General features: G+C 63.5%; 83 protein-coding genes and 7 pseudogenes (1 of these 90 only partly in view). 43 read left to right on the top strand and 47 right to left on the bottom strand.

The features are described 5' to 3' along the window. The 4 genes from traN to AC3WJB_RS16205 form a co-directional block, all read left to right on the top strand. On the top strand, positions 1-1,326 hold a 1,326-nt coding region (gene traN, locus AC3WJB_RS16220), incomplete at its 5' end, for a conjugal transfer protein TraN (protein WP_492683350.1). Between the two features lie 25 nt (positions 1,327-1,351). Then, on the top strand, positions 1,352-2,122 hold the full coding sequence (locus AC3WJB_RS16215; RefSeq protein ID WP_492683348.1) for a hypothetical protein: 771 nt from the start codon (positions 1,352-1,354) through the stop codon (positions 2,120-2,122). 3 nt (positions 2,123-2,125) lie between these two features. Next, the gene (locus AC3WJB_RS16210; protein WP_153037880.1) at positions 2,126-2,584 is read left to right on the top strand and encodes a hypothetical protein; all 459 of its coding nucleotides are present in this window, start codon (positions 2,126-2,128) and stop codon (positions 2,582-2,584) included. A gap of 3 nt (positions 2,585-2,587) precedes the next feature. Further along, on the top strand, positions 2,588-3,154 hold the full coding sequence (locus AC3WJB_RS16205) for an HAD domain-containing protein (RefSeq protein WP_068098964.1): 567 nt from the start codon (positions 2,588-2,590) through the stop codon (positions 3,152-3,154). A 15-nt stretch (positions 3,155-3,169) separates the two neighbouring features. Here the strand turns inward: AC3WJB_RS16205 and AC3WJB_RS16200 are convergent, their stop codons facing one another. From AC3WJB_RS16200 to AC3WJB_RS16175, 6 genes are all read right to left on the bottom strand, one after another. Beyond that, the gene (locus AC3WJB_RS16200) at positions 3,170-3,604 is read right to left on the bottom strand and encodes a protein-disulfide reductase DsbD N-terminal domain-containing protein (RefSeq protein ID WP_068098966.1); all 435 of its coding nucleotides are present in this window, start codon (positions 3,602-3,604) and stop codon (positions 3,170-3,172) included. Beyond that, positions 3,604-3,789 (bottom strand): hypothetical protein, encoded by a 186-nt coding sequence (locus AC3WJB_RS16195; protein ID WP_068098968.1) that lies wholly within the window; start codon positions 3,787-3,789, stop codon positions 3,604-3,606. Before AC3WJB_RS16195 ends, AC3WJB_RS16200 begins: the two co-directional genes overlap by 1 nt. Positions 3,790-4,186: 397 nt before the next feature. Next, entirely contained in the window at positions 4,187-5,275 is a 1,089-nt protein-coding gene (locus AC3WJB_RS16190; protein WP_492683345.1) for a hypothetical protein, read from the bottom strand. Positions 5,276-5,448: 173 nt separating this feature from the next. Next, positions 5,449-6,693 carry a tyrosine-type recombinase/integrase gene (locus AC3WJB_RS16185; protein WP_153037882.1) on the bottom strand — a complete coding sequence of 415 codons (1,245 nt, stop codon included), beginning with the start codon at positions 6,691-6,693 and terminating at the stop codon, positions 5,449-5,451. 134 nt (positions 6,694-6,827) lie between these two features. After that, positions 6,828-7,061: a hypothetical protein gene (locus AC3WJB_RS16180; RefSeq protein WP_068098973.1), complete on the bottom strand. Its 234-nt coding sequence runs from the start codon at positions 7,059-7,061 to the stop codon at positions 6,828-6,830. A gap of 71 nt (positions 7,062-7,132) precedes the next feature. After that, positions 7,133-7,468, bottom strand: coding sequence for a hypothetical protein (locus AC3WJB_RS16175; RefSeq protein WP_068098975.1), 336 nt, complete (start codon positions 7,466-7,468; stop codon positions 7,133-7,135). Between the two features lie 214 nt (positions 7,469-7,682). Here AC3WJB_RS16175 and AC3WJB_RS16170 point away from each other — a divergent pair, with 214 nt between their 5' ends. The 5 genes from AC3WJB_RS16170 (at position 7,683) to AC3WJB_RS16150 (ending at position 12,033) form a co-directional block, all read left to right on the top strand. Next, positions 7,683-9,458 (top strand): DNA-binding protein, encoded by a 1,776-nt coding sequence (locus AC3WJB_RS16170; protein ID WP_068098977.1) that lies wholly within the window; start codon positions 7,683-7,685, stop codon positions 9,456-9,458. Next, a complete protein-coding gene (locus AC3WJB_RS16165; protein ID WP_369501603.1) occupies positions 9,455-10,144 on the top strand; it encodes a hypothetical protein in 690 nt (229 codons plus the stop codon). Before AC3WJB_RS16170 ends, AC3WJB_RS16165 begins: the two co-directional genes overlap by 4 nt. Before the next feature lie 304 nt (positions 10,145-10,448). After that, a complete protein-coding gene (locus AC3WJB_RS16160; RefSeq protein WP_082824056.1) occupies positions 10,449-10,853 on the top strand; it encodes an H-NS histone family protein in 405 nt (134 codons plus the stop codon). 82 nt (positions 10,854-10,935) lie between these two features. Beyond that, a complete protein-coding gene (locus tag AC3WJB_RS16155) occupies positions 10,936-11,688 on the top strand; it encodes a GIN domain-containing protein (RefSeq protein WP_068098982.1) in 753 nt (250 codons plus the stop codon). A gap of 9 nt (positions 11,689-11,697) precedes the next feature. Continuing rightward, on the top strand, positions 11,698-12,033 hold the full coding sequence (locus AC3WJB_RS16150) for a hypothetical protein (RefSeq protein WP_153037883.1): 336 nt from the start codon (positions 11,698-11,700) through the stop codon (positions 12,031-12,033). 31 nt (positions 12,034-12,064) lie between these two features. Here AC3WJB_RS16150 and AC3WJB_RS16145 read toward each other — a convergent pair whose 3' ends face one another. After that, positions 12,065-15,100, bottom strand: coding sequence for an error-prone DNA polymerase (locus AC3WJB_RS16145; RefSeq protein WP_235604436.1), 3,036 nt, complete (start codon positions 15,098-15,100; stop codon positions 12,065-12,067). Positions 15,101-15,288: 188 nt separating this feature from the next. Between AC3WJB_RS16145 and AC3WJB_RS16140 the strand changes: the two genes are divergently transcribed. Then, positions 15,289-16,020, top strand: a complete 732-nt coding sequence (locus AC3WJB_RS16140; protein ID WP_068098985.1) for a hypothetical protein — start codon at positions 15,289-15,291, stop codon at positions 16,018-16,020. Positions 16,021-16,036: 16 nt separating this feature from the next. On the opposite strand, the gene AC3WJB_RS16135 is transcribed toward AC3WJB_RS16140, so the two are convergent. The 9 genes and pseudogenes from AC3WJB_RS16135 to merR all read right to left on the bottom strand — a co-directional run bounded on the left by AC3WJB_RS16135 (position 16,037) and on the right by merR (position 24,983). Then, positions 16,037-17,422, bottom strand: a complete 1,386-nt coding sequence (locus AC3WJB_RS16135) for a Y-family DNA polymerase (protein WP_082824057.1) — start codon at positions 17,420-17,422, stop codon at positions 16,037-16,039. After that, positions 17,382-18,047, bottom strand: a complete 666-nt coding sequence (imuA, locus tag AC3WJB_RS16130) for a translesion DNA synthesis-associated protein ImuA (protein WP_153037884.1) — start codon at positions 18,045-18,047, stop codon at positions 17,382-17,384. The genes AC3WJB_RS16135 and imuA overlap by 41 nt, the downstream gene beginning before the upstream one ends. A 9-nt stretch (positions 18,048-18,056) precedes the next feature. Next, positions 18,057-18,602, bottom strand: coding sequence for a LexA family protein (locus AC3WJB_RS16125; protein WP_161487783.1), 546 nt, complete (start codon positions 18,600-18,602; stop codon positions 18,057-18,059). A gap of 281 nt (positions 18,603-18,883) precedes the next feature. Then, a pseudogene (locus tag AC3WJB_RS16120) lies at positions 18,884-21,316 on the bottom strand (Tn3 family transposase); the annotation flags it as partial. 10 nt (positions 21,317-21,326) lie between these two features. Continuing rightward, positions 21,327-22,480, bottom strand: a protein-coding gene (locus AC3WJB_RS16115; protein WP_153021708.1) for an IS3 family transposase whose coding sequence is annotated in 2 segments (ribosomal slippage) — positions 21,327-22,240 and positions 22,240-22,480 — 1,155 coding nt in all. Because the reading frame shifts where the segments join, the coding sequence is not laid out codon by codon here. 48 nt (positions 22,481-22,528) lie between these two features. After that, a pseudogene (locus AC3WJB_RS16110) lies at positions 22,529-23,065 on the bottom strand (DUF4158 domain-containing protein); the annotation flags it as partial. A gap of 39 nt (positions 23,066-23,104) precedes the next feature. Then, on the bottom strand, positions 23,105-23,416 hold the full coding sequence (locus AC3WJB_RS16105) for a hypothetical protein (protein ID WP_037114708.1): 312 nt from the start codon (positions 23,414-23,416) through the stop codon (positions 23,105-23,107). Between the two features lie 213 nt (positions 23,417-23,629). After that, positions 23,630-24,574: pseudogene (locus AC3WJB_RS16100) on the bottom strand (site-specific integrase); the annotation flags it as partial. Position 24,575: 1 nt separating this feature from the next. Then, the gene (gene merR / locus AC3WJB_RS16095; RefSeq protein ID WP_027489508.1) at positions 24,576-24,983 is read right to left on the bottom strand and encodes a mercury resistance transcriptional regulator MerR; all 408 of its coding nucleotides are present in this window, start codon (positions 24,981-24,983) and stop codon (positions 24,576-24,578) included. A gap of 65 nt (positions 24,984-25,048) precedes the next feature. Here merR and AC3WJB_RS16090 point away from each other — a divergent pair, with 65 nt between their 5' ends. The 15 genes and pseudogenes from AC3WJB_RS16090 to AC3WJB_RS16020 form a co-directional block, all read left to right on the top strand. After that, entirely contained in the window at positions 25,049-25,648 is a 600-nt protein-coding gene (locus AC3WJB_RS16090) for a hypothetical protein (protein WP_231378299.1), read from the top strand. 124 nt (positions 25,649-25,772) lie between these two features. After that, the gene (locus AC3WJB_RS16085; protein WP_037114706.1) at positions 25,773-25,994 is read left to right on the top strand and encodes a (2Fe-2S)-binding protein; all 222 of its coding nucleotides are present in this window, start codon (positions 25,773-25,775) and stop codon (positions 25,992-25,994) included. 214 nt (positions 25,995-26,208) lie between these two features. Next, positions 26,209-26,493, top strand: coding sequence for a BufA1 family periplasmic bufferin-type metallophore (locus AC3WJB_RS16080; RefSeq protein WP_027489506.1), 285 nt, complete (start codon positions 26,209-26,211; stop codon positions 26,491-26,493). A gap of 11 nt (positions 26,494-26,504) precedes the next feature. Then, positions 26,505-27,371 (top strand): MNIO family bufferin maturase, encoded by an 867-nt coding sequence (gene bufB, locus AC3WJB_RS16075; RefSeq protein ID WP_027489505.1) that lies wholly within the window; start codon positions 26,505-26,507, stop codon positions 27,369-27,371. Then, a complete protein-coding gene (locus tag AC3WJB_RS16070) occupies positions 27,346-28,131 on the top strand; it encodes an HvfC/BufC N-terminal domain-containing protein (protein WP_027489504.1) in 786 nt (261 codons plus the stop codon). The genes bufB and AC3WJB_RS16070 overlap by 26 nt, the downstream gene beginning before the upstream one ends. 61 nt (positions 28,132-28,192) lie before the next feature. Further along, positions 28,193-28,558, top strand: a complete 366-nt coding sequence (gene merT, locus AC3WJB_RS16065) for a mercuric ion transporter MerT (protein ID WP_027489503.1) — start codon at positions 28,193-28,195, stop codon at positions 28,556-28,558. A gap of 19 nt (positions 28,559-28,577) precedes the next feature. Next, on the top strand, positions 28,578-28,856 hold the full coding sequence (gene merP / locus AC3WJB_RS16060) for a mercury resistance system periplasmic binding protein MerP (RefSeq protein WP_027489502.1): 279 nt from the start codon (positions 28,578-28,580) through the stop codon (positions 28,854-28,856). 19 nt (positions 28,857-28,875) lie between these two features. Next, positions 28,876-29,304, top strand: a complete 429-nt coding sequence (merC, locus tag AC3WJB_RS16055) for an organomercurial transporter MerC (RefSeq protein ID WP_027489501.1) — start codon at positions 28,876-28,878, stop codon at positions 29,302-29,304. A gap of 305 nt (positions 29,305-29,609) precedes the next feature. Further along, positions 29,610-31,331, top strand: coding sequence for a mercury(II) reductase (gene merA / locus AC3WJB_RS16050; RefSeq protein WP_027489500.1), 1,722 nt, complete (start codon positions 29,610-29,612; stop codon positions 31,329-31,331). A 210-nt stretch (positions 31,332-31,541) separates the two neighbouring features. After that, complete coding sequence (merD, locus tag AC3WJB_RS16045) at positions 31,542-31,913, top strand: mercuric resistance transcriptional repressor MerD (protein WP_027489499.1); 372 nt, start codon at positions 31,542-31,544, stop codon at positions 31,911-31,913. Further along, positions 31,906-32,142, top strand: coding sequence for a broad-spectrum mercury transporter MerE (gene merE / locus AC3WJB_RS16040; protein ID WP_082824047.1), 237 nt, complete (start codon positions 31,906-31,908; stop codon positions 32,140-32,142). The genes merD and merE overlap by 8 nt, the downstream gene beginning before the upstream one ends. Positions 32,143-32,201: 59 nt before the next feature. Beyond that, positions 32,202-32,414 (top strand): DUF3330 domain-containing protein, encoded by a 213-nt coding sequence (locus AC3WJB_RS16035; RefSeq protein ID WP_231378297.1) that lies wholly within the window; start codon positions 32,202-32,204, stop codon positions 32,412-32,414. A 14-nt stretch (positions 32,415-32,428) separates the two neighbouring features. After that, positions 32,429-33,436, top strand: a complete 1,008-nt coding sequence (locus AC3WJB_RS16030; RefSeq protein WP_027489498.1) for a CBASS cGAMP-activated phospholipase — start codon at positions 32,429-32,431, stop codon at positions 33,434-33,436. A 64-nt stretch (positions 33,437-33,500) separates the two neighbouring features. Continuing rightward, a complete protein-coding gene (locus AC3WJB_RS16025; RefSeq protein WP_068098887.1) occupies positions 33,501-34,847 on the top strand; it encodes a dihydrolipoyl dehydrogenase family protein in 1,347 nt (448 codons plus the stop codon). Between the two features lie 214 nt (positions 34,848-35,061). Next, positions 35,062-35,490, top strand: a pseudogene (locus AC3WJB_RS16020) (DNA-binding protein); the annotation flags it as partial. A gap of 109 nt (positions 35,491-35,599) precedes the next feature. Here the strand turns inward: AC3WJB_RS16020 and AC3WJB_RS16015 are convergent. After that, entirely contained in the window at positions 35,600-38,593 is a 2,994-nt protein-coding gene (locus tag AC3WJB_RS16015; protein WP_027484971.1) for a Tn3 family transposase, read from the bottom strand. A gap of 243 nt (positions 38,594-38,836) precedes the next feature. Here AC3WJB_RS16015 and AC3WJB_RS16010 point away from each other — a divergent pair, with 243 nt between their 5' ends. The 9 genes from AC3WJB_RS16010 to AC3WJB_RS15970 all read left to right on the top strand — a co-directional run bounded on the left by AC3WJB_RS16010 (position 38,837) and on the right by AC3WJB_RS15970 (position 50,944). Next, positions 38,837-39,862, top strand: coding sequence for a glycosyltransferase family 2 protein (locus AC3WJB_RS16010; RefSeq protein WP_007509096.1), 1,026 nt, complete (start codon positions 38,837-38,839; stop codon positions 39,860-39,862). Beyond that, positions 39,859-41,574 carry a glycosyltransferase family 39 protein gene (locus tag AC3WJB_RS16005; protein WP_027484973.1) on the top strand — a complete coding sequence of 572 codons (1,716 nt, stop codon included), beginning with the start codon at positions 39,859-39,861 and terminating at the stop codon, positions 41,572-41,574. Before AC3WJB_RS16010 ends, AC3WJB_RS16005 begins: the two co-directional genes overlap by 4 nt. Before the next feature lie 99 nt (positions 41,575-41,673). Further along, the gene (locus AC3WJB_RS16000; RefSeq protein ID WP_007509092.1) at positions 41,674-43,089 is read left to right on the top strand and encodes a TolC family protein; all 1,416 of its coding nucleotides are present in this window, start codon (positions 41,674-41,676) and stop codon (positions 43,087-43,089) included. Continuing rightward, positions 43,086-44,135 (top strand): efflux RND transporter periplasmic adaptor subunit, encoded by a 1,050-nt coding sequence (locus AC3WJB_RS15995; RefSeq protein WP_007509090.1) that lies wholly within the window; start codon positions 43,086-43,088, stop codon positions 44,133-44,135. Before AC3WJB_RS16000 ends, AC3WJB_RS15995 begins: the two co-directional genes overlap by 4 nt. Beyond that, positions 44,132-47,266 carry an efflux RND transporter permease subunit gene (locus AC3WJB_RS15990; RefSeq protein WP_007509087.1) on the top strand — a complete coding sequence of 1,045 codons (3,135 nt, stop codon included), beginning with the start codon at positions 44,132-44,134 and terminating at the stop codon, positions 47,264-47,266. The genes AC3WJB_RS15995 and AC3WJB_RS15990 overlap by 4 nt, the downstream gene beginning before the upstream one ends. 5 nt (positions 47,267-47,271) lie before the next feature. Beyond that, positions 47,272-47,952, top strand: a complete 681-nt coding sequence (locus tag AC3WJB_RS15985) for a response regulator transcription factor (protein ID WP_007509085.1) — start codon at positions 47,272-47,274, stop codon at positions 47,950-47,952. 25 nt (positions 47,953-47,977) lie between these two features. Beyond that, positions 47,978-49,186 carry a sensor histidine kinase gene (locus tag AC3WJB_RS15980; protein WP_231381761.1) on the top strand — a complete coding sequence of 403 codons (1,209 nt, stop codon included), beginning with the start codon at positions 47,978-47,980 and terminating at the stop codon, positions 49,184-49,186. A gap of 114 nt (positions 49,187-49,300) precedes the next feature. Continuing rightward, the gene (locus tag AC3WJB_RS15975) at positions 49,301-50,452 is read left to right on the top strand and encodes an MFS transporter (RefSeq protein ID WP_492683329.1); all 1,152 of its coding nucleotides are present in this window, start codon (positions 49,301-49,303) and stop codon (positions 50,450-50,452) included. A gap of 90 nt (positions 50,453-50,542) precedes the next feature. After that, complete coding sequence (locus AC3WJB_RS15970; protein ID WP_007509079.1) at positions 50,543-50,944, top strand: GtrA family protein; 402 nt, start codon at positions 50,543-50,545, stop codon at positions 50,942-50,944. Positions 50,945-51,172: 228 nt separating this feature from the next. On the opposite strand, the gene AC3WJB_RS15965 is transcribed toward AC3WJB_RS15970, so the two are convergent. Continuing rightward, positions 51,173-52,153, bottom strand: coding sequence for an IS5 family transposase (locus tag AC3WJB_RS15965; protein WP_007509076.1), 981 nt, complete (start codon positions 52,151-52,153; stop codon positions 51,173-51,175). Between the two features lie 78 nt (positions 52,154-52,231). Here AC3WJB_RS15965 and AC3WJB_RS15960 point away from each other — a divergent pair. After that, positions 52,232-52,897, top strand: a pseudogene (locus tag AC3WJB_RS15960) (ArnT family glycosyltransferase); the annotation flags it as partial. 437 nt (positions 52,898-53,334) lie between these two features. On the opposite strand, the gene AC3WJB_RS15955 reads toward AC3WJB_RS15960, so the two are convergent. Then, the gene (locus AC3WJB_RS15955; RefSeq protein ID WP_007080828.1) at positions 53,335-54,339 is read right to left on the bottom strand and encodes a DNA-binding protein; all 1,005 of its coding nucleotides are present in this window, start codon (positions 54,337-54,339) and stop codon (positions 53,335-53,337) included. A 167-nt stretch (positions 54,340-54,506) separates the two neighbouring features. On the opposite strand from AC3WJB_RS15955, the gene AC3WJB_RS15950 reads away from it, so the two are divergent. Further along, positions 54,507-55,670: a tyrosine-type recombinase/integrase gene (locus AC3WJB_RS15950; RefSeq protein ID WP_068098889.1), complete on the top strand. Its 1,164-nt coding sequence runs from the start codon at positions 54,507-54,509 to the stop codon at positions 55,668-55,670. A gap of 35 nt (positions 55,671-55,705) precedes the next feature. On the opposite strand, the gene chrA is transcribed toward AC3WJB_RS15950, so the two are convergent. From chrA to AC3WJB_RS15925, 5 genes are all read right to left on the bottom strand, one after another. Next, positions 55,706-57,076: a chromate efflux transporter gene (gene chrA / locus AC3WJB_RS15945; protein WP_068098891.1), complete on the bottom strand. Its 1,371-nt coding sequence runs from the start codon at positions 57,074-57,076 to the stop codon at positions 55,706-55,708. 7 nt (positions 57,077-57,083) lie between these two features. Beyond that, positions 57,084-57,734: a superoxide dismutase gene (locus AC3WJB_RS15940; RefSeq protein ID WP_068098893.1), complete on the bottom strand. Its 651-nt coding sequence runs from the start codon at positions 57,732-57,734 to the stop codon at positions 57,084-57,086. Between the two features lie 20 nt (positions 57,735-57,754). Beyond that, a complete protein-coding gene (locus tag AC3WJB_RS15935; protein ID WP_492681597.1) occupies positions 57,755-59,920 on the bottom strand; it encodes a carbohydrate binding family 9 domain-containing protein in 2,166 nt (721 codons plus the stop codon). Positions 59,921-59,978: 58 nt separating this feature from the next. Continuing rightward, a complete protein-coding gene (locus AC3WJB_RS15930; protein WP_492681599.1) occupies positions 59,979-60,851 on the bottom strand; it encodes a DUF1259 domain-containing protein in 873 nt (290 codons plus the stop codon). 112 nt (positions 60,852-60,963) lie between these two features. After that, positions 60,964-61,899, bottom strand: coding sequence for a chromate resistance protein ChrB domain-containing protein (locus AC3WJB_RS15925; RefSeq protein ID WP_235604421.1), 936 nt, complete (start codon positions 61,897-61,899; stop codon positions 60,964-60,966). 103 nt (positions 61,900-62,002) lie between these two features. On the opposite strand from AC3WJB_RS15925, the gene AC3WJB_RS15920 reads away from it, so the two are divergent. From AC3WJB_RS15920 to AC3WJB_RS15900, 5 genes and pseudogenes are all read left to right on the top strand, one after another. Further along, positions 62,003-62,455, top strand: coding sequence for a chromate resistance protein ChrB domain-containing protein (locus tag AC3WJB_RS15920; RefSeq protein WP_068098905.1), 453 nt, complete (start codon positions 62,003-62,005; stop codon positions 62,453-62,455). A 26-nt stretch (positions 62,456-62,481) separates the two neighbouring features. Continuing rightward, complete coding sequence (locus tag AC3WJB_RS15915) at positions 62,482-63,492, top strand: YncE family protein (protein ID WP_068098907.1); 1,011 nt, start codon at positions 62,482-62,484, stop codon at positions 63,490-63,492. 133 nt (positions 63,493-63,625) lie between these two features. After that, a pseudogene (locus AC3WJB_RS15910) lies at positions 63,626-63,793 on the top strand (hypothetical protein); the annotation flags it as partial. A gap of 46 nt (positions 63,794-63,839) precedes the next feature. Next, a complete protein-coding gene (locus tag AC3WJB_RS15905; RefSeq protein WP_068098909.1) occupies positions 63,840-66,809 on the top strand; it encodes a Tn3 family transposase in 2,970 nt (989 codons plus the stop codon). Continuing rightward, complete coding sequence (locus tag AC3WJB_RS15900; protein ID WP_492683325.1) at positions 66,799-67,836, top strand: hypothetical protein; 1,038 nt, start codon at positions 66,799-66,801, stop codon at positions 67,834-67,836. Before AC3WJB_RS15905 ends, AC3WJB_RS15900 begins: the two co-directional genes overlap by 11 nt. Positions 67,837-67,893: 57 nt before the next feature. On the opposite strand, the gene AC3WJB_RS15895 is transcribed toward AC3WJB_RS15900, so the two are convergent. Continuing rightward, complete coding sequence (locus AC3WJB_RS15895) at positions 67,894-68,202, bottom strand: hypothetical protein (RefSeq protein ID WP_043795550.1); 309 nt, start codon at positions 68,200-68,202, stop codon at positions 67,894-67,896. Further along, positions 68,199-69,362 carry a tyrosine-type recombinase/integrase gene (locus tag AC3WJB_RS15890; protein ID WP_027485182.1) on the bottom strand — a complete coding sequence of 388 codons (1,164 nt, stop codon included), beginning with the start codon at positions 69,360-69,362 and terminating at the stop codon, positions 68,199-68,201. The genes AC3WJB_RS15895 and AC3WJB_RS15890 overlap by 4 nt, the downstream gene beginning before the upstream one ends. A 167-nt stretch (positions 69,363-69,529) precedes the next feature. Between AC3WJB_RS15890 and AC3WJB_RS15885 the strand changes: the two genes are divergently transcribed. Further along, entirely contained in the window at positions 69,530-70,516 is a 987-nt protein-coding gene (locus tag AC3WJB_RS15885) for a DNA-binding protein (RefSeq protein WP_063090038.1), read from the top strand. Positions 70,517-70,853: 337 nt separating this feature from the next. Then, positions 70,854-71,588, top strand: a complete 735-nt coding sequence (locus AC3WJB_RS15880) for a hypothetical protein (RefSeq protein WP_492683322.1) — start codon at positions 70,854-70,856, stop codon at positions 71,586-71,588. A 150-nt stretch (positions 71,589-71,738) separates the two neighbouring features. Here the strand turns inward: AC3WJB_RS15880 and AC3WJB_RS15875 are convergent, their stop codons facing one another. The 21 genes and pseudogenes from AC3WJB_RS15875 to AC3WJB_RS15775 all read right to left on the bottom strand — a co-directional run. Continuing rightward, a complete protein-coding gene (locus AC3WJB_RS15875; protein WP_068098619.1) occupies positions 71,739-72,713 on the bottom strand; it encodes an SOS response-associated peptidase family protein in 975 nt (324 codons plus the stop codon). A gap of 183 nt (positions 72,714-72,896) precedes the next feature. After that, a complete protein-coding gene (locus AC3WJB_RS15870) occupies positions 72,897-73,439 on the bottom strand; it encodes a hypothetical protein (protein ID WP_068098622.1) in 543 nt (180 codons plus the stop codon). An 89-nt stretch (positions 73,440-73,528) separates the two neighbouring features. After that, on the bottom strand, positions 73,529-74,038 hold the full coding sequence (locus AC3WJB_RS15865; RefSeq protein ID WP_068098624.1) for an RHS repeat domain-containing protein: 510 nt from the start codon (positions 74,036-74,038) through the stop codon (positions 73,529-73,531). A 343-nt stretch (positions 74,039-74,381) separates the two neighbouring features. Continuing rightward, the gene (locus AC3WJB_RS15860; protein WP_068098626.1) at positions 74,382-74,681 is read right to left on the bottom strand and encodes a hypothetical protein; all 300 of its coding nucleotides are present in this window, start codon (positions 74,679-74,681) and stop codon (positions 74,382-74,384) included. A gap of 134 nt (positions 74,682-74,815) precedes the next feature. Beyond that, positions 74,816-75,184: a WYL domain-containing protein gene (locus tag AC3WJB_RS15855; RefSeq protein ID WP_153037826.1), complete on the bottom strand. Its 369-nt coding sequence runs from the start codon at positions 75,182-75,184 to the stop codon at positions 74,816-74,818. Between the two features lie 69 nt (positions 75,185-75,253). After that, positions 75,254-75,331: pseudogene (locus tag AC3WJB_RS15850) on the bottom strand (DUF3761 domain-containing protein); the annotation flags it as partial. Positions 75,332-75,505: 174 nt separating this feature from the next. After that, the gene (locus tag AC3WJB_RS15845) at positions 75,506-75,997 is read right to left on the bottom strand and encodes a hypothetical protein (protein WP_153037827.1); all 492 of its coding nucleotides are present in this window, start codon (positions 75,995-75,997) and stop codon (positions 75,506-75,508) included. Between the two features lie 42 nt (positions 75,998-76,039). Continuing rightward, on the bottom strand, positions 76,040-77,443 hold the full coding sequence (dnaB, locus tag AC3WJB_RS15840; RefSeq protein ID WP_068098632.1) for a replicative DNA helicase: 1,404 nt from the start codon (positions 77,441-77,443) through the stop codon (positions 76,040-76,042). A 76-nt stretch (positions 77,444-77,519) separates the two neighbouring features. Then, complete coding sequence (locus AC3WJB_RS15835; protein ID WP_153037828.1) at positions 77,520-78,413, bottom strand: hypothetical protein; 894 nt, start codon at positions 78,411-78,413, stop codon at positions 77,520-77,522. Between the two features lie 10 nt (positions 78,414-78,423). Beyond that, positions 78,424-78,996: a phospholipase D family nuclease gene (locus AC3WJB_RS15830; RefSeq protein WP_082824023.1), complete on the bottom strand. Its 573-nt coding sequence runs from the start codon at positions 78,994-78,996 to the stop codon at positions 78,424-78,426. 91 nt (positions 78,997-79,087) lie between these two features. Further along, complete coding sequence (locus AC3WJB_RS15825; RefSeq protein WP_068098635.1) at positions 79,088-79,570, bottom strand: hypothetical protein; 483 nt, start codon at positions 79,568-79,570, stop codon at positions 79,088-79,090. A gap of 24 nt (positions 79,571-79,594) precedes the next feature. Further along, the gene (locus tag AC3WJB_RS15820) at positions 79,595-80,896 is read right to left on the bottom strand and encodes a hypothetical protein (protein ID WP_068098637.1); all 1,302 of its coding nucleotides are present in this window, start codon (positions 80,894-80,896) and stop codon (positions 79,595-79,597) included. Positions 80,897-81,033: 137 nt separating this feature from the next. After that, the gene (locus AC3WJB_RS15815) at positions 81,034-83,373 is read right to left on the bottom strand and encodes an ATP-dependent helicase (protein ID WP_082824024.1); all 2,340 of its coding nucleotides are present in this window, start codon (positions 83,371-83,373) and stop codon (positions 81,034-81,036) included. Positions 83,374-83,559: 186 nt separating this feature from the next. Beyond that, positions 83,560-83,754, bottom strand: a complete 195-nt coding sequence (locus AC3WJB_RS15810; protein ID WP_161487743.1) for a hypothetical protein — start codon at positions 83,752-83,754, stop codon at positions 83,560-83,562. Continuing rightward, positions 83,747-84,508 carry a DUF6338 family protein gene (locus tag AC3WJB_RS15805; RefSeq protein WP_068098641.1) on the bottom strand — a complete coding sequence of 254 codons (762 nt, stop codon included), beginning with the start codon at positions 84,506-84,508 and terminating at the stop codon, positions 83,747-83,749. The genes AC3WJB_RS15810 and AC3WJB_RS15805 overlap by 8 nt, the downstream gene beginning before the upstream one ends. Positions 84,509-84,645: 137 nt before the next feature. Further along, positions 84,646-85,200, bottom strand: a complete 555-nt coding sequence (locus tag AC3WJB_RS15800; RefSeq protein WP_068098643.1) for a hypothetical protein — start codon at positions 85,198-85,200, stop codon at positions 84,646-84,648. A gap of 89 nt (positions 85,201-85,289) precedes the next feature. Further along, a complete protein-coding gene (locus tag AC3WJB_RS15795) occupies positions 85,290-85,577 on the bottom strand; it encodes a hypothetical protein (protein ID WP_068098645.1) in 288 nt (95 codons plus the stop codon). 2 nt (positions 85,578-85,579) lie between these two features. Further along, positions 85,580-86,842: a DUF7146 domain-containing protein gene (locus AC3WJB_RS15790; protein WP_161487744.1), complete on the bottom strand. Its 1,263-nt coding sequence runs from the start codon at positions 86,840-86,842 to the stop codon at positions 85,580-85,582. A 286-nt stretch (positions 86,843-87,128) separates the two neighbouring features. Then, on the bottom strand, positions 87,129-89,042 hold the full coding sequence (locus AC3WJB_RS15785) for a VWA domain-containing protein (RefSeq protein ID WP_153037830.1): 1,914 nt from the start codon (positions 89,040-89,042) through the stop codon (positions 87,129-87,131). Positions 89,043-89,054: 12 nt separating this feature from the next. Next, a complete protein-coding gene (locus AC3WJB_RS15780; protein WP_153037832.1) occupies positions 89,055-90,065 on the bottom strand; it encodes a DUF3150 domain-containing protein in 1,011 nt (336 codons plus the stop codon). A 229-nt stretch (positions 90,066-90,294) separates the two neighbouring features. Continuing rightward, positions 90,295-90,860: the 3' portion of a hypothetical protein gene (locus AC3WJB_RS15775; RefSeq protein ID WP_068098654.1), read on the bottom strand. 91 nt of this gene lie beyond the right edge of the window; 566 of the gene's 657 nt are visible here — the last part of the coding sequence; its start codon lies off the right edge, out of view; it ends in the stop codon at positions 90,295-90,297.

Genomic DNA, 90,860 nt, shown 5'->3' with positions numbered 1-90,860 from the left:
ACCACCAAACCTCAGATCCCGCCCGGATGGACCGAGCAGGAAGCGATCCAGTGGCAGACCCAACAGCAGGACAAGCTGCCCGACGGCATGGGCGGCGTGGAGTCGCTCAATCTCGACTTGAACAAACTGACATTCATGGCCGGCAAGAAGCTGGACTGCAAGAACATGCTCGGCGGCCTGCTCAAGTGCTGCAAGAAGCCGGTGCCGGATGCGAACAAGAGTTGGTGGGACGCCTACCGCAAGAACCAGAAGAAGGCCACCGCGGTCAACGCCGACAAGCTGGTGGAGCACGTGCAAGGCGCGTGGTCGCAGATGGACTCTGGTGCTGACCACTGGGACCTGTCGCAGTCATTCACGTCTAGCTTCGAGAACCTGCTCGGTGGCGGCGGCGACGTGTCCGGTGACGAAACGGGCAGCATGGCCGAAGTGAATGCTGCCTTCATGAAGGACCAGAACACGCGGGTCAAGCCGAACCTGCAATGGTATTGCGACGACTCGGATTTCGAGACCGCCGTTCAGCGCAATGCGGGCACCTGTCACTACCTTGGTTCGCGGTGCCAGAGCAAGGTTCTGGGGACGTGCCTGGTCAAGAAGGAGGTCTACTGCTGCTTCAACTCGCCGATGAGCCGCATGATGCGTGAGGAGCTCCTCCAGCAAGGCGTCGGCGACATGGGTACGGCGAAGCACCCCAACTGCGCCGGCATCCCCATGGCCCAGATGATGAGCCTCAACATCGGAACAGAGGATGACCTCAACGAAATCATCGGGCGCATGCAGATGGGTGGCTTCCTGCCCGATGACGTGATGGACCCGAAGGTCGCCGAGGACCTCTACACCGGCTCGGGCAACAACTACGGCAACCCCGACCGCGTCCCAGTCAGCGAGCGCACCGGGCAGCGCCTGGACGACATGGACTATCAGGGCTCAACGGCAGCGATCGAGGCCGACGTGTCCAAGACCGTCCCCACGCAGACCTCCGATGCGCCGACCGGCCCGGGCGAGATCACCTTCGCGACCGGTTTCTACAGCGTCACAAGCGGCAAGCCGGTGGCCATTTCGATCACGCGAAACGGCGGCAGCGGCATGGTTTCAGTGGTGGTGTCGACCCAGCCGGGTAGCGCGCTGGACGGTCGGGACTACAGAGGTGTCAGCGAAACCGTGTACTGGAGCCAAGGTGACGTCACCAGCAAGACCGTCACGATTCCGACGACCGCCTTCACGGGAACGGCGAAACGCGTGTTCCGCGTTTCGCTAGGTCAGCCGACGGGCGGGGCCGTGGTGACGCCCTATACCACCGACGATGTCGAACTTCTTCCGGAGAACTGATGTGAGCCTGATGTCCGCTGCGGCCATGCCGCTGTTCTATGAAAACCTAGCCGATGATCTGCCCGCGGAAGCCGGCAATCGGCTGCGCCAGTTCATGTGTGCCGACAAGGCGCTGAGCGAAGGCCTTGTCGTCGCCGTCCGCCGCGCCTTCGCCGCCTCGGGCGCCACACCCAGCGACTCGCTGGATCGAGATCGTCGCAGCTTCGTGCTGCGTTGTGTCAGCGCGGTGTTGGATCCTTTCGCACCGCCGACGTTCGGCGATGGAATCAACTGGCAGAACCCCGAGTATCTGGCCATGCTGGAGGCCTGCGCGCTGTTCAGCGCACACCTCATGCGTGACTTGTTCGCTCGGTTCGGCCAGGTGTCTGGCGCCGCCGGAGACGCCGACAATCGTGATGGCGTGATCTACCTTAACGGCCGTCCGCTGTCACCCACCGACGTCGCTGAGCGGATCCTGATGGTCTACCAGCTCACCCACGTCGAGGCGATGGAAAGGGTGCTGCAGGCAGCGTGGGATGAACGCACCACTGAGCGCTACGCCAATCGCAATATCACAACGATGCTCGATGGGCGCGTTGCGTGGACAACGGATCGGGATGCGTTCAGCGCGGGACCGGACGGGCTGCGCTGGCGACGCAGCGGCACGACGTGGTTCGGGGCAGGGTACGTGTTCGGGTCGCGTCCGGACATCATGTTCTCCGACCACGCCGTGATGCGGATGAATCACGCGGCGGTTCAGTCGACCAAGGACCTGTGGCGCGGGAGTCCGCAGGTAGCCAAGCCTCAGCTGGTGTAGCCCGTGACCCGTGAACTCTGGCAACGGGACTTCGACGAACTGCGCTCGCGTCGACCAACGACATGGGCCGCGTGGGTTGGTGAGCCGGTCGTGGTGGTGCCAGCGATGGTGGGCCGCGTCTTCGGGCTCGTTACGATTGCGTTCGGCCGCCTGATGGTCAGCAGAGCAATCCTTGACGCGCCCGCGTATGTGCGCCGATTCCTGCTCGCACGGGCGTGGGGGAGGGTGGTACGCGGCCACCTCCTGGCCTCCGTGGGTGTTCTCCTATGTGCTGGCGCGGCCGCACTAATCGGCGCCGACCGCGGATTCGATGAGGTCGCCCTTGCCGCAGCGCTCAGCGGGGTCATTTGGCTTGGCTGGCTGGGCCTGCGAAAGCGCACGGATGAGGCGGACGCGGTCGCTGCCTCGTTGGTCGGCGATGCCGGCGTGCGCGCTGGCCGGCGCTGGCGTCGTCGCGGGTAGCCCATGGGTTCTCTCGCCACGTGGCTACGCGTACTGCTGAATCCGTTCGCGGAGCATGAGCCGGCCTCGGCAGTCGGTAAGGCCGTGGCGCCGCCGCCGGTCACGCAAGAAACTTGGCCATCGCCGCCAGCGGACGCGATCGCTCTCTTTCTGGATTTCGACGGCGTGCTGCACCGCGCCGAGAACGGTTCCTTCGAGAGGATGCCGCAGCTGGTCACGCTGATGCAGCGCTTTCCCCAGCTTCACATCGTCCTGTCGACCAACTGGCGGCTGCATGCGCGCCGGCTGCAGCTGCTGGACTACTTCCCGGACGCGATCCACGAGCGACTGATCGGGGTAACCCCGTATCTTCCATCGTCCTGGCCGCCGCGCCGAGAGCGCGAGTGCCACGCGTTTGCCCATCGCGCGGGCCTCACCCGCTACGTCGCCCTCGACGATGACGCCTCTGGGTACTCTGAGGGGTGTTCCTTCCTGGTGCTTACCGATCGGTATGTCGGATTGGACGACGATGCGGTGTCCCGCGTCGAGGCGCGCCTGGTGGCGCTGGGCGCGATCGCTGCAGATTCCTGACCGCGGGACGCGACATCAGCCGCGCGGCGAGAAGCCCGCTTGCATGCCCTCGGCGGGCACGTCGATCGTCAAGGGCGGGAAGCAGACCTGCGGCTCCAGCAGATGGCACCCCTGAATGCTCACCGACACGTGGCCAGTCGCCACGGGGGCCACCGGAATGCGCATCGTGAAGGGGGCGAGGTACTCCTCGGCGAAGCCTCCGAGCCCGTCAGGGGCCACCGTTCCCTCCGGTAGGAACGGGGTGCCGGCCACCATCCCTGGCAGTTTTGCAGTCACCCTGATGCGATCTCGATAGACGGCGTAACCCGGCGCTACGGCCCAGGTCAGGACCAGACCGTTGTCAATGCGGGTCGCGCCGACCAGGCGAAAAGCGTCCCGCGCATCGAGGACATCCGCTGCCGATGCAGCGAATGGGGACAGTAGCGCCAAGGCGAGTACCCAGCGGCGCATCAGTGAGCTTCGCTGCGGTAGGTGTTGTGAAGGACGGCGTCGCTGCGGTCCTCGAGCAGCGACTTGAGCAGGCAGGCGTCGTTCGCGGCGTCAACCGGATCGCGCGGCAGGGCCGCGGTCAGGCTCGCCTTGAGCCAGCTGGACGTTGCGGGGTCGGCCAGGATGGCCTCGATGGATGGTGGCATGACGCAGCTCCTTGGTGGAGCCCGTACAGTACGCGCGCGCTTTCTGCCTGGTCGACCGAAACGTAGCGATTCGCGCCCGCGGTTCCGGTTGTCTATTTTGGGTCGGCCCTACCGCGAGTCAGGCAACGTCATCCGGGCGGTTGCGCGCCCAGCTCGTCGAATCCTCGATCGTCAATCGGCCTGGCGCTGATCCGGCATAGTGCGTTCGCGCGGTATTGGCCTCTTCCCATGTCCGGCGCCGACAGACCTCAATGGGTGCGCGGTTGAGCCAGTGCACCACAACCCACTCAGCGCGTGGCGTGGAGGCGGACTTCGTCATCATGCAGCCTTTCAGCAGTGAAAGCCGTCGCGAGTCTGCCGCTCGACGGTCTCAGCAACTGCGAAAGTACTCCGGGCGTCAGAAGCCGTACGACGAGGTCTGCCAATCCTTGAGGACACGGTAGTCGCACTCCGGCATGACGATCGTTCCCGCCTCTGCGGCGCGAATGACGCGTTCGCCGGTGTCGCTCTCCACTCGGTTGCCGTGGAGCATGTAGAAGTACCAGCCGAACGGCACCCCGATGCGCCGATCCAGCTTTTGCAGTGCGCCATAGAACTCGTAGTCGCCGCCCTTGCTGGCGTTTACCTTCGCCAGCGGGCGGTTGAACGCCCACATCGGCACCATGTCCATCTCTCGTCGCCCACTGGGATCCGTCCAGTCCGTGAGCTGCAGGACCCAGTGCTCGCAGAGCCGGTAGGGGCTGGCACTGGAGCGGTGCCAGTCGAGGAAGAAACGCCGATGCTTGGCAGCGAAGCGATCCCACCCAGGCCACAGCTCGTCCGGCGTCTGGATCGTGCCCTCTTGCGTCCCGGATGAAGTCACCTTGTACCGCCTCTCTCGGAATGCCTCCCGACGCACGTCCTCCAACGAATCGGCCACCTTCAACCAGTCCTCGACGTCAACGACGCGGCGCAGGCGGTAATTGCGTGGGCGCACGGGCACGCGTTCGGCTTCGGGAAGCTGGAGGCCCTGGTCCGCTTCGCGCTGCAGCGCCTCGAGCGTCGTCGGCACACGCCAAGTTCGGCCGGCGAGGAGCTCGCGATCGAGGATCTCGTCTTCTACGTCCACTTCCACCTGCAGGAAGTCGGAGGGCTCGCCGGTGAGTCCGGGAGCGACGAAATACAGGGTCGTGATCTGACACTGGCTCAGGCGGTAGCCGCCCGCGTCAAGCCGAGAGCACGTCTCGGCCACGCTCCCGCCGTCTCGGGCTACCTCCTGCGCGAGCCAAGCCTCGTGATCGTCCGCTACCAGCGTTCCGTCGGCGCCGAAGACTTTGCGACGGTGCAACCACATGCCGCCGCGTGTTGTTGCGAGCTGGGCCATCTCCAGGGCGGGCTCGCGCCGGAGCCGTTCGAGCAGGTTCGCGTGCTTCTGCACGGGGGCGCAGGCGCCGACGGCGGCCGCGAGACCCGGGTAGTGACGCAGGTAGGAGGCCGGTGATTCCATGCGGTTGCTCATGCGCTTGCGAAAGGGAAGAAAGTGAGATGCAGGATAACGCCGAGTCAGGGTCGAGGCGGCCGTGGCTGCCGGCGAGCATATAGCCCGCCAGGGCGGTCGGCGAATCCGAGCGTGCGCCACCCTGAAGCCTTGCACTGCCTCTTCAACTTAGCGCGCACCGGTCAGTCGTCAGGATGCCGCAAACGCTGCAATTTCCGGAAGCGCCGTTCGCCGGCACGCTTGGCCTCGGGCTGTCCCGCGTACTTCGCCGGCATGCGCGGATCCTTCCACCCGCCCGCCTGCTGGACTTCGGCGTTTGTCGCACCGGCCTCGACCATGTCTTGTGCGCCGGCCACGCGCGTTGAGTGGCCACTCAGGTGTTCGACCTTGACACCGGCGAGCCGTGCAGAACGGCGGAAAATAACTCCGACTTCCTGCGTAGAGAGGGGTGGCCACTGGTAGCGCTCGCGCTCGGTGCCGGACGTAATGGATGCAGGTACGGGCCGTGGCTCGTGGTCCGCGTCGCGCTCCCGCACGGCGTGAAAGATGAAAGGCGAGGGGCCGGCCACGGCGCGCCATGCGTCCAGGTCGTTCATCGTTTCCGGCCGGAGATAGCGGAGGACACCCGTACCTACCTGATCCGTTTTCGTTTTGCCAAATCGGTAGGTGCCGCTGCCGTCAGAAGCCCAGGTCAGCCGCCCCCACTCGGCGGAGACCAGCTCGGCCGACCGCATCATGAGATCGTAGGCGGTGTTGATGAGGGCGGCATCACGGAGATCGCGCCGGCGCTGGGCGACCTCGACCACCTGATGGTCCGTTTTCTTAGCGCGCCGCGTTGGACGTGGACTGTCGGCATCGCGCAGCCATGTAGTGGCCTGTTCGACAGCACGAAGGCCGAAAGGCTTTGCCTGCTTCTGTTCACCCGAGAGCTTGTCGCGCACCCGACCCCGCCACCAGCCCTGTGCATTCTGGCCATCCATAGGGTCCGGACAGTGGCAACGCCAGTTCATCTGAGTGATCGACCAGAGGTGGTGCTCCAGGGTCGCCTTCTTACGTCCGCACGCGATCATGATGTCAATGAACTGGACGACATCGGCGAACGCCGACGGGAGCACCACGCGATCGTAGTGCAGGCAGAAGGCGAGCCAGTTGAGCCAATCAGACGCCAGGCCCTTCACACTGTTGGGCGCGTGCGGGCGGATGTCGAGTTGGACGCGCTCGGCCTGTCCGGCACGCGCGGCTGCCTCCTGCTCGGGTGTCAACTCGATGCGCAGACGGTCGACGAGGCGGGGGGACAGCTCGCGTCCATTCCCCGCCACCACTGAATCTGGCGCCGATGGCAACTTGGCCGTGTCCGCGCCGCGCGCTGACTTCGCCTTTAGTTGGGCCCGTTCGGCCGCCCACGGCAGGGGTGGGTAGCGGGCCACCTTCTCTGGTCGTGGTTTTTGCGGACGCCCGCGGCGACGGGGAGGGGCTGCCTCAGTCACGGGCTGCCACCCATGCGTCGATCACCGTTTGCAAACGAGCGTCGGCCGCGCGCGCGCCGCCGGGATGCGCCATGTCAGGAGTGCCCATGGCTTGCATTGAACGCGGACAACTTGTGCTCCGCCACGCGCTGGGCGTGGGTCTCGTTGAGGCACTTGCGCCCCCAGAGGCGTCGCTTGCGGCCGGTGGCGTCGATGCCTTGGACCTCCGCGTGCCACGCCCAGCTCAAACCGCGGCCGGACAGCAATCCCGTGCCGGCCCGGTAGGTGGTGGCCTCAAAGCGGACGGGCGCAAATGCGGTCTTCGTCATGGGGGTCTCCTCGTTCCATTGGTGTGCCTGCAGACCGACCGCATCGGCGGTCGGGTTACTACGTTCATCCTCTAATCAGGAGCGGTCGACGGGGAGACGCCGGAGGCGTACTGCGCCATCGCCGCGCGCACTTGCGCACGGATGGCGTCGCGAGTAGCGTCCGGGGCACGATCCCACAGGGCATCCTTGGCGAAGACCAGGAATCCCTGTAGCTCGGCGTCATCGCGGCCGGTGGCCCTGTCGATGGCCTTGTCCACCGGTGAGCGGCGGGTTCCGCGCGCCGTGCCGGCCAGCCGGTCGTACTCCGCACGCAGCGATGGGTGCGCGAGCGCGACTTCCAGGACGAAGCGCAGCGCGGCCGCCTCGATCGTCACGTGGTCCACCGCGTTCTGCGGGACACCTTCCATATTTTCTCCCTCGGCCGGCTCGTCCGGTGCCCCGAGTGTACGCCCTATTTATCATGCTGCAACAAGTGCCATTGTCACTGCCAGATAAATACCCCTCCAAGTCGATTTATGTATGCCTGTAAAGCAGTGCATTACTGCAATATTGACAGACGGTCGGCGCGACGCGCATGATGCGGCCCAACGCGGTCACCGGCCGCTCTCGAGTGCCGATTCCATGCCTGCTTCGCCCCGTTCCCGCCGCACTGGTGTCGACAAGGAGGCCCAGGCGCGCGCCGCGTGGCTCGCCCTAATCGACAGGCTCACGAATGGCCAGCCGGGCGTTCGCCGGACTTGGACCGACGACGACGCGCTGGCTGCGCTCGCCGCCGTCGGTGAGAACCGCCAGTCCGTGGTGGCGCTGACCGGCAGGCTCTACGAGCCCGCGACCACGCCGGCGCGCCTGCAGGACGTCGAGCGCTTCGGCGAGGTGCACTTCACCGCAGAAACCACGCCGGCCGGCGACTCCGTCGTCGCCTTCCCGACCGCGAATCGGCAGGTTTGGCTGACCCCCGAGGCGCTGACGTACCTGCCGTGCCCGGCGTCGCCCGCGGACGGCGTCTTCGTGCTCACCGTCGCCGACCCGGTCGGCGCGCCACCCGGCCAGAAGCTGCCCGCGCCGGCGTACCTCCAGGAGGCCGACGGCGCGGGGACGCGCGCACGCTGGGTCGCCGGCGGCCTGGTGCTGGCCACCCGCGGCAGCGCGGTTGAGGCCGGCGTCCTCACCGCCCCCGCCGAGGCGTGGTTCGATTTCCCGGCCCTGGTGCGCTGGGTGGGCCGTACCCTCGGGACGCCGCCGCCGCGCACGACGGCCGAAGGCCTCGACGATCCCGCGCTCCTCGACAGGCTCACCGAAGCGCTGGCGCGCCACCGCACGGCCGCCGGCGCCGCACGCCACGGCGCCAAGGCCACCCAGGGGGACGTCGACGCGATCGCCCGCGCGGCGATCGCGATCGGCCTGCAGCCGACCGTGGCGATGCTGACGCGGGTGCTCGGTCGCGGCTCGGCCTCGACCTTGCACCCGCTCTTGAAGGCGTTCTACCGCCGCGCCGTGCCCGAGGGCTTGCTGCCCGGCGCCGAGGCCGCCCCCGCCCACGACGTGCCCCCAGCCTTCCTGGCCCTGCTCGACCAGCTGCGCGCGACGGCCCGCGCGGAGGGCGAGGCGGCCCTCGCGCCCCAGCGCGCCGCACTCGCCGAGCGCGAGGCCGCCGCGGAGGCCCGCGAGGCGGCGCTCGCCGCCGACCAGACGGCCCTGGTGAAGGAGCGCGAGGAGGTAGCCAACGTCGAGAAGGAGCGTGCCCGCTACGTCAGCCACCTCGAAGCCCAGCTCGCCGAGGCCACCCGCGAGCGCAACGAGGCGCGAAACATCGTCGCCGGCCACGAGGCGCTTATCCATCGGCTGGAAGCGGAGGCCGCCGCGGCACGCGAGCAGCAGGCCGACTTGGCTGCACGCACCGCCGCCGAACTCGCCCGCGCGCGCGACGAGCACGGCGCTCTTGCGGCAACCGAGCGTGAGCAGCTGCAAGCCCTCGCCCGACTCGAGAGCGAGCGCGACGCTCTCGCTCTCGCCCGAGAAGATCTCGTCGACCGCCTCGCCCAGCTGCAGCGCGCAGCCACCGCCGAGCGGGAGGCGGCCGAGCGCCGTTTCGCCGCGGCGGAAGCCGAGGCCGAGACCCGCGTACGCGATCAGGCGCGGTGGTTCGACAGCCACCAACAGACAGTCGATGATCTCGACCGTGCATACCGCGCCCTTGAGGAGATGCGTTCTCGCACTGACGCGCTGCGTGGCAAACTGGAGACGGCGCAATCCGACCTCGCTGCGCAGGGTCAGGCGCTTGCGGCGGCCCGCGCCGCGCAGTCCGCCGTGCAGCAGGAGCGTGACCACCTGGCGACGCTTGTCAGCCGCCTCGGCGGTACCCCATCTACGCCGGCCAAAGGAGGCCACGCCCGATGAGTTCTCGAACATTCCAACGCAAGCTAGCGCGCGGCCTTGCGTATACCGTGGCGGTGCCCTACTACTTTGGCAAGGCCCTGATCGGTGCGGCCCTGACATCGTCCACCCCGGCCCGCCGGTCGGGCACGTCCAAGCGCCCCACGCGGCATGCCGAGGAAGCGGCCAGTGGCCCGATCCCCGGGCCGACCCTGCCGGGGCTGGTCGAGCGCATCCAAACCGGCGCTGTGTTCTACCTCGACACGAACATCCTCATGGAGTCGACCTACACGCCGGCACTGGATCGGTTCCTGGACGCCCTCGCCGCACATGGCGCCTATATCCCTATTAGCGCCACCCAGCGCGAGGAGATCCAGCAGCTACGAAAGTCCGGGGAGCCCGCGCGACAGTCACTCGCGTCGGCAGCCAGCCGCTGGCTAACGGCCGGAGCGGCGCGCCAGGTGATCCGGTTCCTCGACGCGCTGCCTGGTCCCCGAACGTCCTATCTGGACAACGAGATCGTCCGCGCTGCGCGGGCGCATCTTGCCGACGCGGAGGTCGCGGCACCCTTCGTCTACGTGGTCACCGACGATGTCGAGCTCAGCGGCCGGCTCCACTCCGCGGCGCCGACGCTGCGCTGCGACCCCGCTAGTGTGGTCGTGGTCACGGGGCGCCAGTTCGCCGCGTTGACCTTGCAGCCGCTGGACTGACCATAACGCCGCGATGAGGGCGCGTACAGCCCCTCCCTGTGCCATCCCGCGACCGCCTGGGACGGCCAGCATCTTGCTTCGCGGTCAGCGGAACTCGTCTAGCCTGTCCGAGAACCCTTCCCGGGCGGCGCCCACGATTCCCTCCAGCTCCAGCGGGTTCACCGTCACAACGGGAATATTCAGCCGCGAGGCTTCCTCCGTGCCCGAGTTGGTCGCCGTGCGACAGGGAACTTCCTATACTCGGTCGGGCTTGGCAGACACCACTCGATAGAGAGGTTTCCAGAAACCCTTTTGAGGATCGCAAATGGCACTGAAACTCGATGGCATGTCACCGAAGGAATTGGAAAGCCTGATTCGAGATGCGCAGGCACGCATGGCCTCCGCGCGTTCCGAGCAGGTTGCATCGGTCCGAGCGAAAATCGACGTGTTGCTCAAATCGGAAGGTCTGCAGCTCGCCGATGTTTACCCAAGCCGCGGTGGCAAGCCAGGAAAGCGCGCCGGAGCTGGCATCACCAAATATCGCAATCCCGCGAACCCCTCCCAGACCTGGACGGGGCACGGCATGCGACCGCAGTGGTTCGTAGCCGCCCTGAAAAAGCCCGGTGTGACCGAGGCGATGCTCCTCATCGACGCGCCAGTGCGCAAGCGCGCCGCGTCCAAGGCAGCCAGAGCACCGGCGAAACGCGCGCCGGCACGACGCAAGAAGTAGGCACCACACGAACGGGCGCACGGCGACCAAGCACCGCGTGAACAATGGATTGCCGAGATTAAGAAAGGGAGCTGCTATCGACATGCACCACGACCATCGTCCCACTCACCCTTTCACGCAGCTGCGCCTGAAAGGTGCAATCGACCTCTTCGTGCAGCGCGGTGAGGTTGCTCGGCTCACTGTGATCGCGAACGACGCCGAGCGCTGTTCGTGGGTTCGTACTGACTTCATGGGGAACACCCTAACCATCGACTCGTCCTTCCGTGGTGGCGGGGTGGTAATCCGCAATGGCCGTGTTTCGGTCAGCGCGTCCAACGGCTCCATCGCTGCAGGGGGTAGCATCAACATTCGCGGTGCACGTTCCAGTCAGCATTTCCATGGGTCCGTGGCGGTAGTCGCCACCGGCGATGTGGTGATCGAGAATGGGCGGGTAGCCTCGACCGGAGGCGCGTTGGTCGACGGCGGAACCGTCCGTGTCGAACTGATCCTTCCGACGATCCCCGACATTGCCGTCGAAGGCAGTGGTGACGTGCTGATAGAAGAGGTCCAGCAGGAGACGCTTGAGCTGGCGTTGGTAGGCTCGGGCACCGTCATTGCGTCAGGGTCGGTTGGGCAAGTCGATGTTCGCCTCGCGGGGTCTGGCGATGTCGACGCCCGCGGACTCGCTGCGTCGCGCGCGGACGTCGTGTTGACCGGCTCGGGGGACGTGCGCGTGCACGCAAGGCAGTGGTTGCGTGCGCATCTGGCCGGTTCGGGTGGCATCGTCGTTCACGGCTCGCCGCCAGTACGGCAGGATTCCGTCACCGGCAGCGGCGACATCCGCTACTGCGACTGAGGCTTACCGATGGCGCCTTATGACGAAGCTCTCGACTGGGTACGCCATCACCCCGAGGCTCCAGAAGCACTCGGACTCGCGAAGCTCATCCTTTCCCTGCATCACCCCGCCTATGCCTTCTCCTTCCGCGAATGCACCGACGGTATGGACGATGCACGCATGGCGCTTGCGTTGCGGGTGGTCGGTCAGTTCGTGCGCGTAGGGCGGGAGGACGACTCGATGCTGGCGGTGGCATGCACGATCGCCGAGTGGTATCCGATCCTCACGCGGCGGGCGGAGCAGCTGGAGGGAGCGAACCGGGCGTTCGACGCAATCGTTCAAGCCGAAGAAGTAGTCGACCGATAGCTGGCGAGAATCACCAGCGACCGGATTGGCGCTACGCCAGAGCAGGTCGAACCGTCGCAGCGATCAAGTGGGTGACCCCGTCGATGTGCTCAATGCGACCATCCACGACGACTGGCTCGGTTGAGCGCAGCACGAGCCGGCAGTGTTCGCCGACATCGGGCCACACGACAACGTTGAGCCAGGCGGTTTCGTCTTCCAGGGTCAAAAAGGTCACGCCGCCAGCGGCGGGTGGGGTCTGGCGCATGCCAATCATGCCAGCGACACGCAGACGCCGCCTGTGCGGGGAGCGCGCGGCCTCGGCCAGCGTGGCGTAGCCGTGGCCGCTGAGCGATGCCCGCACCAAGGCCATCGGGTGACTGTCTGGTGAGAGGCCCATCGACGTGTAGTCCGCCGCCATTTCTTCGCCGACTGTGGGCGTTCGCAGTGCGATTGTCCCTTCGTCCGAGCTTCCAAACAGCGGTAACGTGGCCTCGATGCCGCTGGCGACCCAGCGTGCGACGTGCCGGTGTCCGGCGAGGCCGCCCAGTGCACCGGCATCCGCCAGTAGCGGCAGGTCCCGCTGATCCAGTGCCGCGCGGCGCGCCAGGTCGGACACATCGCGGAAGGGTGCCTCACGACGCGCAACCAGGATGCGCTCGACGCTTTCGGCTCGGAGGCCGGAGATCTCCCGCAGGCCCAGACGTACGGCAGCACGTGGCGCGGCGCCCTCCAGCCGCGCCTCCCATCCACTGACAAGCACATCCGGTGGGCGAATCGCGATACCGCGGCGCCGAGCGTCCTGCCCCAGCTGATCGCGCGTGTAGAACCCCATCGGCTGGGCGTTGAGCAGCGCCGCGAGGAAGGCGCTCGGGTAGTGAGCCTTGAGGTACGCCGACGCATACGCGAGGAGAGCGAAGCTGGCTGCATGCGACTCGGGAAACCCGTACGCACCGAAGCCGCGGATCATCTCGAATACCTGCGCCGCGAAGGCGGCGGTGTAGCCGCGCTCGGTCATGCCGGTCAGCAGCCGCGTGCGGAAGTGCTCCAGCGTGCCGTGACGCTCCCATGCGCCCATCGACCGGCGCAACTGGTCGGCCTCGCCCGGCGTGAAGCCGGCGGCGACCACGGCGAGCTGCATCACCTGCTCCTGGAAGATCGGCACCCCCAGCGTGCGCTCGAGCACGCCGCGCACCTCGGGCGATGGGTAGCTGGCCACCTCCCTGCCCTGCCGCCGGCGCAGGTACGGATGCACCATACCGCCCTGGATCGGGCCGGGCCGGATGATCGCTGTCTGCACCACCAAGTCGTAGAAGCACGTCGGCCGCATGCGCGGAAGCATCGCCATCTGCGCCCTGCTCTCCACCTGGAACACACCTACAGTGTCGGCGCGGCGGAGCATGGCGTACGTCGCCGGGTCTTCGGCCGGGATGTCCGCAATCGACAGGGATACGCCGTGGTGGCGCCGGATCAAGTCGAACGTCCGGCGCAGGGCGGAAAGCATGCCAAGCGCGAGGATGTCGACCTTGAGTAGGCCCATGGTCTCCAGGTCGTTCTTGTCCCACTGGATGACGGTGCGTCCTCGCATCGTCGCAGGCTCGACCGGCACCAGATCGGTGAGCGGCGCGGCGCTGATGACGAAACCGCCGACATGCTGCGAGAGGTGCCGCGGCGTGCCGACCAGCTGCATGGCCAACACCAGCAAGCGGCGCATCGCCGGCGTGTCGGTGTCGATACCGGTCTCGGCCAGGCGTGCCGGCATCGTCGCGGCCTCTCCCCACCCGTCCATGGCGCGGGCCAGTCGGTCGATCAGCTCCTGATCTAGGTCGAGGGCGCGGCCCACGTCGCGTACCGCGCTTCGCGGCCGGTAGGTAGTGATCGCCGCGGCCAGCGCCGCGCGGTCGCGGCCGTAGCGGCCGTACACGTACTGGATCACCTCCTCCCTCCGAGAGTGCTCGAAGTCGACGTCGATGTCCGGCGGCTCGGCGCGCTCACGCGACAGGAATCGCTCGAACAGCAGGTGCCCACGCTCGGGGTCCACCTCGGTAATACCGAGCGCGTAGCAGACGACGGAGTTCGCGGCACTCCCCCGACCCTGGCAGAGGATCCCGCGCGACCGAGCGAAGCGAACGATGTCGTGCACCACCAGAAAGAACGCCTCGTAGCCCAGCTCGGCGATCAGCGCCAGCTCGCGGTCGACCTGGGCAGCCAGCGCCGGCGGCGTGCCGGCTGGCCAGCGCATCGCGGCGCCCTCGTCCACGAGTTGACGCAGCCAGGCCGTAGGCGCCTGGCCCAGAGGCACCACGTCGACCGGATGACGGTAGCCCAGCGTTGAGAGATCCAACTGGCACCGCGCCGCGATGCGCAGCGTCTCGGCCAGCAGCGCTGGCGGATACAGCGCCTGCAGCTCGGAGGGCGCACGCAGGTGGCGTTCGCCGTTCGGGAACAGTTCGCCGGCGGCGTCCGCCACGGATTTTCCCAGCCTGATCGCGGTGACGGTGTCCTGTAGCGCGCGCTGGCCGCGCGTCGTCATGTGCACGTCGCCGGCGGCGACCAGCGGCAGGCCGGAGGCCTCGCCGATCGCGCACAGGGTCGCCAGCGTTTCCGCGTCACGGTCGCCACGGTGTAGCTCGACGGCGAGCCAGGCGCGACTGGCGAACGTCTGTGCCACGCGATCCGCCCACGCCGCCGCATCGTGGGGCACGTGGCCGTGGTGGTCAGCGCCGCAGAGAAGGGCGAGCAGCCCTTCGTGGTTCCCGATCGTGTCCTCCCAGCGTGCCGCATAGCTTCCCTTCGCGGCGCGGCCGCGCGCGATGGTGATGATCCGGCAGAGGTTCGTGTAGCCGGTGCGGTCGCTGGCCAGCAGCACCAGTCGCGCGCCGTCCTCCAGCTCGATCTCGCTGCCGACGATCAGCGGCACGCCAGTGGCACGCGACGCCTCCAGCGCGCGGACGACCCCGGCCAGACTGCACACGTCGGTGATCGCGAGGGCTTGGTAGCCCAGCGCGGCGGCGCGGTCGAATAGTTCGCGTGCGCTGGCCAACCCGCGCAGGAAAGAGAGATTCGAGAGGCAATGCAGCTCGGCGTACATCAGGCGACCTCGACATGCCGCAGGCTGAATCGCCGTGCTACGATCCTCCCCGGCGCCGGCCAGCGCCCGCTGCTCACCGTTGGCAAACCCTTTCGGGATGGCTTCCAAACCACACCACCTGATTCCCCTCTGCAGGTGAATCTTGGCAGTGAGCACCGGGCGTTCGCCTCCAGCGAGGAGTCAGCGTCATGCGTTTCATCCCCACCACGACCGCGAAGGTCGAATCCCTCAAGAAGCAAGCCAAGCGCCTGCAGCGCAATGGCGGCGGCAAGCACGCCGATCTGTTGAACCGCGTCGCGCGCACGACCGGGTACGAGCACTGGCACCACGTCACGCTGTGTCTGCGCGAGACAGAAGGCGTCAGGCAGGGCCGGTCGCTCCAGTCCACCATCGAGCAGATCCTCACCCGCGAGCAGCACGGCGAGGTCGCCATCGTCGGCACCGGTTCGGAGACATCGACGACACAACCCTTCCTGCTCTTCTCGACCGGTCTTGGCGACGCGTGGTTGCTGGACCCGATCGGGCACAAGGCCTGTTGCCTCATGTGGCGCGGCGACCGGCAGTCGCCCACGATCCGAGATCTGCCGGAGCGGCTGGAGATCCTCTGGGAAGGGCACTACGAGTTGCGCGGCGCGTTCTTCGAGGTCGACCTGGACCATCCTCTGATCGGCCACCGCGCCATTGGCGGCTACCCCGTGGATGCGCTGCGGGAGTTCCTGCTGTCGGCGCAGCCGGCCGAGGAGTCGATCGCCCAGGTGTTCGGCCAGAACGATGCCGTGCCCCTCACGCCCGACATGATCCGGCAGTTGGCGCACGAAGGTTGGCAAGCGGATCAGCTCGCCGCAGCAGCGCGCCAAGGTGCGCGCTATTCGCCGACGCGGGACGCGATGCTGTTTCCGCCTATGCAGGATCCGAAGTGATGGCGCGACCACGGCGTCACCCAAACCAGCCGTGCACGAACCAGGCGTCGGTGCGCAGGTCCTGGTAGACCCACCACGTGGCGCCGGCGTCGCCGCGCGCCACGTAGTAGTCGCGCCGGCTATCGGCGCCGTCCCACCAGCCCGACTCCATGCGCTCCGGACCGGCGATCAGCCGCGCCGGGTCGCACCGCCATGGCCGCGGCGCCGGCAACAACCACGCGGGTCGGCGCCTCGACGACACGGCGGCACCGTCGGCGCCGGCGATCGCCACGCGGCGCTGGGTCCGCTCCGGTCGTGGATCGGCGACAGGGGCGAGCCCGTAGACCGCCTCCTGGCCGAGCCTCGCGCGCAGGCGATCGAGCAGCGCGACCACCCGCTCATCGCCGTCCTGCTCGAACAGCGACGCCGAGCACGGTGCCTCCCGTGTCGCGTCAAGACGTAGTTGCAGTCCGACGACCGGCCCCGGCCACGGCGTGCCGGCCAGACGTTCGACGGTCAGGGCCTGCAGCTGGCGTGGGTCGGCGGTGCCGGCGGCGGCCGCCACAGTGATGGCCGTCTCGCGTCGATCATCGGTGCGCAGCACCAGCGACCAAGTCGCGGCGCGCTCGCCCCGGCACGCAACATGGGCGGCGAGGTCGCCCAACAGGCGACGTAAGGGAAACTGCAGGACCTCCACGCTCGCCAACGGATCGTCCCATTCGGCCTCGCGCACGAACTCCACCGGCGGCACCCAGTTCTCGCGCGGATCCGGGCGCTCGCCCAGCAGGCGCTCGAGCAGCGTCACCGCCGGCACACCCAAACGGCGCGCCAGGCCCGCGCGTGGCAGGGCCAGAACGTCACCCACCCGCTGCGCACCGATGCGGCGCAGGAGCTGATGCGCGGTCGCTGGCAGCGGAAGGGCCGTCGCCGGCAGGTTCGACAACGCGGTACGCAGATCCGGTATCTCGGCGATCGTCGTTCCCGGCCGGTGTGTGGCCAGCATCTCAGCCGCCAGTGGCGTCGGTGCGATCGCTGCGCGCCACGTCACGCCGGCGTCGGCGAGCGCCGCTCGCGCCGCTCGGCGCACGCCGGCCAAGCCGCCGAGTAGCCGCCGGCTTCCGCCGATCTCGCCCAGCAGGGTGTCGCTTCCCGGCACCAGCACCACCTGGGAAGTGATCCTGGCCAGCCGCGGCGCAAGCTCGGCCAGCGCCCTGCCTCGCTGCGCGGCATCGGTCCGCCGCACGTCGAGCGGCGAGAGGAGCGCCTGGGCGGTGGCCACCCGCATGCCGGGGCGAATGCCCGCTGCCAGCGCCAACGGACAGACGTGGCGGATCGTGCCCTCGACGGCGACTCGGGCGACACCGGCTCGGCCGGCCGGCACCTCAAGGGCGAGCAGAGGAAGTTGGCAGGCAAGCCAAAGCATTCGACCACTCCACTCGCACCGGCGACACCGGTGGGCCGCGCCGCTTCAACACGTCGACCTGTATCGCGCCGGCGCCGGCGCCGTGCAGGGCCAGACGCAGTGGCACGCCGTTGGCGACGGTCGAGGGCGGACAGAAGATGAAGGCCAACCCACCGCCGGCCGCGATCGCGAGGCTGAGTCGACGCGCGACCCGATCGTCCAGCGGCGTGGTCCACCACAGCAATACCGCGGTGAAACCACCGCTTCGCAGGATCTGCTCGGCTGCCCAGCGCCGATCTCGGCCTTCACGGGAGTGGGCAACCGTGATCGCGCGTGGCGCCAGTCCCACTGCGTGCAGCGCGGCCAGGCCCGGCTCGGCCGGAGGATCGAGAAAGGCCACCCGGCCCGCCTGCTCGCGCCACGCCAGCGCGCCGGCGAGCAGCTGCAGCTCACCGACGCCGGCGCTGGCCAGCTGCAACTCCACCAGCGCACCGCGCGGCCAGCCGCCACCGGGCAGCACGGCATCGAGGAGCGGAAAACCGCTGGCCACCGTGCCGCGTGGCTGAGCGGCTACCTCGCCCGCGCGGCGAACGCCGGCGGCGCGTAGGCCACCGTCGAGCGGAAGGAGAGAGGCGGCGGAGGGCACGGTATCGCCTCACCCGCTCGTCGCCACGCGGCCGCGTCGGCCGAAGGTGCCAATCACCACGCCGAGGATCTCCAGCGAGTGCTTTGGGCGCCGCGGACGGTATTCCGGATCGGTATTGGCCGGTTTGAGGTAGAGGCCGTCCTCATCGCGCGCGAGGGTCTTGATCGTTTCCTCACCGTCGATCAGCGCATAAACGATGTCCCCCAGCATGGGGTCGCGGCGATCCTCGTAAACAGCGGTGTCGCCATCCAGTAGCCCGGCGTCGATCATCGACATGCCGCGGATCGGTACCAGGCGCGTCATGTCCGGGTTCGGTGCCAACCAGGTGTCGATCGAGCGGCGCTCCACGGGTCCGGCGTCGCCAGTGTCGGGGATGCCGGCCGGCACCGGCCTCCCGAGCGGGAAACCGGCGAATCCGAAGCCGGGCTTCAACCGACCTTGGCCCCCCTCCGTCCGCGCCAGAACACCCGCATCAACCAGGCGAGCAATAACCCAGGACAGGGTGCCCTTGCTGGTGATTCCAAGGGGTTTCAGCTCCGACAGGAGCTCGCTCATGCTGGGCAAAATGCCATGCTTAGCGTGGTACGCGCGCAGCGCTTCTTCCACCGCCGGGGCAGATTTCTCGAATGGAACGGGGTGTCGGCGGGCGGGAGCCATGGTGCTTGGTCAGCTTGAACGGACGTTCAAGATACTCCGGTCCTGTCCGGTCTGCCAAGGGGTCCAGCCGAGATACGTGTAAAAATGGGACACTTGTTCTGAAAAGGAATGCTCTTTCAGAAGCTTGGCTAGAAATTTAGCTTGAGAGCTCAGCGTTCGCCCGGCTGAACGGACTGCGGCTATTCCAGCATGAGTTCCACCACAAAGGGATCGGGAACAGCTTCGATATCGATCAGATAGTCACCGAAGCGCTTAATGTGACCGGTCATATACGGACTCATGATGGCGACGTCCTCTCGCTTCGGCTTCAGTCCCTCGGTCGCCAGTTCACGAAGAATGCGTGTGAGGTCCACCGCATTGCTGAAAATGATCGCGTTGGTGACCAGATCGTTGTACTTGACTGTCTTCTCCTGCTCTTCGGGATCGTTGTCGGCGATCACCCCTTCCCCGCCGAAGAAGTTCCACTTGGCGAAGCCATTGTAGGCTTCGACCTTGTTGGTTGAGGCCGTGATTTTCTCGCGCAAGTCCAAGTCGGAGATGTAGCGCAACAGGAAGTTGGTGCGTACCACACGACCCAACTCGCGGAATGCCTGATAGAGCCGATTCTTGCGGCTGTTGTTGCCCAGTTTGCGCAACAGTGTCACGGATGAAATCTTGCCGGCGGTGATCGACAGCACCACCCGCATCAAATCCTTCCAGTGGGTTTCGATGAGCGCCCAGTCGATGGTGTCTTTGAACAGCGAGTCGATGTGTTCGTAGCGCGTCTCGGCGGAAGGGCGAAAGAACTTCAGATCCTGCCAATTGCGGATACGTGGCATCAGCTTTATGCCAAGCAGGTGCGACAGTGCAAAGACCGGCGCCGACTGTCCCTGGGTATCGGCATGCACCGTGTCGGGCTGAATATCGGACTTGTTCTTCAACAAGCCTTCGATGATGTAAATCGCCTCCCACACGCCGGACGGGATGAAGTGGGAGAACAGCGCGACATAGGTATCGGAGACATGGTGGTAGGCGATGCCGCCGTAGCCGCCATAACGGATGTGGTACTCGGCCATCAGATTCTGATCGCGCATGTCGTACTTCGTGCCGTCGGCGGCGGCACTCTTCCCGTCTCCCCACACCTTAGGCAGGTGCAGGGTGTTGTAGGCGTTGATGATGTCCTTGATCGCCAGGTCCAATTTCTTGCCGTTGATATGCCTGCGATTGACGAAAGAGAGCATGTGCGGTGTCACCGCGCCCCGGAAATGCCGTGCCGCCTGCACGGGCCCCAGATTGCTGCCATAGGTGAACGTGGTCAGGACGTAGCGTTCGGTGGCGCGTTCGAGCTTGGGATCGGAGCCGGAGAGCGGACCAAAATGTCGAGGGAAATTCACCCAATGGGCGACGTTGCACAGGATGTCGAGAATGTTGCGCTCGGGCATACGTTGAAGAATGGCGGTCTCCAGCGCCTTGGCCGATTCGGTGGGCTCCTTGGCGACAACGCGCTTGAGAACGGGAACCCCACGGTCATCGATCACGATCTGATTGTTGTCCGGATACGCGGCATCGATCTCTTCCGCCGTGCGGGTGAGTTCCTCCCGTAGTTGCGCAACAAACAGCGCGGCATCGGCGGGCAAGCCCAACTGGCCGCAGTAATCGGCCAGTCGGCTTTCGCATTCGTCCCAGGTCAAAAGCTGGCCACGATAGTCGGCATATTCCTCGGAGCCGCCGATTGCCATGTCGCCGGTCTTCAGCTCGTTGGCCAGGCAGGAAAAGACGCACACCTCAAGGTGCCGGCGGTGCAGACGAACGGTGCCGTCCTCGGCCCGATGGGACACGACACGCCGCCATCGCTCGTTGGCAAACGCCAGATCAACGGGCTCGTCGATCCAGTCACCGCGACGGGATTCGTGTTCCAGCACCAGCGCCAGGGCCTCCACCAGCGAACGATCTTCGCTGGTCGTGGATAGCTCAAGAAGCCGGACCATGCGATAGATCGTAGGCCGGTGGCTCTTGAAGAACTTCCATAGCAACGGGTAGTAGTTGTCGCCACTGTACGCATTGATCGCAGCGCAATCTTCCTGCAGCACCTCGATACCGCCTCGCTTGCTCAAGAGCTGCCGGATTTCACGCCCCGCCTCGGTGTCGCTCGGGTGCGTATCCAGCACCTGGATGACGTCGGTGAGAGTGGCAACGATGGTCTCGGTCTTCTCGCGATGGCGGACACGCAGCCGGTCCAACTCCTCCTTGCCACGACGATGCAGATTGTTCATCCGCTTGATGTACATCGCGGCCAAGTCGTCTCGGGCCTGAATGCGGGCCCGGTGAATGAGGCTGAGCAGCAGCAGGTGCCGTTTGGGCGGACCGAAATCCCGCAGTTCGGCGGCATCCAACGCTTTCGCTTCCGCCGCAAAATGCTTGATTTTGGTCTCGGGTACGCCGGCCAGGAGGTGGGCTTCACCGACCAGATTCGAGAGCCTGGCAATATGCTCGATCAGTCGCTGGAAATGTTGCAGCGAAGAGCGCTTGGGCAATTGCTTGATCAGCTGAAGCGGACTCTGGCGACGGCCGGACTCGACATCGAGCAACGCGTCCAGCTGGCTGATGTCGGACGGCGACAGGCGTTGTTGGACCAGGTGGGTTCTACCCCGTTTTCGCGGACAGTTGAGTTAAGGCCGTAAAGGCCCGGTCCCGAACCTCGATTCTGCGTTGCATTCGGGGATTGTGAAAGCGCTCGATATAGTCAAAGACGTCGGACCTTGCCTCGGCCAGAGTCAGGTAGCGGCGACGATGGACGCGTTCGCGTTTGATCATGCCGAAGAAGCCCTCGGCTGCCGCGTTGTCCGCACAATGACCGACCGCGCTCATGCTGCTTTGGATGTTGTGATCCGTGAGAAAACGCTGATATTCGCCGCTGGTAAATTGCGTGCCGCGATCCGAATGCAGCACCAATGGCTCTCGATCAGGACGCTGCCAGCAAGCCATCAGTACCGCCTTGATCACCATGTGCCTATCCTGAATATCGGACATCGACCATCCGACGATCTGATGGTTGAACAGGTCGAGCACGGTGCACAGATACAGCCACCCCTCGGCGGTGTGGATGTAGGTGATGTCAGTCACCCACTTCGTGTTGGGCTCCAGCGCCGAGAAGTCACGTTCGAGGTGATTCTGGACGTGATCTGGCCGCACGCCCGTGCGCTTGCGCTGCCACGAACGCTTCTGCGGCACCCCGAACAAGCCATCCCTGGCCATCAGCCGGGCGACACGATTACGGCTGGCCGTCTCGCCGGCATAGGACAGATCCTCATGCATGCGCGGCATGCCCATCACGCCATCGCTGGCGGCATGGAGCTCTCGAATGCGCGTCAGCAACCGCTGATTGTCGGTGGCACGAGCGCTCAACGGTCGTTTGTTCCAGGCATGAAAGCCGCTGGTCGACACCTTCAGGCATCGACACATCAGCTGGACAGGGTAGAGACCGCGACAGCGTTGGATCGTCTGATACTTCAGCTCGATTCCCTGGCGAAGAACGCTGCCGCATCGCGCAAAAAATCTCTCTCCTTCTTCACCCGGGCCAGCTCGCGCTTGAGGGTCGCCATCTCCTGGTCGCGCGGCACGCCCGAGCCGGCGAAGGCCTTCGCCTTGTCGGTCTCCAACTCGCGCCGCCACCGGCCCAGAACCCCCGCACCCACGCCAATATCGCGGGCCACCTGACTGAGCTGCGCGCCCGGCTGCCGGGTTAGGCCGACGGCCTCACGCTTGAACTCTTCGCTGAACTTTCTTCGCTTGGACATGACACTCCTTTTTGACCATGATCGGTCTTCTTAGAAGTGTCCGCGTTAACGGGGTAGAACCCGGTTGAACAGTCGCTGGTTGACCAAGGCACGGATTCGCCGTGCCATCCGATCCAGCGTACTGAAGGCCGGCAGCTCGATCTTGTCTTTGATGAGCTGCTCGATCGATGCGTTGATCAGATCCGCCGGATGATCCATCACCTGGGCGGCCGTTCCCATGGCGCGGGCGGCGACGTGCATGCCGCGGTCGCGGAAGGCTGTCACGCCCAACCATCGGCGGATGGCAGCGTGGTACCGATAGAGCGTGCGTGGTTCAAGAACGGCCGGGCGTGCATGGCCGCTCAGACGCAAGGCATCGCGAACGCATCGCATGATCGCCAGAGGCACGTCATCCACGACGGGGAAGTAGCCCAGCCGCTGAAACCCCTTCAACAGGAGCAAGAAGCTCAGACGGCGGGCGGGCTCTCGAACTTGTCTGGTGGCCAGCGAGAGTTCGTCATCGGTGGGGGTATAGATCTGTTCGAGTTCATCGGTCGAAGGATGACGTTTGAAGCGCGGGTATGCAGTCCGTTCGATCGATGCCATGGTGACCTAGCCGATAGCGGCGCTCAGGCGCCGGTTCCATCACACTTTCAGGTAGTCGTCGCATTCCACAATAAGTTGCTGGATGCTCGGCTGATCCGCGTCGGGCCGTGACAGCAAAATGGCACGTAGATCACCGATCTGTTCATTGTTCGGGATCAGCTCCGAGGGGCTTTCCCACATCCAGTCGATCACGATCGGAGCCAATGCCGCCGCCTCAAGCGTGGCCACTTCGCGCCGGGTGGGCACATACATGCCGGCCCGGATGACCGGGTTATCCCGTCCATGGCTATCTAATGCTGCCTCGAATGCAGTGGCGGGCATACCAAAACGGTCATCGTCTGATCGAGGCATGGGTGTTTCTCCGGTGCTCGGGAACTTGAGAACTTTTCACAGGCTCAGATGATCTTCAGTGCGGTTGCGCTGCTCTGCCGGCTAGGCGCGCGGTTGAGTCGAGCGCATGGCGGGGTTGCGCTCATTCCGTGCCCCCGTGCGTCGCCAATAAGGATCGCCAGGCGGTGCGTGTTAGATGCCATCGTGCCCCACCTGCAAGGTAGCTCCATCGGTTAATCCGCGCTCGATGCGAGCTTGCGCAAACGGGTCGTTTCCGTCGAGGTAGCGCATGGCCGAGTGCACGTCTTTCCAGCCGACGTATTCCATTAACGCTTTCACATCCCAGCCGTTGGTGTTGGCCCAGCCGGCAAAGCCCCGGCGCAGCGAGTGACCGCTGTAGAGATCCGGGGTGGACAGGCCGGCCAGAGTGAACAAGCGGCGCATTAGGGGAATGATGCTATTGACGTGCAGCGGGCGCTCCGGCACGTGACCCCAACGATCGACCTGGCGAAATAACGGTCCGTGGGTAAGCTGCGCGGCAGCGATCCAGTCCATCGTGGCCGTGACCGGGCACCAGCACGACAGCGCCGGAACGCGAAACGTGGTGCCCTCGTGCTGACGATCGCCCTTCGTGCGAGGCAGAAAGCAGGTCATGCCCTGACCTGGCACAAGCTGCAGATGCTCCACCTGCAGGCGGATCAGCTCGTCGCCGCGGAAGCCACGCCAGAAGCCGAGCAGAATCAGGGCGCGATCGCGACGGTACCGAAGAGCTGCGGCACCGTCGTTCCGTCCAAGCGCACCTTCGATGACCAGGTCAAGCCAATCGACAACCGTGGCTAGTTGGGTCAGTTGCAGAGGCTCGGCCCGCTTTTCCATCGCTGGATGCAGGGCCTGGATTCCCTTGAGCACCTGTTTGACGACGGGTGCACCCGTCGGATCGACAAAGCCCTGCGCGGTGTGCCATTGCGCAAGTGCAGCGAGGCGCTGTTTGAGCGTATTGGTCGACAGCGTGCCAGCATAGGCGGCCAGATAGCGCGCCACGCTGTCGGCCGTGGCCGGCAAGTGGCCACCCCAGGTAACTTCGAAATGACGCACCCCCGACGCATAGCTGCGCCGGGTATTGGCGCGCGTGGCGGCGGCGAGGTACCGATCGATCGACGGCGGCGGCGAATCGTTCATCTCAACGGCTGTGCAACGAGGCAATCAGGGGACAGGCAATCGTGCCGCGACGCGAATCGCACTGAGCCACCAGTCGGGACAGGACCGTCTCCATGCGCTTGAGGTCTTTCAGGCGCGCGCGCACGTCGACCAGATGCCGCGAGGCGAATTCCGCCGCCTCGCTGCAATGGGTGCCATCCTCCAAGGTGAGCAGTTGTGCGATTTCGTCGAGGCTGAAACCCAGCCGTTGCGCGGATTTGATGAATTTCACCCGAGCGACATCCACACCACCATAGCGCCGGATGCTGCCATACGGTTTATCCGGTTCCGGGAGCAGACCCTTGCGTTGGTAGAACCGGATGGTTTCCAAGTTGACCCCGGCGCTTTTGGCGAACGCGCCGATGGTCAATGACTCTGCACTATGTTCCATACCGGTTGACTCCGTATATGACTACGGAAGTAGCTTACGCCCGGTTCATCCCTTTGGAGAAGTCCATGTCCGTGTCCGTTGGCATCTACTCGGTGCCGCTCGTGTGCGAGGCGGTGCCGCAGATCGGTTGCGGGTGCCTTGCCAAACCCGTATTGGCACGCCTGGACGTTCACCCTGATATTGCTGAAGCCTGGCTGCACCATCGCGGTGACGTGATCGCGATCGAATGGTTGCGTGAGCTTGAGGTCGACCAGCAGATCGGCCTCTTGCGTGCGGCCCTCGGCGGTGACAGCCATGTTGCTTTGGTAGCTGCTGCGTCGTCGTTGGCGTTGCTTGCTACTTTTCCGAACCCTTCGTCCTGGTACCAGCACGAGACGGTCGATCAGCTCAGTCAGCAGGAGGCACACACCATCGCCGCTCGTCTCGTCCAACGGCTGTCACGCGCGCGCATTGCGTTGCCCGATGGGGCCGCGCTGCAATGCGATCTCGCGTGTGCGCTGCAAGAGGTTCTTGTGGCGGACGAAGCCATGCCCATCGAAGCCCGGCTTGCACGGCTACTCGGGGTGGCGCGAAACACATTCCAGCGGTATCTCGGATCACAGGCATTGTCGCAGCTGGATGCGTGGTTGACGCCCGCAACGCTCCTACCCGAGGACGCGGGTTGACGTGCCGAATTCGCACCGTGGATCGTGGATACGACTCCGTGCCTCAGGCTAATGCAGGGGGCGACGTCTGCGATCCGCTGCGTCTCAGGCTACGACAGGACGGCCCCGCCACGCGAGCTGGATCATGAATGACGTTTGCGTGTGCAACAGCGTGACCGAGGAGGACATCCGCCACGCGGTGGTGGCGGGGGTGCGCAGTTTCGAAGAATTGCAATGGCTCACCGGTTGCTCGGGTGGCTGCGGAGGCTGCGAACAGGAAGCACGCCAGCTGCTAAACGACATCATCACGGAAATCGCATGCGCACATCCGACCTTCCATCTCAGGCCGGGTCAAGACGGACAGTAGGCGTCGGCCAAGGCTTCCGTGGGTCTTGGAACCCATGCTTGATGTCGTACCAAAGTACGGCAGTAGGCTCTGTGACATTGGCGGGCAATGACCGGTCGCGCGATTCGAAGATGAGGAGGTCGCTGGTCGGTATGGAAAATGTTTCCGCATGCGTTCCGCGTGTCACCTTCAAAGAAGGCCAGAGGGTTTCTGGCCACGTACTGGAGAGTTGAGAATGAACACCGCAGCCATTCTGAAATCGGTTCTGGCGGGAGGACTCACGTTGGGTCTAACCACGGTCGCATCGGCTGCAGCCATGCAGAGCAAAACGATGTCGATGAGCAATATGGAGAAATGCTACGGCATCAACGCCGCGCACAAGAACAATTGCAAAACGCCGGGTCACTCCTGCGCCGGTCAGGACACCAAGGCCCGCGATCCAAACTCCTTTGTCGCGGTACCCAAGGGTCTTTGCGAGAAAATCGACGGTGGCAAGCTCGAACCGGCGCAAAAGGGCTGAGCAGCGCCGTGATGCACGATGCGAGCACGCTCGCGACGCGACCGATCCCGGCTGCGGCCGGGGTCGGTCTGCGTGCCCCCCACATGCAACGCGTACTGGACGAGCATCCACGCGTGCCGTGGTTCGAAGTGCACAGTGAAAATTTCTTCGGCGCGGGCGGCGCCGCCCTTGACGTCCTCGAACGCGTGCGTGCCGACTACCCGCTGAGCCTGCACGGCGTGGGTCTCTCGCTGGGATCGGCCGACACCTTCGACGACAAGCATCTGGCGCAGCTGCGCATGTTGGTGCAGCGTTATGAGCCGGGTCTGGTTTCCGATCACATCTGCTGGGGCGCGATCGACGGCACCCACTTCAACGATCTGTTGCCGCTGCCGTTCACCCGCGAGGCGCTGGACCTGATGGTGGCACGCGTGCAGCAGGTACAGGACACACTGGGCCGCGAGTTCCTGGTCGAGAACGTCTCCAGCTACCTCACGTTCCAGCATGCCGAGATGAGCGAGTGGGCGTTCGTCGCCGAGTTGGTGCGCCGTAGCGGCTGCGGCCTGCTGCTCGACGTCAACAACGTCTACGTCAACAGCATCAACCACGGCTTCGACGCGTACGCCTACCTGAGCGCGATGCCGCGCGTGGCGGTGCGCGAAATTCACCTTGCCGGCTTCACCCGCAAGACTGGTCTCGCGGTACCGCTGCTCATCGACAGCCATAGCCGGCCGGTCGACGAGGACGTCTGGGCGCTCTACGCCAAGGCGCTGGATCTGTTCGGCCGCGTCCCCACGCTGGTCGAATGGGATCAGGATATTCCCGAACTTGAGGTGTTGCTGGCGGAAGCCACTCGCGCCGAGGCGCTGCTCGATGCCTGCCGTGCCCACACTGCTTGAGCTGCAACGCGGTTTCGCCGATGCCATGCTTCATCGTGGCGACGACGTCGTCGCGCAATGGGTTGTCGGTGCCGGCCTCACCTCCGCTGCGAGATTACAGGTGTATTGCAACGCCATCGCCGGTACGCAGATCGAAACGCTGCGTACCACGTACCCCGCGGTGAGGGCGTTGGTTGGTGAAGCTTTCTTTGAGGCTGCAGCGACGCGTTATTGCCTGCACCATCCGTCGACGCACGGCAACCTGCAGACGTTCGGAGACGCCTTCGCCGCGTTTCTCGCCACGATGCCTGAAGCAGCAGCGCTTACCTATTTGCCCGATGTGGCGCAGTTGGAGTGGCTACGGCAGCAGTCCGCGCTGGCCGCCGAGGCATCGGCGCTGGATCCGGCCACGTTCGACGAGACAATATCGTTGCCCATTCGGTTACATCCCAGCTTGCGCCTGCTGACCAGTGCGCACCCGGTGCTGACGATCTGGCATTACACCAACGCCCCTGGGGGTGAGCGGCTGCAGCTGGATGGGCGCGGTGAACAGGTCGCGCTGTGGCGCGACGGCAGCGAGGTGGCGATGGCTAGCCTGGACCCAGCGAGCTTTGTCTGCATCGCTGCGCTGATCGATGAGCGCGATCTGGCAGTCGCGCATGCGGCGGCGCTGGCCATTGACGGGAAATTCGATCTTGTAGCGTGTCTGCACACCCTGCTGGCACGCCGGCTGGTCGTCGCGGATCGCCGCGTGGGTCGCCGTCCAGAAATTGACGCTTGACTCTGTACCTAAGTACGCGAATAGAGTGCTCCCGTAGATTCCTCACTCATCTGGATCATCCATGGAAACCACCACACAAAGTCCCAAGAAAACCGGTTCTGGCGCGCTTCTGGCCGGCGGTCTTACCGCACTTCTTGCGTCGACCTGTTGCTTGGGTCCACTGGTGTTGGTCGCTCTCGGGTTCAGTGGCGCCTGGATCGGCAATTTGGCCGTGCTTGAGCCGTACCGCCCGTACTTTATCGGCGCGGCGCTGATCGCAATGGTTTTTGCCTGGCGACGCATCTACCGGCCTGCAGCGGCCTGCGCGCCCGGTGACGTCTGCGCTGTGCCGCAAGTCAAGACGGCCTACAAAGTGTTGTTCTGGATCGTCGCAGCCCTGGTGCTCGTGGCGCTGACCTTCCCCTATCTCGCCCCGCTGTTTTACTGACCCGTCGGAGGATCCACCCATGAAGAAACTTGCCGCTCTCATCGTTCTTGCCACCGTCGTTTCTGCCCCTGCCTGGGCGGCTACGAAGACCGCCACTCTGTCGGTGTCCGGCATGACATGTGCCACGTGCCCCATCACCGTCAAGAAAGCGCTGTCCAAGGTTCCCGGTGTCGAAAAGACCGAGATCCTGTTCGACAAGAAGGAAGCCGTCGTGACCTTCGATGACGCCAAGACCAGCACCCAGGCACTCATCAGTGCCACGACGGATGCGGGCTACCCCTCCACCGTTAAGAACTGAAGCGTCCAAGGTCATTCCTATGTCCCTAACTAATCCTCTCACACGCACGGCCGACAAGGCCGGCGTGATCGGTGCCATCGTCACGGCGATGGGCTGTGCGGCGTGCTTTCCCGCCCTTGCCAGCCTGGGTGCCGCCATCGGGCTGGGCTTTTTGAGCCAGTACGAGAGCGTGTTCATCCATTACCTGCTGCCGCTGTTCGCCGTCATCGCCTTGCTGGCCAACGTGATCGGCGGACTTCGCCACCGGCAATGGCTGCGGATGGTCCTTGGCATGGTCGGTCCCGTTCTGGTGCTGGCGGCTGCCTTGCTCATGAGCAGCATGGGTTTGCCCACGGCGTGGTTGCTCTATCCCGGCCTGGTGCTGATGGTAGGGGTATCGATCTGGGATCTGGTATCGCCGCCAGGAAAAGGTCACGGCGGAGCGAACCCGGACCCCACTTGTTGTTGAGTGGCCGCCATGGCCTTCCGCTGACTTGGTCTTGGATCGAGCCCGCGAATAGCCAACGGCTAGGCCCCTTGGCATCGCATCTGGAGATGAAACACATGAAGGCGTGGCTGATGGCCAAGAAAACCGACCTCATCACGGCAGCGATCGTCATTGGCATTGTGCTTCTGTTGATCGTCGTCGTGCCCTATTGCTGCTGATCGGGGCCATACCGTGACCGTGATGGTTGGTACGGCCTTTTTATCGATTCAACGATGTGCCGCTCTGCTCGAAACCGAAGCGACGCATGCTTATTTGCCAGGAACATCATGAACGAACAGACCCTCTCCGTAACCGGCATGACCTGTGCGGATTGCGCCCGGCATGTCGAAAAGGCGCTCAAGACACTCACCGACATCGTCGCGGCCGATGTCGCCTACCCGCAAGGCGTGGCGCACATCCGCAGCATCCAGCCCATGAGTCTGGATCAACTCAACGCGACCTTGCCAAAAAACTACCGCGTCGCCGCAGCCCCGCCATCGCACGCCGACACACCCGCGGCCAAGCCGTCCAAGCTCAATCAGGCACTAGACTCGTTGGGCGGTTTGTTCAAGCCTCGCGGCGATGGCGACACCAAGCCCACCGATACCGAGCAGCGTCTGCGTGTCGCTGTCATCGGCACGGGCGGTGCGGCCATGGCTTCGGCACTGAAGGCCGCGGAACTCGGCGCTCAGGTGACGGTCATCGAGCGCGGCACCATCGGCGGCACTTGCGTCAATATCGGTTGCGTGCCATCGAAGATCATGATCCGTGCCGCGCACGTGGCGCACCTGCGCCGGACCAGTCCGTTCGATGACGGCATCTCCAGTACGGCGCCGGTGGTTCGGCGTGACCGACTGCTCGCCCAACAGCAAGGTCGTGTCGACGAACTGCGTCACGCCAAGTACGAGGGCATTCTCGACACTAGCCCCAATATCCAGCTGCTGCGTGGCGAAGCGCGTTTCAAGAACGCGAACACCCTGGTCGTCAGGTCGACGGTGGGGGATGAAACGGAGGTGTCCTTCGATCGCTGCCTGATCGCCACCGGTGCCAGCGCGGCGGTTCCGCCCATCCCGGGCTTGAAGGACACGCCGTACTGGACGTCTACCGAAGCACTGGTGAGCGGCACCATTCCACCACGGCTCGCCGTCATCGGCTCGTCCGTGGTCGCCGTGGAACTGGCGCAGGCGTTTGCCCGGCTGGGCAGTCGCGTGACGATCCTGGCTCGCAGCACCTTGTTCTTCCGTGAAGACCCAGCGATCGGTGAGGCCATCACGACGGCGTTCCGCGCCGAAGGCATCGACGTCTTGGAGCACACGCAAGCGAGCCTGGTCGCGTATACGAACGGTGAATTCGTGCTCGCCACCGGACACGGTGAAGTGCGTGCCGATCAGTTGCTCGTCGCGACCGGCCGCACTGCCAATACGCGCGCTCTCGCGCTGGATGCCGCGGGTATTGCCGTCAATGCCCAGAACGCCATCGTGATCGACCGCGGTATGCGCACCAGCGCGCCGCACATCTACGCCGCTGGCGATTGCACCGACCAACCGCAATTCGTCTACGTGGCAGCGGCCGCCGGCACACGCGCAGCCATCAACATGACGGGCGGCGCAGCGACCCTGGATCTCACGACCATGCCGGCAGTGGTGTTCACCGATCCGCAAGTAGCCACCGTGGGCTTGTCGGAAGCCGAAGCGCACTTGAAAGGCACCGAGACCGATAGCCGCACGCTTTCCCTCGACAACGTGCCACGGGCGCTCGTCAACTTCGACACCCACGGGTTTATCAAGCTGGTCGCCGAGGCCGGCAATGGCCGGCTCATCGGGGTACAGGCGGTCACGCCCGAAGCGGGCGAGATCATCCAAGCGGCTGCACTTGCCATCCGGGCACGCATGACGGTGCAGGAGCTCGCCGACCAGTTGTTCCCCTACCTGACGATGGTCGAGGGCTTGAAGCTGGCGGCGCAGACCTTCACCAAGGATGTAAAACAGCTGTCGTGCTGCGCGGGATAACCGTAAGGAAGGTGGAACCATGAGCTGTTGCAGCCTGCCAGTGGTCGAGTGCGTTGTTTGCGGTACGTGGATTCCTTACGACTCGGTATTCGCGTTTGAGGACGGACAGGATTCCGAACCGGTTTGCAGCGCGGCATGCCGCGCTGCCTTCCTGAAGCCGCGTTCCTTCAATGAGGAACGCGGCAAGGCGAGTATCGAAGTGAGACGACCGTGACCGCCTACACGATATCCAAACTGGCGCAGGACGCTGGCGTGAGCGTTCACGTGGTGCGCGACTACGTGCTGCGTGGCTTGGTCCACCCAGCGTGGCGCACACAGAGTGGCTACGGCATCTTTGATGGCCTAGCCTTGGCGCGGCTGCGCTGCGTGCGCATGGCCTTCGAGGCCGGCGTCGGTCTGGATGAATTGGTTCGCCTGTGTCACGCGCTGGACCGCGGTACCACCGATGTCGAGGGATGCCTGGCGCGCCTACATTTGTGGATTGCGGCACGACGCGAGACGCTGGCGCTGCTGGACCGGCAGTTGGTGACGATGGTGACTGCCCAGTCTTCGCGTGCTGAAGCGGAAAGCACCCATGCGTAATACCGATCTCAACGGAGCAACACACACCTCGCGTGGGCGAGCCTACGCCTGGGGTGTGCTCGCATTGTTGACGTGTCCTTGCCACCTTCCGCTGTTGGCACTCCTCCTGTCAGGGACAGCCGCGGGTGCTGCGCTCAGCAACCACTTCGGTGTTGCCATCCTCGGGTTAGCCACACTATTCATTCTGTCGTTGACGAGCGCGCTGCGAGCCTTGCGGAAGCGGCCATGACGGTGTCGCCGGCCAACGGTGCGCTGATCACGAGACCTCGACCGCAGGGGGACCTCCCCATGAATACGCTCCACACCCCCATCGTCAATTGCGCGATCTGTTGCACAGAGATTCCACTGAGCGCCGCGCTGACGCCGGAAGGTATGGCCTACGTCGCGCACTTCTGCGGCCCGGCGTGCTTGCAGCGTTTCTCGGCGCGCGCCGAGCACGAAACGGTGCCGGCGGCCACGCCTTCCCCGGAAAGTAACGAGACGGATCAGGCTCAGAGCTAAAGGCTCTGTCACCCATGAATCCCGTGCCGCCCGCAACGCCTCATGCTGATACCGCAACCTCGTTGTTTTCGGTGCTGACGCTGGATGGCGGTGGCGCTCGCGGATACCTGACCCTCAAGATTCTCGAACGCGTCGAGGGGTATCTGAATACACTGACCGGCGTCGTGCTTCCTTTGGGTGCCCGGTTCGACCTCATCTGCGGCACCTCGACCGGCGGGATCATCGCTCTGGCACTGGCGCTCGGCCGACCGGTCAGCGAGATATCGGCGTTGTACGAGGCACATCTGCCACGCATCTTCGGCTCAGCGATGCGGCGCTTCGGGTGGATCGGGAACTTCCGCCCCCGTTACCGCAGGGATGCGTTACGTGAGGCCATGCAAGCCTTTTTCGGCAACCTGACGCTAGCTGAGGTGCAGACCGATGTCTGCGTCACTGCGGTCTCGCTGATCAACGCTCGACCTCATCTGTTTCGGAGCGACTATGTCAAGTCAGGGGTATGGCGCGACGATGATCGCCTCGCCGAACTGGCGCTGGCCACGTCCGCTGCACCAACCTTCTTCGCTGCCCATTCGACGGACCATCTGGCCGACCTCGTCGACGGTGGGCTGTATGCCAACAATCCCGCACTGCTGGGTGTGGTCGAGGCGTTCCGGTTCAGCCGCCCGAGTCGTCGCGGCATTGCACCGCCTTACGATCTTGGCGCCACCTGTCTGGAACAACTGGCCGTACTGTCGGTGGGCACCGGTGAACAATGCGCCATGCCCTACGACCCGGATCGCTTGCGTAGCGGTGGGCGCCTGGCTTGGGGCGCGCATTTCCACAGCGTTGTCAACGAAAGCCAGTCGCAGTACATCAATCTGTTGGCGGCAGGCCTGCTCGGCTCGGCCTACCACCGCATCAATCCCCGCCTGGATTTTCCGATGGCCATGGATGAGGTACGCCGCCTGCCAGCACTGAAGAACTTGGCGGAACTGTCCGAACTGGATGAGACATTCCTACGCACCCGAATCGCTGCGTTCTGAAGCATGTATGGCCTTCACGCGTTACGGGCAACGACCCCCTTATCGTTAGTTAAAGGAGAGCGTCATGATCAAACCGTATGATCTCGTCGTGATCGGTACCGGAACAGCGGCCATGGTGGCTGCGATGCGGATACGCGCAGCTGGTTGGCGCGTTGCGGTTATCGATCGCCGTCCCTTCGGTGGCACCTGCGCCTTGCGTGGCTGTGATCCCAAAAAGATGCTCATTGGCGGTGTGGATGCCACCGACCACGTCCGTCGGATGCAGGGCAAGGGCGTGGCCGGAAACGTCACGATCGATTGGCCCGATTTGATGGCGTTCAAACGCAGCTTCACCGATCCCGTGCCGGCGAACCATGAACGTCGATATCGCGAAAAAGGGATCGATACCTATCATGGGCAAGCGCGGTTCACGGGGCCCAACACCATCGAGATTGATGGGGACATCCTCGATGCCAAACACGTAGTGATTGCCTCCGGTGCGGAGCCCGTCAAATTGCATATCCCGGGCGAGGAGCATCTGGTCACCAACGAGGACTTCCTGGCGTTGCCCGCGCTGCCACGACGCATCGTGCTCGTCGGTGGCGGTTACATCGCTGCCGAGTTCTCGCACATCGCGGCTCGCGCCGGTGCGCAGGTGACCATTCTTCAGCATGGCGCGCGCCTATTGAATGGCTTTGATCCCGACCTCGTCGCCTGGCTCATGCAGGCATTCGATACTATCGGCGTAAATGTACGGCTGGAGACCACGGTCACCGCGGTCGAAAAAACAGCCACCGGCTACCGTGTGCGTTCAACCTCCCATGGTGCGACAACGACGACCGATGCCGATCTCGTCGTTCACGCCGCCGGGCGAGCGCCTGCACTGGCGTCGCTTGACCTCGAAGCGGCAGGGATCGTCAACGATCACGGCCGCCTGATTCTCAACGAGTACCTGCAGAGCGTGTCCAATCCTGCCGTTTTCGCGGCGGGAGACGCCGCCCAGGTAGGACCGCCGTTGACACCCGTATCGAGCCACGACGCCCACGTGGTGGCGGCCAATCTCCTCAAAGGCAATCATCGACAACCTGATTATCGAGGTGTGCCGAGCGTCGTCTTCACGATCCCGCCCATGGCGACCGTGGGGCTGAGCGAAGCCAAAGCCCGCGAACAAGGGCTGAAGTTCAAGATGAAATCGCAAAGGGCCTCGGACTGGTTCACCGCGCGCCAAGCGGCCGAGCCCGTCTACGGATTCAAGGTGTTGGTGGACGAGGCCAGTGATCGCATTTTGGGTGCCCATCTCGTGGGTCCGCATGCCGAGGAAGTCATCAATCTCTTCGCACTCGCGATCCGCCACGATCTCACCGCGGCGGACCTGAAGAACACGATCTTCGCCTATCCAACCGGCGCCTCCGACATTGGTTACATGGTCTGAGCGCTCGACTAATGCCGAACCGTACTGGCTAGACGCTCCATGTCTGGCATCTGTACGGGAGTCGGGCGCTTTTTTCGCGTCTGAGCGCCATCAGGCGGGATAATCCAACATTATCCCGCCTGAGAAATGGCGTTCAGTTCTCGCATTTTTCGTCGTTGATTGGTATGTAATTACATGGTATGTAATACATTACGAAATCCATCGAGAGACCGACATGGCACGTGGCGGCTTGTACAAGACCGAGGTCCAGAAGGCGCGAGACAGTCTGTTGGCGCAAGGAAAGCATCCGTCGGTCGACGCGCTACGGGTGGCCTTGGGTAATACCGGTTCCAAGACCACCATCCACCGCTATCTGAAGGAGCTGGAAGCCGAGGATGGACCGCGCGCCGGCGCGGCGGTGGCGATCAGTGACGCCTTACAGGATCTGGTTGGACGGCTGGCCGAACGCCTGCACGAGGAGGCCGAAGTCCGGATCACCGCGGCACAGGAGCGCTTCGCTGCGGAACGCCAAACACTAACGGCGACCATAGAGCAGCACCGTCAAGAGGCCACGGCGCTCAGTACGCAGCTGCAGCGCACCGATGTCGCCCTGCACGACGAAAAGACTGCCCACGAGCAGGCCCAGCAGGGGCTTCGCGATCGCGCGTTGCTCGTCGGGGTTCGGGGAGCAATGGAACGGAAAACCGGGATAAGGGAAAATTACCACTTAAAAACATTGATTTAGATGTTTTTCGGATGATGACATCTCCCCGTCAGTCATCCTCGCCATCGTCCGGATTCCGTAACGGACGCAACTCCCCGCGGGCTACGGCCTCGGGCACGGCAAAGGAATACCGTCCAAGCATGTTGATGTGGTCGTGGGTTAGCGGCGAGAGTCGTGCGACATCCTCATCGCGTACGGGAAAGCCTTCTTGACGTAACTGGTCCAATGCCGCCTCCATGTAGATGGTGTTCCACAAGACAACCATGTTGAGTACCAGACCCAGCGCCCCTAGCTGGTCCTCCTGACCTTCTTGGTAGCGCTGCCGAAGTTCGCCGCGTTTTCCATGAAAGATCGCACGCGCAACGCTGTGGCGTCCTTCACCGCGATTGAGCTGAGTCAGTGTTCCGCGTCGTTTCGCTTCGTCGTCGATATAGGTCAGCGTATGTAGCGTTTTTTCAATCCTTCCAAACTCCGCCAATGCTTGTGCCAGGCGAGTGGGACGGTCGCCAATCTGCAAGGTCCGCATGATGCCGTTTGCCGATACGCACCCCAGTTTCAACGAGCCCACGAGCCGCAGAATGTCATCCCACTGCTGCTCGATCAATGGCATGTTCACACGCTGGCGTGCCACGGCGTTGAGATCACCATAGTCCGCCTGCGCATCAATACGCCAAAACCGCGTGCCGCCGACATCGGCCAAGCGCGGACAGAATCGATACCCCAATAGACGGAATAATCCAAACACCACATCGCTGTAGGCGCCGGTGTCGGTCATGATCTGGGTCGGTTGCAATTCGGTCGGCTGTTCCAGCACGACGCCCAGCAAGATCAAGCTGTCGCGTAACGTGCCCGGCACGGTGATGTCATTGAGGCCGCTGAACTGATCAGAGATCAGGTTGTACCAAGTCACGCCGCGCTCTCGACCAAAATACTTCGGGTTGGCGGCGGCATGGACGGTGCGCACGGGAACGACGAAGCGCATGCCGTCGGCCGAAGCCACCTCTCCCCCTCCCCACTGCTGGGCGAGTACCAAGCGGTTCTGGGCCGCCACCAAGATGGCATTGGCCGGTGTGATGGTGTCGTTGCGGAAGTAATTCTGGTCGACCCACGACAGACGCGACCGCTTCAGGGCGGCCATATCCGAGCGAATGAGTGGTTCGAATCCGGTATTGCTCGCTTCGGCCAGCAAGACGGCGCAGATACTGATCGGGAGATCCGCGGCGCGAGCGGAGCGTTCAGTGAGATGCGTGAAGGCATCGGTGAAACCGGTACGCGCGGCGATCTCCAGCAAAATTTCCTCGATGTCCACACGCGGAAGACGCGCATTGACCGCGGTGCGCAATGCCAGAAGGGACGCGGGTTCTTCGAGCTTGTCGAGGGAACTGACGACCAATTCGTTCGTTCCTTCGAAGCGCACGGCTGGGTTGTCCGGCAGTCGGGAAGCGACTGCTCGATAGGTGTCATCCAGTTCTTTGGTGATCGCGAGGAGCGTCGGCGAGGGTGTCGGTGATAGACCCAGCGTGCGGCAAATGATGGGACGCGCGGTTTCCCATTCATTGCCGTTGAGCAAGCCTGCGCGCGGATCGGCATACTTCCAGCTGGGAGCGACGAACACGTCACGTCGGCGCAATGACGTGTACAGTTCATCGAGCACGCAGAAGGTATAGGCCCGGTGATCGATACTGCCGTCCTCGCGTACTGCATAGCGCTGCCAGCGTTTGCGAATCACCTCGCGAGGGACATCGTCATCGACCTTGAATCGTCCGGGGTGCGTACGAAGCCACTCATAGGCAGCAACAACCGCCTCACCCGCCGGACTTGCTCCGAAACGAAGGTTCTCCAAGACGAAGGGCAGAAAGCGGCGAATGCGTCGGTAGCGCTCACTCAGTTCGCTATAAAACACATCGTCGGGTGGCCGCACCAAGTTGCTCACTTCCTGAAGCGCCCGTGCAAGGATGTCACGAGGCACCTTGGCGAACAGCGTCTTGCGCAACGTCTTGTCAGGGAGTGTGGTGTCCAACACCACTTGGCAGGCATCGGCCAATAGGGTGGCAGCCCGATCAAGGTCTTTCAGCGTGCGCAAACGCGTCTTTCGATCCTCTTTCCGTGCCGTGGCAAATACGTCCCGCAGTAGCATTTCCAAGACTTCGACGGCATCGTCGTGCGCGGTGGCTTCCAGGCAGTGCACGAAAGCTACCAGGGTGGCCAAGCGCCGAATATCGGGCAAACGGCTAACCGCGCTGGCTTTGGCAGCTCCCGCAAAGCGGGCCAGTGCCGTGACTCGACTGGCCGGAAGATGGGCTACGGTAGGTAGCTCGATGCCGAGTTCGCGGACCACCTGCAGCCGGGTCAGCGCTTGGATGAGTGACGGGCCACTGACTCGGACGGGACCTGATCGCAGCTGATCCAGATGCGAATTTCGGCTGCCGGCCGGCACGGTCAGCAAGCGCTCCAGTCGTTCGCGCTGCTCATCGGAGAGGCTGGTTCCCAATCGCCGCCATAGGTGCTCTTCGACGCGACTCTTTACACGGGCGACAAACCGTTCGAGCGTGCTGCGACCGGGCAGCAGCACCTTATGTGTCAAGAGCCATGCCGTTGCCCGCTCAAACAGAACGCTGGGTCGCTCCGTTCCCGTCCAGCACAACGCATACAGCCAACGCCCCAATCGAAAGCCGACGGACGGTTCGGTGATTTCGACAAAGCCGCAATGACGACGAATATCACTCTGATGATCCCATCGTAGCTCCCCCGTGCGATAGCCATGGAGGGAGGGATCGGTGTCCGTAATCCCCAACTGTTTGGCAACGGTGGACAGCACCAGCGAAGGAAGATCCAGTGGGTCATCGAGGAACGCGCCAAGGTAACGGAGTGTCGTGAGCTGTAACGCGATACCTAGACGATTCGCGTGGCCGCGCCTGCGAGCGATATACACACGATCTGCATCGTCGAGATGGAAATAGCGCGCCAAATCATCGCTGGAAGGTGGGCCGTTGTATCGACCATAGCTCTCACGTTGTTCCTCGGTGACGTAGCTCACAGGCATCAGGGCTTCTTCCATAGAAAGTCGATGCGGGTATGCCATCACAGAAAAATGTGTCTGACCAGAGTGTGCTGCCATCTACCCCGTTCACTCACTCGGCAAGGCCTTATTCCCAGCGACAATCGTTCGCAGTGTTGCGAATCGACGCATCGAGTGTGTCTTAACGAACAGTTGAGAAATGGTTGAGGGGCAGCACGAGCCTCGCTCGCTACTGTGCCGCGGATGTCATAGCGCGCAGGGATATTCGTGGCCCCGATCCGCCTCACCGTTGTGGTGCCCGCGTACAACGAAGCGGAAGTGCTCCCCCTGTTTCATGCGCGTCTTGTCGGCGTGCTCGATGGGATGGCGCTCGATGCGCGGGTGATCTATGTCGATGACGGAAGTCGCGATGGCACATGGCTCGTACTCAACCGGCTGATGGGCCAAGACCCGCGCATCGGCACGCTGCGCTTGAGCCGCAACTTCGGCAAGGAAGCCGCACTGACCGCGGGTCTCGACGCCGTGACGGATGAGGCCGATGCCATCGTCATCATTGATGCCGATCTGCAAGATCCCCCCGAACTCATTCCGGACCTGCTGACACGCTGGCGCGATGGCTACGACGTGGTTTACGCCACTCGCGAACACCGTGAAGGCGAGAGCTGGTTCAAGCGAGCGACGGCACATCTCTTCTATCGATTGATGGCGCGCATGGCGGCGTTCAACGTGCCGCACGATACCGGTGATTTCCGCCTGATGTCGGCGCGTGCGGTGGCCGCGCTGCGCCAGTTGCGCGAGCGCCAACGTTTCATGAAGGGCCTGTTCGGCTGGATCGGCTATCCCCATACGGCGGTCATGTATCAGCGCAGCCCGCGCCAGGCGGGTCGCACCAAATGGAACTACTGGCGGCTGTTCAATCTGGCAGTGGAAGGCATCACTTCGTTTTCCATTTTGCCACTGCGACTGGCCACGGCAGTGGGTGTGGCCACATCGGTGTGCGCTTTCAGCTACGGCGCAGGGGTCTTCATCAAGGCCGTGCTGTGGGGTGATCCGGTCAAAGGGTATCCCTCGCTGATGGTCGTGGTCCTGGTGCTGGGCGGTCTACAACTGCTGGCATTGGGCGTGGTCGGCGAATACCTCGGCCGTGTGTACGCCGAGGTCAAACAGCGGCCGATCTATCTGATCGAAACGGCGTGTCAGGTGCCGATGATGCCCCCGCTACACAGCACGGCACGCGCCGACGCGCCGCCATCGGTGGCCGTCGCATCGCTTCCCACCAAGGACCCTCGATGAGCGTCAAGCACATGGCTCAGAACGATGTTCGTCCAGCGGGTGCGTGGCACGCGCGATTCAGCGCAGCCGCCGTGCTACTGGGGATCGGATGGCTCGCGGCCTGGTTCTACGGATTGGCTGGCCGTGCGCTCGCCGAACCCGACGAGGGACGGTATGCGGAAGTGGCCCACGAGATGTTCACGAGCGGCGATTGGATCACGCCCCGCCTGGATGGCTTCAATTTCTTCGACAAGCCGCCCTTGCATTACTGGGCCAGCGCGACGGCCTATGCGCTCTTCGGTGCGCATCCGTGGAGCGCACGCCTGTGGTGCGCGCTTACCGGTTTGCTGGCGATCGTGGCGATCGGCTGGGCCGGGGCGCGGCTTTTCGGTCGTGAGGCGGGCGGCTACGCGGCCGTCATCCTCGGCAGCTCGTTACTGTTCGTCTTTGCCGCGCATATCAATACGCTGGATATAGGGGTTGCGGCGTTTCTCGCCGTGGGCATGGCGTGTTTTCTGGTCGCGCAATTCGATCCGACCGCACGGCATCTGCGCACGCGACTGAATCTGCTGATGTGGGCAGCGCTGGCCTTGGCGGTGCTGTCCAAAGGGCTCATCGGCGTGGTGTTGCCCGGCATGATCCTGGGCATCTTCATGCTGTGGCAGCGTGACTGGGGGGTACTGCGGCGCGTGTCCCTCGTGCCCGGTGTACTGGTGCTGCTGGTGCTGTGCGCGCCTTGGTTCATTTTGATATGCCGCCTGCATCCGGATTTCTTCGACTATTTCTTCATCCGGGAGCATTTCACGCGGTTCTTGACCTCGGCCGACGGTCGCTCCAAGGTCTTTGGGTTCTTTCTCCCCGTCGTGCTCCTCGGCCTGTTTCCCTGGACGTTGCTGTTGCCGTGGAGCAAAACCAGTTGGCGTGCCATTGGTGCCGGTGGTCCCGCACAACGCTTCCTGCTGGTATGGGTGGGCGTGGTCTTCGTGTTCTTTTCGTTCTCGCATTCCCAGCTGCCGTTCTACATTTTGCCGGTGTTTCCTGCTTTGGCGCTGCTGCTGGGTCGTGCAGCCACGGTGCTGTCGCTGCAGGCCTTGGTGCGCCGTTTTTGGTGGGTCGCCACGCTCACGACCCTGGGTGCCGCCACCGCCACGGCAATCGCGCTCGCCGCGCGCACGGCGATCCCGAAAGCCGTGTTGCAGGATGTGTTGAGCGGCTTGTCTTTGGCCTTGGTGCTGATGGCGCTCGCCGCGATGGTGGGCACCTGGGCGTTGCATCGCGGCCGGCGCCGTACGGCCATCCATGGGCTTGCCCTGGCCACCTTGATCGCGTGGCAGCTCACGCTAGTGTCATCGCAGCCCTTGAACGACATGCGTTCCGCGGATCCGGTCGCTCGCCTCATCCAACCGGAGCTCGGACCGCACACCGAAGTATTCACGGTGCATGCCTATTTGCGGGCGTTGCCGTTCTACCTCGGGCGGCCAGTTACCGTGGTCGACCAGGATTCCGATGATCTGACGCCCGGCTTGGCGTCGCGGCCTGATGGCTACATCGCCGACCTCGCCACGTTCGAGCAGCGCTGGCGCGCCAGCCACGATGCGATCGCGTTGGTCGCGGACGACCTGGTGGGACAGCTGCGCAGCGAAGGGCTGCCGTTTCGTGAGCTGGGCCGGGAAGCCACCGGTGTCATTATCACGCGACACGAAACGGCGCCGCCCTTGCGGTCGACGCCATGACGGGGCGCCGATGATGCGTGATGACACTGACGGGAAGGCAGGGTTCGCACGATGCCCTTTCCCTCGAAGGAACCGACTGATCTCCTGCGCGGAAGATTCATGAATAAGCACGCTACACGCCTCCTGGTCATCGGACTGACGCTCGGTTTGACCGCCTGCGCAAGCTATCGGCCACGACCGCTGGAACCGGCCACCACCGTCGCTGCCTTCGAGCAACGGTCGCTGCGCGATCCGGGGCTGCAGGTGTTTCTGCAACGCCATGACGCCACGCCGACCACGACCACGACGCCATCCTCCTGGGATCTGCGCTCCCTCACGTGGGTGGCTTTGTACTATCAGCCGGATCTTGATGTGGCGCGCGCGAAATGGCGCGTTGCCGAGGCGGCGGTGATCACGGCCGGCGCCCGTCCGAATCCGACGTTGGATTTCACCAATCAGTACAACGTCGATGCACCCGCTGGCGTCGGGCCCTGGACGGTGGGCCCGACGCTCAATGTGCCGATCGAGACGGCAGGTAAGCGCGGCGACCGGATTCGACAGGCGCAGCAACTGGCCGAAGCGGCACGCTTGAATATCGCGGAGACCGCGTGGCAGGTACGCCGTCGCGTGCGCAGCAGCTTGCTTGGCGTGTATCCCACCGTGCCCTTGCTGCGTCGACAACAGGAGCGACAAGCGGAGCTGGTCAGGTTGATCGAACGGCGCACGGCAACCGGGGAGGCATCGCAACCGGAGCTCACCCAGGCACGCATCACGCTCAACCAGCTCAGCTTGAATCTGCAGGAGGCGCAGAAGCGTCTCGCAGAAAACCGGGTGCAGTTGGCCTCGGCCCTGGGCCTGCCCGTGAGTGCGCTTGATGGCATCACGCTGTCGCTGACGGCGTTCGAGCAGGTACCACCCCTGAGCGCGCTGCCGTCGCATGACGTGCGACGGCAAGCGCTGCGGGATCGACCCGACGTCCGCGCGGCACTGGCGGACTACGAAGCCAGTCAGGCCGCGTTGCAAGGCGAAGTGGCGAAACAATATCCCGACATCACGCTCGGTCCGGGCTTTCTGTGGGATGCCGCACAGGCCAAGTGGTCGTTGGGGTTGTCACTGGTACTGCCGTTGCTCAACCACAATCAGGGCCCGATCGCCGAAGCCCGAGCGCGTCGTCAGCAAGCGGCCGCCAACTTTCTTGCCGTGCAAGCGCAGGCGATCGGCGAAGTCGATCAGGCGCTGGCCGGTTATCGCCAGGTCGTCCGCAAACTCGCCACGGCCGATGCCTTGCTGGCGGCCCAACGCAAGGCATCCCTTTCCGCCGAAGCGCTGTACCGGGCGGGCGAAACGGATCGGTTGAGTCTGATCGGCGCCCAGGTGGAATTGGCCGCGGCCGAACTGGCCCGTCTCGATACCCTCCTGCAGGCCCAGCAATCGCTGGGCGCGCTCGAAGATGCCATGCGGCACCCCTTGGGTGCACTTGCGACCGACATTCATACCCTTGAAAACGCGCCCCGCATGCAGGATTCCCAGCCATGAACAAGAAATCCATTCTCGCGGCCCTTCTGGGTGCCATCGTGCTGGCGCTAGCGGTCTGGGGATTCCTGGCCGGCCAGAAGGAGCGTGCTACGGAGGCCCAGCGCGAGACACCGGTGAAGGCGCCGTCGCGCGTCTCGCAAGTGCAGGATCTGACGGCGGTCACGCTGGATGCCGCGGATCAAAAGCAGAGTGGGATCGTCGTGGTCACGCCACAGTCCATGGCCCATCGTCCGATGCTGCAGACGTTCGGTACGGTGCTGGATGTGGCGGATCTGATCGCGTTGCGCAACGCCGACGTCGCCGCCCAGGCCCAGGCGGACAAAGCCGACGCCGCGCTGCAGGCTTCCCACGCCGAATACCAGCGACTGCAGTCGTTGCATCGTGACGAACGGAACATTTCCGACAAGGCCTTGCAGGCGGCCGCCGCGGTGTGGCATGCCGACCAAGCCGCGTCGCGGGCAGCGCAAGCCGCGCTGACCGCCGCGCAACAGACCGCGAGCCAGCAATGGGGCGACGTCCTGGCGAAGGCGGCGGCCGCGAATACGTCGTTGTTTACGCGTCTGGCCACCCGCCAGCAAGTCCTCGTCCAGGTGGTGCTGCCCGCGGTCACCGCACTCGCCCCCCCTGTCCAGGCGCGCGTGCAGACCGTCAACGGGGACTTTCACGCCGCCACCTTGATCTCGCCCGCGCCACGCACGGACCCCCGTTTGCAAGGGCTCAGTTTCTTCTATGCCGTGTCCGCTGAGGGTCTCCTGCCTGGCATGGCGATCACCGCGTATCTACCCTCGGGCACGGTGGTCCAGGGAACGATGATTCCCGGCTCGGCGGTGGTGTGGTGGCAGGGTCGCTCGTGGGTCTATAGCCGCAACCAGCCCGATCGTTTTGTGCGCCATGCGCTGCCGGTCGACAACCCGGTGGACGGTGGCTGGTTCGTGGCCCAGGGATTTGCGCGGGGCGAACCGATCGTGGCGACGGGCGCGCAACTGCTGCTGTCGGAAGAGCAGCGTTCACGCATTGCCGTCGGTGAAGACGGAGACAAGCAATGAGGCAGGACGCACCGGGTCTGCTGGCGGCGATCGTCCGCTTCTCGTTGCGGTTTCGCGGCGTGGTGCTGGTGCTGGCGGGCATCCTGATCGTCTATGGCGCGCTCACGCTGTCGCGCAGCAAGTACGACGTGTTTCCTGAATTTGCCCCGCCGCAGGTGTCGATTCAGACCGAAGCCCCGGGGTTGGCGCCTGAACAGGTGGAGGTATTGGCGACCCAGCCGATCGAGAACGCGATCAACGGTCTGCCGGGACTGCAGGCGCTGCGCTCGCAATCGATCCAGGGCTTGTCGGTGATCACTATCACCTTCAATCCGGGCAGCGACATCTATCGGGATCGGCAGAATCTCGGGGAACGTCTCGGCGCGCTCGCCACCCAGCTGCCGCAAGGCGTGCAGGTGCCCGTGATGTCGCCGCTGACCTCTTCCACCAGTGTGGTGCTGGATATCGGTCTGACCTCCGACAAGCGATCACTGATGGAGCTGCGCACGCTGGCCGACTGGACGCTGAAACCGGCGTTGCTGGCGGTACCGGGCGTCGCGAAGGTCGCGGTGTTCGGCGGTGACACCAAGGAATACCAGGTCCAGATCCGCCCGGAGCAATTGCTCAAATACAATCTCGCGGTTGACGACGTCCTGACGGCGGCGCGGCGGGCCACGGGGGTGCGTGGTGCCGGTTTCATCGACACGCCCAATCAGCGCATCGTCCTGCAGAGCGACGGTCAGGCGCTCGCCGTGCAGGAGATCGCCGGTACCATCGTGCGGCATCAGGCGGGCGGCAATGTCACCTTGGGCGATGTCGCGCAGGTGGTCGTCGCGCCGGAGCCGCCCATCGGAGCGTCCTCGGTCATGGGCCATCCGGCTGTGCAACTGGTGATTTCCGAGCAATACGGCGCCAATACGCTTGTCGTGACTCAGAGCGTGGAAAAGGCGTTGGCCAGCATGAAGTCCGGTCTGACCGCGCAGGGCATCACCCTGCATGCCGATCTGTTTCGTCCGGCCAATTTCATCACGACCGCAACCGGCAACATCAAGTCCTCGCTGCTGATCGGCGGCGTGCTGGTCGTGATCGTGCTGATGCTGTTCCTTTACAACCTGCGCACGGCCGCGATCTCGCTGGTGGCGATCCCGTTGTCGCTGCTCGCCGCCGTGACGGTGCTGGAATACTTCGGCTTCAGCCTCAACACTATGACCTTGGGTGGATTGGCCATCGCCATCGGTTTGCTGGTGGACGATGCGGTGATCGTGGTGGAGAACATCTACCGCCGACTGCGCGAGAATCGCCATGCCGAGGTACCGCGTCCCGTCTTCGCGGTGCTGCTGGACGCCTCGCTGGAAGTGCGCAGCGCGGTGGTCTATGCGACGCTGGCGATCGCGCTGGTATTCATTCCCGTGCTGACCATGTCGGGCATCGCCGGCCGTCTGTTCGCGCCGTTGGGCATTGCCTATGTGCTGGCGACACTCGCCTCGCTGCTGGTGGCCATGACGGTCACCCCAGCCTTGTGCTACTTGCTGTTGGCCAACCGCCCGTTGCCGGAACGCGAGGCTCCCTTGGTGCGTTGGACCAAGGACCGGTATCGCGGCGTGCTGTTGCGGGTAGAGACCAGCTACCGTGCGGTCATGACCGTGGTCCTCGTGCTGACGCTGATGGCGGTGGCGGCGCTGCCGTTCTTCGGGGGCGGCTTTCTGCCGGAGCTGCGTGAGGGCCATTTCATCGTCCACATGTCGGCGGTGCCGGGAACCTCGCTGCAGGAGTCGATCCGTATCGGCAACCATGTGACTGCCGCGCTGCTGAAGCTGCCCTTCGTTCGTTCGGTGGCGCAGAACGCGGGACGTGCCGAAAAGGCGGATGACACGTGGGGCACGCAATACAGCGAATTCAACGTCGATCTCAAACCTCTCAGCGGCGATGCCGCCGAAGCGGCCGTCTCGGATATTCGCAAGGCGCTGGCACCGTTTCCCGGCGTCAACTTTGCGGTCAAGACCTTCCTGACGGAACGTGTCGAAGAAACCCTGTCGGGCTTTACCGCCGCCGTGGCGGTCAATATCTACGGCAACGACCTGGACACACTCGACACCAAGGCGGCGGACGTCGCGAAAATTCTGGGGCAGCTGCCTGGCGCAGCGGATGTCCAGGTGCAGTCACCGCCGGGGACGCCGCAGTTGGTGGTGCGCCTGCGCAAACAAGCGTTGGCCCGCTGGGGGTTCGATGCCGTGACAGTGCTCGATGCCATCCGCACCGCGTATCAAGGCGACCAGGTCGGTCAGGTCTACGACGGTAACCGCGTGTTCAATGTCTCAGTCATCCTCGCGCCTCAACAACGCGGAAAGGTGGCCGAAGTGGGGGCATTGCCGATACGCAACGCCGCCGGCACGTATGTCCCGCTGAAGGAACTGGCCGACATCTACGAAGATGCGGGGCGCTACGTCGTGTTGCACGACGGCGCCCGACGCGTGCAGACCGTGACCGCCAATGTGAGCGGGGGCAACGTGTCGGCCTTTGTCGCCGCCGCCAAACAACAGATTGCCGCCAAGGTCGCGCTGCCGCCCGGCAGCTACGTGGAGTTTGGTGGTGCAGCGGCGGCGCAGAGCCAGTCCACGCATGATCTGCTGATCAACTCACTGATCGCCGGTGTCGCCATCGTCTTGTTGTTGTTCATGGTGCTCGGCAGCATGCGCAGTTTGTTGCTGGTGCTGGCCAACCTGCCGTTCGCGCTGGTCGGCGGCGTGCTGGCGGTGTTCGCCACCGGCGGCGGCCTTTCCATCGGCTCGATGGTGGGCTTCGTCACCCTGTTTGGCATCACCTTGCGCAACTCGATCATGCTGCTGTCGCACTACGACCATCTGGTCAACGTCGAAGGCATGACCTGGGGGCCGGAGGCCGCCCTGCGCGGCGCGCAAGAACGCCTCTCGCCCATTTTGATGACGGCGCTGGTCACCGCCTTGGGGCTGCTTCCACTGGCGATTGGCAGTGGTGCTCCGGGTCGCGAGATCGAGGGACCGATGGCGCTGGTCATTCTCGGCGGGCTGGTTACCAGCACGGCGCTCAATCTGCTGGTGCTGCCCACGCTGGCCCTGCGTTACGGTCGTTTCCAGCGCGATACGCCGGAAGACGCCAACCCCGCGGTGGCCTAACGATCATGTTGCGCGTGCTGCTCATCGAAGACAATCGCGACTTGGCCACCACTCTGTGGGATTACCTGGAGTTGCATGGTTTCGCGGTGGATCATGCCTACGACGGCATGACCGGGTTGCGTCTGGCGTTGACGGGCACGCACGATCTGATCGTGCTGGATCTGGGGCTGCCACGTCTGGATGGCCTGGAGGTCTGCCGTCATCTGCGCGCTGCCCAGCACGACATGCCGGTGTTGATGTTGACGGCCCGCGAGACCCTGGACGACAAGCTGCGCGGTTTCGCCGAGGGTGCGGACGATTACCTGGTCAAACCGTTCGCTATGAAGGAACTGGTGGCGCGGCTGCATGCGCTGCATCGACGCGTGCAGCCCCTGCTCGGTGCGCCCCTGCAGGTCGCTGATCTCGAATACGATGCCGCTCGTTTTCGGGTTCGCCGTGGGGGTGTTTCCGTCACGGTGACCCGTGCCGGCCTGCGCCTGCTGGAGGTGTTGATGCGTCGCTCGCCGCTCGTGGTGAGCCATGCGGATTTGGCACGGGCGCTGTGGGGCGAGGCGGTGGGTGACCCCAATGCCATGCGCACGCACCTGCATGCCCTGCGGCAAGCGATCGACAAACCCTTCGAGAAACCCCTACTGCACAGCGTGCATGGTATCGGCTACCGTTTGGCGGATGACGATGCGTCCTAGATTCACTCTCCGCACCCGGATTATCTTGGCGTTCCTCGCCTTCGGCGTGGTGTTGTCCAGCTTGTTCGCCGCCGTGGCCCTCACCTCGATGGCCGACTTCGAACGCATCCTGATGACGGAGTTGCTGCAGGTCGAAACCAGCAACCTGATCGCACACCTTCACATTCAACCCAGTACGCCCCTACCAGCCTCGCAGCGGATCTATGCGTATGTGAGCCGAGTGAGCGATCGCCATGATGTACCCGCAGAAATGGCCGGCCTGCCACCGGGGACACACATACTGGATCGCGAAGGGAATCGGGAAACCTATGTCGCCGTCTCGGACGACGGCGCACAGCGGCTGTACTTCGTCATCGATCTGAGCGACATCGCCCAGCGCGAAGTTTTCCTGCGCTGGTTGATGGCCGGTGTCATCCTGATCGGCACGCTAGTCTCAGGCGCGCTGGGCCTTCTCCTGGCCGGTCGGCTGATTGCCCCGGTTCAGCGACTGGCGCAATGGGTCGAGGCATCGGCGCCGCCCCGTCGTGATAACCGGCTTCGTACCCACTTCGCCAATGACGAGGTCGGTGCATTGGCGGTCGCCTTCGAGCACTACCAGGCACGTTTGGATGCGTTCCTGACGCGCGAACGGGAGTTCACCGCAGACACCAGTCATGAATTGCGTTCACCGCTGTCGGTGATACAGGCAAGCGTCGATCTACTGGCGGAAGACCCCACGGTAAGCCTTCCCGGCCAACGTGCCATCGAGCGGGTGCGGCGGCGTACCACTGAATTGACCGATCTGCTCGATGCACTGCTTTACTTGGCCCGTCACGAGACGGACATGGCGATCGTTGCCGAACCTGTTCCGGTGTGGGCCATATGGCAACACCTCGTCGACGAGCAGATGCAGGCCACGTCGACGTCGGTGAAATTGCACGGCGATGCCAGCGTCACCGTGCTGGCTCCCCCACGTGCCGCATCGTTGGTGTTTGGGCAATTGCTACGCCGAGCGGTCGAACTTTCGAATGGGGCCGCGGTATCCGTTGCCATTACCTCCGCGGGCATCGAACTCAGCCCCTGGCCGGAGGCTGGTGAGAAGACGCCGCCGAATGTCGACCAACAGCGGTCCGACAATGGCTTCGGGTTGACCTTGATCAGTCGTCTATGCGAACGGTTGGGATGGACGGTGCGCTGGCCACAGCAGCCCGGTGAGCCGTTGACGCTCACCTTTGCGGACTCCAACCATGCATGACGGCCGCCCCGATACGTCACAGACCGCCGCTGACTCGGGAAAGAGGGACCCATGGGACCCCATCCCGTTCGTTGAACGCGAACGATGAGGCCAACCGTTTCCAAGACCGTCATCGTGCTCGGCGTCGTGAGCTTTCTCAACGAACTGTCGTCGCAGATCGTTGCACCGCTGATCCCGCTGTTGCTGGTCACGACGTTGGGTGCGGGTCCGGTGGCGATGGGCCTCGTCGATGGCGTGGCGGATGCGGTCGCCAGCGGGTTTCGTTTGTGGGCCGGTCGTCGCTCAGATGTGCGTGGGCGCCGGCGCAAGATCTTCGTCATCATGGGCTATGGTCTGTCGAGCATCGCGCGACCGCTCGTGGGACTGGCGCTCAACTGGCCGATGGTGCTGTTGCTGCGCAGTCTCGACCGCGTCGGCAAGGGGGTGCGTGGTGCCCCCCGCGATGCGTTGGTGGCCGATGCCACGCCGGCGGCATTGCGGGGGTATGCGTACGGCATCAATCGCGCCTTTGATTACGCCGGCGCGGTCGGCGGCAGCCTGATCGCTGCGGCGGCATTGCTGTGGATCAGCCATCGCATCAGCGTGGTCATCATGCTATCGGCCATTCCCGCGGCCCTCGCGCTGGTGGTTTTGATGACTCTCGTCAAGGATGTGCCGGCGAAAACGATCAAGCCAGGAACGGCGCCAGCGCCTTTGCGCTGGCGTGCGTTGACCGTTCCATCGCGGCGTTTCCTGACCGTCTTCATGCTTTTTGCCTTCGCCAGTGCGTCGGAGAGTTTCATTCTGTTACGTGCTCACGAAATCGGTATGGGCAATGTCCAGGTGCTTCTGCTTTGGGCCGTGTTGTGCGCTGTGCAAGCAGGGGTCGCCTGGCGTGCCGGAAAGGTTTCCGACCGTTTCAACAAAGTCGGGGTCGTGACCTTCACCTGGTTGGCCTACGGCGTGGGCTTGCTGCTGTTCGCGTTCGTGGAAAATATCCTGGGCCTGTGGATCGTCGTGATCGTCTATGCGTTGCTCAGCGGCGTCGGCGAAGGCGCGGAAAAAACGCTGGTCAGCACCTTGGCGACGGAAGCTGACCGCGGTACCGCCTTCGGGTGGTTCACGATGATTTCGGGGTTGGGAGCCATCCCTGCCGGGTTGATGTTCGGCGTCATTTGGCAGCAGTCCACCGCAGGTACCGCGTTCGGGGCGTTCGGCGTCCTGGCCATCGTGAGCGCGGTACTGTTGTGGGTGATCTTGCCGACACGGCGTGCGGCAACTATCTGAAGGATGGACAGCGTGCTTATTCAATCGGCTATCTCCAGCAAACATGCGACTGCTCTCTCGTCGCGTCAACACTCAATGAGTTATTCAAGCATGTCTATCAGATCGATCGCCTTGAATGAGGGCGTCCGCCGAACCTTTTTCTTCTTCCTCGCGGGCGGTACTGGATTCCTGCTCTATCTGTGCATTTCGATGGTCTTGCATTATGTGTTTCACGTCGGCGAGGTCGTTTCAGCGATCTGCGGAACGTTACTGCCCATTCCGCCGACATTCTGGATGCAGCGCCGGCTTACATTTCAAAGTGATGCGCCGAAGCGACAGGCACTCCCACGCTATGCGGCGCTCCAGCTGGGCAATGCGGCACTCGTTTCGGGGCTCACCGCATGGGGGACAACCATGGGATTGTCGGGAGGTCTGATCTTTCTCATTGCAGGAATCACGGGCGCTTTGATTTCCTATGTCGTCCAGTCAAAGCTGGTGTTTCACAGCCACTGATACGGTAATTGCATCGACCGAATGCGTTCGGTCGATGTAGTGCACTTTGGTGCGCATTTTCCGCCGCACCATGTCTCCCATTAGGGATGCTCTGATCAATGAAGTTCGAAACAGCCGTCCAGACGGCCGTGCCAAAACTTCCGGTCTTGTTACATAGAAAGATGACTTTTGAGCAGTTCCAGCACTGTCACGGTGCCGTTTTGCGCCGAATCACCATGATTGGGTGCCTCACGGGCGCACCTCCCCTACGGAAGTCAGCAACGTTCGCCGTGCCATCCAAAGATTTGAGAGTGCGAACAACGTCAGTACCTGCGCGGTGTTCTTGAATAGTCCCTTGAAACGCACTTTTTGATAGCCGAACTGGCGCTTCACCACCCGGAACGGGTGCTCTACCTTGGAACGAACCGCTGCCTTCATGTGTTCGGTGTGCTTCACCGCTTCCTTCAACTCACCTTCGGGCATCGCCTTGACGCTGCCGCGTTTGGCAGCGATGTACCAAGTGCGACCGCGCTTGGCTGCTCGCTTCTCGGCACCCTGGTAACCGGCATCGGCGTACACCGTCTTCTCTTTGCCGTGCAGCAGCTTGTCTACTTCCGTCACGTCACCCACGTTTGCTGGTGTGGTGGTCACCGTGTGCACCAAGCCCGATTCAACGTCCACTCCGATGTGCGCTTTCATGCCGAAGTACCACTGCTGGCCTTTCTTCGTCTGATGCATTTCGGGGTCGCGCTGCTTGTCGCGGTTCTTCGTCGACGACGGAGCCTGGATGATCGTGGCATCCACGATAGTGCCCTGACGCAAGAGCAAGCCCTGTTTACCGAGGTAGGAGTTCACCGTTTCGAGAATCCGAACCGCCAAGCCGTGCTGTTCCAGAAACCGGCGGAATTTGAGAATCGTTGTCTCATCCGGGATCGCCTCCTCGTTCAACTCCAACCCAGCGAAGCGCCGCATTGACTCGATCTCATACAGCGCGTCTTCCATCGCAGGATCGCTCAGCGCATACCATTGCTGCATGAAGTGGATGCGCAGCATGGTCGCTGCTGGCATGGGCGGTCGGCCACGTCGGCCAGACGTCGGATAGGCGGGTGCGATCAACGCCAACAGCGCTTCCCACGGCACCACCTTGTCCATCTCTCCAAGAAATTTCTCCCGCCGCGTCGGCTTCTTCTTGGACTCGAAACTGAGCGAGGCAAAGGAACGTTGCTTCATCGACGGGTGCTTCCTGAGGTCTGTCGCTATGATGCCGCAGATCGGGAATAAATCAGAGCATCCTTAGCTGGTTGTCTTATGTCATTCCGTTCAAACCGTTTCGACGCGCTGCGCATGCTGTGGCCCTGGCTCCCCCTGTGGATGGCTGTCGCGTTGGTCGCGATCTTCATGCACGGCCCGATGCCGATGTATTCCACCCGTACGCTCGCGGTGGCGTGGGACATGTGGCATCGGCACAGCTTCATCGTGCCATCCCTCAACGGCGCGCCTTACAGCGACAAACCGCCCATGCTGTTCTGGCTGATTCATGTGGGATGGGCTGTCGGAGGCGTGGGCGACGTCTGGCCCCGTGTGCTCGAAGTTTTGATGGGGGCTGTCGAGTTGGTGCTTGCCACCGTGCTCGCACATCGTTTGTTCCCCGAACGCGCGGCGGTCGCGCGAACGACTCCATGGGTGTTATTCGCCTTCAGCTATGCGTTCTTGTTCGGCCTGCAAACCATGTACGAAGTGCTGCTTGCCGCCAGTGTTCTTGGTGCCTTGGTCAGTCTTGCCCCGAGCTCGCGTCGTGAAGCGCCTTGTTTCATCGGATTCGCACTGGCGATCGGCGTGGGGTTGCTTACCAAAGGCCCGGTGATGCTGTTGCACGTCGCCTTTCCCTGGTTACTGGGTCCACTGTGGAATGACTGGGCGCGGCGTGAATCACGGCGGTGGTACGCCGGCGGTCTGCTCGCTGTACTGACCGGATGGAGGTATGGCCGGGATTCTGGAAATTTTCGCAGAAACACAGCTAAGTAACTGTTTTGAAGCGGATATAGAGGAAATAATTTGCACCTGTAATGCGCTCGCCACGATTGATCACCTGGACGATGGCCTCGGACGACCTGATGAGGTGACGACGAGCAAGTCGTCTGGCACCGGCTGATCCACGGTCGGACCCAGACGAGGCTTGGCCGAGTTTTCTGCGAAAACGCTCACGTAGCGTCTAAGATTATGTTTTCATTGAATTAGCTGAACTCAGCTAAAATTAGTAACATCGAAGAATTGCTGCTAATCGCGGCTGCACATCGAAATCGCCGAACATGCTGTCACCCGATCAACATGGCGATGTGGGTTACGGAACCCGCGGCTTACGCTGAACAACTCCCGGAGCGCTGAAGCCGCGCCTTGATAAAGTCTCCTCGTCACTGTCCCTTGGCGCTCTTCTTGGAGTCCATATGTCTCTTTCGCTCGGCAGGTTTGCGCGTATCGCCGGTACCTTTCTTTGTACCCGGTGGCTTGGCAGCCAGCAACTGCAAGGCCAGTTCCATCCCGTCGATTTGCCCGCGATTTGACTGCACCTGATGCGTCAAGGTCTGCCGTTCGGTCGTGAGGGCTTCGATCTGTGCGCGTTGTTGTTCGAGCTTTTGAAGCTGTTCGCGGTGGCGCAAACGCAATTCGGTAAGCTCCGTTTGCTGCTCCTCATGCCGCCGCTGAGCCTTGGCCAGCGCTCTTTCGGCGTGGCGTTGTCCTTCGCGTGCTTCATCGATCTGCCGGAGCATGTGGTCCTGTGCCGCTTCTAGTCGCTGGGTAGCGGTGCTGAGTTCGGTCTGAAAGGCTAAGTCACGCTCGGCAAGACGAGCCTGAAATTCGTTGGTCTGCTTCTCTTGGACCGCTCCCGCCACTTCCTGTTGGCGCATGGACTCGGTACGCAGGCTGGTGATTTCATGCTGCAACGCGTGGACCTGGCCAAGTGCATCATTTTTGGTGGCACTCTCACTGACCAGCTGCTGCTGCAGTTCGGCCAGCTGCTCGCCGAGCTGTGCCACCTGCTGCGCTTGCTTCTGTCCGTCGACGATCGCGGCATCGCGCGATGCTGTTGCTTCCTCGCGCTCTACGCGGATTGAGCTCAGCTCGCCTTCCAATGCCTCTCGCTGTTCGGCAAAGGTCCGCTCCCCCTGTTCCACGGCAGCAACCCATAACGAGCGCATGACATCGGCCACTGCCGGTGGCAAGTCGGCACCGAGCGCGTCGACCTTCGTTCGCTCGTTCTTCCACAACTTCAACTCATCATTGATGGTGGTTCGACTGCCCTGCTGGATGACGGCATAGATCTGGTCGACGGTGATTTCGTGCGGCCGTTTCGCGCTGGCAACGAGCTGGGCGGCGGCTTCACGGGTACGTTGACGGGTATCGCTGACACGGCTCATGGGTAGTTCCAGTCGCTCAGAGGGTCAATTTCGAAGATAAGAGCTGTGTATATCATAGTATTACGTTATATATGTAACGATTAATCCAGGAAATTTACGATAACTCCTATAATCGAAAGTCTTTTGGCAGTACGCTGCTTTTCCCGCGATGCCGGACATCGGAAAGCATGACTGAGCCCGACTTGAGCCTTGTGGCGCTGCCCCATACCCTTTCACCCGCCCTGTCTGGATGCGTCGGCACCAATCGCGCGCCGACGAGCGTGGTGCGCCAAATCGCGGCCGATGACGATGTGGCCGCGATCGGTCTGTGGCTGGCGGAATATCACGACTCGCCGCATACCTTCCGCAGCTACCGCAAGGAGGCCACGCGGTTGGTGCTCTGGGCCACCCAGTTACGTAACAAGCCGGTGTCGAGCCTTACTCGCGAGGACGTGATCGCCTACGAAGCCTTCCTGGCCGAGCCACCCACTACCTGGTGCGACGCCGGCCTGGCGCGTCACGGCGAGCATCGACGATTGTTTGTCGGTCCATTGGCCGAACGTAGCCGGCGTCAGGCGCTCGGCATTCTTGCCGGACTGTTCAACTACCTCGTGCGCGCCGGCTATCTCGCCGGCAGTCCGTTTGTGTTGCAGCGACGACGGGCAAGACGCGGAACCCGTCGCACGATCGAACGCTACCTCGATCGTATCCTCTGGGAGGAAGTCCTACGCATCGTCGACGGCTGGCCACAGACAACCGCACGGGAAAGGCAGCGCTACGAACGCGTTCGGTGGATCCTTCGCTTCCTCTATGAAACCGCACTGCGAGCCGCCGAAGCGGCGGCCGCCAGCGAAAGTGACTTCCAACATATCCGCGGACGGTGGTGGCTGCGCATCGTGGGCAAAGGCGGCGTCGAGGGCACGATTCCCCTCAGCGATGGGCTCATGGAGGATTTCGCACGTTACCGGCGCTTTTATGGGCTGCCATCCGCACCTGCCGGCGACGGCAAAACTCCCGTCATTCTGGGTATCGCCGGAAGGCCTTTCCCGTTGACGTCCACCTCGGTTTACCAGATCGTCAAGGGCGCCTTTCGGCGCGTGGCCGAGACGCTGCAAAAGGAGGATGGTGCCAAAGCCACGCGTGTGCGGCGGGCATCAACACATTGGTTACGGCACACAGCCGCCACGCATCAGGCCGAGGACGGCACCCCGATTCATCACATCCAGCAGAACCTGCGCCACAGTTCCATTGGCACCACGTCGATCTACATTCACGCCGAAGAGGATGCACGGCATGCCAGCACCACAAAAACGCGCCAGGAGGCAACGGCATCCCAAGGAGACGTCCTATGACTGATCCCCAGGGCCTACCTCATCCGCACATATAATCAACCTTGGATCAGCCGGAGTGCCGCCCCAAGGCAGCCACAGACGCCGAGCGTCCATGCCATGCCGACGCGGTAGCGAAGCATGGCGATCATGGCTCCGGCGGCAAGCACCAAGGCGGCGGGGTTTAGCGTGGACAGCTGAGGCAAATCGAGGTGAATAGGCCCGGCATTCAGCGTTCGCACAGTGCCGAAGATGGTGTGCTCCGCAAACCACACCGACAGGTTCAGCACCACACCCACCACGGCGGCCGTCACGGCACTCAGCGCCGAATTCAGTACCCGGTTCCCACGCAGCGCCTCAATGTAGGGACCACCGAGGAAGATAAACAAGAAGCACGGCACGAAGATCACCCAGACGGTCAGCAGCGAGCCGAGCATGCCGGCAACCCAGGGAGACATGCCGCTCTGGTGCTGGAACGCCGCCATGAAAGCCACGAATTGCACCACCATGATCAGTGGCCCCGGCGTGGTTTCCGCCAGTGCCAGCCCGTCGAGCATCTGCGCTGGCGACAGCCAACCGTAGTCGGTCACCACACGCTGGGCGACGTAGGCCAGCACCGCATAGGCCCCGCCGAAGGTCACCACGGCGGTTTCGCTGAAGAGCAAACCCTCGCGGGCGAGCACGCTGGTGTGACCAAACAGGATCACGACGGCCAGCACCGGCGCAGCCCACAGCGCCAGGCCGATCCCGGCCGTGCGCAACGCTCGTGTTCGTGACGGCTTGGTATGGACCAATTCGCCGCGCAGCATCAACTGGTCGATCAGGTAACCATCACCGGCCAGCTCCGCGGCCGTGGCTTCGGCCGGGAACCACTGTGGGAACCACCGCCGCGCCCCGATGCCCAACACCGCCGCTCCTGCGATGATCAACGGGAACGACAGCCGGAACACGTGAATGGCCAGGAAGGCCGCAGCCGCGATGCCGACGAAGAAGTGACCTTTCAGGGCGCGTCGCGCGATGCGAAGCACTGCTTCAACGACTACCGCCAACACCGCGGCCTTCAATCCGAAGAAGACAGCCACCACCATCGCCACCTGGCCCACGAAGGCATACAGCACACTCAGGCCGGACAGCACTAGTACGCCGGGGAGCACGAACAGGCAGCCGGCGATAAGACCACCGACCGTGCGATGCAATAGCCAGCCGATATAGATGGCCAGTTGGGCCGCCTCGGGACCCGGCAGCAACATGCAGTAGTTGAGGGCATGCAGGAACCTCGGCTCGCTGATCCAGCGTCGCTGTTCGACCAGTTCGCGGTGCATCACGGCGATCTGGCCGGCCGGGCCACCGAAGCTCAGCCAGCCGATCTTCGCCCATACCCGGGTGGCCTGTGCGAGGCTGACATACTGCGGCGGTGTGGTGACGGTCATGGCCTTCTCACGAGCGTGCCACTTCGGCAAGGGCGCGATGCAGCGCCTGAGCCTGCCCGAAGCGGCGATCGACCTCGTTCCACTGGACGTTGGCAAGGAATGCGTCGATGTATTTCAGCGCCGCCGCACCATAGTCCATCTGGTAGGAGTGCTCGTACATGTCCATGACCAGCAGAGGCAACGCGGTCGCGAGTATCTGTGTGTGGTGGCCCGACCAGACCGTGCGCAGCTCACCGGTCATCAGTTCGAACGCCAGGATCACCCAGCCACTACCGCCGCCAAGGCTCGCGCCGGTAAGGCGGAAATGGGTTTCCCAGGCATCCATGCCGCCGTACGTGGCCGAGATGGCCGCAGCGATATCGCCGGTAGCGCGACCATCGCCCCCCAGGTTGCCGAAATACGCTTCGTGCAACGTCATCGAGTTGCGATACATCAGCTCGTGCTGGCGCAGGCCGCCGACGACAAACGCAGGCGTGTCCTTGCTGACCTGCGCCAGCTGCTTCTCCAGGGTATTGAGGTTGCGCACCGCCCCACCGTAATTGTTCTCGTGATGCGAGACGATCAACCGCTCCGAGAGACCGATAAGCGCGCGCGGATCGAAGGGCAGCGGTTGCAGTACATGCTGGCCCGCAAAGGCGGGCGACGTGGAATCGGACATGGCGATACCTCTTGCGTGTATTACGAACGAAAGTCCCAGCGCAACTTGGCAATCACGGCGTTCGAGATGGGCGCGTAGCGTGCGATCGGATTGGTCGGCGAGGTTTCCACCCCGTGATTGAAGACCAGATAGAAATCCCGCCCGGGTGCGACGATCCAGTGCAGACGCGCGTTGAGGCCGACATGGCCTTGTCCCGAGTCGTACTGGGTAAAGCTGGACACGATGAGGTCGGGGCTGAAGGAGTAACTCAGCTTGAGTTGGTAGAGCCGCTGGATGAACCGGCCTTGCGGCAAGCGACCGACATCCGTTTCATTCTGCAACTCGAAGCGTAGTTTTCCTTCCCGTGCCGTCCAATCCACGAACGGCATGTATTGCGTCAGCCGTCCGCCGTAGAAGTCGCCCAGTTCCACCACGCTGCCGATGCGCCACGGCCGCGCATCGGACGATTGCGTTTCGACACGATAGCGATTGAAGTGGTAGCGGCCCGCCGGCAAGGTCACGCCATCGACGATCTCGAACGGTTCGGTCAGCGCCTCGTAATCCGGAATCCAGTCGAACTCGTAGTGCTCGCCGGATTCGGCGTCGACATTGAACGGGGCGGTGAAAATGCGCCGGGTCTGCGTGGTGCCATGCAGGTCGTCGATCTGCTGCACTTCGAATTGGTAGAAAAACTGTCGCGCCCAGTTGAGTGCGTCGCTGGTGGGACGCGGCCGGTAGTCGATATACACGTCGTACTGGTGCGTGCCCGGGCGTGGCAGGAAACCCAACGCCGGGTTGAGAGCATCACCGAACACATTGACGCTGGCATTCCAGTTCCACAGGTCATTGGGGTACTGCGCGTAGACGCCCCAACCCGAATGCCGTCCTTGCAGACCATCGTCTTGCGTACGCGCCGCCCAACCCGAAAGCGTCAGGTTCTTGTCGCCACGAAAGGTGGCCGTATGCCAGACCGCATCGACGCCCGCAAAGAGATTATGGGTCTGTCCGGTCGGATCGCCGCGTGTCACCAGCGTACCGACGCGCAAATGGTCATCGACGTCGTAGGTCAGGCGCCCGACGAACAAGTTGATCGGGCGGCCATCGAGGCCCGACGGGCCGGTTTGCACATCCAGCGCACCGATCGACCACGGGCCGGTTTGGCCGATAAGCTTGACGCCTTCGTCCAGGCGCACCGTTTCGCCGTTCAGCAGGCCGACGCGACGCGAGTAAAACGGAATGAACGTGCTGGTGAGGTCACCAGTCTGGCTGAGTCCGGCGGCAAAGTTGAACTGGTTCGAGCCTTCCAGGAAGAAGCGGCGCTTCTCCGGCAGCGACAAGGAAAAACGGGTCAGGTTGATTTGCTGGGCATCGGCCTCGGCCTCGGCGAAGTCGGGATTGACCGTGACGATGGCCGCCAGTTCGGGGGTCAGGTTGTAGCGCACATCGCCGCCGATTTGTGCCGATTGGCGGTTACCGAGGCTGTCGTGATTCATCAGCACGTAGGGCGATACTTCCAGGCCATGACCCTGTTCAAGGCCGCGGGTCCCGTTCAGGACGCCCATGCGGGAAAGATCGAAGATCAAACTGTTGAGAGTGATGCTGGCCCATTGCAGGCTGAGCTGGGCACGCGGCACGTAACGCTGCACATTGAGACCCCAGCGATCCAGACCCTTGCGAAATTGCAGACTGCGTGTGTCGATCGCGATCTCGGCGCGCCAGCCGTCCGCCGTTTGCCGAACCTTCGCCCGCCAGATCCCATCCCAGTCATAGTTCGGGTCCGGCGATGCGGGAGAGATCAATCCATCGGTCCGCGCGCCACCCGCATTGACCTGAAACACGTAGCCGACCCGGTGGTTGCCGAAGGTGTCCAGCACCACCGTGACGTGATCGTCGTTGGTCTGGTCGCTGTCGCGCTCCAGCGTGTGCACGGAACGCTTGCCAAACTCCGGATCGACGCTGTCGATCCACAGATACAGATGCGTGCGATCCTTCAGCACCCGCACCGTCGTGCGGTAGGGCGTCGGTAGGCCCGGACGCGGATCTTGTTGCGTGAGTTCGATCCCCGCCGACTGTGCCCAGTCCGAATCGCCGGGCAGCGCATCCATGAGGGTGTTACGTACCGGTAAGACGCTGACCTCGGGCGGCACGATGATGTGATCTGCCCCGATCGCCGCACGTACATTCGGCGACAACAAAGCAAGGAACATCAGTGTCGATCCGCCTACACGTTGGCTGGCATACCAGGTCATGGGTTGACCCGACCCCTCAGGGCTTGTGGACCGCGGCTTGCGCATCAAGCGCAGCGCGGAATCCGCGAGCCAGTTCCGCAGCTGGCCCCTTGCCCCAGAAGTGGGTGAAGTACAAGTCGGGTTGCACGTCCATCATGTGATTGTGCAACGCCACCACATGGATACCGGCCTTGCGCAAGGCCTGCAGCACGGGCTGTACTTCCGTGGCGGCCATGATGAAATCGCCGTCCATCGCGGCCGCGTTGTCGCTGCCGCTGAATGCGGCCCAGGTGGTGAGCCCCATCGAGCCGCCGACCGGCATGCCCTGCATGCTGCCGGTACGCCCGATCGTGATCTTGGCGATCCCTTGAAGGTCGACCGCCGGCTGACCCACGATCTTGCTGAGCGCATCCGCGTTGATATGCCCGACGGTTGGCGTTATCCCCGCGAATCCCGCCGCCGGCCGTGGATGCGCGCGGCGCACCGCGCGAATGGCCGTCCAGACGGCCTTGACGCCGGCGGCAAGCGTTTCAGGACTGCCTTCGCCGCCGATGTGCATGAAGTAGACCTTCGGCGTGTCGTAGAAAAAGTGATTGTGCAGCGCCGTGACGGTGAGACCGTGGGCAAACGCCGCGTCCATCGCGGCGTCCACTTCGTCCTGGAACACCACGGTGTCGCCCATCACCATGGCACGTCCGCCCGCCATGGGTGAGAACGCGGCCCAGGAGCCCAGGCCCGCCGCCGGCGGCAGTTTCATGCCATCCACGGTGACGGCGACATCGGTACGCGACCAGCCAATTTTCACGACGCCATCCGGCGTCGTGGTCGCGGTCGCGCCACTGGCCGCGCCAATGGCTTTCGGATCCAGCTGGCCGGCTGCCAGCGCCGGCAGCGCCAAGCCAAGGAGCATGGCCGCGGCCATCCGGTGAAAACGACGGCCATGAAGGGCTCGCGGGTGGTCATGGGTAGACGTATTCATAGACACCTCCGGGTGGTGGTTGAATGGAATCGACAGCGGTAGCTCATTCCGCCAACGGTTCCGAATAAGCGGCGTACAGACTGTCGAGTACGGGGCCGATGCTGCGAAGCAATGCGTCATCGTCCGGCTGGGTCGCACGAGCGCCGGCCATGATCGCGGCGAAGCCTGCCGCCTCCGGCACCGGCACGCCGCCGACATCGAGGTAATGCACCAGCGCGCCGAGACGGGCGAGACCGCGGTCATCGCCCAGCCCGAAACTGATCAGCAGCACCTCGAAGCTCACCCGGGCACCGCGGTGGGTGAACTCGGCGCCGTCAAAGTCGAAGCCGACCGCCTTCTTCGGGCAGCTTGCCGGGGTTTTGATCCAGGCGAAGGTCGCCTTGCGATCGATGAACCGGCGGATCAGCCAGGCCGACGCTACCCGGTCGACCCACAAGTGCTCGCGGGTAGCCCACAGGCGCCCGCGGTATAGCGCCGGATCGCAGCGCGGCACCGCGCCATGCGCGGCATGGGGCTCGTCCGGCGAAAACCGCGCGTTCAACGCGGCTTCGGCATCGGTCAAGGCACTCTCCACCTGGCGCCGTGGCGATCCAGGAAAGAAGTCGATCTCCACCACCGCGGCGACATCGCGACGCAGCATGGCCAGCTCGCGCCGCGCCTCAGCCTCCTCCAGGCTCGCCAACCTGACCTGAAACGCATCGAGCTGATTGAACAGCTCGTGGTACTCGTCGCCGCGATCAAACAGCGCCACGAGTGCACGCTGTTGCGTCTCGTCCTGACTGTCGAAAGCGATGACCTGCGCGGTGCCGTCGGACGCGGTGATCTCGGCGGCCTGTTCATCGAAGCCAACACGGGCGTTGTCGGCCTGCGGCAGCACGTATACGCCATCTCGCATGGCGCTGGCGCCCGCCGCCTTCAGTGCCCGCCAGACCCGCATGCGGGCCGTCTGCGTCTTTCCGGGCAAGCTGCTGACCAACATCAGCCATCTCTGGGGATTAATCATGTAGCGTACACTACGCTTTAGTTATATCTTCTACAATAATTGTGGCGCCACGTGAAATCCGTCCAGCGGAGGTGCGGCCATGCAATGGGTGACGCGAGAACGTCCCAAGATCGACCGGATTGCCTGTCCCTGGCTGATCGCCCGGTTCATCGACGCGACGCCAGAATTTCTGTACGTACCGACAGACCAGGTATTCACTGTCGCGCAAGCGACCGGCGCCGTACCCTACGACATTCCAGGCGCCGAGCTGTCTCACGTGGGAGACCTCTGCAGTTTTGATGCCTTTCTCAAACGCTATGCGCTCGATGACCCCGCTTTGCAGCAGCTCGCCGCCATCGTGCGTGGCGCGGACACCTCACGTCTCGATCTGACCCCTCAATCCGCCGGGCTGTACGCCATCTCGCTGGGCTTGTCGCGGGTGTTCGAGAACGACCACACCATGCTGCAGCACGGGCTGGTGATCTACGACGCGTTGTATGCCTGGTGCCGGCATGGTCAGGGTGAAACGCATCGCTGGCCACCGGGCTCTTGATCATCATCCGGATCGATGGAGTACGTATGAGCACGCCGACCTTGCTTCGCGGTATCGGATCACTGGTGGCCGTCCTGGTGGCAGCTACCGCTTGCGCCGGGCCAGTGGGTTCCAACACCCTGCCGCTCACCAAGGTGGCGGATATACCTCTCGGCGGCGAGACCACGCGCCTGGACTATGCAAGCTACGACCCGGGACGGCACCTGCTGTTCATTGCACACTTGGGCGACAGTGCCGTCATCGTGTTCGATACCCAGACGCAGCGGGTGGTAACGCGAATTCCTGATATCAGCAAGGTCCACGGGGTACTGGCGATCCCGGAACTCGGGCGCGTCTATGCCTCAGCCACCGGGACCAACGAAGTGGTCGCGATCGACGCGAACAGTCTGAAGGTCGTGGCGCGGGCACCGGCGGGAGTGTATCCGGACGGCATGGCCTATGTCCCGGACCAGCACAAGCTCTACGTCTCCGATGAGCACGGCGCGACCGATACGGTGATCGACGTGCGCACGAATCAGCGCGTCGCGACGATTACGCTTGGCGGCGAAGTGGGCAACACCCAGTACGACCCCGTTTCCAGACACATCTTCGCCAACGTGCAGACGCGGCGACAGCTGGTCGAGATCGACCCGGCCACCGACAAGGTGGTCGCACGCATCGACCTGCCCGGTGCGAAAGGGAATCACGGTCTGCAGATCGTGCCGCCGCAGCGGCTCGCATTCATCGCCTGCGAGGACAACCACAAACTGCTGGTGCTGGACCTGACGAGCCGCCGCGTCACGGCCTCCTTCGAGGTCGGCGATGATCCGGACGTGCTGGCCTACGATGCCGGCAAGGGCTGGCTGTATATCGCCAGCGAATCCGGGGTGGTCTCGCTGTTCTCCGTGACCCAGGCGGGCGTGACCAAGCTCGGCGAGGGCATGCTTGGGCCGCACGCGCATGTGGTCGCCGTCGACCCTTCTACCCATCGCGCCTACTTTCCCCTCAAGGACCTGCAGGGGCATACCGCACTGCGCGTCATGCAGCCGCGTCCCTGAGGGACGTCGGTCCATGGCGGCCGGTATTGTCAGTCGGCGTCGTCCATGGAAGCCGCGTCCGCCGAGTTCGATAGCCGTGACGCCATATCGACGATCTCAAAACGCCAGCCTTCATAGTCGAAGTGCTCGCCCGTATACGTTTTGGTATGTCGTGCCGACGCTGCCGATGTTCCCGGTCTTTCCGCGCCTGTTTGCGCGTTTTGGCTTCTGGCCTGCGTTGGCGTTGAGTGCTGTCATCACCGTGGTGTGCTTTGGTGCTTTCGCACTGGCCGTCAAGCCCTTCGGGATCAAGTTGCTCTAAATTTCATCTTTTTGGCCGCGACAGACACGTCGCCTAGCGGACCCGCATGAGCACGATTCAGGACACTGCCTATCCTCAATTGAAAAAGGATCTCAGCGCCCGCGATTTGACGGCCATCTACACACCTACCGCTGACGAGTGCGCGTTTGCCATAGGCGTCTCCGCACGCAAGCCCACTCAGGCACTGTTGCTGATCCAGCTCAAGGTCCTTCAGCGTTTGGGATACTTCGAGCCGTTGTCAACGTTGCCGCGGGCGATTGTTGATCATGTCTGCGGCAGCGCTCAGATGCGCATCCCCACCGTGCGCGCATTGAAGGCGTACGACGCATCAGGCAGCCGCTCGCTGCATCTGCGGAAGATTCGTGACTTCGTTGGTGTGCGACGGTTGGTGGATGCCGATTGGCCCTGGCTGGATCAGATCGCCCGCGAGGCGGCCGCGACCAAACAGGAACTGGAGGACATCATCAATGTCCTCATCGAGGAACTGGTCCGGCAGAAGTACGAGTTGCCCGGATTCACCCAACTGGTGCGCGCAGCACGGGCGGCGCGCAACGCGGTCAACACGGCGATCTTCAAATCGGTCACGGGGCAATTGTCGGCCGACCAGCGCCAGATGCTCGACGATCTCCTCCTGCAGCGACGGGGAATCACCCTCTGGGATCAACTCAAACGCGAGCCGAAAAGGCCTACGGTTCGCGAGGTAGCCAAATTCCTTGAGCACATTCGCTGGCTCAAGAGCCTGGGTCACGGGCTGCCCGATACCCGCGAGATGGCGGTGACCAAACGCCACCAGATGATGCTGGAAGCCCGTGCGTTGGACGCCAAGGACATCCGCACCGTCAAGCCGCTCAAGCGCCATACATTGGCCGTGCTGCTGATCCAGTCGCAGCTGGAAAAAGCCACTGACGACGTCGCAAGCATCTTCATCAAGATCATGCATGGCATCGACAACCAGGCCGAGGAGCGGCTGCGCCAATACCGATTGGACCATGCCGAGCAGACCGATCGTCTGATTGGCCAGTTTCGGGAGGTGCTGGCTGCCATGCAGGAGGGCGAGTCGGCGAAGAAGCGTGTGGAAAACATGGAGCGGGTGCTGGGCGACGATCCGGAACAATGGATCATCCAGTGCGATGAGCATGCCGCCTTTGCGGGGAATAATTATCTGCCCTTCATGCTGAAACCCTACAGCGACAAGCGGGCGTTGCTGTATCAGTGCCTGGACGTACTCGAACTTCAGTCCAGCTCACAGGACGATACGCTGGTAAGAGCCGTCGCCTGGATCCGCGAATGGCGCACGGCACGCCGCGAACATCTTGAGCCCGCGCACCTTCCCAACGGGATCGACCTGAAGCGCTGGCTGCCCGATGCCTGGTATCGCCTGATCGCGGTGGCGTCGCCCGAGGGCGAGTCTCGGATCCACCGAAAATACCTTGAACTCTTCATCTGCATGTCGATCATGAAAGACCTGCAGTCCGGCGACCTGTATTCCGCACACAGCAACGACTTCGATGACTACCGCGAACACCTGGTGTCCTGGGAGGAGTACGGTGGTGAATTGAGCCGCTACTGCGACATCACCTCACTGCCCAAGGACGGTGCCGGCTTTGTCGCGCAGCTCAAAGCGGAGATGTCGACGCTAGCCAAGCATGTCGACGACAGCTTCCCCGAGAACGAATTCGTGCGGATCGGTGAAAACGGTCTGGTGATCCAGCGGCTTGATCGTAAACAGGATCCACCGGAACTGGCCCTGCTGGAAGCGCGACTCAAGGAGGAGCTGCCGTCCGTCAACATCCTGGATCTACTGACCGAGACCGAGCAGTGGCTCGATCTGCACCGGCTGTTCGGGCCACTGTCTGGCTTCGAAGCCAAGATCGACGACCCGCGCAAGCGCTTCATCACGACCTTGTTCTGCTACGGGTGCAATCTGGGCCCCACGCAGACGGCTCGCTCCGTGCAGGGGCTGAGCCGCAAACAGGTCGCCTGGCTCAACCTTCGCCACATCACCGAGGAACGCTTGGACAAGGCGATCGTGCGAGTGATCAATGCCTTCAACACCTTCGCTTTGCCAAAATTCTGGGGGACAGGGAAACACGTCTCCGCCGATGGCACGAAGTGGAGCATCTACGAGCAGAACCTGCTGTCGGAGTACCACATTCGCTACGGTGGCTACGGCGGCATCGGCTACTACCACGTCTCGGACATGTACATCGCGCTCTTCAGCAATTTCATTCCGTGTGGTGTGCATGAGGCGGTCTACATCCTTGACGGCCTGATCAAGAACGAATCTAACGTGCAGCCGGACACGGTCCACGGTGATACCCAAGCTCAGAGTGCGCCCGTGTTCGGCTTGTCGCACCTGCTGGGTATTCGCCTCATGCCACGCATCCGTGGCATCAAGCAATTGGTGTTCTACAAGCCCGATCGGAAAACCAAGTACGGGCACATCAATAGCTTGTTCACCGAATCGATCAACTGGGAGCTTATCGAGCGCCACTACCCGGACATGCTGCGCGTGGCCATTTCGATCAAGGCGGGGCGGATTACCCCTTCGATGATCCTCCGGCGCCTGGGTGTGGCGAGCCGGAAGAACAAGCTGTATTTCGCGTTTCGCGAGCTCGGACGCGCGATACGAACCCGATTCTTGCTGAACTACATCAACGACGTCGAGCTGCGCCGCGTGATCCACCAGTCGACGAACAAGAGCGAGCAGTTCAACGACTTCGCCCAGTGGCTGCATTTCGCAAATGACGGAATCATTGCGGAAAACATCCGCCACGAGCAGCGAAAGGTCGTGAAGTACAACCACCTCGTGGCCAACATGGTGATCCTGCACAACGTCCACACGATGTCGCGCACGCTGAAAGGACTTCAAGAGCAGGGCGTGCCACTCAGCGAAGAGTTGCTCAATCGGCTTTCGCCATACCGGCGCGAGCATATCAACCGGCTAGGCCATTACTCATTGGACTTGGATCGGTACAAGAGCGCGATGGCCAAAGACATCAAATTTGCTTTGTAGGCTCAACGGCTTATGGTTCTTTTTGCGGAAATTTCCAGAATCCCGGCCGAACCTCGGATGCGGCATGCTGCTAGCGTGGGCGCTCACGGCCGCCTCGATCGGTGGCCCCACCTATCGCGAGCAATTGCTGTTCCACCAGACGGCAGGGCGCGTGGTGGAAGCGTTCGCGCATGCGAAACCGCTCTGGTGGTACCTGCCGCTACTGCCGCTGTTGGTGTTTCCGTTCGCGCTATGGCCGAGGCTGTGGTTCGCACTAGGGGCCCTGCGGCGTCCGTTCGAACCAGGACTGCGTTTCGTGTTCGCTTGGCTGGGTCCGGTGTTACTGGTGTTCTCGCTGATCAGCGGCAAGCAGCCGTATTACCTGTTGCCGGAATGTGCGGGTTTCGCCTTGCTGTTCGCCGCCGCCGTGGCTCGGAAACATGCTCCTCCGGGAAGGAGCCGTTGGCTCGGTCCGTGGCCGTTGGCATTCTTGTCCGTGGGAGCTGGTCTGTCCCTGTTTGCACTTCCGCAGCTCATTGCGCGCGGGGTAGTCCGTGATCCGCAGCTCGCCACGCTGGGGGCTTTCAGCAGCGCGTTCGGCGTGTTCTATATTTTGCTCGGTGGCCTGCTTCTGCCAAGAAGGGGCGAGTTGCACCGCATTGCTTTGGTGGGCCTTGTGGGTGCCGTCGCCGCCAACGGTCTATTCACGCTCACCTGGTGGCCGGCTTTCGATCTCAAGCCGGCGGCGGTGTTACTGGCACGTGCCGAAGCTCAGGGCAGACCCATCGCCAATGTGGAAACGTACGACGGTCAGTTCGACTTTCTGGGCCGATTGACACGGCCCATGACGCAGCTGTCCGAAGGCGAGTCGGTGCAAGTGTGGGCAAAGGCACATCCCCGAGGATGGATCGTGAGCTACCCAGCCACGGTGACATCTCTCGATCGACGTATAGCTCTTTATGTACAGCCGTTTCGTGGCGTGTGGTTGACCATATGGCCAGCCAGCGAATTGGCCGCCGGCCGCGAAGGCCTGCCGAAGGCGAACTAAACAACCGCACCCTTTGGACGAATTTTCCAACTGAACCCGGTTGAAAAAAGCACGCTATCAAATTTTCAAATAATCATCACACGCGGTGATGAGTTCTCGCAGTGTCGGCTCATCCGCATCAGGACGGGCCGCCAGCAGGGCGCGAAGTTCCCCAATCTGTTTATTGTCTGGAATCAGTTCGGACGGACTTTCCCACATCCAGTCGATCACGATCGGCAAAAGTTGGGTGGCAGACAACGTGGCCACTTCATGCCGGGTGGGTACATACATGCCCGCCCGAAAAACGGGGCTATCCAGCCCATGACTTTCCCTGGCCGCCTTGAAAGCACTGGCGGGCATGCCGAAACGATCGTCGGGGTCAGTCATGGCAGGTCTCCTTCTCTTTGCTGCGAGGCGTCGGCTCGCGTTCTCGTTGTGCTTGCATGCCGTGAATCTTCTTCTGCGTGGAGGTAAATCGATGTCGTGCCGATCGAGCTGTGGCGAAGATTCTGCTGGATGTGGTGGATCGGTGTTCCGTCTTCGGCCTGATGCGTGGCGGCCGTATGCCGTAGCCAATGAGTCGACGCCCGCCGCACTCGGGAGGCTTTGGCGGCATCTTCCTTTTGGAGCGTATCCGCAACATGCCGGAAGGTGGCCTTGACGATCTGATAGATCGCCGTGGGAGTGAGCGCAGAAGCGCGGCCGGCGATCCCCAGAATGGCCGGTATCTTGCCATTGTCGGCCGGCGCGGGCGGCAACCCATGGAAGCCGCGATAGCGCGCGAAATCCTCCATGAGATGGTCGCTGAGGGGGATCTGACCCTCGACGCCGCCTTTGCCCACGACATGGAGCCACCACCGACCACGAACGCGCTGGAAATCGCTCTCGCAGGCCGCGGCGGCCTCGGAAGCCCGTAAAGCCGTTTCGTACAGGAAACGCAGTACCCAACGAGCGCGTTCGTAGCGTTGGCAATCCCGGTTCGTCGACCGTGGCCAACCGTCGATGCTGTGAAGCACGTCGTCCCAAAGGGATCGGTCCAGATAGCGCTCGATAGCACGGGGCATCCCGCGACGCGCCCGTCGCCGCTGCAGCACAAACGGACTGCCGGCGAGATAGCCGGCGCGTACGAGATAGTTGAACAGCCCTGCGAGGATGCCCAAGGCCTGACGTCGGCTGCGCTCGGCCAATGGTCCCGTGAACAGGCGCCGATGCTCACCACGACGGGCCAGACTGTCGTCGCACCAAGTGGCGGGCGGATGGCAGAGAAATGCTTCGTAGGCGATCACATCCTCGCGGGTGAGGCTCGACACCGGCTTGCCACGTATTTGCGTGGCCCAGAGCAGCAGCCGTTCTGCCTCCTTGCGGTAGCTGCGAAAGGTATGGGGCGAGTCGTGATATTCCGCCAGCCACAGGCCGATCGCCGCCACGTCGTCATTGGCCGCAATCTGTCGGGCCACGTTCGCCGGAGCACGGTTGGTTCCGGCGCATCCCGACAGGACAGGAGGCAGGGCCTGGGGTACGGCGAGGCTCAAAGGATGTTCAGTCATGCTTTCCGATGTCCAATGCCGCGGGACCACCAGCGTACTGCTGAATTACTTTCGATTATAGGGATTATCATAACTTTCTTGATTTAATCATTACACATATAACGTAATACTATGATATACATGATTCATATCCTGCGAAATTGACCCGCCAGCAACTGAGAATGCCCATGAGCCGTGTCAGTGATACCCGCCAACGTACCCGCGAAGCCGCTGCCCAGCTCGTTGTCGGCGGCAAACGACCCCACGAAATCACGGTCGACCAGATCTATACGGCCATCCAGCAGGGCAGCCGCACGACGATCAATGACGAGTTGAAGCTGTGGAAGGACGAACGTACAAAAGCGGACGCCCTCGGCGCCGATCTCCCGGCCGCTGTGGCCGATGCGATGCGCACCCTGTGGGTGTCCGCTGTCGAGCAGGGCGAAGCGGTATTTGCCGAACAGCGGGGCGCCTTGGAGACCGCTTTGGCGGAGGCCGAGCAGCAGCGGAATGCAGCCCTGCAAACGCGCGCCGATGCCATGGAGATGGCGACAGCACTGACCGAACAGTGCGAAACACTTCGACATGAAGTTGCCGCGCAGCAAGCGCGTGTGGAGACCGAGATGGGTGCGAAGAACCAAGCTCTGCAGGATGGGCAGGCGCTGCAACAAAGGTTCATCACCTTGCAGACCGAGACGGCTGAACAGATCGAACGTATCCGTCAAGCTCAAACCGAACAGGCCGAGGAATTCCAAGCCGCGATCTCGAGCCGAGATGCGGCTTTCCAGATCGAACGCGATAAAGCGAATGAGCGACTGGAGATCGCGCAAGCACGCATGCTGCAGGAGATCGACGCCGCACGCGAAGGCCAGCGGCGCGCGGAAAACCAGCTGACCAAAGCGCGAGAGCGACTGGAACAGCAGCAGGCCAGCTTGGCGGAGTTACGCTTGGATGCAGGGCGCCATCGTCGCGAGTTGGCTGAGCGTGATATCCGCCTTGAAGCACTGGCCACTACTGTCGCAGAGCGGGATCGGATGGTCATCGAGTTGGCCGCAGTTCGCGGTCAATTGGAAGGGATGGGCACGGCGGTGCAGTCGCTCGAAGCCCGGGCGAAAGCCGCAGAGGCTCGGTTAACTCAGACACCTGCACCGCCTCGAAAACGCCGGCAACATTGAACATCGAAAGACGCGCTTTACATTTTTGGGGGTTGGGCAAAATTAGCCATGCGGTCGCTTGAAACTCGGGCTACCGCCGCCGAGTCGCGCCTTACTGCTTAGCTGGCCGAGCAGGCATCGCCGGCGACGGCTCGAAGTAAGTATCCCCCGGCAAAGCCGGGGGCTTTACGATTGCTGGCCCCTCAAAGGGGCCTATTCGCAATCGGCGAAGATCAAGAGCACAAAGCAACACAGCGCGGAGCGAAATCCCGGAGCCGTCAAACTTTGAGAGTCCCCCGGCAGAGCCGGGGGTTTTCCATCGACTAATAAGCGGGGCAAGCAGCGGGATGCGTAAGCCATGTTTGAGGCCTATGACCCAATTTTTCCCATATCCGGGCACGACCCTAAATCCATGACAGACAAAGAATATTTATCCTTATCCCGGTTTTCCGTTCCATTGCTCCCCAAACCCCTCGTCCAACAGCTGGAGGAGCGGGTCGCCGGCATGACCGCGCGATTGACGGAGCACGAAGCGCACATTCAGTCGCTGGAAGACAAACACCAGCATGCCCGCGATGCCTTGGAGCATTATCGGACGGCCGTCAAGGAGCAGCGCGACCAGGAGCAGCGCCGGCACGAACACCAGGTGCAGGGGCTACAGGTCGAGCTTCGACAAGCCAACGACACCATCACGAGCAAGAGTCACGAGCTACTGCAGCTCAACCGCGACAATGCCCGGATGACCGAGCATATCAATCAGCTCGACAAGGAGTTTCGGCAGTTCCGCACCGAGCATCAGAAACTGCAGCACGCCTACGACGCGAATCTGCCGCTGGCCAAGGAACATCCGACTTTGCAGATGCGGCTGGCCCAGGCCGAACAAGGGCAGGTGCACCTGCAAGCCCAGCTCGCGGCGGCCGAAACTCAACTGACCACTGAACGGGATCATCGGCGACAGGCAGAGACCCAGTGCGCCGCCAGCCAAGCACGGTTGGACGTGCTGGAAGAAACATATGCTCGACTGCGCGACGTCAGTACCTCCGATACGCGCGACGAGGTTGAAAAAGGGTCTCGCCGAGACCCGGTATCTTGATACTGCTGTTGCGAAGTACGCGCCAGCTTTGGCGTCAATAGGTTCTTGGGCTAACTTCTTGGATTGAAATTGTTTTTTGGCCGGAGTGTCCTATTTTTGCGCGTATCTCGGCCGTACCCCTGCCAAGGGCGTTGCCTGAACGGGTGTCGCCTACTTCGTCAGGCGGTGTTGGTAGTAGGCGCCCACCGGGTCATCCAGGATGGCGTACTGATCCGCCAGCTGCCCCGGTGCCGGGTCAAGCCAGGAATCGAGGTTCTCGGGCTTGATCGCAATGATGCACCGATCGTGTCCGGCGGCCTCGACCTCCGGTGGCGGGTCTCGGGTAATCGCGGCGAAGGAGTAGAAATCAGGCTCGTCATCGGTTGCCTCGGCGAAGCGCCACAAGCACGCCAGGAACAGTTCTTGCCGAGGCTCCGGCTCGAACACGATCTCGACGGAAACATCCCGTTCGCCCGGGACAAGCTCGCGCTGCTGAAGGCGATGGAGCGAGACGCTCTCATAGAAGCGGGTCGCCACGACGACGCCGTGGTTCCTCCCGAACAGCTGACGCCACACGGTCGAGAGCTTGTCTCTGCGGGCGTTGTACGCGCCGGGCTTCTCCAACTCCGTGGCACGGGTCCATCCTGGAAGTCTGCAGCGGTACCGCATCGGGACGATCTGCCGCTCGCCGGTGGCCGGGTCGCGAATCAAGACGGGCGCATAGTGCCCTGGCCAGATGCGATCGAAACCGTCCGACTGTGCCGCGGTGCCGAGTTCGTCCAGCTTCGCCTTGGCCGCAGCGATCTTGTTGGACGCGATGCGCTGTTCGTTGGCTGCCTTTTTGGTGGGTTTCGGCGAGGCGAGCACGACCTCGGCCTTGGTGAGGCGCTCCGTTTGCTCGGCGATCTCCAGCTCGAGGATTCGCGCGACATCGCGGTAGGCCTCGAGCGCCGCATCCTTGGCGGACTGCTCTCCGGCGCTGCGCGGCTCCATGAAGCTATCCCTCATACCCTTGGGGACGACCTTCAGCCAGTCACCGGCCTTGTTGCGTGCCCAGAAGAGTTTGACGAAGGCGCTGAGGACAAGCGAGCCGCCAAGTCGCTCGTACCGGTGCCAGTCGCTGATGACCTCGGCGGAGTAGCACATGGAAAGATCCAGATGTTGGGCGCCCGCCCGCGCAGGCTTGGTCGTTCATGCTGCCCCATTCCTCGTGGCGACGCCATGAATCCTCGCGTTAGCGCTGGCCACAGCGGTGAACGTTTGTGCCCGTCGCACGGCGCCGGGTTACGGGAAACTATCACCAGCGCTCGCGCCGGAGACGCTCCTTCCTTAAACCGTCTTGCTCGTGAATGAGCTCTTCGGAGGCGTGAGCCGGTCACTGGCGAGGCCCAGCGCGCCCCACTCCACCGCCCGCCACACGCTCACTTCGTCGAGGTCGAGGTGGCCGGCTTCCCGCGTGCGTTGCTGGAGGTTTCGGTAGGCGCGGACGTCCACCGGATCGTAGGCGGCCAGCTCCTGGTCGATCAGCGTTGTCCAGCTCGTCGGGTAGGCTCCCCAGCGCAGCAGGTAGGCCCAGGTGACCAAGCCGGCCAGCAACGGAAGATAGCCGATGCCGGCGCGAACCGAGGCGGATACGCCGAGCACCGCCAGGAACCCAGACCGGTCGATCAACGTGGCAAGGCCGAGCAGCGCAGCGCCAGTGCAAAGGCCCACCGAAACCGCGTAACCGGTGCGTGGCCCGGAAATGGCGTTCCGAGCCTGAAAGACTCGCCGGTCGATCGAGCGGAGCTGCTTGCGCCGCCGCGTCACCGCCTGCGGTGTGAGCGCAGCGGCCGGCCGGACATCGTCAACGACATAGAGCTTGGTCTGCATTGGAGCCTCGAAGGATTGGCGCGATGGACATCACGATAGCCGCGCGGGCGTCCCGGCAAAGTCCGAAAGGACACGTTCGAGGGAGGCGGTTACCGTCGGTCGCCGGTCTTTTTGTAGGTGTACGCCTCGACCACCGCGCCGGTGGCGCTGCGCACGGCGGTGAGCCGCTGCAGGGCGTCGTAGCTGTAGGTTTCCGCGTCCGCGCCGGGCGGCGCGGTGATGTTGCCCAGCACGTCGCGGGTGAAGCGCAGATCCAGCGCGGCGCTGGCCACCGCGGAGATGTTCCCGTTGGCGTCGAAGGCTCGGGCCACCGTCTGGCCGTTGCCGAGGGTGTAGCTGGCCACCGGCCCAAAGGGCGCGTGGCGCACGTCGGTGGCGATCGGCTGCGTGCCGCCGCCGGCCGGATGCAGCGTCGCCGAGGTCACCTGCCCGGCCGCATCGTGCGTGTAGTCGACGCGCGCGCCGCTCGGGTAGGTGATCGAGGCGAGCCGGCCGGCCGCGGTGTAGCCGTAGCCGAGCACGCTGGCCTGGCCGGCGACGATCTGCGTCTTGCGGGAAACTTGGCGAAGGCGTCGTAGCAGTTGTGCGTGCGTGCTCAATCCGAGCGCCTAGCATTGGCACACTTCACAGGTTCTTTACCAGGACATAGAGGACGAACAGCGAAAGGCTACTAAATGCCAGCCACCAGACGATTTTCTGGCTCTTAGTTTTCGGGGATGTTCCACCTGCACCAAACATAGTTAAATCCTCCTCACCAGGTTATTCCCGTTTGACCGGTCATCACGGTATATCCCCAGTTAGGGCCGCCACCAGCCTTATAGCTTGACTGGAATGACTCGCCTGCACCAAAGCCAATGAGTGTTGCTGTCCCGTTGCCAGGTGACCAGGCCACGCCGCCCCCGACACCGGCATAGGCACCGGCAACTCCACCGGAGTAGCCGCTTAGAAACGTGTCGATCCGGGCGTCCTGTAGATGTTGATCCACGGGGTACCGAGCTGCTGCGACGTGCAGTAGGCGAGTGCGGTGGCCGAGCTCTCCCGAGACACCTTGCACAGGGACAGGGCGGCGTCCCAGTTCGGGTTCGCCGCGCGCATGGCCGCTTCGGCGGCTCCCAGGCTCTTGAAGTCGGTACTGGCGAAGGTGTACCGAAGATCCGTGGCTTGCGCGCCGGCGGCCGCCAGCAACGCCGCAACCGCCAAGGTGAGGCGCTTGGGGGCGGGAGATCGAACCAGGTGGAGCATGAACACGGGGCCGGTGATGCGCGAGGTCGCGCGACGCCGTAGACACTACGCACCGACGGCCACATCAGTGGTTCAAAAGCGGGGCATTGGCGGCATTGCTTTCGCCGGAGCCTACCGTGGCACCCGCCGTTGGATCACGCGGCAGGCGCGGGCTCCACCGCACGAATCCGGTCCATGCGCGATAGCGCAAACATGCGCTGCCCGTCGACGCGGCAGTCGCCCACGAGACAAAGTGTGCGGCCCCCCGCCACCTCAGCCAGCTGCATCCACCGCGGGCGCACCGTTCGCTCGCCCGGCTCGGTTTCGCTCTCGCCGCGATAGTCGAACGTCACCCAGTGACCAGCGGCCATCACGCGGCGCAGGAAGTCATGAACGTCCTCACCAGGTCGCCTGACCAGCGATGCTGCACTGACCGGTGTCGATGGACTTCCCACCTGCTCCCATTGCTTGAGGACGACGTCCCGGCGCCGCGACGCTCGCCGCGCCATCAGCGCCTCGATCATCGCGACCGTCCCAGCGCCGGCGAAGAGGCCGGCAGGAATGCCTAGGAACGTCCAGCCGGAGGTCACCCCGCCGTGATGCGAGCAGGCACCGCGCCGGCCGATGGCACTTGAGTCCGTCCCATCCGCACAGTGAGCGCCTCGTACCATCGACCCCACGCCGAGGCCTACGCCGATTCCGACAACCACGCCAAGCCACAACACCCATCCCGTCCGGTTGCGTGGTCTGATCTCACGCACGCGTTATCTCCCCTCGACGGCCAGCGCGGGGACCGCCATCGCGTGGAAGCCATCGCGCCTCGAAGGTGGGTTGAGTTTGTCGCCTCATGCGGCGCTGCCCATGTCGCTCAATCGCTGCATCGCGTCGTGACGGTCTGCTTCCCTTGCATACTCAACGCACGCGATGAAATCGGTGACCGTGGGCGTGACACCTGACTTGTTCCAGCGGGCCACAGCCGAACCAATCGCCGGATAAGTGCTGGCGAGGCCGGCGAGCTCTCGAAGCTGCTCGGTCGACAACAGCTTGATCGCATCAAGAGGGGGATCTATGCCCAATCCTCGCGCAAACGTCATCAGCGCAGTGCTGAGGAGCAGAACGAAGGGAGCGAAAACACAGGCGGCGCGAGCCACGCTATCACCGACCCAACTGGGAATGACGCCGGTGCCATAGATCGCTGCCAAGTAGGCGACCACACCGAGGGCGCACGCAAGGCTGGCAGTTTGCCAAACCTGCTTTCGACCTCTAGCCATCTGGTACAGCGCGATTCGAACGTGGTCGGGTTGTGGGCAATAGTCGAACGGTAGGGGCGTTCCCATATATTTCTCCTTTTTGCGGTCGCTGCAGTTCTGTCCGTGGTGTCAGAACCCCGCCGTGAAGGAATCCACGGCTCCATAGTGTGCGTTCTCAAAGCGAGTGTACCTGCCCAGGAAAGCCAACTTCACCGTGTCGGTAGGCCCGTTGCGCTGCTTGCCGACAATGACCTCCGCGAATCCTTTGTCCGGAGAGTCGCGGTTGTAGTACTCATCGCGGTAGATGAACATGATGACGTCGGCGTCCTGCTCGATCGCGCCGGACTCGCGCAGATCCGACATGACCGGGCGCTTGTCCGCGCGCTGCTCCAGGGAGCGGTTGAGCTGCGACAGGGCAACCACTGGGACGTCGAGTTCCTTGGCCAGCGCCTTCAAGCTGCGCGAGATCTCCGAGATTTCCGTTGCGCGATTCTCCGAGCTGCCGGGGACCTGCATCAGCTGCAGGTAGTCGATGACGATCAGCGCGAGGCCGCCCTGTTCGCGGTGGATGCGGCGCGCCCGCGAGCGCAGCTCGCCAGGTGATAGCGACGGCGTGTCGTCGATGAAGATTTTCGCACTGGTGAGCTTGGCCACGGCATCGGTGACCCGCGGCCAGTCCTCCTCGGACAGATCGCCGGTGCGCAGGTGCTGCGCGTCGATGCGGCCCATCGAGGAGATCAGTCGCAGGCCCAGCTGGGATGCCGACATTTCCATGGAGAAGACCAGGACAGCTTTCTTGGTCGTGAGCCCAGCCGACTCGGCGATGTTGAGCGCCATGGCCGTTTTGCCCATAGACGGCCGCGCGGCAACGATGATGAGATCGCTCGGTTGCAGGCCGGCGGTCACCCTGTCCAGGTCCGTGAATCCGGTCGCGACGCCGGTGAGCTGGCCACGATTCTCGAAGCGTTGGACGATCAGCTGGAAGGCCAGCTTCGTAATGTCGTTGGAGTTGTGGATCTCCTTTCGACCGGTGGTATTGCCTTCGGCAATCTTGAAGATCGCCTGCTCGGCCTGCTGGACGACTTCGCCGGCGTCGACGGTGAACGGCGCGAGGGCGCTTTGCGTGATCTTGGTGCTGGCGTCGGCCAGGCGGCGCAGCGTCGCCTTGTCGCGAACAATCTCGGCGTAGGCGACGATGTTTGCGGCGCTGGGGGTCACGTTGGCCAGGTGGATGACGTAGCTCGGGTCGATTCCCTGCGCACCCTTGTGACTCGCCAGCCAGTCGGACAGCGTCACGGCGTCGGCCGGCGTGCCCTGTTCGGCCAGGTCGCTGATGGCCTCGAACAGCACTCGGTGGTCGCGACTGTAGAAGTCGTCGGCGGACACGATCCCGGCGATGGCATCACCCGCCTCGGTGCTTAGCAGCAGGCCACCGATCACCGCCTGCTCCGCCTCGCGGGAGTTGGGCGGAACGCGAATGGCCCGGGTGGGCTCTTCATACGATGAAGGGAAATCGTGCAGTTGTGCGTTCATGGGCTCGGCGGTGGTGGCGACGCCTCCAGCCTGCATGACGTTTTTGCGGTCACCAAACCGCCCCGCGTGCACCCGGTTAGCTTGATACGACAAGCTTCAGACCCTCTACGTGCTCCTCCAATACACCCCGCGCCACGTCCCACACATCCGGCGCCAAGTGGAAGGCGATCCTGTCGCGGTGGAGCATCAGGCGCACGGCGGTGCCGATGGCATGCAGGTCGCCGTCGCCGTATTGCGTCGTCGTGTAGCGCAGTCGCTTGATGATCGCGTTGCCGGCATCCTGGACGCTCGCCGCATGATGCTCTTGCCCGCACACAGCACACATGGTGGCGATCGCGATCAGGGCGCGGTCAATCCCTACCGCCTGTGCGGGCGTCAGGTGCCAGGGCATCTCCTGTTCCTGTCGACTCAGGTGGCTGAAAACCACGGTGCCGAAGTCGCTGTGGCCATAGGACAGCACCCAAGCCGTTGGCATGCGCATGCCGACGCTGGAGATAAGCTCCTCGGCGGCCTGCTTGCGCGCGTCCTCTGGGACGCTCTCGGGGGTTAGCCGGACGACGACACGGCGCAGGAACTCGGTCAGCGAGTGTCCTCGCGCGTAGTGGATCTTCTGGACGGCGTGCTCCAGTGCACTGAGTGTGTGCCGCGGCGGCTGGCCGGTCCAGTCGATCAGATCCTCCACGGGCACGCCGGTCTTGCGGCCGGTCGGATCGAGCGTCGGCCGCGCGCGAAGAATCAGGAGACTGGCCAGCTGCCGGAAGATGTCCTGCGCGGATGCTGCGCGTTCGAGGGCGTTGGTGAGCATCGAGGTCTGCCCTGGCAGATAGCCCATCCCGCCCAGCGTGGCTGTGAGGGCAATGGCGTCCTCCGCGCTCGCCTGCATCCGGTCCAGATGGCTCAGATAGAGGGCGTCCAGGGAAGCAGCGAGGGCCGCGAGGCCGGCGTCCGGCGTGGTGGTGCTGGCCTGCATGGGGCTGACGTCAGTACCGGGGGCCATAGGGCTCGGACTCATTCCATAGCCGGCGCCACTCGGCATCGTAGGCCGAGACCATGTCCGGTGCGCCGGCGACCACGATGACGTTTTCAGCGTTTCGGCGCGCCGCCGAGGCCGTGTAGTTGAAGCTGCCGGTCTGGACGGTGTGACCATCCACGACCATGAACTTGTTGTGCATGATCGCGTAGCGCGAGTCGACGCGGACGGGAATCCCCATGTTCGCAAGGAACGTGGCCGATGTGTACCGCTCGGAGCGCTGGCTCTTGTCCACCACCACCATCACTTCCACGCCGCGCTTGCTTGCTGCGACAAGGGCCGTGGCGATCGGCTTGCTGGTGAAGCTGTAGGCGGCCAGGCGGACGGAGGTCTGGGCGCCGGCGATCGTGCGCACAACCACCGCTTCGGCGTCGCCGGGACTGAAGCCGACGGTGACGGCGGGTGGGGCGGTGCTCGGCTCGGCGGCTGCTGCGCCGGGCAGCGTCCTGGTGTCAGCGTCCCGATGGCCGACGTACGCATGGAGCGAGGCGAGAAGCCCGATGCCCAGGGCCAGCCCGAGCATGATGGAGGTCTGGTGACGTTTCATCCGTGCAGCATGCCTTTCCGGGTCGCCGTGCGCGCGTCGAAATACCCCCTTCCGCGCACCTCGTTCTTCAGTGGAGCCGCGCTCCGCTGGGCGCCGTGGACTGTGCCGAGCCAGCGATCGAATACGGCAGAGCGACGGTTTGGCCTGGCTGGAGGATCGTCGTGGCGCTGATGGTCGGGCCGTCCTGAGTGGTGGCCAGTTCGCCGATGTGAACCGCCGCGTGGCCGTTTGGCTCCTGCAGGTGGAACAGGATGCAAGCACCGCTGCCATCGGCGACTGGTGCGCTGGCCACCACACAGTACGGACGTCCTGTTGCGCCCTCGACGGCGTTCAAGATGCGCTCCACGCCCATCTGGTCAGGCACTGTCTGGACGAACCGTGCGTGGCCCTGCGCGGTGGTCAGCAGCAGGAAATGAACGTCCTGCAGCGCGCGCTCCACGGTATCGAGTGACTCTACCAGCGCGCGCGCGATGCGGCGGGCCTTGGCCAGGAGCTCGTCCCCGGCGGCAGAGACCGCGGCTGGCTGGATGGTGAGGATGGCTCGGCTCATTTGCACTCCCTGTGTGTTTGCATTTTATCCATTGGCGTAGCGTTGGTGCGGGGCGCCCTGTCCGCCCTGACCCTGACGGCCGCCGTACCCGCCGCCCTGCCCTCCACCTTGCCCGCCGCGCGCGTCCTGCTGGGCCGAGTAGGACGCGGCTACCTGCTTGACGACACGCTCCACCAGAAGCGGACCGACCTTGAGCAGCGTCGACGTCTGGCGAATGAACAGGCTGTGGACCTCGCCCATGTCCGCGTAGCTCAGCTGCACGGTGCGCGGCTTGAACGCGTCGGCCTTGCCCTTGCCCATCGTGAACTTGATGGTGCCGGCGTACTGTCCTTCCTGGTGCTCCACGTTCAGCCACTTGTCGTCGTGGCCGGACAGGTGGAGCTTGCGCAGATGGCCGTACAACAGCGCGGTCAGGAGCTGCATCTCGACCTTGGTCAGCTGGAAGACGATCTTGTCCTTCCAGTTGTAGACCTTGTTGGAGCCGGTCGCGGCGTCGATCTGGACGGTCGGGTTGTTGCCGCGTGTGGTGCTGGCCTGGAACTCGAGCGCGGCGCGGCCGCCGTAGACATGAGTGGAGTCGTACTCCCGCGGCTCGCCGCGTTCGGGTGTGCGCGGCGCTGGTGCGTTTCGCGTCGACTCCTGTTGGGCAGACGGACGGAATGGAGACTCCGGCCGACTCGACGGCGGCGGCGATCGGACAGGGTCAGGGCGTCGGTCCTGGGCACTCGGGTGTCCGTTCTGGCGCGGGTTGTCCGCCGGGCGCTCGCCCTGCTCCGGGCGCCGGGTCGCCGGTGCATCCTGCGCGGCGGGCGCGTTTGCCCGCCTCACTTCGCCTGTCGGAGTGTTCGGCGCCGGCATCGCGCGGTTGTGCCGCGAAAGCACGGCCACATTGTTCGCGGGCTCGGAGTCCTGGCGGTTCGCTGCGCTCGGGCGCGGCGCAGTCGGCGACCACGGGCGATCGGAGCCATGGGCCGCATTGAGAAGCCACTGGCTGATGTCCCGCTTGGCCGTCCCGTCACCGCGCAGAGCCGCCGTCGCGACGTTGCGGACACGCTCCGGCCCCTGCTGGATCAGCACGCGGAAGGCCTGGTGGAATCCGGCGTCACCGAAGCCGATCCGAAACAGCGTCTCCAGGAAGCGGGCTGCAGTGATGTAGCGCGTCAGCCACTTCATGCCTTGCTCGTTCCCGCTGTCAGCGAGCTTGAGCACATCGTCCAGGTCGCCGCCTACCACGGTACGCAGGTCGATGAATGCGTCCGGGTGGCTGAGGACGGGCTGGCCAGCCTTGGCGGCGATGGCATTGAACTCGGTCAGGGTCGTGGTCATGGCTGTCCTCACGGTTTGGCGTTCGGGAGGCTACCGGGCGGTAGTCTCGCGTGGTGCGACAACCGAGTTGTAACGCAGAAAAATGCGGGCAAAAGATCGGGCGACTTTTGGAAGCCTGGTGCCTCTCTTTCAACTGCTCAAGGCGCCGGCGTCAGCGCCGCCGGGATGACCCAGCCGCTCGCACGATCGACCACGGAGCTGAAACGTTCATCGTTGTCCAGCCGGCGCATCATGTAGACGGGCGGATAGAGGATCTCCGCCACCTCGCACGTGCCGTGCTCGGGGTGGTAGAACGCCTCACCCTTGTGCGGCTTGTGGCCCTTCGGGATCTGCCCGCAATCGGCCACGCTCGCCTCGCGCACCTGGCGCGCCTGCGCTTCGGGCGTCAGCTGGATTGTGATCGGTACGCCCAGTGCCTGCATGTAGTCCGTCATCGCCCGATCCTGTCGGACGACAATGGTTCCCGTGGCTCCCGCTTCGAGCAGTCGGGCGGCCACCTGCACCGGTCCGTGGTCGCCGTCGAACAGGTACGGGCTGGCCGACGTCTGGTCGCTCGGCCGATGATGCCAGTCGAGCTCCTTGACCGTCCGGTCGAGCGTGACGTCGTCTGGGTGGTAGAGCACCAGACGCTCCATGGCCCGGGTGATTCCCACGAAGCAAAGTCGGCGTTCCTCGTCGGCATCCTTGTCCGGGACGGAACTGGGGAATACCCCTCGGGTGAGGCCGACCATCATGACCAGTGGCCATTCCAGGCCCTTGCTGCGATGGAGCGTCGTCAGCATCACGTGGTCGCTCACGGGTGGCTCATCGCCCTTATGCGCCGCCATGGGGCCGAGTACTTCCAAAAACTCGTCGATGGAGCCTGCTCGCTCGGCAAGCTTCACGAAGGCGTCGAGGTTGGCCAGCGATTCGACAGCCTGCTCCGGCGACGGTGCGGCGCGCTCGATCACGTCGCGCATGCGGGTGTGGGCCATGTAGGCGCGCACGATCGTCGCCGCCGGCGCCTGCGCCAGCGTGCCGCCCACCAGCAGGCGCAGCGCATCGGCGCGTTCGTCAAGGCTCTGGGCCCCGCGCGGATTCTTGGAACGCATGGCGGCCGCGGTCTTCGCCAGCATACCCGGCAGGTTGGTCCGCTCCGGACCTTCAAGCAACGGCTCCATCTCCTCGGCCACTTCACCCAGAACCTCGTAGCTGACAAAGGGGCTGGGCGTGGTGAGCAAGGAGAAGATGAAGTGGACGCGATCCTCCGGCTCGATGATCCAACGACCGGCGACCAGGCTGACCGCGCAGACCAGAGCGGCGATCTCGGGAAGGAACAGAAGGCCTTCGCGGCCGTACACGTGATACGGCACGCCGGCCTCGGCCAGCTCGATCTCGAACGGTACAAGGTGACTGAAATTGCGAGCCAGCATCGCGGTGTTGCGCAGGCAGCCGGCGTGCTCATAGGGTGCCAGCAGTTCCACCACGCCCGAATCCTTGCCGTTCCTGAGAGGCACGCGTTCCACGCGGGTCTTCGGATTCGAGTTGTCCGCGACCACCAGGCCGAGCCCCTTTTCCTCGCTCAGCGTGATGAGGTTGTTTGCCATCATCGCGACCTCGTGACCGAACCGGAATGTCCGAGTCATGGGGTAGCGCGTGCACGGCTGGAATACCTGCTCGAAGTGCCGTGTCATCAGCGAGACCTTGCCGCCCCGAAATGCGTAGATGCTCTGTTTGGGGTCGCCGCAGCCAAGTACCGAGCCGCGCGTCCCCGCCAGACCCTGCACCATGAAGAAGCTGATCGGGTTGATGTCCTGGAACTCGTCAACGACGATCCGGTCGTAGCGGTTTGCGAACATCGACCACAGCTCTGGGTGCGCGTCGAGAAAGATCATCGGGCGATAGATCAGATCGTCGAAAAAGACGACCTTGCGTTTGAGCTGATCCTGGAGGAGCAGTTGGAAAGCCGGGATATACGCCCGGCAGTCGGCGGTGAAACCGCTCTCCTCGAAGATCTCTGCCGGCGGGCGCAGGTCGGCCTTGACCAGCGTGATGAACTGGCTGAATCCCTGGTGCTGGGCTTGTGATGGTGGAAAGGAGCCTCCCGCACGAGACCACGCTTCCTTGAGTGCGCGACGTGCGAACGCGTCAGCCTTCTTGCCAGAGGTCTCCAGCTTCTCCCGCGGAAGCATGCCGCCGGAGACGAGCTGCGCGAGGATGCGGTTGCCGATGGAGTGAAACGTGCGGACGTCCGGAACCGGCCCCTCACCGAGCGCACGACGAAGGCGCGCCTCGAAGTTGAGCTGGGCGCTTTTGTTGAACATCAGCGCCAGCATGCCGCTCGGATTGCCGCCAGTCTTCACCTGGCGGCGCAGGTAAGCAACGAGCACCGTGGTCTTACCCGATCCCGGCGCCGCCTCGACCAGCGCGTGGCCGGCCGTGTGGCGCACGACGGCCTTTTGCTCCTCCGTCAGCTCTCGACGTCCTGTGTGACTCATGCTTGCCTCGTTCTTGCGTTCTACCCATGACAATTAACACGCCGTTCGCGACCACCAAATTCACGCGTGGATTGCGAGGCGCCGGACAAAAGGACTCAGCCATGCGTCCGCTCAGGGGCGCATGGATCAGGACTTTCTGAACACGAAAATGCCCGGGGCCGCAGATGCGGCCCCGGGTTGGAGTGGTTACTTCGAGTGTCGGGCGGCCTTGATCGCCAACTGATTGAACGGTTGGAGATAGGCGCGCTGGGTGTCGATGCCGATGTCGGCCGTGGTGAGGCCGGTGTCGGGTGCCAGCCGCGCATCTCGCGCAATCACACCGCGCGATGAACGAGGGAGAAGCAACGGCGCATTGCCGTACCGCTGATCCTGTTCAAGCATGGCCAGCACCCCCTTGCGGGCTGCTGCCAGTAGTCGCGTCAGTTTCATCTGGCACCTCCGACCGTTGCCACAGCTGCATCCACACGATGCGGCTGCCTCGGATGAACACGCCATCCGATGTCGCCATCGGAATGATGCGCCCCTGGTCATCGTAGACGCAAACCTGAGACAAGAAAATGTCCGGGTAGCGATCCGATCTACTCGTGGCGCTGCGTGCGTCGTAGACGCCAGCAATGGTGGTTCCGTCTTCCAGTCCCACGATCACCGTTCGCGTCTGGCCCGAGTTTAGCTGCAGCCACACGGCGTCCCAAGCCTGCACGAGTGTCGGCAGCGGCGACATCCGCTGCAGCGTCCACTTGCCCTCGGTAAGCCATCGCAGTACCGCGCCGGCGAGCCGGAACGGGAGAGCGACGAGGTTGTAGCGGGTGCTGACGGCCGAGAGGAAGCCGAGCACCGTCGGAATGACGACGATGGTCATGCCCCAGGTGAACGGCGAGCCGATCAGCAGCAGCGCGAGCTCGTTCGCCGACCGCGTCTTGAGGACGGCGGACGGGTCTTGACCGACGCGGGCCAGCACGGCCCAGCCAATCGCGAGCATCACGAGGCTGTGCACGAAGTAGCCGATCAGCGCGTGGTTGAGGTCCTTAGCCTCTTCCACAATCGCAAAACGGCGGCGGATTCTTGAAAAAATATAACCTGGGACTACCGCGATGACGATCACGAGTAGCCCCTTGAGGGTAGTAACGAACTCCATAGGGTCTCCTTGGCTGGCAATGCCAGCGGTTGCGAAACCCGCGGACGCACCTCCCCCCGGCGGGGACGTGTCCCCGCGGGGTGGTGGGTTGCGCCGGAATAGCCGGCAGTAAAGTGACGCCACGAGGGCGTCAGGGGTCAGGCAGCACGGCGCAGAAACTCGCGGTGCTTCTGGAGTCTGTCGAGGGCGCGACAGGCCACGGCGTCGATGTCGCCGTCATTGACGATTCGCACGTCGCAGACGTGGGCCTGGTTCGCCTCGGTGTAGGTGCCGTCTGATTCGAAGCCTCGGCGGTCGAGCCAGATGACTTGGCCACCATTGCTGCGGATCCAGTGGAACTCCTCCATCAATCGCACGCCGGTCACGATGACGCCGCGGCCGGCGATGAGTGAGGTGGCCACCGTGGCCGCCATCTTGTCGATCCAGTACGACTTCAGCATGCGGCGGCGGTAGGTTCCGTGGCGGACGAGCAAGTCGCGGAACGTCACGCCGGGCATGCCCGGTACCGGCTGTTCCTTCATCGTGTCGGTGATCTCGAAGCCGGTGATGGCCTCGAGTTCCGCAACGATGGCGTCGGAGAAGCCGACGATGTCGTAGCCGTTGAGCTGGCGGATCGCTCGCGCCAGCGTGTCCTTACCGGCACGCTTGAAGCCTGCGATGCCGATCAGTGGTGCTTGGGTTTCTTCGTTCATGTGTATCTCCTGATGAAACCCGCGGCGACGCAATGCCCCGGCGGGGCGTTGCGGCCCCGCGGGGTGGTGGTTGATACCGGCGGCGCCGGCTACTTGGTATTGGCGCGTTTGAAGGCCGCGATGTCCCGCTCGCGTTGGTCGCATACCTTGCGGAATGCCTTCTGGAAGGCCTCCGCGTAGGGGCCGACCACGGTCAGAGTCAGGCAGCGGTGTGGGCCGGTGAAGGAGTGCGCCATGAACCGAAGTTCCTGCTCGTTCCCCTTCAACCATGCCCAGTACGCTTTCGTGTCTCCATCGAAGCCGGCGGGCGGCGAGAACATGGCGTTCTCGCCTACCGCGCCGGGGGTGGTGTCGATGCGTGAGTAGTCGCGAAGCATGGCTACGCCCGCACTTCCTTGGGTGAACGCATGCGCCCGCTTTCACGCAACACCTGCTTCAGGCGCGAACGCCACTGCTGGAGCTGCATGATGGCGCGAGCCGCTTCCACGCCCATTGTCATCACAACGTCGTCCCAGTCGATCGACTTCTCGCCTTCCGGGATAGCGAACGGCGGCAGGAGTGCCGTCGCGCGCCGCCCAGACCGACGAGCTGCCTCGACCAGTTGGAACGAGGATGCCTGCCCTGCCATGGCGCGATCGCGGTCGCCAAAGACCACCACGATCTCCGCCCAGTCGGGGAGGATGAGGTTACGCATGCCGTTGGCGTCCAGTGTCGACCACATCGGAATGCCCAGGTCCTCCACCAGCCGCCTTGCAGCGACGGAGGATTCGAGACCTTCACCCACGGCCAGCACACGGTGTGTGTGTCGGTCGAGATGCACCGCCGCGCCGCAAGGATCGCGGTCGGAGGTGTGGCTTTCCGCCTTCCTGGCCATCGGCACGTCCGCCTTGCGGCGACCGTCCGGCGACAGGTAGGTGCGGTGGAGGGTGACCGGCGTGCCGTCGATGTGCTGCAGCAACGCCACCTGTGCGGGGAACTTGCCCAGGTACTCACCGGTGTCGTAATCCACGTACGACAGCGCCGGGTGGAATCGCAGGTTGTTCAGCCCTTCCGGACTCCCCAGACCACGTGCCTCGAACCAGTTGCGCATCGGTTCGGAGCGCGCGTCGCTGGGCGACAACGTGGTGTTCCATGTCCGCTCAAGACGCTTTCGGATGAGCGCGTCCTGTTGGGCGATCTCCTCCTTGTTCGGTGCCTTGATCGGTGTCGGCGGCGGTAGGTGGTTCGTGGTGGTGCGGCCGCCTAGATGGTCGATGACCATCTGCTTGGCCTCCATGAAGCTGCAGCCGAAGCGTGCCATGAGCACGCGGAAGCCGTTGCCCATTTCGTTGTTGCAGGTGCAGTGGCATCCGCCGGTCGCGTCAAAGTCCTTGGCGATCCGGAAGTCGGGTTCCACGCGCCGGCGCGGTGCCGAAGCGTTGGGTGCCGTGTCGGATGCACCGGAAGCGCGTTTCCCACCACCGTGATCGGAGATGGGGCACTGGACTTTCTTCCGATGACCTGCATCCACCGCGGCCTGCAGGCCGGGGATAAGTGCCGAGAGCACCTCTCCCCAACGACCACGCAGATTGCGAAGCAGGGTGTTGGTGATCTCCCGCTCGCGCTCATACGCCTCCCGGCGGGCTTCTTCTTTCGTCTTCATAAAGCCTCCTTCAGTTGGCCGTGGTGAATGGGGTGCCTCGCGTTGCTTTGTTGTAGGGCATGGTGTCTCCTCGGGATGAGCGGAACCGTGCCCTGGCGGGCTTGGATTCCCGCGTGGGTAGTGACGGCATGGCCGTCGGTTGGTGTGTCGGACTGTGAGGCTCCGATTACCTTTCGTGGCAAGCCACGGAAAGCGCATGAGGAAGGATGCCCTTCCCGATGCCCTCTCAAAAATGCGCCGGCGCTACCTCCCCCCGTTGTTGCCGGAGAGAGGTAGCACCAGTGCGTCAGGCGGCCTTGAGCAAGCGCGACCTGACCAGGTTGAGGAGCACGAACGGCAACTCGGCGACGTCCGTGATCGAGTGCCAGTGCCGGAACAGATCCCGGCCTGCATCAGTCTGGATACCGAGTCCGAAGACTTCGATACCCGCAACCTCTGCGGCCACGATCGCCAGCTCGGCTTCCGCCTGGCTGTCCGGTTCGCCATCGGTCAACACGATCATCATGCGCCGGCCGACGTTCTGGCCCAGAAGCATGCGATGCGCGAGGAGAACACCCTCATCCAGCGGCGTGCTCCACCCTTCGGCTGCGAGGTGGAAGTTCTCCAGGTGCTTGAACGCACCCGAGCCGAACGGTTTGAGCACGTGGTTACCCGGGAACGCGGTAGCAGCACACTGGACGCCGTCGATGCCGGCCATGGCAACGGTGGTGGCGTGGAGTGCCTGGCAGGCGGTGCCGATCCGGTTGTCGCTCTTCATCGAACCGGAAACATCGGTCACCAGAACCACGGCGGTGTCGACCTCGACGACTTCGGACTGGTGACGGAAGATGCGGCCGTCCCCGGTGCCGATGCGCGACAAGTGCCGGTTGGAGATCCTCCGGCCCCGATCGCGAACCGCCACGTCACGCTGGGTAAGCGCCTGCATCTCGGATACCAACTTCATACGAAGCTGGCCCGTCACCGCAGTTGCCTTTGCCATGTCGTAGGGCGTGTGCACCAGCTCGATGTCGCCACTGGGCTGGGTCACGTCCTTGGCTTCGGCCGCTTGGGCGAGGGAGACGGTGCCTTCGGAACTCTTGTCGAGTTCGTCGGCCAGCTCCTTGAGCACCTGGGCGATCGCGTCGCTCTTGTCCCCCAGCGCCTGGTCGATGTCCTGACCTGCGTTGACGGCTTCGAGGTTGGCGATGATCTGGGCGAGTTCGTCGCCCTGCCCGTCATCACTGGACGCCTGCGATGGTGTTGCAGGCTCAGCGTCGTCGGTGCCGTCGGTGTTGTCCGCGTCGTCCTGCGGATCTTCTTCGGTAGCGTTGGCCTCCTCCTCTTCGTCGCCCGTGGGCGATGGCGAGGAATCCGCCTGGTCACCGTCCTGGCCTTCGTCTTCGTCCGCATCCTGCGGCGTTGCTGACGGATCGGGTTGGGCAATGGCGTTGGCCTGGTCGGCCGCTTCCTTCTCCTTCTTCCGTTCCTCCAGCTCGGCTACCACCAGGTTGCGGATGTCTGCCGACAACTGGACGGCGTCGGTCGTATCACCCAGGTACCTGATCCGCGGCAGGAGCGCGTCCAGCCGATCAATGAAGCGATCGGAGAACAACTTCCTGACGACGGCCTCGGCCTGTTGGGCGTGCAGCACGATCGACCCCACACCGCGGTAGTCGCACCAGCACCGGTACGCGAGGTAGCCGGTCAATGCCACGACCGGCGGCACGCCATCGCCCACGTCCGCATAGTGGCCTGTCACGAACATCGCGTTGTTCAGCGCGTCGAGGTAGGGCTTGGCGGCGGGGTACTGGCGCAAGTGCGCATGCTCCTCGCGGATGTCCTCGATGACGCCGAGGATGCGGTGGGTGAGTGGGTCTCCCATCGCCGACTGCCGGAACGCCACGAAATCGGTCGAGTTGATATGCCCGACTTCGTGATGCAACAGGCCGTAGGCCAGAGTGAGCATGAGGACGAACGTGTCGATGTCCGTCTGGTTGCCCGGGATGGGAAGGTTCATCAGGTAGATGGTCTGCCCATCGGTGGCGCCGAGCGTGTGTCCGTACTTGACGTTGACGCGCTTGGTGCCACTGGTGGTCAGTGCGTTGGCGAGGATCGGCAGGGAGCCGAGCGCTGCCTTCGCAGAGCGGATCATGTCCTCGGGCCGCAGAGCGGCACCGAGGAAAAGATCACGCAAGAGCTTCTTGTGCTCTTGAACGTGCATGGTAGGAACTCCTTACAGGGTGAGCGTCAGACCACGGCGACGGCCGGGGAACGACGGGGTGGGTTCGACAGAAGGTGCTGCGTCGGTAACGACCGCTTCTTCGGGCATGGCCGGGATGGCCAGCTCGGGTTGGACGGACGTCTGCTTGGCCTCTTCCAGGTAGTCCTGGAGCAAGGCCTTGCCCTTGGCGAGCAGCTGGTGGGGGTTCGCCAACTCGGTCAGCACCGACACGGCTGTGTAGGTGTTGGTCATGTTGAGCGTGCCTTGGACGGGCATGTGATCCAGCACGTCCTGCAGCGAGTCGGCAGCCGGGCCTACGTCGGGATGCAAAAAGGCGAAGGCCTTGAGCTTCTTGACGAGCTTGCGGATACCGTCCAACTGCGACTGGAGCAGCTTCGATTTGCCTTTGACTTTCGTCAGCAGCTTCTCCGCGCCGTCCTGGATCGACTGGAGCATGTCCGGCAACGCCTGCTCGGCCATTTCCCGGTAGTGCTGGTTAGCCAGGCTTCCCGGGTTATCGCCATCCGGCGCCGCCATCCGGAAGATGGAGATGCCGAACTTGCAGCGGTTGCGGACTTGCATTTCGGTGGGTCGGGACTGCGCGAGGATGAAGGCCCAGTCGGGAAACTTCTCCTCCTGTTCCTGGTACGCCTCGGGCAGCCGTGCGACTAGCTTATCCAACGCTTGCTGGAAGTCGCCCTCGAAGCCCGGGAGGGCGTCGATGAACTCCGAAGCACGATCGGAGGACACGGCAATGCCGGTACCCGCGAACGAAAATCCTTCGGCTTTCAAGAAGCGCTCGATGGCCTTGCGGACGCTTTCCATACCGGCAAGCTCCTTGGGGTCGACGAGCACTTTGCGACCGTCGGACATGAGCGCCTTGGGAGGCATCTTGTCCTTGTCGACGTCCGGCAGATCTTGGTCGCGTTCGACCTTGACCGTACCGCTCCAGACGCGCAGGTTCGAGTTGATGATGACCAGGTGCTCCGCAGGGAGCACGTTGGTTTCGGCGGGGTTGTTCATGGTGGTGAGCCTCTGGTGTGTAACCGGCCAGAACTCACCCCCGAACGGGAGGTGTGTCCCGGACGGGGTGGTGGTGGTGTGCAGGCTGTGACCCCCTGCGTGGGTTTCTGCAAGCGACGCTTGCGAAAGGCTCCGCCACGGCTTGACGGTGCACACTCATGGGATGTGCACGGCGAAGCGGTGGACCGGAGGAACCGGGTGCCTTGCGGCACCCGGTCTTCCGTGGACATCACATGGTCATGCGAAGTCCGGTTCTACGGTTACCCAAGCAGGCGCCGACGCGAATCGGACGTTGCAGGGCGCGAAGAGCGTAGAGGCGTTCGAGGATGGCTTCGTCAACCATCCCCTTGGCCTGCGCTTGCGCGATCAGGGTTCTCATCTCCCACGGATCGCCGTCGAGGTTTCTGACATCGACGTCGGTTCCCGCGGTCAAGGCGAAGAGCAATCCAGCGCCCGCCGCATAAGCTGCGGGAACCTCGCAGGTGAGGATGCGATCGTTGAACTTCGTGTCCAATGCGACCGACGCCCCACCAATCACCCACCAACTGGATTCGACCAGAGCCAAGTCAGACAGCTCCCTCTCTTCCAGCTTAAGGAGACGCAAGGCCTGCACGAGCCCTTCCAGCTCCAGGGTTCCCCGGATCTTGAAGCTCAGCGTGCCCTGGCTGCCGGCGTCGTCGTCCATGATGAAGTAGAACCCGCGCGCCAAAAACTCCTCCACCCGTGCGGTGACGAACGAGCCCGTGGGCTCGTTCACCAGTGCTGGCGGAAAGGTTTTTGACTTCATCCGGTTGA

Source organism: Rhodanobacter sp. FW510-R10 (genome assembly GCF_058781105.1).
This window is presented reverse-complemented; position numbering and strand designations above follow the sequence as displayed.

Bases quoted from the DNA above. Each gene is read 5' to 3' on its own strand.
- AC3WJB_RS15820 (WP_068098637.1), bottom strand. From the start codon at position 80,896: ATGACCACGACCCTGACCGAGTTCAATGCCATCGCCGCCAAGGCTGGC.
- AC3WJB_RS16150 (WP_153037883.1), top strand. From the start codon at position 11,698: ATGGCGCCTTATGACGAAGCTCTCGACTGGGTACGCCATCACCCCGAG.
- AC3WJB_RS16080 (WP_027489506.1), top strand. From the start codon at position 26,209: ATGAACACCGCAGCCATTCTGAAATCGGTTCTGGCGGGAGGACTCACG.
- AC3WJB_RS16025 (WP_068098887.1), top strand. From the start codon at position 33,501: ATGATCAAACCGTATGATCTCGTCGTGATCGGTACCGGAACAGCGGCC.
- AC3WJB_RS16005 (WP_027484973.1), top strand. From the start codon at position 39,859: ATGAGCGTCAAGCACATGGCTCAGAACGATGTTCGTCCAGCGGGTGCG.
- AC3WJB_RS16105 (WP_037114708.1), bottom strand. From the start codon at position 23,416: ATGCCTCGATCAGACGATGACCGTTTTGGTATGCCCGCCACTGCATTC.
- AC3WJB_RS16200 (WP_068098966.1), bottom strand. From the start codon at position 3,604: ATGCGCCGCTGGGTACTCGCCTTGGCGCTACTGTCCCCATTCGCTGCA.
- AC3WJB_RS16170 (WP_068098977.1), top strand. From the start codon at position 7,683: ATGCCTGCTTCGCCCCGTTCCCGCCGCACTGGTGTCGACAAGGAGGCC.
- AC3WJB_RS15790 (WP_161487744.1), bottom strand. From the start codon at position 86,842: ATGAAGACGAAAGAAGAAGCCCGCCGGGAGGCGTATGAGCGCGAGCGG.
- AC3WJB_RS16190 (WP_492683345.1), bottom strand. From the start codon at position 5,275: ATGGAATCACCGGCCTCCTACCTGCGTCACTACCCGGGTCTCGCGGCC.
- AC3WJB_RS15990 (WP_007509087.1), top strand. From the start codon at position 44,132: ATGAGGCAGGACGCACCGGGTCTGCTGGCGGCGATCGTCCGCTTCTCG.
- AC3WJB_RS16205 (WP_068098964.1), top strand. From the start codon at position 2,588: ATGGGTTCTCTCGCCACGTGGCTACGCGTACTGCTGAATCCGTTCGCG.
- AC3WJB_RS16215 (WP_492683348.1), top strand. From the start codon at position 1,352: ATGCCGCTGTTCTATGAAAACCTAGCCGATGATCTGCCCGCGGAAGCC.
- AC3WJB_RS15920 (WP_068098905.1), top strand. From the start codon at position 62,003: ATGCAATGGGTGACGCGAGAACGTCCCAAGATCGACCGGATTGCCTGT.
- AC3WJB_RS15905 (WP_068098909.1), top strand. From the start codon at position 63,840: ATGAGCACGATTCAGGACACTGCCTATCCTCAATTGAAAAAGGATCTC.
- AC3WJB_RS16175 (WP_068098975.1), bottom strand. From the start codon at position 7,468: ATGGAAGGTGTCCCGCAGAACGCGGTGGACCACGTGACGATCGAGGCG.
- AC3WJB_RS15875 (WP_068098619.1), bottom strand. From the start codon at position 72,713: ATGTGCTACTCCGCCGAGGTCATCAGCGACTGGCACCGGTACGAGCGA.
- AC3WJB_RS16160 (WP_082824056.1), top strand. From the start codon at position 10,449: ATGGCACTGAAACTCGATGGCATGTCACCGAAGGAATTGGAAAGCCTG.
- AC3WJB_RS16195 (WP_068098968.1), bottom strand. From the start codon at position 3,789: ATGCCACCATCCATCGAGGCCATCCTGGCCGACCCCGCAACGTCCAGC.
- AC3WJB_RS16015 (WP_027484971.1), bottom strand. From the start codon at position 38,593: ATGCCTGTGAGCTACGTCACCGAGGAACAACGTGAGAGCTATGGTCGA.
- AC3WJB_RS16140 (WP_068098985.1), top strand. From the start codon at position 15,289: ATGCGTTTCATCCCCACCACGACCGCGAAGGTCGAATCCCTCAAGAAG.
- AC3WJB_RS15880 (WP_492683322.1), top strand. From the start codon at position 70,854: ATGTTTGAGGCCTATGACCCAATTTTTCCCATATCCGGGCACGACCCT.
- AC3WJB_RS15870 (WP_068098622.1), bottom strand. From the start codon at position 73,439: ATGCAGACCAAGCTCTATGTCGTTGACGATGTCCGGCCGGCCGCTGCG.
- merA (WP_027489500.1), top strand. From the start codon at position 29,610: ATGAACGAACAGACCCTCTCCGTAACCGGCATGACCTGTGCGGATTGC.
- AC3WJB_RS15800 (WP_068098643.1), bottom strand. From the start codon at position 85,200: ATGAACGAAGAAACCCAAGCACCACTGATCGGCATCGCAGGCTTCAAG.
- AC3WJB_RS15985 (WP_007509085.1), top strand. From the start codon at position 47,272: ATGTTGCGCGTGCTGCTCATCGAAGACAATCGCGACTTGGCCACCACT.
- merR (WP_027489508.1), bottom strand. From the start codon at position 24,983: ATGGAACATAGTGCAGAGTCATTGACCATCGGCGCGTTCGCCAAAAGC.
- AC3WJB_RS15970 (WP_007509079.1), top strand. From the start codon at position 50,543: ATGTCTATCAGATCGATCGCCTTGAATGAGGGCGTCCGCCGAACCTTT.
- AC3WJB_RS16035 (WP_231378297.1), top strand. From the start codon at position 32,202: ATGAATACGCTCCACACCCCCATCGTCAATTGCGCGATCTGTTGCACA.
- AC3WJB_RS15810 (WP_161487743.1), bottom strand. From the start codon at position 83,754: ATGCTTGAACAGGATCAGCGGTACGGCAATGCGCCGTTGCTTCTCCCT.
- AC3WJB_RS15825 (WP_068098635.1), bottom strand. From the start codon at position 79,570: ATGAGCCGAGCCATCCTCACCATCCAGCCAGCCGCGGTCTCTGCCGCC.
- AC3WJB_RS15805 (WP_068098641.1), bottom strand. From the start codon at position 84,508: ATGGAGTTCGTTACTACCCTCAAGGGGCTACTCGTGATCGTCATCGCG.
- AC3WJB_RS15955 (WP_007080828.1), bottom strand. From the start codon at position 54,339: ATGAGCCGTGTCAGCGATACCCGTCAACGTACCCGTGAAGCCGCCGCC.
- AC3WJB_RS15815 (WP_082824024.1), bottom strand. From the start codon at position 83,373: ATGAGTCACACAGGACGTCGAGAGCTGACGGAGGAGCAAAAGGCCGTC.
- AC3WJB_RS15780 (WP_153037832.1), bottom strand. From the start codon at position 90,065: ATGAACAACCCCGCCGAAACCAACGTGCTCCCTGCGGAGCACCTGGTC.
- AC3WJB_RS15885 (WP_063090038.1), top strand. From the start codon at position 69,530: ATGAGCCGTGTCAGTGATACCCGCCAACGTACCCGCGAAGCCGCTGCC.
- AC3WJB_RS15860 (WP_068098626.1), bottom strand. From the start codon at position 74,681: ATGCTCCACCTGGTTCGATCTCCCGCCCCCAAGCGCCTCACCTTGGCG.
- AC3WJB_RS15950 (WP_068098889.1), top strand. From the start codon at position 54,507: ATGACTGAGCCCGACTTGAGCCTTGTGGCGCTGCCCCATACCCTTTCA.
- AC3WJB_RS15830 (WP_082824023.1), bottom strand. From the start codon at position 78,996: ATGCTCGGGCTGGCCCTGGGCATCGGGCTTCTCGCCTCGCTCCATGCG.
- AC3WJB_RS15835 (WP_153037828.1), bottom strand. From the start codon at position 78,413: ATGCAGGCCAGCACCACCACGCCGGACGCCGGCCTCGCGGCCCTCGCT.
- AC3WJB_RS15795 (WP_068098645.1), bottom strand. From the start codon at position 85,577: ATGCTTCGCGACTACTCACGCATCGACACCACCCCCGGCGCGGTAGGC.
- AC3WJB_RS15925 (WP_235604421.1), bottom strand. From the start codon at position 61,899: ATGTTGGTCAGCAGCTTGCCCGGAAAGACGCAGACGGCCCGCATGCGG.
- AC3WJB_RS15930 (WP_492681599.1), bottom strand. From the start codon at position 60,851: ATGCTCCTTGGCTTGGCGCTGCCGGCGCTGGCAGCCGGCCAGCTGGAT.
- AC3WJB_RS15845 (WP_153037827.1), bottom strand. From the start codon at position 75,997: ATGGGAACGCCCCTACCGTTCGACTATTGCCCACAACCCGACCACGTT.
- AC3WJB_RS16000 (WP_007509092.1), top strand. From the start codon at position 41,674: ATGAATAAGCACGCTACACGCCTCCTGGTCATCGGACTGACGCTCGGT.
- AC3WJB_RS16165 (WP_369501603.1), top strand. From the start codon at position 9,455: ATGAGTTCTCGAACATTCCAACGCAAGCTAGCGCGCGGCCTTGCGTAT.
- AC3WJB_RS16180 (WP_068098973.1), bottom strand. From the start codon at position 7,061: ATGACGAAGACCGCATTTGCGCCCGTCCGCTTTGAGGCCACCACCTAC.
- merP (WP_027489502.1), top strand. From the start codon at position 28,578: ATGAAGAAACTTGCCGCTCTCATCGTTCTTGCCACCGTCGTTTCTGCC.
- AC3WJB_RS15940 (WP_068098893.1), bottom strand. From the start codon at position 57,734: ATGTCCGATTCCACGTCGCCCGCCTTTGCGGGCCAGCATGTACTGCAA.
- AC3WJB_RS16155 (WP_068098982.1), top strand. From the start codon at position 10,936: ATGCACCACGACCATCGTCCCACTCACCCTTTCACGCAGCTGCGCCTG.
- bufB (WP_027489505.1), top strand. From the start codon at position 26,505: ATGCACGATGCGAGCACGCTCGCGACGCGACCGATCCCGGCTGCGGCC.
- AC3WJB_RS15855 (WP_153037826.1), bottom strand. From the start codon at position 75,184: ATGATCGAGGCGCTGATGGCGCGGCGAGCGTCGCGGCGCCGGGACGTC.
- AC3WJB_RS16125 (WP_161487783.1), bottom strand. From the start codon at position 18,602: ATGAGCGAGCTCCTGTCGGAGCTGAAACCCCTTGGAATCACCAGCAAG.
- AC3WJB_RS15895 (WP_043795550.1), bottom strand. From the start codon at position 68,202: ATGACTGACCCCGACGATCGTTTCGGCATGCCCGCCAGTGCTTTCAAG.
- dnaB (WP_068098632.1), bottom strand. From the start codon at position 77,443: ATGAACGCACAACTGCACGATTTCCCTTCATCGTATGAAGAGCCCACC.
- AC3WJB_RS16085 (WP_037114706.1), top strand. From the start codon at position 25,773: ATGAATGACGTTTGCGTGTGCAACAGCGTGACCGAGGAGGACATCCGC.
- AC3WJB_RS15890 (WP_027485182.1), bottom strand. From the start codon at position 69,362: ATGACTGAACATCCTTTGAGCCTCGCCGTACCCCAGGCCCTGCCTCCT.
- AC3WJB_RS16030 (WP_027489498.1), top strand. From the start codon at position 32,429: ATGAATCCCGTGCCGCCCGCAACGCCTCATGCTGATACCGCAACCTCG.
- AC3WJB_RS16135 (WP_082824057.1), bottom strand. From the start codon at position 17,422: ATGCTTTGGCTTGCCTGCCAACTTCCTCTGCTCGCCCTTGAGGTGCCG.
- merE (WP_082824047.1), top strand. From the start codon at position 31,906: ATGCGTAATACCGATCTCAACGGAGCAACACACACCTCGCGTGGGCGA.
- AC3WJB_RS16090 (WP_231378299.1), top strand. From the start codon at position 25,049: ATGTCCGTGTCCGTTGGCATCTACTCGGTGCCGCTCGTGTGCGAGGCG.
- AC3WJB_RS15935 (WP_492681597.1), bottom strand. From the start codon at position 59,920: ATGTTCCTTGCTTTGTTGTCGCCGAATGTACGTGCGGCGATCGGGGCA.
- AC3WJB_RS15995 (WP_007509090.1), top strand. From the start codon at position 43,086: ATGAACAAGAAATCCATTCTCGCGGCCCTTCTGGGTGCCATCGTGCTG.
- merC (WP_027489501.1), top strand. From the start codon at position 28,876: ATGTCCCTAACTAATCCTCTCACACGCACGGCCGACAAGGCCGGCGTG.
- AC3WJB_RS15915 (WP_068098907.1), top strand. From the start codon at position 62,482: ATGAGCACGCCGACCTTGCTTCGCGGTATCGGATCACTGGTGGCCGTC.
- AC3WJB_RS15965 (WP_007509076.1), bottom strand. From the start codon at position 52,153: ATGAAGCAACGTTCCTTTGCCTCGCTCAGTTTCGAGTCCAAGAAGAAG.
- AC3WJB_RS15785 (WP_153037830.1), bottom strand. From the start codon at position 89,042: ATGCACGTTCAAGAGCACAAGAAGCTCTTGCGTGATCTTTTCCTCGGT.
- AC3WJB_RS16070 (WP_027489504.1), top strand. From the start codon at position 27,346: ATGCCTGCCGTGCCCACACTGCTTGAGCTGCAACGCGGTTTCGCCGAT.
- merT (WP_027489503.1), top strand. From the start codon at position 28,193: ATGGAAACCACCACACAAAGTCCCAAGAAAACCGGTTCTGGCGCGCTT.
- chrA (WP_068098891.1), bottom strand. From the start codon at position 57,076: ATGACCGTCACCACACCGCCGCAGTATGTCAGCCTCGCACAGGCCACC.
- AC3WJB_RS16145 (WP_235604436.1), bottom strand. From the start codon at position 15,100: ATGTACGCCGAGCTGCATTGCCTCTCGAATCTCTCTTTCCTGCGCGGG.